The organism is Fusobacterium varium (genome assembly GCA_021531615.1).
Taxonomy (GTDB): Bacteria; Fusobacteriota; Fusobacteriia; order Fusobacteriales; family Fusobacteriaceae; genus Fusobacterium_A; species Fusobacterium_A varium_C.
Window position 1 is genome coordinate 1 of record JADYUE010000004.1, and the last position, 88,274, is coordinate 88,274.

The 88,274-nt window shown below is 28.8% G+C and carries 80 protein-coding genes and 1 tRNA gene; 25 read left to right on the forward strand and 56 right to left on the reverse strand.

Annotated elements, in window-relative coordinates; all coding sequences use genetic code 11:
- The coding region (locus I6E31_03030) for a transposase (GenBank protein MCF2638944.1) at positions 1–126 on the forward strand (126 nt) is incomplete at its 5' end.
- A 191-nt stretch (positions 127–317) separates the two neighbouring features.
- On the opposite strand, the gene I6E31_03035 is transcribed toward I6E31_03030, so the two are convergent.
- From I6E31_03035 to modA, 15 genes are all read right to left on the reverse strand, one after another.
- Positions 318–4,178 (reverse strand): autotransporter outer membrane beta-barrel domain-containing protein, encoded by a 3,861-nt coding sequence (locus I6E31_03035; protein ID MCF2638945.1) that lies wholly within the window; start codon positions 4,176–4,178, stop codon positions 318–320.
- A 293-nt stretch (positions 4,179–4,471) separates the two neighbouring features.
- Entirely contained in the window at positions 4,472–5,449 is a 978-nt protein-coding gene (gene fba, locus I6E31_03040) for a class II fructose-1,6-bisphosphate aldolase (protein MCF2638946.1), read from the reverse strand.
- A gap of 73 nt (positions 5,450–5,522) precedes the next feature.
- Positions 5,523–5,996, reverse strand: coding sequence for a hypothetical protein (locus I6E31_03045; protein ID MCF2638947.1), 474 nt, complete (start codon positions 5,994–5,996; stop codon positions 5,523–5,525).
- On the reverse strand, positions 5,980–7,251 hold the full coding sequence (gene serS / locus I6E31_03050; GenBank protein MCF2638948.1) for a serine--tRNA ligase: 1,272 nt from the start codon (positions 7,249–7,251) through the stop codon (positions 5,980–5,982). The genes I6E31_03045 and serS overlap by 17 nt, the downstream gene beginning before the upstream one ends.
- Before the next feature lie 29 nt (positions 7,252–7,280).
- A complete protein-coding gene (locus I6E31_03055) occupies positions 7,281–7,874 on the reverse strand; it encodes a DUF2344 domain-containing protein (GenBank protein MCF2638949.1) in 594 nt (197 codons plus the stop codon).
- Between the two features lie 69 nt (positions 7,875–7,943).
- Positions 7,944–8,954, reverse strand: a complete 1,011-nt coding sequence (gene lpxD, locus I6E31_03060) for a UDP-3-O-(3-hydroxymyristoyl)glucosamine N-acyltransferase (GenBank protein MCF2638950.1) — start codon at positions 8,952–8,954, stop codon at positions 7,944–7,946.
- Between the two features lie 21 nt (positions 8,955–8,975).
- Positions 8,976–9,455: an OmpH family outer membrane protein gene (locus I6E31_03065; protein MCF2638951.1), complete on the reverse strand. Its 480-nt coding sequence runs from the start codon at positions 9,453–9,455 to the stop codon at positions 8,976–8,978.
- A gap of 31 nt (positions 9,456–9,486) precedes the next feature.
- The gene (locus tag I6E31_03070) at positions 9,487–11,571 is read right to left on the reverse strand and encodes an outer membrane protein assembly factor (protein MCF2638952.1); all 2,085 of its coding nucleotides are present in this window, start codon (positions 11,569–11,571) and stop codon (positions 9,487–9,489) included.
- 16 nt (positions 11,572–11,587) lie between these two features.
- Positions 11,588–16,021: a translocation/assembly module TamB domain-containing protein gene (locus I6E31_03075; GenBank protein MCF2638953.1), complete on the reverse strand. Its 4,434-nt coding sequence runs from the start codon at positions 16,019–16,021 to the stop codon at positions 11,588–11,590.
- Between the two features lie 14 nt (positions 16,022–16,035).
- Positions 16,036–16,737: a 16S rRNA (guanine(527)-N(7))-methyltransferase RsmG gene (rsmG, locus tag I6E31_03080; protein ID MCF2638954.1), complete on the reverse strand. Its 702-nt coding sequence runs from the start codon at positions 16,735–16,737 to the stop codon at positions 16,036–16,038.
- Position 16,738: 1 nt separating this feature from the next.
- Positions 16,739–18,628, reverse strand: a complete 1,890-nt coding sequence (gene mnmG / locus I6E31_03085; protein MCF2638955.1) for a tRNA uridine-5-carboxymethylaminomethyl(34) synthesis enzyme MnmG — start codon at positions 18,626–18,628, stop codon at positions 16,739–16,741.
- A 28-nt stretch (positions 18,629–18,656) separates the two neighbouring features.
- A complete protein-coding gene (locus I6E31_03090; GenBank protein ID MCF2638956.1) occupies positions 18,657–19,313 on the reverse strand; it encodes a TrkA family potassium uptake protein in 657 nt (218 codons plus the stop codon).
- Between the two features lie 14 nt (positions 19,314–19,327).
- Positions 19,328–20,665, reverse strand: a complete 1,338-nt coding sequence (locus I6E31_03095) for a potassium transporter KtrB (GenBank protein ID MCF2638957.1) — start codon at positions 20,663–20,665, stop codon at positions 19,328–19,330.
- A 177-nt stretch (positions 20,666–20,842) separates the two neighbouring features.
- Positions 20,843–21,310 (reverse strand): cyclic pyranopterin monophosphate synthase MoaC, encoded by a 468-nt coding sequence (moaC, locus tag I6E31_03100; GenBank protein MCF2638958.1) that lies wholly within the window; start codon positions 21,308–21,310, stop codon positions 20,843–20,845.
- 2 nt (positions 21,311–21,312) lie between these two features.
- Positions 21,313–22,104 carry a molybdate ABC transporter substrate-binding protein gene (gene modA, locus I6E31_03105; GenBank protein MCF2638959.1) on the reverse strand — a complete coding sequence of 264 codons (792 nt, stop codon included), beginning with the start codon at positions 22,102–22,104 and terminating at the stop codon, positions 21,313–21,315.
- Positions 22,105–22,241: 137 nt separating this feature from the next.
- Here modA and I6E31_03110 point away from each other — a divergent pair, with 137 nt between their 5' ends.
- Complete coding sequence (locus tag I6E31_03110; GenBank protein MCF2638960.1) at positions 22,242–22,733, forward strand: MogA/MoaB family molybdenum cofactor biosynthesis protein; 492 nt, start codon at positions 22,242–22,244, stop codon at positions 22,731–22,733.
- A 293-nt stretch (positions 22,734–23,026) separates the two neighbouring features.
- Here the strand turns inward: I6E31_03110 and I6E31_03115 are convergent, their stop codons facing one another.
- The gene (locus I6E31_03115) at positions 23,027–23,596 is read right to left on the reverse strand and encodes a hypothetical protein (protein MCF2638961.1); all 570 of its coding nucleotides are present in this window, start codon (positions 23,594–23,596) and stop codon (positions 23,027–23,029) included.
- 133 nt (positions 23,597–23,729) lie between these two features.
- Between I6E31_03115 and I6E31_03120 the strand changes: the two genes are divergently transcribed.
- The 3 genes from I6E31_03120 (at position 23,730) to I6E31_03130 (ending at position 25,048) form a co-directional block, all read left to right on the forward strand.
- A complete protein-coding gene (locus tag I6E31_03120) occupies positions 23,730–24,125 on the forward strand; it encodes an acyl-CoA thioesterase (protein ID MCF2638962.1) in 396 nt (131 codons plus the stop codon).
- Entirely contained in the window at positions 24,122–24,550 is a 429-nt protein-coding gene (locus I6E31_03125) for a DUF523 domain-containing protein (protein MCF2638963.1), read from the forward strand. The genes I6E31_03120 and I6E31_03125 overlap by 4 nt, the downstream gene beginning before the upstream one ends.
- Before the next feature lie 120 nt (positions 24,551–24,670).
- Complete coding sequence (locus I6E31_03130; protein MCF2638964.1) at positions 24,671–25,048, forward strand: RidA family protein; 378 nt, start codon at positions 24,671–24,673, stop codon at positions 25,046–25,048.
- A gap of 78 nt (positions 25,049–25,126) precedes the next feature.
- Here the strand turns inward: I6E31_03130 and pfkB are convergent, their stop codons facing one another.
- The 12 genes from pfkB to htpX form a co-directional block, all read right to left on the reverse strand.
- On the reverse strand, positions 25,127–26,065 hold the full coding sequence (gene pfkB, locus I6E31_03135; protein MCF2638965.1) for a 1-phosphofructokinase: 939 nt from the start codon (positions 26,063–26,065) through the stop codon (positions 25,127–25,129).
- A 2-nt stretch (positions 26,066–26,067) separates the two neighbouring features.
- Positions 26,068–26,919, reverse strand: coding sequence for a tagatose bisphosphate family class II aldolase (locus tag I6E31_03140; GenBank protein ID MCF2638966.1), 852 nt, complete (start codon positions 26,917–26,919; stop codon positions 26,068–26,070).
- A gap of 38 nt (positions 26,920–26,957) precedes the next feature.
- Positions 26,958–28,100, reverse strand: coding sequence for an SIS domain-containing protein (locus I6E31_03145; GenBank protein ID MCF2638967.1), 1,143 nt, complete (start codon positions 28,098–28,100; stop codon positions 26,958–26,960).
- A gap of 23 nt (positions 28,101–28,123) precedes the next feature.
- Positions 28,124–29,083, reverse strand: coding sequence for an ROK family protein (locus I6E31_03150; GenBank protein ID MCF2638968.1), 960 nt, complete (start codon positions 29,081–29,083; stop codon positions 28,124–28,126).
- A 100-nt stretch (positions 29,084–29,183) separates the two neighbouring features.
- Entirely contained in the window at positions 29,184–29,906 is a 723-nt protein-coding gene (locus I6E31_03155; GenBank protein ID MCF2638969.1) for a GntR family transcriptional regulator, read from the reverse strand.
- 65 nt (positions 29,907–29,971) lie between these two features.
- Positions 29,972–31,426: a sulfatase-like hydrolase/transferase gene (locus I6E31_03160; GenBank protein ID MCF2638970.1), complete on the reverse strand. Its 1,455-nt coding sequence runs from the start codon at positions 31,424–31,426 to the stop codon at positions 29,972–29,974.
- Between the two features lie 42 nt (positions 31,427–31,468).
- On the reverse strand, positions 31,469–33,175 hold the full coding sequence (locus I6E31_03165) for a solute:sodium symporter family transporter (GenBank protein MCF2638971.1): 1,707 nt from the start codon (positions 33,173–33,175) through the stop codon (positions 31,469–31,471).
- 15 nt (positions 33,176–33,190) lie between these two features.
- Complete coding sequence (locus tag I6E31_03170) at positions 33,191–33,931, reverse strand: GntR family transcriptional regulator (GenBank protein MCF2638972.1); 741 nt, start codon at positions 33,929–33,931, stop codon at positions 33,191–33,193.
- A gap of 305 nt (positions 33,932–34,236) precedes the next feature.
- Entirely contained in the window at positions 34,237–35,364 is a 1,128-nt protein-coding gene (locus tag I6E31_03175) for an anaerobic sulfatase maturase (GenBank protein ID MCF2638973.1), read from the reverse strand.
- An 18-nt stretch (positions 35,365–35,382) separates the two neighbouring features.
- A complete protein-coding gene (locus I6E31_03180; GenBank protein MCF2638974.1) occupies positions 35,383–36,588 on the reverse strand; it encodes a YihY family inner membrane protein in 1,206 nt (401 codons plus the stop codon).
- Between the two features lie 79 nt (positions 36,589–36,667).
- The gene (locus I6E31_03185; GenBank protein ID MCF2638975.1) at positions 36,668–37,135 is read right to left on the reverse strand and encodes a hypothetical protein; all 468 of its coding nucleotides are present in this window, start codon (positions 37,133–37,135) and stop codon (positions 36,668–36,670) included.
- A 9-nt stretch (positions 37,136–37,144) separates the two neighbouring features.
- The gene (htpX, locus tag I6E31_03190) at positions 37,145–37,987 is read right to left on the reverse strand and encodes a zinc metalloprotease HtpX (GenBank protein ID MCF2638976.1); all 843 of its coding nucleotides are present in this window, start codon (positions 37,985–37,987) and stop codon (positions 37,145–37,147) included.
- A 225-nt stretch (positions 37,988–38,212) separates the two neighbouring features.
- Between htpX and I6E31_03195 the strand changes: the two genes are divergently transcribed.
- The 7 genes from I6E31_03195 (at position 38,213) to I6E31_03225 (ending at position 44,633) form a co-directional block, all read left to right on the forward strand.
- Positions 38,213–39,403, forward strand: coding sequence for a Ppx/GppA family phosphatase (locus tag I6E31_03195; protein ID MCF2638977.1), 1,191 nt, complete (start codon positions 38,213–38,215; stop codon positions 39,401–39,403).
- Between the two features lie 68 nt (positions 39,404–39,471).
- Positions 39,472–40,449 (forward strand): selenide, water dikinase SelD, encoded by a 978-nt coding sequence (gene selD, locus I6E31_03200; GenBank protein ID MCF2638978.1) that lies wholly within the window; start codon positions 39,472–39,474, stop codon positions 40,447–40,449.
- A gap of 3 nt (positions 40,450–40,452) precedes the next feature.
- Positions 40,453–41,823: an L-seryl-tRNA(Sec) selenium transferase gene (locus I6E31_03205; protein MCF2638979.1), complete on the forward strand. Its 1,371-nt coding sequence runs from the start codon at positions 40,453–40,455 to the stop codon at positions 41,821–41,823.
- Positions 41,820–43,715: a selenocysteine-specific translation elongation factor gene (selB, locus tag I6E31_03210; GenBank protein MCF2638980.1), complete on the forward strand. Its 1,896-nt coding sequence runs from the start codon at positions 41,820–41,822 to the stop codon at positions 43,713–43,715. Before I6E31_03205 ends, selB begins: the two co-directional genes overlap by 4 nt.
- A complete protein-coding gene (gene yedF / locus I6E31_03215) occupies positions 43,708–44,283 on the forward strand; it encodes a sulfurtransferase-like selenium metabolism protein YedF (GenBank protein MCF2638981.1) in 576 nt (191 codons plus the stop codon). Before selB ends, yedF begins: the two co-directional genes overlap by 8 nt.
- Positions 44,280–44,540: a DUF3343 domain-containing protein gene (locus I6E31_03220; protein MCF2638982.1), complete on the forward strand. Its 261-nt coding sequence runs from the start codon at positions 44,280–44,282 to the stop codon at positions 44,538–44,540. Before yedF ends, I6E31_03220 begins: the two co-directional genes overlap by 4 nt.
- A 1-nt stretch (position 44,541) precedes the next feature.
- A tRNA-Sec gene (locus tag I6E31_03225) sits at positions 44,542–44,633 on the forward strand.
- 74 nt (positions 44,634–44,707) lie between these two features.
- On the opposite strand, the gene I6E31_03230 is transcribed toward I6E31_03225, so the two are convergent.
- Positions 44,708–45,151 carry a hypothetical protein gene (locus tag I6E31_03230; protein ID MCF2638983.1) on the reverse strand — a complete coding sequence of 148 codons (444 nt, stop codon included), beginning with the start codon at positions 45,149–45,151 and terminating at the stop codon, positions 44,708–44,710.
- A 138-nt stretch (positions 45,152–45,289) separates the two neighbouring features.
- On the opposite strand from I6E31_03230, the gene I6E31_03235 reads away from it, so the two are divergent.
- A complete protein-coding gene (locus I6E31_03235; GenBank protein ID MCF2638984.1) occupies positions 45,290–47,257 on the forward strand; it encodes a glycogen-debranching protein in 1,968 nt (655 codons plus the stop codon).
- A gap of 50 nt (positions 47,258–47,307) precedes the next feature.
- On the opposite strand, the gene pgsW is transcribed toward I6E31_03235, so the two are convergent.
- The 10 genes from pgsW to ggt (I6E31_03285) form a co-directional block, all read right to left on the reverse strand.
- Positions 47,308–48,366: a poly-gamma-glutamate system protein gene (pgsW, locus tag I6E31_03240; GenBank protein ID MCF2638985.1), complete on the reverse strand. Its 1,059-nt coding sequence runs from the start codon at positions 48,364–48,366 to the stop codon at positions 47,308–47,310.
- Positions 48,363–48,821, reverse strand: coding sequence for a poly-gamma-glutamate biosynthesis protein PgsC (pgsC, locus tag I6E31_03245; GenBank protein ID MCF2638986.1), 459 nt, complete (start codon positions 48,819–48,821; stop codon positions 48,363–48,365). Before pgsC ends, pgsW begins: the two co-directional genes overlap by 4 nt.
- Positions 48,814–49,956, reverse strand: a complete 1,143-nt coding sequence (gene pgsB / locus I6E31_03250) for a poly-gamma-glutamate synthase PgsB (protein MCF2638987.1) — start codon at positions 49,954–49,956, stop codon at positions 48,814–48,816. Before pgsB ends, pgsC begins: the two co-directional genes overlap by 8 nt.
- 4 nt (positions 49,957–49,960) lie before the next feature.
- Positions 49,961–50,638 (reverse strand): succinylglutamate desuccinylase/aspartoacylase family protein, encoded by a 678-nt coding sequence (locus I6E31_03255; protein MCF2638988.1) that lies wholly within the window; start codon positions 50,636–50,638, stop codon positions 49,961–49,963.
- A 23-nt stretch (positions 50,639–50,661) separates the two neighbouring features.
- Complete coding sequence (locus I6E31_03260; GenBank protein MCF2638989.1) at positions 50,662–51,789, reverse strand: succinylglutamate desuccinylase; 1,128 nt, start codon at positions 51,787–51,789, stop codon at positions 50,662–50,664.
- A gap of 12 nt (positions 51,790–51,801) precedes the next feature.
- Positions 51,802–51,951: a hypothetical protein gene (locus I6E31_03265; GenBank protein ID MCF2638990.1), complete on the reverse strand. Its 150-nt coding sequence runs from the start codon at positions 51,949–51,951 to the stop codon at positions 51,802–51,804.
- A gap of 16 nt (positions 51,952–51,967) precedes the next feature.
- Positions 51,968–53,239, reverse strand: coding sequence for a TRAP transporter large permease subunit (locus I6E31_03270; GenBank protein ID MCF2638991.1), 1,272 nt, complete (start codon positions 53,237–53,239; stop codon positions 51,968–51,970).
- A 57-nt stretch (positions 53,240–53,296) separates the two neighbouring features.
- Entirely contained in the window at positions 53,297–53,830 is a 534-nt protein-coding gene (locus I6E31_03275; GenBank protein MCF2638992.1) for a hypothetical protein, read from the reverse strand.
- Between the two features lie 39 nt (positions 53,831–53,869).
- Entirely contained in the window at positions 53,870–55,627 is a 1,758-nt protein-coding gene (ggt, locus tag I6E31_03280) for a gamma-glutamyltransferase (protein ID MCF2638993.1), read from the reverse strand.
- Between the two features lie 78 nt (positions 55,628–55,705).
- On the reverse strand, positions 55,706–57,409 hold the full coding sequence (gene ggt, locus I6E31_03285; protein ID MCF2638994.1) for a gamma-glutamyltransferase: 1,704 nt from the start codon (positions 57,407–57,409) through the stop codon (positions 55,706–55,708).
- A 325-nt stretch (positions 57,410–57,734) separates the two neighbouring features.
- Here ggt (I6E31_03285) and I6E31_03290 point away from each other — a divergent pair, with 325 nt between their 5' ends.
- Positions 57,735–59,105 carry a HAMP domain-containing histidine kinase gene (locus I6E31_03290; GenBank protein MCF2638995.1) on the forward strand — a complete coding sequence of 457 codons (1,371 nt, stop codon included), beginning with the start codon at positions 57,735–57,737 and terminating at the stop codon, positions 59,103–59,105.
- A gap of 2 nt (positions 59,106–59,107) precedes the next feature.
- Positions 59,108–59,746, forward strand: coding sequence for a response regulator (locus I6E31_03295; GenBank protein ID MCF2638996.1), 639 nt, complete (start codon positions 59,108–59,110; stop codon positions 59,744–59,746).
- Between the two features lie 489 nt (positions 59,747–60,235).
- Here I6E31_03295 and I6E31_03300 read toward each other — a convergent pair whose 3' ends face one another.
- From I6E31_03300 to plsY, 16 genes are all read right to left on the reverse strand, one after another.
- On the reverse strand, positions 60,236–61,456 hold the full coding sequence (locus I6E31_03300) for a U32 family peptidase (GenBank protein ID MCF2638997.1): 1,221 nt from the start codon (positions 61,454–61,456) through the stop codon (positions 60,236–60,238).
- Positions 61,457–61,477: 21 nt separating this feature from the next.
- Positions 61,478–62,818 (reverse strand): replicative DNA helicase, encoded by a 1,341-nt coding sequence (gene dnaB, locus I6E31_03305; GenBank protein MCF2638998.1) that lies wholly within the window; start codon positions 62,816–62,818, stop codon positions 61,478–61,480.
- 24 nt (positions 62,819–62,842) lie between these two features.
- Entirely contained in the window at positions 62,843–63,292 is a 450-nt protein-coding gene (gene rplI / locus I6E31_03310) for a 50S ribosomal protein L9 (GenBank protein MCF2638999.1), read from the reverse strand.
- Between the two features lie 15 nt (positions 63,293–63,307).
- Positions 63,308–64,126, reverse strand: a complete 819-nt coding sequence (locus I6E31_03315) for a hypothetical protein (protein MCF2639000.1) — start codon at positions 64,124–64,126, stop codon at positions 63,308–63,310.
- A gap of 24 nt (positions 64,127–64,150) precedes the next feature.
- Complete coding sequence (gene dnaX / locus I6E31_03320; protein ID MCF2639001.1) at positions 64,151–65,614, reverse strand: DNA polymerase III subunit gamma/tau; 1,464 nt, start codon at positions 65,612–65,614, stop codon at positions 64,151–64,153.
- Between the two features lie 3 nt (positions 65,615–65,617).
- On the reverse strand, positions 65,618–67,009 hold the full coding sequence (locus I6E31_03325) for a sigma-54-dependent Fis family transcriptional regulator (protein MCF2639002.1): 1,392 nt from the start codon (positions 67,007–67,009) through the stop codon (positions 65,618–65,620).
- Between the two features lie 18 nt (positions 67,010–67,027).
- Positions 67,028–67,969, reverse strand: coding sequence for a TonB family protein (locus I6E31_03330; GenBank protein ID MCF2639003.1), 942 nt, complete (start codon positions 67,967–67,969; stop codon positions 67,028–67,030).
- Positions 67,970–67,980: 11 nt separating this feature from the next.
- A complete protein-coding gene (locus I6E31_03335; GenBank protein MCF2639004.1) occupies positions 67,981–68,418 on the reverse strand; it encodes a biopolymer transporter ExbD in 438 nt (145 codons plus the stop codon).
- A gap of 8 nt (positions 68,419–68,426) precedes the next feature.
- On the reverse strand, positions 68,427–69,038 hold the full coding sequence (locus I6E31_03340; protein ID MCF2639005.1) for a MotA/TolQ/ExbB proton channel family protein: 612 nt from the start codon (positions 69,036–69,038) through the stop codon (positions 68,427–68,429).
- A 30-nt stretch (positions 69,039–69,068) separates the two neighbouring features.
- Positions 69,069–69,410, reverse strand: coding sequence for a hypothetical protein (locus tag I6E31_03345; GenBank protein MCF2639006.1), 342 nt, complete (start codon positions 69,408–69,410; stop codon positions 69,069–69,071).
- Positions 69,411–69,421: 11 nt separating this feature from the next.
- A complete protein-coding gene (locus I6E31_03350) occupies positions 69,422–72,253 on the reverse strand; it encodes a tetratricopeptide repeat protein (protein ID MCF2639007.1) in 2,832 nt (943 codons plus the stop codon).
- Positions 72,254–72,264: 11 nt separating this feature from the next.
- Complete coding sequence (locus I6E31_03355) at positions 72,265–72,798, reverse strand: DUF116 domain-containing protein (protein ID MCF2639008.1); 534 nt, start codon at positions 72,796–72,798, stop codon at positions 72,265–72,267.
- Between the two features lie 121 nt (positions 72,799–72,919).
- The gene (dnaN, locus tag I6E31_03360; GenBank protein ID MCF2639009.1) at positions 72,920–74,050 is read right to left on the reverse strand and encodes a DNA polymerase III subunit beta; all 1,131 of its coding nucleotides are present in this window, start codon (positions 74,048–74,050) and stop codon (positions 72,920–72,922) included.
- Positions 74,051–74,077: 27 nt separating this feature from the next.
- Complete coding sequence (locus tag I6E31_03365) at positions 74,078–74,902, reverse strand: sigma-70 family RNA polymerase sigma factor (protein ID MCF2639010.1); 825 nt, start codon at positions 74,900–74,902, stop codon at positions 74,078–74,080.
- A 25-nt stretch (positions 74,903–74,927) separates the two neighbouring features.
- The gene (locus tag I6E31_03370) at positions 74,928–75,929 is read right to left on the reverse strand and encodes an NAD(P)H-dependent glycerol-3-phosphate dehydrogenase (GenBank protein MCF2639011.1); all 1,002 of its coding nucleotides are present in this window, start codon (positions 75,927–75,929) and stop codon (positions 74,928–74,930) included.
- Between the two features lie 14 nt (positions 75,930–75,943).
- Positions 75,944–76,546, reverse strand: a complete 603-nt coding sequence (plsY, locus tag I6E31_03375) for a glycerol-3-phosphate 1-O-acyltransferase PlsY (GenBank protein ID MCF2639012.1) — start codon at positions 76,544–76,546, stop codon at positions 75,944–75,946.
- 240 nt (positions 76,547–76,786) lie between these two features.
- Here plsY and trxA point away from each other — a divergent pair, with 240 nt between their 5' ends.
- The 3 genes from trxA to I6E31_03390 all read left to right on the forward strand — a co-directional run bounded on the left by trxA (position 76,787) and on the right by I6E31_03390 (position 78,518).
- Complete coding sequence (gene trxA, locus I6E31_03380; GenBank protein MCF2639013.1) at positions 76,787–77,101, forward strand: thioredoxin; 315 nt, start codon at positions 76,787–76,789, stop codon at positions 77,099–77,101.
- Between the two features lie 160 nt (positions 77,102–77,261).
- Positions 77,262–77,672, forward strand: coding sequence for a hypothetical protein (locus I6E31_03385; protein ID MCF2639014.1), 411 nt, complete (start codon positions 77,262–77,264; stop codon positions 77,670–77,672).
- Positions 77,673–77,690: 18 nt separating this feature from the next.
- Complete coding sequence (locus I6E31_03390) at positions 77,691–78,518, forward strand: TSUP family transporter (GenBank protein ID MCF2639015.1); 828 nt, start codon at positions 77,691–77,693, stop codon at positions 78,516–78,518.
- 48 nt (positions 78,519–78,566) lie between these two features.
- On the opposite strand, the gene I6E31_03395 is transcribed toward I6E31_03390, so the two are convergent.
- The gene (locus tag I6E31_03395) at positions 78,567–80,891 is read right to left on the reverse strand and encodes a patatin-like phospholipase family protein (GenBank protein MCF2639016.1); all 2,325 of its coding nucleotides are present in this window, start codon (positions 80,889–80,891) and stop codon (positions 78,567–78,569) included.
- 229 nt (positions 80,892–81,120) lie between these two features.
- On the opposite strand from I6E31_03395, the gene pnp reads away from it, so the two are divergent.
- From pnp to rlmD, 7 genes are all read left to right on the forward strand, one after another.
- On the forward strand, positions 81,121–83,220 hold the full coding sequence (gene pnp / locus I6E31_03400) for a polyribonucleotide nucleotidyltransferase (protein ID MCF2639017.1): 2,100 nt from the start codon (positions 81,121–81,123) through the stop codon (positions 83,218–83,220).
- Positions 83,221–83,290: 70 nt separating this feature from the next.
- On the forward strand, positions 83,291–84,628 hold the full coding sequence (gene rimO, locus I6E31_03405) for a 30S ribosomal protein S12 methylthiotransferase RimO (GenBank protein MCF2639018.1): 1,338 nt from the start codon (positions 83,291–83,293) through the stop codon (positions 84,626–84,628).
- Positions 84,629–84,656: 28 nt separating this feature from the next.
- Positions 84,657–85,202, forward strand: coding sequence for a CDP-diacylglycerol--glycerol-3-phosphate 3-phosphatidyltransferase (gene pgsA, locus I6E31_03410; protein MCF2639019.1), 546 nt, complete (start codon positions 84,657–84,659; stop codon positions 85,200–85,202).
- A gap of 30 nt (positions 85,203–85,232) precedes the next feature.
- Complete coding sequence (locus I6E31_03415; GenBank protein ID MCF2639020.1) at positions 85,233–85,490, forward strand: YggT family protein; 258 nt, start codon at positions 85,233–85,235, stop codon at positions 85,488–85,490.
- A gap of 50 nt (positions 85,491–85,540) precedes the next feature.
- The gene (gene rsmH / locus I6E31_03420) at positions 85,541–86,482 is read left to right on the forward strand and encodes a 16S rRNA (cytosine(1402)-N(4))-methyltransferase RsmH (GenBank protein ID MCF2639021.1); all 942 of its coding nucleotides are present in this window, start codon (positions 85,541–85,543) and stop codon (positions 86,480–86,482) included.
- Between the two features lies 1 nt (position 86,483).
- On the forward strand, positions 86,484–86,744 hold the full coding sequence (locus tag I6E31_03425) for a hypothetical protein (GenBank protein ID MCF2639022.1): 261 nt from the start codon (positions 86,484–86,486) through the stop codon (positions 86,742–86,744).
- Positions 86,745–86,770: 26 nt separating this feature from the next.
- Positions 86,771–88,129, forward strand: coding sequence for a 23S rRNA (uracil(1939)-C(5))-methyltransferase RlmD (gene rlmD / locus I6E31_03430; GenBank protein ID MCF2639023.1), 1,359 nt, complete (start codon positions 86,771–86,773; stop codon positions 88,127–88,129).
- The last annotated feature ends 145 nt before the right edge of the window (positions 88,130–88,274 follow it).

Genomic DNA, 88,274 nt, shown 5'->3' on the forward strand with positions numbered 1-88,274 from the left:
AATGGATTAATAGAAGGAATTAATAGAAAAATAAAAACGATAAAAAGAACCGCTTATGGATATAAAAGTTTTTATCATTTTAGAGCTAAAATTTTAATTAGTAATAATTTATTGGCAACAAAATAACTCCAGCGAAAATCACTGGAGTTACTTGAAAATTTATTTGTTTTTTCCACCAACACTATTTGACAAAGAGCCTTAAAAATCTCTTCAGCTAATTTCAAAGTTTAAAGTTATTTAAATTTACAACAACTTTTTAAGTTAATAATAAAGAGAAGATAAATATACAAAATTATTTATACTCTTTTTAAACTATCTTATTCAGCAACTTGTGTTTCATATTTTATATCCACTCTTCTATTCTTTGCTCTTCCTACTGCTGTACTATTATCTGCTATTGGTCTTGTTTCTCCATAACCTTTTGTTTCATAGTGGATATCTTCACTTGTTATGTTTTTCTTTAATTCCTCTTTTACTGCCTCTACTCTTCTTTCTGAAAGTTTTTGGTTATATGCTTCTGAACCTTTTGAATCTGTATGTCCTTCTAGCAATATACTTCCTTTTAACTTTTCGTCATTTATCACTTTAGCTACATTTGCTACTGATTTTTTCCCTTCTGGTTTTAATTCTGATTTATCAAAATCAAAATAACTATCTGCATCTAAACTTATAGTTCTCATTGTAACTGGTGTCAATTTAGGAACTGTCTGCTCTACTTTTTCTCCAAATCTATATCTAAATCCTAAGTTAAACTGCCAACTATTATTATCTCTTGATGTTCCAAATTGTTTTTCTACATCCATATATACATTAAAGTCTGGTGTAATCTCTCTTTCTGCTCCTAATCCTATATCATACCATGTTTCATCATTTTCATATTTTTCTCTTATACTTCCTGTTTTATCCTTAGCTGTTACTTCTTGGTCTCCTAAAAACTCATGATTGATATCTGCTTTTGCATATACAGTTGTAGTTTTATTTCCATTATCATCATAGAAGTCATGTCCTAATCTGAATCCTGCACGTCCTATTAAACTATGGATACTATCTAAATCTACTTTTGAATTTTGGTTTGTTGTATAGTCTGTATCATCTATATATGTATATTGTAATTGAACTTGTGGTTCAAAGTAAGATTTCTTATCTTCATCTAAATCTTTTCTATATCCATATTCTGCGCTTAATCCTAAGAATAGATTATCATAATCTCCTTCTACTTTATTTCCAGTTTCTCTACCGTAGATTTCAAAATCATTTGACATTCTTCCTACTCTAAATACATAATCGCTATATTTTCCATCGTTATATACATTTGTATCATATAACCATAAAGCATAACGATCTACATTTGCATCTCCATTGATATTTTTGAAGTCTACCTCGCCTTCTGAATATTCAAAAGCAATTCCTCTGTACTCTGTTCCTTTTCCTTCGTCCATTGAATAAGGTTTGTCATATCCTATTTGATACATATTATTATGTAATCTATATTCGTGGTCTTCTCCAACTCTGTCATTTCTTAATCTTACCCAAAGTCCTTCATTACCTTCAACAAAGCTCATGTCTCCTAGACGTTTATTTAGATTATCAAGATAAACAGCACTAGCATAATTAGCTTTTGACATTTCTATGATAGTTTTTCCACCATCATTGATTTCTCCATCTGCAGTTCTTGTTAGATACCAGTTTTCTCCATCGTGATATGTATTATTTGCTACTGTATTTCCTAGTTTTGCTTCTGATGTTTCATTTCCATTATAAGTTGTATTTTCTTTATCATCTAACATATAATTTTCATGATTAACATCATACTCTACATTTCTTACTCCTTCTTCTTTTGTATCATTTACTACAAATGTCATTTTTCCTTTTGCTTCTTCTCCTAATGTTGCAAAACGAAGTTTTTCATCAATTTCTAAATCAAGAAGATTTCTTCCAGATATATTTACTGTATGTAACATATCTTTTGTTCCTTCTGCAACTCTAGAAATATACAACATATTTCCTTGAGATTTATCAGCTGAATCTAGAACCATATTGAAAGTTCCATTTCCACCAATAGTATCTATAGACAAGCTACTTTTCTTATCATTTACTATCTCTTCCACATTTGTTAAATCAACTATTCCACCATTTGCGCCAAAATTCAAATTAGTTACAAAGCTTTGCCCTGTTACAACCCATTTAGCACCATTATCCATATTTATATTAACTTTTCCAGCTTTTGTAATGTCCATAGAATACTTTTCATTACGGAACATTTCTCCACCTAAATCGCCTTCTTTTCCTACTAAGTCAAAGTAGTTATCAGCTCTTCCAGTAAATACTGAGTTCTCTGAATTAAGGTCTAAAGTTGCTCTTCCACCATTAGCAGCAATTAGTTCTCCTAATACATTTACATTCTTTCCTGCTATATCAACTGTAGAACCATGTTTTCCTGCAACAATATCCCCTTTAATTAGTACATCTCCATTATTTATAATTTCATTTCCATCGTGATTATGACCTTTGTTTATATGAACATGTCCTCCTGCTGTTGCCATAATAGCTATATCAGAATCTACTGTTGCATTTCCTGAAATATTAATTTCTGTTCTTTCTTCAGTAGGAGTATTACCTATATTACCAAGGTCTACATGTTGTTGAGCATAAATTCCTACATTTGTAATACGGTCTGTTGTTTCATTTTCTGATTTCAAACTTTTAATTTCTGTATTTCCTAAAGTGATTTTTCCACCTTCTAATGCTTGTACTACTGGTCTTACTATTAAATGACTATTTTCTTCTCCAGTTGCTCCATCAATTAAGTAACTATTTCCTTTAAAAGAACTATCTCCATTAACTGTTATATTTGATTCTTTTCCTATAGCAGTCATTGCTATATCACTAGAAGAAATATCTAATTTACCACCAAAAGTTAATGTTGATCCTTTTGCTACTCTTACACCTTGAGTTACTTTTCCTTCTAATACTTTACTTATTGTATTATTTCCTTTAACAAGAATTTCTTTTTGACTGTCAGTTAAATTAAGTGTTGTTCCTACTCCACCACCATTAACAGTTACTAAACTATCTCCACCTATAGTTCCTGTACTCTTACCTGTAAAATACATTCCATAAGCAGTACTGTTTTCTGCATTAATATTTTTTATATTTAAATCTCCTCCTATACTCATAGAAGAAAATAATTCTGGTATTCCATATTCTTCATCTTTATATGTTTTATTTGCACGAATTCCATAAACAATACCATTTTTTGAAGTTGATGTTATATTTTCAATTGTTAAATTGTTTGCTACACCCTCTTTAGTTCCACCTAAATTAGCTCCAGATAACCTAATACCTGTTGTTTCTTCTCCATTTCCAGTTAAATTCTTTACAATAATATTATTTGCTTTTATAATTGGTTGAGCTGCATCATCATCTGTTCCAACATTAGTATATATTCCATATAAATACGACTCTTTTCCCTCAGAAGTCATAGTGTCTATAGATATTGTATTTGCCTCTATTTCTGAACAAGTGACAGAAAATCCATTTGCATACCATCCTTCATCTTCAGGTGTTTTAAAAGTAACAGTATTTATTGTAAGATCTCCAAGTTTATCCTCAGTTCCTATAATAGCTTTTGTATTATAAGCTATTGAAAAAACTCCACTCTCATAATCAAAACTTTCTTTCATTGTAATATTATCAATATCTAAAAAAGCTGTTTTAAATTCTGCTTCTTGTGTACGAATTACAGCTCCTGAATCATGAGTTGATTCCATAGTATCAACTTCTATTCCTCCAGCAAAATTTAGTTTATTAGGAGCATTAAAAAGGCTTACAAAATGTTGTCCTTTAATATTTTTACCAACAACTTTTCCTTCAATATCTAAATTTCCTTCAACAGTTTTTATAACACTATCAAATCTACTAGTTGTTACATTTTCAAATACTAAATCATGATTTCCTGTAATATTAAGCGTTCCATTGTTTTGAACTTCTATTTCAGTAGCAGTACTATCCGTAGTTAAAGATATATCTTTTATTTTATCTTCTCCAACATAAATTTTTCCCCAATCATCAGCATATCCAACACTTCCAGTAATCATAAATGCTACTACTAATCCTAAAGTAACTTTTACTTTTCTTTTTAAATATCTTTTAAGACTTTTTTCTAAATTATCTTTCATAATAATTCCCCCTCTGCTCTTTTGTCTTAAAAATATGTCATTTAAATTCAACTATATCTTATATAATAATTGTACCAAAAAAAAAAAAAAAGCAAGATAAAAGAAAATATTATTCAATTTTATAACATTTAATCTAATAGTATTTAATTTTAAAAATAGGGGTATTACAAGTTAATCGTTTAAAATAATTAATTTGTAATACTCCTATTTTAATTTTTTTATTATCAATTTTATTTAGCAAAAAACCAAAAAATAACCCTAGTGAATTATCACTAAGGTTATTTATCTTAAAACTATTTAGTTCCTTTTTTGTAAGCTCCTTCAGATCCAAATACATCTTGTATTTTAGTTTTATAGTAAGCTTTCATCTCTTCTTTAGCAGCTCCAAGATATTTTCTTGGGTCAAATTCTTTAGGACTAGTTCCTAATACTCTTCTGATTGCTGCTGTAAATGCAAGTCTTCCATCAGTATCTACATTAATTTTAGCAACTGCTGATTTAGAAGCAAGTCTTAATTGTTCATCTGGAATACCAATAGCATCTTTAACTTCTCCACCAAATTCTTTAATCATATTTGTATATTGTTGTGGAACAGCTGATGATCCATGTAATACAATTGGGAATCCTGGAATTCTTACTTCAATTTCTTTTAATATATCTAGTCTTAATTTAGGATCTTCTCCTGGTTTAAATTTGTGAGCTCCATGAGATGTTCCAATAGCTATTGCTAGTGAGTCAACTCCTGTTTTACTTACAAACTCTTCAACTTCATTAGGATTTGTATAAGTATGAGATTCAGCTTTAACATCATCTTCTATTCCTGCTAAAACTCCTAATTCAGCTTCTACTGTTACATCGTATTGATGAGCATATTCTACAACTTCTTTTGAAACTTCTATATTTTTTGCAAAATCATAGTGTGATCCATCAATCATTACAGATGAGAATCCAGCTTCTACACAAGTTTTAACAGTTGCTAGATCTGGTCCATGATCAAGGTGAAGAGCTACTGGAATATCTGATCCCATGTTTCTTGCTCTATCTACAGCTGCTTTAGCTAATAGAGGAACTACATCTGCTCCCATATATCCTAAAGCTCCTTTTGAACATTGAAGAATAACTGGAGACCCCATTTCAGCACAAGCTTCAACTATAGCAAGAGCCATTTCCATATTGTTAAAGTTAAATGCAGGAACTGAATATCCCTCTTTATTTGCTTTTGCAAACATTTCTTTAGTATTAGAAAGTCCTAAATCTTTATAATTGTACATTTACTTCCTCCTTATATTAAGTGTATATTTTAATTTTAGCAGATTCTGACTAGAAAATCAATTCTTTAATAGATCATATTTTTACTTTTATTTGTTTTAAAATATGCCTAAAAAACCATTTTATACGCATTCGTTTTTTTATTAGAACTAATGCTTGTGGAACTAAATCAATCACTGTTTCAATAACCTTTTGATATTTATTAAACTTTCCCCTTACTATTTTTTTTGCACTAACTATCCAAGAGATCATTAATAAATTAAATATTCTTAAAAAATTAAGTAAAAAATTAAACATTCCCTCTTCAGTTATATAAAAATTTGCAATTTTAAATAAAACTCTTCCCTCTTGTTTGTAAAATAGCTGTATTAAACATGTAGAAAAATACAGAAAGAACAGAAATTTCATCTTATTTAAATTATTTTTTAACTCTTTATTAAGTACGATATTCAATACTAAAAGAATTACTGAAATACCACACATAAATTTTAAATTATTTATAAAAATATTACTTAAAAGCAGTAAAAACAAACTACTTTTTAATAACATCTATTCCACCCATGTAAGGAACTAGAGCTTTAGGAATTAAGAATGATCCATCTTCTTGTTGATAGTTTTCCATAATTGCTACTAAAGTTCTTCCTACTGCTAATCCTGATCCATTTAATGTATGGCAGAATTCACTTTTTGAACTTCCATTTGGTCTATATTTAAGTCCCATTCTTCTAGCTTGGAAGTCTGTACAGTTAGAACAAGATGAGATCTCTCTATATTTATTTTGTGATGGTAACCATACTTCTAAGTCATAAGTTTTAGCTGCTGAGAATCCTAAATCTCCTGAGCATAGTTGAATAACTCTGTATGGTAATTCTAATCTTTGAAGAACTTCTTCAGCATTTAGAACCATTTTTTCTAGTTCATCATATGAAGTTTCTGGAGTAGCTATTTTAACCATTTCTACTTTGTTAAATTGGTGAACTCTGATTATTCCTTTAACATCTTTTCCATATGATCCAGCTTCTCTTCTGAAACAAGGTGAATAAGCAGTGTAATATTTAGGTAGATCTTTTTCATTTAAGATCTCTTGTCTATGGATATTTGTCATAGTAATTTCAGAAGTTGAAATTAGGAACATATCATCTGATGTTCTATACATATCTTCTTCAAATTTAGGAAGTTGTCCTGTTCCTTCACAAATTTCTCTTTTTACTAAGAATGGAGTGATATGTTCAGTATATCCATGCTCTGTAGTGTGCATATCTAGCATAAAGTTAATTAATGCTCTTTCTACTCTTGCTCCCATTCCTCTATAAAGAACAAATCTTGATCCTCCTAATTTAGATCCTCTTTCAAAATCTAGTATTCCAAGATCTTCTCCAATTTCCCAGTGTGCTTTTGGTTCAAAAGTGAATTCTCTAGGAGTTCCCCATCTTCTGATTTCTACATTTGATTCTTCATCTTTTCCAATAGGAGTTCCTTCTTGATATACATTTGGAATTGTCATTTGGAAATATCTAAGTTTTTCATCTACTTCTGCAAGTTTAGCATCTAACTCTTTTATTTGAGCAGAAACTTTTCCCATCTCTTCAATTATTTTTGAAGCATCTTGTTTTTCTTTTTTTAATCTAGCTATTTCAGCTGATTCTGTATTTCTTTTTTGTTTTAGTAATTCAACTTCTCCAAGAATTGCTCTTCTTTCTTCATCTAGTTTATCAAACTCTGCAAGGTCAATATTACTATTTCTATTAGCAAGCATCTCCTTTACAAGTTCTCTGTTTTCACGAATAAATTTTAATTCTAACATAATATCTATTCTCCTCTTTCCATTATTTATTAATTATTTGTTTTATATCCTAATCTTTTAATTTTTACATCTTGTTGCTCTATTCCAGCTAAATCAAGATATGAATTTGGAGATGTATTTATTATCTCCATTTCTATCATGTCACCCTCTCTTCTAAAAGATTTTATTCTCTCTTTTAGATTTCTAATAGTAACTTTTCCTTTTTTCTCTTTAACTTCTACAATCTCTTCTTGATTTAAAAGAGTCTCTAATTTTGTAATTATCTCCTCTTCACTTTCAATCTCGTAAACCATAATAGTATACTCTTCCATTATTGAAGCTTTTCCTATTACATCTTCTACTTTATTTACTCTAAATCCAACAACATTGCTACTGTTTAATCTATCAAAAACCTCTTCATTTGACATAGGTGTTTCTAATTCAAAGTCCATAAGTTCATTATATGCCTCTGTTCCCAAGGATATAGGACTACCAAAGGACATTTTTGGTCTTGGATGGAATCCTTGACTATATTTTACTGGAATTTGTGATTTTTTTAATAATCTATCAAAAAATCTCAGTAAATCTAAGTGGGAGATAAATTTCATCTCTCCAAACTTATCAAAATACACTCTTTTTTTCATTTTTACCTCATAATCTTATTTATTTTGTTTATATTATGTAATTTTACCACTTTATTTGATATTATTCAATTATTTTTCTTCTAATTTTTTTTCAATTGCTCTTACTCTCTTCAATAATTCAGGAAGTTTTTTCCAAGAAACTCTAACTTTTAGATCCTCTTTATGATCCATTAGTGGATAACCAGAAAGCATTTGATTGTCTGCTACATTTCCTGTAACTCCAGATTTAGCTGCTATTACAACATTATTTCCAATTTTTAAATGTCCAGCAACTCCAGTTTGCCCAGCTAGTGTTGTATTATTTCCAACTTCTACACTTCCAGCTATTCCAACTTGTGAAACAAGTAAGCAGTTTTCTCCAATAATATCATTATGAGCTATTTGAACTAAATTATCTATTTTAGTGTATTTTTTTATAACTGTATTTCCAATTGTTCCTCTATCGACTGTTGTATTTGCTCCAATTTCAACATTATCCTCAATAACAACATGTCCTATTTGATCTATCTTAGTATTATTTCCATTTATTTTTATAAATCCAAAACCATCTGAACCTATTACACATCCTGGTTGAAGAACACAATTTTTACCTATTTCACAAAACTCTCTAATTGAAACATTTGAATAGATAATTGTTCCCTCTCCTATTTTAACCCCTTCACATATTGTTACATTTGGATAGATAACTACATTATCTCCAATCTCTACATCATGTCCTATATATACATTTGGAGCTAGTTTTACATTTTTTCCTATCCTGCTTGAATCCTCTATCATCTTTTCAAAAGGTTTAGTTTCTCTTTTGAAAAAATTTAGAAGTTTTGGCATCAATGTTCTTGGATTTTCCTTAACTTTTAAATATGTCTTACCTATATTTTCTGGTAATGGAATATCTGGAACGATTATAACTTTAGCTTTTGTTCCCTGTAAATTTTTTAAAAATTTCTCATCTGATGCAAATGTTAAACTATCCTCCTGAGCTTGAAAAAAGGGAGCAAGCCCAGAAATATTTTCTAGACTTAAATCTCCCTTTACTTCACAACCAAGGAGAGTAATTAAATCAGCTAATTTGTAGTTCATAATTACCTCCCTAAAATATTTCTATTTCTTTATTTTTTCCATAGTTGTTATAACTTGAGTTGTTACATTTTCTCCACCAAATTTAACTGCTCCAGCTTCAAGTATATAATCATATTTTCCTGATTTTGCTACTTCATCTATAGCTTTATTTAAAGTTGCTTCAATAGCTTGGAATCTTGTAAATTCTTCTTTACTTAATTTAGTTTGTGAGTCTTGAATAAATTTTTGGAAAGTTTTTACTTGATTTTCAAAAGCTTTTTTCTCTTTGTCTGTAACTTTACTTCCTTTTGATTGAAGTTCTAATTGAGCTTTTTGAAGAGCAACTTCCTTTTGTTTTATCTCATTTTCAAGTCTAGTTTTTTCTTTATTTAAATTTTCTTGAACTACTCTAGTTTGTGAGAATTTTGAAAATGCCTCTTGTGAATTTACATATCCTATTTTTACTGCAAATGCTGATGCTGAAAGCACTAAAGCCATTACTGGTACCAATACTTTTTTCATTTTAGTTCCTCCTATTTGTAATTTATTTAGATTAGAATGATTGTCCCATATTGAAATAGAATTCCATTCCATCATCCATCTTATCTCCTACTGGCCATCCAAAGTCAAATCTTAATGGTCCAATAGGTGTATTAAGTCTTAAACCTACCCCAGCTGTTGTTGCTATTTTATCAGGGAAGTCTGCATTATGATAGTAGTCTTGAGCTCTTCCTGCATATTTCCAAGCTCTTCCTGCATCAAAGAATACAACAAATCCTAATAGATCATTAATTTGAGTTCTATTTTCTATTGTACCAACAAGTTTTTGAGTTCCTTTGAAGAATCCTCCCTCATATCCTCTTAGAGTACTTCCTCCACCAACCCAGAATCTTTGTCCCTCTTTAGTAGTGTCAGTCATTATTCCTCCAACTACTTTATAGGCAAAAGTATTATTTTTAAATAATCCTCTGTGGTATTTTCTAAGTTCTAAAGTAACATTTCCAAATACATCTCCATCATATCCATTAGCATACCCACCTTCTAATTGAAGTTTTGCATATTCTCCTGCTGTTGGATTCCAGAAATGGTTTCTTGTATCGTAAGTAATTGAAGGGAAGATACTCCAAATAAAGTACTTGTCATCCATTCCTTTTACTTCACTATGATTTCCTTCTCTCCAATAGTAGTTTCCATTTTCATATTTAAATTTATCTTTATCAGCTTCCTCTTCAACATATTCTAATTTTGTTCCAATTCCTAATCTTACATTTTTAGTAATTCCTTTTCCTATGTTGAATTTAGCTCCAATAGTATCTATTCTATTGAATAATGCACTATCATCATCTTCATAAGTATTTTTGTAGATACTCCATCCCCAAGAGATTCTATCTGTATCTTTAATCCATGGGTCATAGAAGTTAATTGAGAAACTACTGTAGTCTTCATCTGATTTTTCAAATGTAACTCCTAATTCTTGTCCTTTTCCCTTCCAGTTAGTATCTTTTATTGAAAGAGTTCCTAAAAGTCCAATTTCTGATCCGTAAGAGATTGCCCCTTGAAGTATAGCTGTTCTCTCTTCATCAAATAGAAGTACTATTGTTCTTCCATCAGGATCTCCAGGTATTGGTCTTGCTTCATATTTTACATTTTTAAAGTGTCCTAATCTCATTAGATTTTTTACACTTTCATCATATTTCTTAGAGTTAAATATCTCATCTTTTGAGAACTCTAACTCTCTCTCAATAACATAGTCTTTTGTTTTTAAAACATCATCTGTAGGTTTTCTTCTAGCACCTTTTTGTTTAGTTACCATTTTCTTAAATTGAATATCTCTTACTTTTCCTTCACTTAAATATATTTCAAGTTCAAGGTTTCCATTGATAACTACATCAGCAACTTCAGTAAGTGTATATCCATCATCTTGATATTTTCTTAAAATTCTATCTCTATCTTCTCTAATAGTATTGATATTGAAAACTTTTCCAGGTTCAGTTTTAATAACTTTCATAAGTTCATCTGTTGTATAAACAGTGTTTCCTATAATATTTACACCATTTAATATAGGATTTTCCATAACAGAGTAAATGATTTTTACTCCATTTCCACTTTTAACTGCATCTGGAACTACATCTCTAAAATATCCACTTTCAATAAGATTTTTATGTCCTTCTATAACCTTATTTTTAGAGAAATATCCTCCTACTTTAATAGGAACTAACTTAGCAAGCTCTTCTCTACTTACATATTGATTTCCTACAAATTCAACTGAATTTACAAGTAGTGAAGTATCTACCTTTCCTCTTTCAGATAGTGGAATAATTCCATTTTTTTCTAGTGCAGATTTAGCATCTCTGTTTTCTAACACGTTTACTATTAATTTTATACCACCATCATATACTGTTGGTTGTACAGCAACATCTGCAACATACTCTAATCCTTTGATGTTTTTGTAATCTTCAATCATATTTTCTGTTATAAACTTATTTCCCTCTTTTGAAACCATAACATCTAAAATGATTTCATAAGGAATTTCTCTATTGTTTACTACTTCTATTTTCTTTATGCTGTAGTTAGATTCAGCAGCAAAACTTAGAAGTCCCAATAGAAAAACCATCAGTGCTACTAATTGTTTTCTCATCCTTACCTCCGTTCAATTACTTTATAAAGATATCTAATAGATTATCATATTTTTTCTCAAATTTAAAGTCTATATGATAATTTATTGCATCTTTTGTTTTTTCATCTGATTTTGTTTGAACTCTCTCAGGTAGTTTCCCAACTCCTATTCCTATAGATCTTCCAGGTTTAAATCTATATTCTATTGAGAAATCGTACTCATCAAATGCCCCACTATTTTTTTCTGTTTTATCTGTGCTATCATCTCCTAACAAGTTTCCTCGTGCTACCCAATATAATTTATCCTTATAAATATTATCTTCTGCTTCTATAATTGCTCCTAATCTAAGTCTATTATTTTCTTCATTAGGATTATTAGTACTCTCATCTGTCATTATATTTGATTTTATTCTAAATTTAGAAATATTCAAAGTATTTTTTACTAGATTAGAAATAGGCTTAAATAGTGTTTGCGATAATTGACTTCCTATAACAGTCTTTATCAAAGTAGTTGAAGCTCCATCTGAAAACTCCTCACTACTATCTCCAACTAATAAAGAAGATAGATTTCCACTTGAACTTCCATTTTTAGAAGTTATTGTAAATTTAAGATCATCTAATTCTCCATTTATACTCATTCCTATCTCATCATTATCAACTTTTACCTTTGAATCTATTATCAAAGTAGGATTAACATTTGGCAAATAATCTTTTCTATCATTAAAAATAACCATTGCTTTATCTAGTTTAAATGTATTTCCATTGACTTCTAAAGATCCATTATTTACTTCTATATCTCCTAATAAAAGTAGTTTTCCATTTTTTCCACTAATATTTCCATTTACAGCAACTCCACCTGTTACATCACTTACAAATGCATTTAAATCTTGAATATCAAGATCAACATCATCTTTAGTTCTAAAGTTTACATCTAATTCCAAAGCTTTTTCAAAAACTGTGTCTATTTTAAAATCTTCTCCTAGTTCTTCACTATTATTAACAACTGTTGAAGAGGATTTAAATAAAAAGTTTTTTATAATTTGAAATATAGTTTTTGAATTATTAGGAATATCTGAAACTTTTCCGTCAAGTATAGTAATATCTCCTTTTAAAAGGTTATTTTTCATATTAAAATTGCTATTAAATAAAAGATTGAAATTCTTACCATATCTATAATCTATGTTTTCACTTTTTAAGCTTACATCATATTTTAGATCCTCTAAATAGTATGGATTCTCTGAAATCTCTGTTAGTGTTGGAAGTTCTAAGAAACCTTTTACCTCAACATCCCCTTTATTTAAAATTCCTTTTAAATTTTCTATATAAAGAAGTTGTTTATCCAATTTTATAGTACTATTCAGATTATTTAAATTAATATAGATATCATCATAATTTAAACCAAAGTTATTTAACTTAAAATAACCTTTGTTTCCTGTATCTTGAAGTTGTAAATTAAGTGTTGCATCCCCTTCTATATTAGTTATACCATATTTTTTCAAAAAAATATTTAAAAAATCTAAATTTATCTTTGAAGAGTCTACAAAAAAATTATATTTTTGATTTTTTAATCCTATGTTTCCCTTTGAATTTAATGAGTTATTTAGATATTTAAAAGAAAATGCCTCTAAATTTAAATTATCTAAATTTCCATTCAGTTTTACTAAGAAATTTTTGAAATTAACATCTTGCATAGAAATTTGTGGGCTTTGCAATGTTAAATTATATATCAAATCCTCTGCTGTTCCCTCTAATTTACCATTTGCTAAAATAGATCCCTTTATATTTTCATTACCTATATACTCTTCTAAATTCACTAAATTTATATTTTGATTTTTTATCTCAGCATCTATAATTTTAGTAGTCAAATCATAATTTGCTGTTAGTTTAATTATATCATGCAATTTGCTATTTGAGAGAATTATTTTATCTAATTTTATTTCTCCTGTTAAAATATCATCTGTTTTATAATTACCATTAATATATATATTAGGAAGTCTTTTTCCTCTCAAATAAATTTTATCAATAGTAGATTCTATTCTTATATCTGCTGTTTTAGCCTCACCTTTAGCTTTTACTGTCCCTATAACTCTATATTTTAAGTTTGTATCTGAGTAATATTCTGAAGGATCATCCTCTATAATGTTTAATATTCCAGAGTATTTTTTATCTTTTATTGAATAATATCCATTTAAAATACTAGTGTTTAGATATATTTTATTAAATTTCATTTTAAAATCTGAATAATTTATATTACCAGAAATTTTCAGATCTTTTTTCCCTTCAACAAGCTCAACTGTTGTATCATTTATTTTTATGTCAACCTTTGGATTATTTATCTTTCCAATTACCTTTCCTTGAATATCATTCAAATAAAATTTAGGATATTCTAAATTAAATTTTTCAAAGTTAAGCCCATTTATTGCAAAATCCATATTTGATTGAAGAGTTTTCAGATTAATAGTTCCCTTTCCATTTAACATACCATTTTCAAATTCCTTCAATTCAAATATATTATTTTTAATTCTAAAACCTAGTAATATTCCATTTATATCATAATCATTATATTTTACCTGTCCTATCTCTCCATTAAAGTCAAGATACAACTCTTTAGATTTTTTTAAATCTAAGTTTCCATGAATATTATTAATCTCTCCAATATATTTTAGAGAAAAATCTTTTATATCTAGATTAACTCCAGTTTCTTGAGCCTCTTTATATATTTTTCCTTTAAGAGTAGTCAATATCTCTAAATCATTCTCTTTAAGTTTAAAATTATTGCTTTCAACTAAAAGATTATAATCTAATTTATTTAGATCAACATCTCCATTTAAAATTAAGTTCTCTTTCTCTTGATTTTTATCTTTAGCTATAAGTTTATCAATTGTAATCTTATTGTTTTCAGCTATAAAATCAAGTGCAAGGTTAGCTCCATATAGATTTATATCTATAACTCCACTACCTCTTTCAAGATTTTTCTTTGTTAAATCATACTCAATAGAATATTTTCCATTTCTATAAAGTAAAATTTTATTTATTTTTGAGAAATATATCCCTCTTACTTTTAGTATATTAGATATGAAGTTAAATTTAAAATCCTCTTCTCCTGTATCAAAATTAAAACTTCCTTGAATATCTGGAAGAAAATCATTTACTTCTTTTATATTATTTAGAGAAAAATCTATATTTCCTTCACTATTGATATAATCTAATTTTAAAGAGAGATCTTTTTTAATATTTGTATCTTTTATTCCCAATATAGAATTTAATTTTTTTATATGTAATCCCTCTTTATCATAGATAAAATTACCTTTTAAGTTTTCTATTTCTAGATTCTCTACAAAAGATTTTTTTATAATATAATCAATTGTTACTGAAAAACCATTTTCTTTATTTAAATTCATATTAAATTTAACATCATCTATAAAAATATTTTCTAATGGTAGATTTCTATCCTTTAATAGTGAATATTTTTTCAATTCATCATATGAAATATTTCTAGCTGAAAAATCAATATTTAATTCTCCATTTTCATCAAATACAAGTAAAAACTTATCCTTAGTTTTAAAAATTTCATAATTAGCTTTTACCTCTATTCTTTTACCTAAAAAATCAACTGTTCCATCTAAAACTTTTACATCAGCATCTAAATCTTTATATCTCACTGCTACATCTTTAAAATCTGCTCCACCAAACATTCCCTTTGGAGAGATAGATAGATCTAAATTGAGTTTTCCCCCATTAAAATCTACCTCTTCTCCATCATAGGCATATTGTAAAAGATCATCTCTTACACTGATATTTTTTAAGATTATTGTCATATCATATGGTTGTTCACTTGTATTTAGTTTATAAGTATAAATCTGTCCATTATTGCTACCAGTAAACTCCATATCAATTCCAGTTTCTTTACTGAAAGTTAGATATCCATTTGTATTATAAGCTGTTTCTTTTATCGGATTTCTATATGATAGATCTGTAAAATTTGTTGTAGCATTTATAGCAGTTATTTTATCTATTGGTACTGCAATTCCTGGTTTATATACTTCCTCTTTTTTTATTTCAACCTTTTCTGTTTCAACTTTATTTTTATCGTCCTTAGTTCCACCTGTAAAAGCTGCAACTATATTTATATCACCATTTTTTTCTCTAGTTATATTAGCGATTCCATCATAAATTATAATCTCCTCTATTCTAAGATCTTCTAAAGATTTTTTAGAATAAAGTATATCTACCTTTGGTGCATCTATAATTATCTCTTTTTTATTGATAATTTTTAGATCCCTTACCTCTATCTTATTCTCCTTAAACTCTATTGAAGAACTTGATATTGTAGTCCCTAAAACCATTTGAACAATAACTTCTATTGTTTTAGGAAGGTGATAAGCTACTGCCCAATATCCTCCAAGAAAGACAAAAAGTGTTGTTAGCATTGTTATTACTTTTTTCTTATTCTTTTGATAAAACTCTTTCATTTTTTCCTCCTAAATTATAGAGGTCTTTTTAAAGGTATTCCTGATCTTCTTGGATATTTTTTATCATTTGATTCAAATTTTCTAATTCTAATTACTACTCTAGGATCATTACAAAATGGAAGATTTAAGTCATAAATATTTTCTATTCTACCTTTTAAAATATTCAGAGCATTTGTTGCCTCTTGCTCCTCACCTGTTCCTTCCATTTTTTGTGAAAGAAATTCACCATCTATTTTTAAGAAAGGAAGTATGTATTCTAAGATTGTACTAAGTTTTGAAACTCCTCTACATAACCCTAAATCATAACTCTCTCTATTCTCATCATTGATATAATCTTCTGCCCTTGAAGTAACAACAGTTACATTTGTCAGATCTAAATTTTCTTTTACTAATTGAAGAAATTTAGTTTTCTTTCCTATTGAGTCCATCAAAGTAAACTCTATCTCTGGATTGAAAATAGCTAAAACCATTCCTGGAAATCCAGCTCCTGTTCCTATATCTATAGCTTTTTCAGTTCCCTCTTTGATCAGATTTTGAAGTAATAGAGAATCTAAAAAGTGTTTCTCTATTATTCCCTTCTCATCTCTTATTGCTGTTAAATTAGTATGAGAATTATATTCAACTAACAAATTTAGATACTTTATTAAGTTATCTACTTTTTCCTCTGTATATTCTAAACCAATTTTTTTTATTCCTTCTAAAAGGTATTCTCTCATATTAGTTACCCCTTGTCTTTAAGTATATTAAAAGTACTTGTATATCTGCTGGAGATACTCCAGAAATTCTTGATGCTTGCCCTATATTGTATGGTCTTACACTCTTTAATTTATCCTTTGCTTCCTTTGGAATATTTTCCATTGAATCATAATCAATATCAGCAGGTATCTTTTTATTTTCAAGTCCTTTATGTTTTTCTATCATCTTCATTGATCTTTCAATATATCCTGAATATTTTACTTGAACCTCTACTTGATATTCTGTATCCTTTGGACACTCTTCTCCTAAGTCAAGTCCTGCTCCTTCAGCTATATATTTTATATCACTATATTTTACTTCTGGTCTTCTTAAAAGCTCAAAATATGTACATCCATCTTTTAATTCTGCCTCATTATATTTTCTCAATACCTCATTTACTCTTGGGTTGCTTGGTCCAACATAATTTTTTTCTAAAATATCTTTTATTCTCTCTACATCTTGCTCTTTTTTTACAACTCTTTTATACTCTTCCTCTGGAAGTAATCCTATCTCATATCCTATTTTAGAAAGTCTTAAATCTGCATTATCCTCTCTTAGAAGAAGTCTATATTCACTTCTAGCTGTAAACATTCTATATGGCTCATTTGTTCCCTTAGAAACTAAATCATCTATCAATGTTCCAATATATGAATCTGCTCTATCTAAAATAACAGGTTCTTTCCCTTGCATCTTTCTAACGGCATTGATTCCTGCTATAAGCCCTTGTGCTCCTGCTTCCTCATATCCAGATGTTCCATTTATCTGTCCAGCTAGGAATAGATTTTCTACTGTTTTACTTTCTAAGCTATATTTTATCTCTTGAGGTGGAATATAATCATACTCTATGGCATAAGCATATCTCATAATATGAGCATTTTCTAATCCCTCTATATTTTTTACCATTCCATCTTGTACATCTGTTGGAAGAGATGATGATAATCCCCCTAAATAGATCTCATTTGTATCATATCCCTCTCTTTCAAGGAAAAGATGGTGTTGATTTTTATCTGTATATCTAAATACTTTATCTTCTATTGAAGGACAGTATCTTGGTCCTGTTCCATGAATTGTTCCATTAAATAGAGGTGATCTATCTTTATTGCTTTTTATAATATCATGTACTGTTTCATTTGTATGAGTTATATAACAAGAGATTTGTTTTCTTCCTATTAACTCTTCATCTGGTGTTCTAGTAGAGAATTTTAGTATCTCATCATATTCTCCTGGTTGCTCTTCAACTTTTGAAAAATCTATGCTTCTTGCATCTATTCTCGAAGGTGTTCCAGTTTTAAATCTAGCAAGTTTTAATCCAGCTTTTTCCAATGATAGTGGTAGATCATCTGAAGAAAGTTCTCCCATTCTTCCACCGCTAAAATGTTTATCTCCAATATGAATAAGCCCTCTCATAAATGTTCCTGTGGCTATAATTACATATTTAGCTCTATACTCTACACCCTCTCTTGTTTTAACTCCTATTACTTTTCCATCTTCAACTACTATATCAGTAACCATTCCTTGAATAGAGCATAAGTTCTCACAATTTTCAATTGTTTTTTTCATCTCTTTACTATATCTAACTTTATCAGCTTGTGCTCTTAATGCTCTAACTGCTGGTCCTTTTTTAGTATTAAGTACTCTTATTTGAATAAAAGTCTTATCTATATTTCTTCCCATCTCTCCACCTAGTGCATCTATCTCTCTAACTAAGTGTGATTTTGCTGGTCCTCCTAAAGATGGGTTACAAGACATGACTCCTATATTATCAAGAGTTATTGTAAAAATAGCTGTTTTAGCCCCTATTCTCGCTGCTGCTAAAGCTGCTTCACAACCTGCATGACCTGCTCCTACTACAATAACATCATAATTTTGCATTTTTTCCTCCTAAAACTCTATAAATTAATTACTTTAAATTCTCTAAATAATCAGCTGTTTTAGTATCTGTGATTACCAAAAGAATATCCCCTTTTTCTATCAAACTATCTGCTGATGGATTTGGTGTTAAAGATTGATTCTCTTTCTTTATTCCAACAATATTTACATTATATTTCTTTCTAATATCTAATTGAATCAAAGTTTTACCCCAGAATACTGATGGAGCTTTTACTTCTAATAATAAAAATTCTGATGAGAATCTCAAATGTTCTATCATATTAGGTTCCATTGCTAATTGAGCAACTCTTCTTCCCATATATTCTTCAGGATATATTACCTTAGTAGCTCCTATCTTAGCTAAAACTTTTCCATGGCTTTTACTATTTGCCTTAGCAATGATCTTTTCTATCCCTAACTCTTTAAGATTAAGAGTTATCATAATACTAGCCTCAACATCTCCAGTACAAACAAAGGCAACATCAAAATTACTTACTCCTAATTCTTTTAAACTTTTCATATCTGTTGCATCAACAATTACTGCATTATCAACTATATTTCCATTTATAGCCTCTTGTATCAATTCTTCATTCACATCAATAGCCAATACTTCCTCATTAGATTCATATAGAGTTTGTGCTATACTTGTTCCAAATCTTCCAAGTCCTACTACTAAATACTCTCTCATTTTTCCTCCAAATCTTATCCTACTAGAATATTCTCTTTAGGGTATTTTATCAATGCTTTTTTCTTATCTTCACCTATAGCCAATGCAAATGTTAAAGGTCCCAATCTTCCTACAAACATTGTTACTATAATCAATAGCTTAGATATAGAAGATAGTTCTGGTGTTATTCCTAAAGTCAATCCTACTGTTCCAAAAGCTGAAATAACTTCAAAAATAATCTCTTCAACGGGAAAATCCTCAATTATTAATAGTAAAGTTATTATTACACTGACATAAGTCAATGCTAAAACTAAGATTGCTAAAGCTCTATTCATTACTTCCCAATCTAATCTTCTATTAAAAATCTCAATGCTCTCTCTCTTTTTTACTATTCCTATTACATAAAACAGAATTATTCCAAAAGTTGTAGTTTTAATTCCTCCTCCTGTCGATCCTGGAGAAGCTCCAATAAACATAAGAATACAGCAGATAAAAATAGTTGCTGCTCTCAAATCTTTTAATGGTATTGTATTAAATCCTGCTGTTCTTAAAGTTACACTTTGGAAATATGAAGCTAAAATCTTTTGAAAGAAATTTAGATCCCCTAAAGTTGTTGGATTTGAATACTCTAAAATAAAAAATACAATCATCCCTCCAAAAGTAAGAATCATAGATATTATAATTGCAACTTTTGAAGTGAGATTAAATCTATCTACTCCTTTTCTTATAACCATTATTACTGAACTAATAACTGCAAATCCTATTCCTCCAAGAGTTATAAGATAAGCTATTGTTAAATTAATAACAGGGTTAGCTTTATATGCCTCTAAGTTTGTTGAAAAAAGAGCAAATCCAGCATTACAAAAGGCTGAAACTGAGTGAAACACTCCAAAGAATAAAGCTTTATTCAAAGGCATCTCCTTAGAAAATTCCCAAGCTAAAATCAATGCTCCTATACTTTCAATTACAAAAACTGTTAAAAGAAGTTTTCTTATAAAATTAGATATCTCTCCACTACTATCTGCATTTCTCTCCTCTTTTAACAATTCTCTTTCATGAAAAGTCATTCTTTTTCCCATTACCATAAAGATAATTGAAGAAAAGGTCATTACTCCTAATCCACCAAGTTGAATAAAAAATAGTATTATCAAATCTCCTATGGGATTAAAAACTTTACTTACATCTACTACTGTTAATCCTGTAACACAAATTGCAGAAACTATTGTAAACATAGATTCTAGAAAATCCAAACTCTCACCTTCATTTAGAGAAAAGGGCATCATTAATAATAGTGTTCCAACTATAATAGCTAATAAAAATCCTATTATCAATTTCCTTGAAGGAGATAGTTTATTAAAATATTCTAAACTCATTCTTTGGCTTCTCCTTTTTTCTAACTTTATATATTATTTTATCTTATTAATTATACATTATTTTATCTTCCCTTTCAATCTAAAAAGTTCTTTCCAATTATTTATCCAAATAAAGCAAATAAAAAATGATTATCAAGAATAAATTTTTTTACCCCTAATAATCATTAAAAAACTCTATTAATCTTTTAGTAAAAAATCACTTTTCCCACCAGTTTTACTTATAAGCTTTATATCACCTATAATCATATGCTTATCTATAGCCTTACACATATCATATATTGTTAGAGCTGCTACACTTACTGCTGTTAAAGCTTCCATTTCAACTCCAGTTTTACCAGTTGTTTTAACTGTTGCTTCTATCCAAACTCTATCACTTTCTATTTCAAAATTTATATCTGCCCCTGTTAAAAGAATATTATGGCACATTGGAATCAGATCACATGTCTTTTTAGCTCCACATATTCCTCCAACTTGAGCAACTGAAAGCACATCACCTTTTTTTAATTTTCTATCTTTTATAGCTTGAATTGTACTCTCTGACATTTGAATATAGCCTCTAGCAGTAGCTTTTCTTTGAGTTTCATTTTTTTCACTTACATCTACCATTCTAGCCATTCCATTTTCATTAAAATGTGTAAAATCCATCTCTATTTTTTCTCCTCTTTACTTTTTATTTTTTCAACATTTATCTTATTTCTAGGATCTAAAACTTTAAAACCATATTTTAAAAATATCTCTCTTGAGTTACCATTTCCTAAAAATTTATAAAACTCTCTAGTTTCTTCTCTCTCTTTTCCACTTAATATTCCACAACTATATACAATAGGTGTGTGTAGTTCATCAGAAACTTCATAAACTATTTGAGCATTTTTCATAACCTTACTTTCTGTTTTATATATAAAAGCATAATCTACTTCATATAGATCTACATACTGCATAGCACTTCTAACATCTCTAGCTAAAATTATATTTGGTTTTATATCTTTAAATAGATTTAAGTTTTTTAAAATTTCTATTGAATAAGCTCCAGCAGGTGAAAATTCAGGATCACCAATAGCTACTCTATACCCTTTTATCTCCTCTAATTGATCAATTTTTTTTCTTCCTGCTATAATCATACTATTTTCTAAAATCTCTTTACTTTCTGATATTACTTTCTCTTTTTTTAACTCATTCATATCCTCTTTTGAAGACAAAAGAAGAAGATCTAAATTTGTTCCATTTAAGGCTTGCTTTCTTAAAAGTTTAGAAGCATCAAACTCAATATTAACTATAATATTTTTATTTGATTCTTGAAATTGTTCTACTATTTGATTAAGTGCTCCCTTTAAGCTTATCTCTGCTCCTACAGTAATAACTTTTTTTTCCTCTTTTGCACATCCTAAAATAAAGATAAAAAATATATTTATAATAAAGAAAATCACTGTTTTTCTCTTCATTTTGCCACCTCAATTTCTATTATCATATGAAATAATTTTAACAAATTTTAAATAATATATCAAGCAATCTACCTTGAACTTTTCCAATTTATGTTTTAAAATTCATGTATATTAAAAATTTAAAAGGATGTGTTAAAATGTTTAGAGCTGCTATTGTTTGTATGAGTGATAAAGGATATAAAGGTGAGAGAGAAGATATTTCCTCTAATGTTATTGAAGAAATTTTATTAAAAAATAGTTATACTATTACTGAAAAAATTATAATTCCTGATGAATATTCTTTAATTAAAGATACTCTAAAAAATATTTGTGACAACAATCTTGCTGATCTGATAATTACTACTGGGGGAACTGGATTTTCTAAAAGAGATGTAACTCCTGAAGCTACACTAGAGGTTTGTGAAAAAGTTGTACCTGGAATACCTGAAGCTATTAGAGCTTACTCAATGACTATTACAAAGAGAGCTATGCTTTCAAGAGCTGCTGCTGGTATTAGAAAAGATACTCTTATAATTAATCTTCCTGGAAGCCCTAAAGCTGTAAGAGAATCTTTAGAGTATATTATCTCTACCCTTAACCATGGACTTGAAATTTTAGTTGGTTCTGCTACTGATTGTGCTAGAAAATAATAAAATTTTATCTAACTAAGCTCAGTTATCCAGCATATCGCTAGTTTTTGACAAAGTACCTTTGTATTTAGCGATTATTATTCAAGTTTAGTTATCTCTATTTCTTTTTAAATATCAGCTAAATTCCATGTCAAAGAATAAAGAGAGAGTAATACTCATCTGACTAAAATTCCGAAACTCGACTTCGTCTCAAACACGTCGGAATTTTTAGCGTCAGATTTCGTAACTCTCTCTAATATTCTTCTCCAAATTCCATTTTAGCTGATATTAGGAGAAGAAAAATAAATTATAGTTTATTTAACTTTATTTTTAGTTAGCTCCATATAACAAACTGTACACACTCCATTATAGTGATTCCCCACTGAAATTCCATCACTATCAGCTTCAACATCTCCTATCATCACATTCATTGTAGCCTTTCTCTTTCCACAATGTCCACATACAGTCTTTATCTCATTTAAAGTTGTCATATATGGAAGCATATAAGCAACAGTTGGAAATAGTTCCCCTCTAAAGTTACTCATCAATCCATATAAAAAGATATTAATATCAAAATCTATCATCACTTGAACTAATTGATCACAATGATGTTTTGATAAAAATTGAAATTCATCAATTAAAATTAGATCTAACTCATGATTTTTACAGTATTCATAAAAATTAAACTCCTCATCCACAACAACTGCTTCTAAAGTATATTCCATAGCTCTACTCGAAACTACATGCCCATCTCTATCATTTTTATAAGGTTGAAAAACCTCTACTTTTTTTCCTACACTCTTATTTCTATGAGCTGTTAAAAGTAGTTCAGAAGATTTTCTTGAACCTACAACTCCATAATAAAAATTAATTTTTCCTGACACAAAAATGCCCTCCTTAATAAAATCTATTTTATTATTATATCATTTTATAAAAATAAAGCTAATACAATAATTATGTTTTTTCTTTTTTTCTTCACTAAAATATACTATAATTAATATATTGTGAGGTGATAAGATGTTTTCAATAAAATATAAAATTAAAGAAGAAGATATTAATTATGGTGGACATGTTGGAAATGAAAGAGCTTTAGTTTTCTTTCAAATGGTTAGAATTAAATTTTTTGAATCACTTGGATTATCAGAACTTAATATAGGTGATGGAATAGGAGTAATTCAAAGAAATAGCTATGTTGAGTACAACAAAGAGCTGTTTTTAAATGATGAGATTACAATTAAAATAACTAAAATTGAGCTAGAAAAAACTAAATTTAACTTTCACTATGAAATCTATAATCAAGAAGAGAAACTAGCAATAAATGGATCTACTCTGTTACTTGCTTATAATTATGAAGAGAAAAAATTAAAAAAAGTTCCTGAAATATTTAGAAAAAAAGTTGAGGAGTTATTATGAATATTTTAATTAGTGGTTGTCTATTAGGATTAAAATGTAGATATGATGCTAAAGAAAAAAAGTTACCTGAAATTGAAAAACTTATAGAGGTATATAATCTGATTCCTGTATGCCCTGAACAACTTGGTGGGCTACCAACTCCTAGAATCCCTGCTGAAAGAGTAAACAACAAGGTTGTAAATCAAGCTGGAGTAGATGTGACTAAAGAATATCAATTAGGAGCTGAGGAAGCTTTAAAAATTGCTAAACTATATAATTGTAAAAAAGCTATTTTAAAAGAAAAAAGTCCCTCTTGTGGTTGTGGAAAAATCTATGATGGAACTTTTTCAAAAAATTTAATTGTTGGAAATGGTGTTACAGCTGATCTTTTACTTAAAAATGGAATTGAAATATTTGGTGAAAGTGAAATTGACAAATTAAAGTAATTACTAATTTCTTTACTCTTTTGTGAAAAAGTTTTAATGTTGAAGTTTAAAAGAATATATTGTATAATTCAAGAAATAGGAACTATTTATTTAGTTTAAAATTTTAATTAGGAGGCAAAAATGAAAAAAGTTATTCACACTGATAAAGCACCTGCTGCTTTAGGACCATATTCACAAGCTATTGAAGTAAATGGAGTTCTTTATGTATCTGGACAAATCCCTTTTGTTCCTGAAACTATGACTCTTGTTTCTGATTGTGTAAAAGCTCAAACTAGACAATCTCTTGAAAATGTAAAAGCTATTCTTGAAGAAGCTGGATACTCTATGAAAGATGTAGTTAAAGCTGGAGTTTTCATTAAAAACATGGATGACTTTGCAGCTATTAATGAAGTTTATGCTGAATACCTAGGAGATGTAAAACCTGCTAGAGCTTGTGTTGAAGTTGCTAGACTTCCTAAAGATGTTAAAGTTGAAATAGAAGTTGTTGCTGTTAAATAGTATTAGCATAAAAAAACTCCCTCTGATTACTTTTGTAACCAAAGGGAGTTTTTTATTTAAAGGATTTTGATCGACTAATTAAAGTTCTACTACTGTTATTTTTTCTAAAATATCTTTTAAGATATCAAGATCAATATTTCCAGTACTATCAAGCATAGCATTTGTTGTTCCACAAGCTACTGCTAATCTGAAACACTCTTTTAATTCCATCTCTTTAGATAGTCCAAATGCCATTCCAGCTATTGTTGAGTCTCCAGAACCAACTGTATTTTTTATCTCTACTTTTGGGAAAGTTCCTTTGTAAACTACCTTATCAGTTACTAAAATAGCTCCATCTCCACCAAGAGTAACCATTACAACTTGAATTCCAGTTTTTACTAACTCTTTAGCTGCTTCTACTACTTCAGAAAGATTGTTGAATTTTTTTCCAGTAATATCTTCTAACTCTTCTTGATTTGGTTTTATTAAGAATGGTTTTGCTTCCATTCCTTTTACTAAAGATTCTCCACTTGTATCAAGAATAAATTTAATTCCTCTTTTGTGGGCTTCTTCAATTAAAGGATTATAAGCATCTTTACCAATTCCTTTTAAAAGGCTTCCAGATCCACATACAATTTCTACTTTTTCATTTTCTAATATATTTACATATTTTTCCATGAATTTTTCGAAATCTTCTGTAGTTCCTTCTGCTGATTCAAGAAATTCTGTAATTCCTTTTATATCTTTATCTATAACTGCTATACAAGTTCTTGTTTCATAACTTGTTTCTAAGAAATCATTTTTTATATTTCCAGCATTTAATTTTGAAAGAAATAGTTTTCCAGTAAATCCACCAACTATTCCTGTTGCTGTAACATCTCCACCAAGTTGATTTATAACCCTACTTACGTTTATTCCTTTTCCACCTGCAGTTTTTTCAATATGTTTAGTTCTGTTTACTTCACCAATTCTCATGTTTTCAACATTATATCTAACATCAATTGCAGGGTTTAAAGTAACAGTTAGTATTTTTTTCATAACTATGCTCTTCCGTTACTTCCACACATTAATATTTTTTCAATTGCTACTTTTTTCATTGCTTCTTTAGCAGGTCCAAAATATTTTCTAGGGTCACTTTCATTTGGTTTATTTACTAATACTTCTCTTAGTGTTTCAGCAAATGGCATTTTTAATTCTGTTGCGATATTTACTTTTGTAATTCCTAATTCGATTGCTTTTTTAACTTGTTCAGCTGGTACTCCAGATGCTCCGTGTAATACTAATGGTACATCTACAACTGCTCTGATTTCAGCAAGTCTATCAAAGTCTAGTTTTGGTTCTTCTTTGTAAACTCCGTGAGCTGTTCCAATTGCAACTGCTAGAGAGTCAATTCCAGTTCTTTCTACATATTCTTTAGCTTGAGCTGGGTTAGTATATTTACTATCTTTTTCATCTCTTACTAAGTCGTCTTCTTGTCCTCCAAGAATTCCTAATTCTCCTTCAACAGTTACATCATATCTGTGAGCATAGTCAACAACTTTTTTAACCATTGCGATATTTTCTTCAAAATCTAAGTGAGAAGCATCGATCATTGCTGATTTAGTTCCAATTTGAATAGCGTTGATGATTTCATCATAACTTTCATGGTGGTCTAAGTGCATTGCTACTGGTATATCATATTTTTCAGAACAGATTTCTACCATTTTAATGAAGAATTCTGGTCCTGCATATTTCATTGTTCCAGGTGTAGCTGCAACTATGATAGGTGATCTTAATTCAGCAGCAGCTTCTACTACTGTTTGAATTGTTTCCATATTATGAACGTTAAATGCTGGTACTGCATATTTTCCTTTTTGAGCATCTAATAGTAATTGTCTTGTTGATACTAACATCTATTTTCCTCCTAAAATTTTAAATTATTTATTTTCTATTATTTGTTGTATTCGTGAATAATTACACCTTTAACTACTCTGTTAACTTCTCCTGTAGGACATGGATTGTCTGGGTTAATTCCTAATTTAGCTGATTTGATTAGAGAAATTAATTGTCCATAAACTAGGTAAGAAAGACTTGCAAATATATCTTCCATTTCTCCTAATTTAGCATCTTCATAAGAGAAGTAGTAGTTTGAGTTAGTTTTTACTTCTTCATCATATACTGTATCTAGTACGATTATTTGTTTTTTTCCACCTTCATTTTTGAACTCTTTTAATAGATCAAGTTCATAAATTCTTGTGTATGGGTTGTTTGACATTAAACATACGATAGCTGTTTTGTCGTTAACTATTGATTTAGGTCCATGTCTGAATCCTAGGAAAGTGTTGAAGAATGAAGCAAGTTTTCCTCCAGTAAGTTCAAGAACTTTAAGAGCGATTTCTTCAGCTAGTCCTTTGCTTGTTCCATCTCCTAAGTATACTATTCTTTCGATATCTAAATCTGCTACTATTTCAGCATTAGCAACTATTTTATCAAGGTTTCTTTCAACTAGAGAAGCTACATATTCTACTTTTTCTCCTAATACATCTAGGTCTTTTCTTAATAGAACTAAAACTCCAGCTACTACCATTGAAGAGAAGCTTCCTGTCATAGCAAATCCTTTATCGTTTGTTCTTTCTGGCATTAATAGAAGATATTTATTTTCTCCTGTTTCAGATATTTTAGCTAGTTTTCCATCTTTGTTACAAGTGATAAAGATGTGGTGAATATTTTTTACTAATTTATCTGCTAATTCTACTGCTGCAACACTTTCAGGAGAGTTTCCTGATCTTGCACATGATACTAATATAATATCTGCATCAGCATCTAAGTATTGTTCTGGCATAGAAACGATATCAGTTGTAGGTACTGATAAAACTTCGATATCTATTCTGCTGTTAATGTATGAACAAATTGTATTTCCAACAAATTCAGATGATCCTGCCCCTGTAAATATTACTTTTACTTTATTTCCTTTTACACCTTCAATAAATTTTCCTAAAGCTTCAATATTTTCTTTTACTATTGATACTTCTTCTTTCCAAATTCCTGGTTGTTGAGCTATCTCTTTCCAAGTTACACAATCTTTAAAATTCATCTGCACTCTCTCCTTTTTAAAAATTATTTATTTTCATTCATTACAAGAGCTGCTGCTCCTTTAATTCCAGCTTCTTCATTTAGTTCACCAAAGGCAAACTTTAAGTTTTCCATTGTCATTCCTAAAGCATATTTAGCAAGATTTTTCTTAACTCCATCTAAAAGAATTTCTCCAGCTCTTGCTACTCCTCCTGAGAATATTATGATTTCTGGGTTTAAAATATTTAATAACATTCCAATTCCTTCAGCCATATATTCACAGAACCAATCAACTATATCCATACAGAATTTATCTCCAGCTTTAGCTAAGTCAAATATATCTCTAGCTTCTAAACTGTCAATGCTTCCATTTATTCTTCTATAAAGAGCATTGTCTTTATTTTCTGCTAATCTTCTTTTTCCTTCTCTAATTATACCAGTTGCTGAACAGTAAGTTTCTAAACATCCAGTTAATCCACAACCACATTTGTATCCTTGTTTGTTTACAACTACATGTCCAAATTCTCCTGCTGCTCCATCTGCTCCCTCAACAATAGCTCCATTGATTATGATTCCAGCAGCTATTCCAGTTCCTATTGGAATAGTTATACTATTTTTATAACCTCTTCCAGCACCAAATAAAGTTTCTCCTAATGCTATTAACTTAACATCGTTTCCAACTTTAACTGGTTTTCCTGAAATTTTTTCCATTAATTCTTTAGCTGGAAAATTATCTCCCCAAGAAAAATTTGCAGCTATTTTTACAATAGAATTGTTTAATACAGGTCCAGGAATTCCCATTCCTATAGATTTGATATCATCTTTAGTTATTCCTAATTCTGTTATCAAACTATTGATTGCTGTCCATATTCTTCCAAATGTATCCTCTGCTCCTTTTTTTGAATCAGTTTTGATACTTTTTTTAATTAGTATCTCTCCTAACTCATTCAATATTCCCATTTCAACATTTGTTCCACCAATGTCTACTCCTACAAAATATGACATAAGTCCTCCTTTAAAAAACTCGAATCATTAATTAATTGTTATATCGTCCGTACCAATTTTCTTTTAAAAAAAAATCAGACTTTTATATTTAAGTCCTTTTTTACTCTTCAAGTTCTACTTCAAATTCAAATCTATCTCCACGTACCAAACTTATTGTGTATTCTATAATCTCCATTCCACTGTATGTCCATCTTTGCAATTTTATTAAAGGACTGTTTCTATTTACTTGTAAAATGCTAGCTACACTTTCATCTGCTTTTAAAACAGAAAAACGTTCGAATACTTTATTAAAGTTTATCTTATACTTACTTTGAATGATATCATATAATGGACTAATAAGCAATTCTTTTTTTGAAAGATTTGGCATTTTTTTTACTGGCATATATGTTCGCTCATACATAATTATCTCTCTGTCTGCTATTCTTAGCCTTTCAAGCTCAAAAATTTCATCTGAACTATTGAGATTTAACTCTTTTGCTACTTTTTCATCCCCAACTATTTTTTTTAAGGATAAAATTTTAGATTCAGGGATTTTGCCAAGTTTTTTCATCTCTTCAGTAAAACTATAAACTTTTAGTAACTTTTGTTGTATCACTTTTGATGAAACAAAAGTTCCACATCCCTGAATCTTATAAACATATCCTTTTTCTTCCAGATAAGCAAGAGCCTGTCTCACAGTAGCTCTGCTTAGCTCATATTTCTTTGCATATTCTCTCTCAGTAAGTAATTTATCATTCTCTTTTAGATTTTTACTTTCTATTTCACTTAAAATAATTTCAGCTAATTGGTAATAAAGTGGACTTTTGGAATTTTTTAATACCATTCTGTCCTCCATAATATTTATTCATATTATAGATAATATCATAACCTTATACTCTTTAGCAACTTTTAAATTTCATTAATTATTCTATATAACCAGTTAGCTAGAGGATCTTTTATTTTTACCATTTCATCATATAACTCTTCTAGCATCTCTTTTTTAATATCTGCATATTCTGGATTATAGAATAGGTTGTTTATTTCCCCTTTATCATTTTTAATATCATATAGCTCTCCAACATCTGTTGCGTTGAATACTATTTTGTAGTCATCTCTTCTCCACATTCTTTGTTCAAAGAATACAAAATGTCCAGCTAGTTGTCCTAAGATTCCTTTTCTATCATTATTTTTATGTTCTCTTAAAATTGGTAGCATACTCTCTCCATCAAAGAATGAAGGAATCTCTTTTCCAGCAACATCATAACAAGTAGATGTTAAATCATGAAGGTAAACAAAGTTATTGTCCTCTTCTCCCTTTCTATCTGAACAAGGATCTTTTACAATCATAGGGATTCTATATGTTGTATCAAACATAAATTCCCCTTTTTCTATTAATCTATGAGCTCCCATAGCATCTCCATGATCTGCTGTTATAGCCATAAATAGTTGTTCATATAATCCCTCTTCTTTTAGGAATTTTACAAATTCACCAATAGCATCATCTATAAGAGTGATGTATCCCCAGAATTTACAGATAATTTCTTTCCATTTTTCTTCTGGTGCTTCCCAAACTCCCCACATTTTAGCTATATCTTTATAGTGAAGTGGTTTTCCATTCATTGGATTGTAGAAACTTTCATCAAGATTTACATCTTCTGGTTTATACATTGAATAGTATGGTTCAGGTATTACACAAGGAGTATGTGGTCCCCAGAAGTTCATCCATATAAAGAATGGTTTATTTTCTTTTTTAGCTTCTAAAACAGCTTTTTTAGCTTCATCTACTACGAAGAAGGGAAGAGTAGCTTCTCTAGTTCCACTTAAACGTCCACAAAGTTCTTGTACTCTTAAATGTGAATTTTCTCCAAAGTAACTATTTGTAACTTCTGGAATTTCAAAGTTATTCTCTTTTAACCATTCTACATATCTAGGCTCTTGTTTTGGTCCTTGATCGAATACCATATTTTTGTAAACTCTACTTCCTGGATATCCATATCCATCGAAGTTATGTCCTCTAAATCCAAAATCTCTAGGAAGAACTGTTTTTCCAACATGCCATTTTCCTATAAGGTAATTTGCGTAATCTCCCATTCCTGAAATTATATTAGGATTATCTAATTTAGGATCTCCCTCTCCACCTTTTTCACTATTTCTCATAAGTTCGTGGTTACTTGGCATTTGCCCTGTGAAAAGAGATGTTCTTGCTGGTCCACAAACTGAAGCTGGTGTAAAAGCATTATTAAATCTTACTCCATCTGCTGCAATTGCATCCATGTTAGGAGTTTTAACAATTTTATGTCCATAAGTTCCTAACATATCAAGCCTAACTTGATCTAATAATATATAAACTATATTATTATTCATTTTTTCTTTCCTCCTCATATTTCCCTTAAAAAATTACTCTATTTATTTTGTTGCCTCTACTTGAATAGTTGCATTGTTGTCTTTCTTTTTAGTAAATGTAATAATTCCTAAAATCACCACTGTTAATACAGCAAATATCATAGTGATTTTTCCTAATCCATTTCCTCCTGCAAGTCCCCATGGAGAAAGTATTGCATATAGGTAGCATAATCCAATAATTAATAGTGCTGATACTTCTCTTGCATATTTCCAACTTGTTAAATCTACATTTGATTTATTCCTATTTGAAGGGACATATAGAGTTTCTCTTTTAAATATACTTCCTAAGATAAACATTACTATTATATCAAATACAAATAAGCTTCCCATTACATGTACAAAGTTTACTTTTACTTTGAATATCCATACTAATGAGTAGTAAAGAATAACGTGTAACAATACTGTTGCTCTAGCTGCTTTTCCTGAAATAGTTCTATTTAAGAATCCTACTGCTACAAGTGCAACTATTGGGATATTAAAGAATCCTGCGAATCTCTTTAATAGTAGGAATAATCCTCCAGTTCCATATTGTAATAATGGAGCTATAATCATAGAGATAATTGCAATGATTGTTCCAGCTATTTTAGCTACTTTTATTAGATCCTCATCAGAGATATCTTTCTTTAACATAGGTCTATAAATATCATAGCAGAATAGTGTTGCAGCACTGTTTATAAATGAGTTAAATGTACTTAAAATAGCTCCAAATAAGCAAGCTGTAAAGAATCCTAATAATGGCTTAGGTAATACTTTTGAAACTAATGTTGGATAAGCTAAGTCAATATTTTTTAGTGAATCTCCAAAAATATGGAATGAAACTAATCCAGGAACATTTAACATTACTGGTAGGAATAATAGGAATATTGCTGCATATAAAATTCCTTTTTGTCCTTCAGCTAAGCTTTTTGCTGCTAATGATCTTTGAATAATTGCTTGGTTTGTTGTCCAATAGAAGAAGTTTACTATTAAGATTCCTGTGAATATTGTTGTCCAAGGTACAGGATCTGCTGCTGCTCCCCAAGCTGTTAATTTTTCAATATGAGTTGTAGTTACTATTTCAACTCCTTTAGCCATACTTCCATCACCTAAGTATTTTAAAGCAAAGAAAGGAATCATAGCCCCTCCAATTATTAGAGCAAACCCATTTAATGTATCTGAAACTGCAACTGCTTTTAATCCTCCAAATACTGCATATATTCCACCGATGATTCCTATTAACCATACAACTCCCCATAGTGCTGTATTGAAGCTAACACCAAACATTGCTTCTACGTCAAATATTTGAGTAAATGCAATAGCTCCTGAATATAGAGCTCCTGGAATCATTACAAATGTATAAGCTACTAAGAATAATAGTGACATTATTTGTCTTGTTTGTCTATCATATCTTTCTTCGAAAAATTCTGGTATTGTTGTAAATCCACCTTTTAAATATTTTGGAAGTAGATATAGAGCAAGTACACATAGAGGCACAACTGATTGAACTGTCCAAGCTATAATTGAAAAGTTACTTGCATATGATGAAGCGTTAACCCCTACAAGTTGTTCTGTTGAAAGACTTGTTAATACCATTGAAAACCCAATTACTGTTGCTGTAAGTCCTCTTCCTGCTAGGAAGTATCCTTTAGCACTTCCATCTTCCCCTTTAGTTTTTAACCATGAAACAAATGCTATTAGTGCTGTTATTAAAACGAATGTAATAAATGTCATTTTTTCCTCCTAATTTTAATAGTGATTATTCCCCGAAAAAGTTGTCATATAAATAAATTTATCCCCTCTTACAGTAGATTTAGTATACTCTAATACTTTATCTCCCTGAAATGTAGTCCTTTCTACTTTCATTCCTAAATCTCCCTCTGCTAATTCAAGGTATTTAGCTTCAGTAGTATTTAACTTACATGGATAAAACATCTCTTTTCCATGAGTTATCTTAATTCCAAACTCTTCATTGAGTACATCATATAATTTTTTAGTTTTTAAATTAAGATTTTCTATACCCTTTATTAATGAATAATTTAAATATATAGTTTCATAAATAAGAGCCTCGTCATTCCCATATCTTACCCAAACAAGTTTAAAAATAAGATCATCTTCTGAAAGATTCATCTTTTCTCTTACAACTTCATTTGGTTTTTTAACTTTTACTGATAAAATCTTTGAAGCAGGTATCTTACCTAAATTTTTTACATCATCATAAAACTTACTAAATCCTGACCTATCTTGATATATCTTAGGTGAAGATATATAGCTTCCTTTTCCTCTTATTTTATAAATATAACCTTCTTTTTCTAATATTTTAAGTGCTTGTCTAACTGTTGTTCTACTTAAATTATACTTTGCACAAAATTCCGACTCTGCTGGAATTTTGTCATCTTTTTTTAAAATTCCATCTTTTATACATTTTTTTAAACTGTAAACTAATTGTTGATATAAAGGTGTTTCACTTTCCTTATTAATTACAAACATTTTTTCTCCCATGGATTTCTTAATGATATCATTGTTAATCTAAGTATAATCTCAAGAATATCCCTTGTCAACCCCTGTTTTTCCTAGGTTTCAACTTGTATCATACATGTCATCCCTTATTTTACAGGGTTTAAAACAACTTGTATCTAAAAAATTTTTTTATATTTTTTACATTCTTAATAATACAATACGTATAAATTTAGTTCAAAAAAGTTTTTTTTCTATCAATAAAGTAAAAAAATATACCTAAAATCTTATTTAATAAAATTTCAGGTATATTTTATATTAGTTTTATTTACTATTTTTTATCTATTTTCACTTCTTACTTTTAAAATATATCTTGCTACTTCTACCATTCTATTTATATTTCTTTCAAAGAAGTATTTATAACTTTGGCAAAATCTATTTTCATATGTTCCATCTGCCATTAAATCTTTATGCCTTCTACAACCACCACGACATATTTTAAAATAATCACATGTCTTACATTTATCATTTACTTTTAAAGAAGAGTTTAAGAACTCCTGCTCTTTTTCACTTTTAAAAAGTTCTACAAAACTACTTTCATTTACATTTCCTACTTTATATTCATCTAAAACATAGAAGTCACAAGGATACATGCTACCATCAGATTCTAATACAGCATTCATATTACAATGTCCAACCATATCACAAGCTTCTGGTGCTTCACCTAAAATTATCTTAGTATAATTATCAAAATGTCTTACACTAATTCTCTTTCCAGATAAAATATCGTCAGCCCAAAGATTAAATGTTTCATCTAAAAATTTTCCATAGTCCTCTGCTGTAAGAGTGTAATCCTCTTCTTTAGAACAATTAAAAGCATCTAAACATGGAATAAATTGATAATATCTAAATCCATTATTTTTAAAGAAGTTATATATAAGCTTTCCATTTTGTGCTATTAATTTATTTACTACACACAAAATATTAAACCCTACTCCTGCTTTTGTAAGCATCTTTGTAGCTTTTAACACTCTTGAAAATGTTCCCTCTCCATTGGCATCAATTCTAAAAGTATCATGGATATTTTTATTTCCATCAAGAGAAACACCTATTAAATAGTTATATTTCTTAAAAAGCTCCATCCATTTCTTATCTAATAAAGTTCCATTTGTTTGTAGAGAAAAATTAACTTGTATCTTATTCACATTATATTTTTCTACAAATTCATGGAATTTTTTAAAATACTCTATCCCTGCTACAGTAGGTTCTCCACCTTGAAAGGCAAAATTTGCTGAGTATTCTACATCTTCAAAAACTCTTTTCACCATATTTTCCAAAGTTTCATCATTCATTATTCCAAAGTTTTTTACTTCTCTATTATCTGCAACATCATAATAGAAACAGTATTTACAACGCAGATTACAACTACTTGATGCTGGTTTTATCAATAAATTTAAGTTTCTCATCTCTCCTCCAAAAATATTTTATTTAACTTCATCAATGTTAATATCCTTTAAAATCACTTCATAATTCTTATTCTCAACAATTTCAAAAAATATTTTATTCCTATTATTTATAATCAAATCTATATTTTCACCATAATTTTCTAAAGCTGAAAAGATTCTTTGAAAATTTATTCTATCTATATTGTTAACAATAACATAGCTTCTATCATATCTACTCTTCTCATTTATAACTTCAGCCACTATTCCATTATCTTCAAAAATTTCAAGAATATATAATACCAAATTATATGATAAATTATATTCCTCAGCTATCTCCAATACTGTTGCTGGGTGCAGATCATCTCTATACCTTTTTATCAATTCATATATTATCATCAAAGTAGCACACTCTTTTGATTTAAAACTCATATCCCTCACATTGAAACTATCTAATTTTAACTCTTTATTTTGAAGAAAATATGACAAATGAGCTCCTAAAATTACAAAGAACCACATAATTTTAAGCCAAAAGAAGAATATAAATATCCCTGAAAAACTTCCATATATCTTATTATAAGTTATAATCATAACTTGTAATAAGATAAAAAGATGTTGAAACCCTGCAAAAAAAAGTGTAACAAATATAGCTGAAAAAAATGCTGGGATAAATCTTACATTTGTATTAGGAATCAACATATATAATGCTGTAAAAAATAGTAGCAATGTTAAAATAGGCACTAATTGAATAAGATATGGCGATATATCATATATTCCCTCTAGCTTTTTCCCTAAAATTATCATACTTCCATTAACAGTTAAAATTAATAGTGGAAACAATAAAAAACAAGCTACATAGTCAGTTATCTTTCTCAATATCATTCTTGTTTTAGATACCTGCCATATATCGTTAAATGCTTTCTCTATTATTGAAAACATTGTTATCAATGTCCAACCTAAAAATAAAAAACCTATCCCTGCTAAAACTCCACTTCTTGCATTTTCTAATAGATTTTCAGAGAAAGTAATAAGAAAATTTATCATCTCCTCATTTAATGGTGAATATTTATTTAACTGTTTAATTAGATTTTCTGCAACTCCCAACCAGTTTCCCAAACTAAATAAAATTGCAAAAATAGGGACTAGAGATAGCAAAGTATAAAAGCAAAGAGAGGTTACCCATAAAGCAGAGTTTGCCCTCTTATAATTTTGCAAAGCTCTTTTTACTCCAGAAATAATATTAGACATTTTTCCTTGATTTGAAAGCTCCTTAAAAAAATAATCTGTCTTTTCTTTTATCTCCTTTGCCACTTCTCCTTACCCCTTTCTAATTTTCTACTGTATTAATTCTGTTATTTGCTTCATCTACCTCTGATGTATCTACTTTTTCTGTCATTGTACTAACTTCTTCTGTCTCAATAGATACTTCTGGTGCATTTATATCTCTATAATTTTTTTCAAAGCTATCTTTAGAAATAAAATAAACACTTGATAAATTTAATGGAGAAACTATATAATCCCCAACTCTTACTGCTTCTACTTCTCCATTTGAACTTTTCATATAAAAAGGATTTTCAGATGTTCCAAGTCCCTTTAATACATTTTTATCAACTTGAATTGCTTTTAATTCTTTAAATTTTTCAATCTCTTCTAATCCAACATATTTATATGTTTTAGAATTTTCAATAGGTATAAGTAATCTTTCCATTACATAATATTCTGGTATTATCTCCTTTGAGAAAGCTAAAGATACAGCTCCTATAAAAATAGCACAAACTAATAGTAATTTTTTCATAATCTCCTCCTAAAAAGACATCTCTTCTAATTTTTTTATTCTATCAGCAGTAGCAGGGTGTGTACTAAATAAGTTAGCTAACTTATTTCCTGCTAATGGACTTACTATAAACATGTTTTCTGTTGCTGGTGAAGCATTTGGCATAGGAATTCTTCTACTATAACTTTCAAGTTTTCTTAAAGCATTTGCTAAATATAGAGGGTTTCCACTAACTCTAGCTCCAAACTCATCAGCTTTATACTCTCTTGTTCTTGAGATTGCCATTTGTACAAGCATTGCAGCAATAGGTGCTAAAACTGCTACTAATATCAATGCTAAAGGGTTTGCTCCATCTCTATCATCATCTCGTCTTCCACCACCAAATATAGCTGCCCATCTAGCCATATTTGCTAAAAATGTGATAGCTCCTGCCATTGTAGCTGCAACTGTACTAATCAATATATCTCTATTGTGTACATGTCCTAACTCATGTCCTATTACTCCTGAAAGCTCGTTATCATCAACTATATCCATAAGCCCTCTTGTAACTGCAACTGCTGCATGGCTAGGATTTCTTCCAGTAGCAAAGGCATTTGGTTGAGCTTCATTAATAATATAAACTTTTGGCATAGGAATATCAGCTTCATTAGCTAATCTACTTACTAACTGATAAAGATGTGTATTTTCTGCCACAGGTTGAGCTCCATACATAGATAAAACAATCTTATCACTAAACCAATAAGATATAAAGTTCATCATTCCTGCCATTATAAGTGCCATCAACATTCCTTGACGTCCACCAACAGCATTACCTATAATCATAAGAATAAAAGTCATTATTCCCATTAAGAAAAAAGTTTTTAAAGTTTTCACCTTAACAGCTCCTTTATATTATTTATTTTTACATATTATATTATAACACTTTCCCATAGTAAAGGAATAGATAATTTTTTTCTTATTTCAAATACCATTAAAGAAATATAAAATAAAAAATCAACATGAAAAATAACTTTGATGATTTGAAAATACTTTGAATGATAATATAAAATTATGCTATAATTTACTAAAAGAAACTATAAATTATTAAGCGAGGAAATTATGTATCAAGGTAAAAATATTAAAGGTATAATTGATATTGGAACAAACTCTTGTAGACTTTTCATTGCTGAATTAGAAAATACCAGTGAGGGAAAGAAAATAAAGAGGGAATTAGTAAAAGATGTTGAGATTGTAAAATTAGGAGAGGGAGTTAATAAAACTCATAATCTAAATCCTAATGCTATAAAAAGAACTTTAGATTGTTTAAAAAAATATAAAGAGAAAGCCTCTTCTTATGGTGTAGAAAATATTAGAGCTTTTGCCACTTCAGCTGTAAGAGATGCTGAAAATAGAGATATATTTTTACAAGAAGTTTCAAAGCTTGGGATAAAAATAGAGTGTATCTCTGGAAAAACTGAAGCTACTCTAAATTTTTTAGGAAACTCTCTTGTATTTAAAGATAGAATTTTAGTTGTTGATATTGGTGGTGGAAGTACAGAGTTTACCTTAGGAAAAGATAAATCTATTGATTTTATTCAAAGTATCAATATTGGAGCTGTAAGAGCAACAGAAAAATTCTTTAGCGACAATGATTATTCAGAGGAAAAGCTAGAAAAATGTAAAGCTTGGATAAGAAAAAATCTTGAAATTTTAAAAAATATAAAAGATAGAGATTTTAAGTTAATTGGAGTGGCTGGAACTGCTACTACTCAAATATCTGTTAGAGATAAAATGGAAATATATGATAGTAGCAAAGTACATATGGCAACTTTAACTTTAGATGAACTTAAAGAAAACCTATCACTTTTTCTTTCAAAGAATTTTGAAGAGAGAAAAAACATTATTGGTTTAGAAGAGAAAAGAGCTGATGTTATTATTGCTGGTACACTAATTTTACTTACAATTTTAGAAGAATTAAATCAAGATAAAATAATTATATCTGAATCAGACAATCTTAGTGGAGCTATAACAAGGGAGGAAGAAACAATGAGCGAAAGGTTAGAATGGATAATGGAGGCTTATGAAAGCTTTAGAAAATCTTCTGGTAGAAGATTGATAGCTGGAAATATATTTGACTATTTTATGCAAGACTTTAGAGGAGAAATGGCTGATGCTTATGATATAGCTACTAAAGAGGAGATCAAAGAAGATATTAAAACTTTAGCTGATATTATTTATCAAGAGGAAGATAAGCATAAAAGAGAATTTTTAGTAGAAATTTTAGTTAATTTAGTTAAAATGTTAGGATAATCAGAGGTGAAAAATTGAAAGAAAAACTATATTTAGATAGATGTTCAATTGGTGGTTGAGCAAGCAAAATAGGACCGGAGGTTCTTAGTGATGTTTTATCTACTCTTCCAAGTGTGGAAGATAAAAATCTGATTGTAGGTTTTGATAAGTCTGATGATGCTGCTGTATATAAATTAACTGATGAAATAGCAATGATACAAACATTGGACTTCTTTACTCCTATGGTTGATGATCCATATATTTTCGGACAGATAGCTGCTGCAAACTCTTTAAGTGATGTTTATGCTATGGGAGGAACTCCTAAAACAGCTATGAACATCGTTTGTTTTCCAGAAAAAATGGATATCAATATTTTAGGAGAAGTTTTAAGAGGAGGAGCTGAAAAAGTAGCTGAAGCTGGAGCTGTCTTAAGTGGTGGACACTCTATTCACGATCCAGAGATTAAGTATGGACTTTCTGTAACTGGTATAGCTCATCCTGATAAAATTTTAAAAAATCATGGTTGCCAAAATGGTGATATACTCATCTGTACTAAAAAACTTGGTACTGGTATTGTAACTACTGCATCTAAAGTAGGATTAGCAAGTGAAAATGCCATAAATACATCTATAAAAAATATGACTACTTTAAATAAATATGCTGGAGAGATAATTATCAAATATCCTGTTACTGCTTGTACAGATATTACAGGATTTGGTTTCCTAGGACACGCCTATGAAATGGCATCAAATTCAAATAAAACTTTGATATTTGAAAAAGATTTTATTCCTTTTATTGAAGAGGCTAAGGGGTATGCACAAGATTTTCTTATTACTACTGGAGGACAGAAAAATAGAAATTTTGTAGGTAACAATGTAGATTTTCAAAATGTCCCTCTATGGTTACAAGAGATTCTTTTTGATCCTCAAACTTCAGGAGGACTTCTATTTTCAATCCCTGCTCAATATGTCAGTGATTTGATGAGAGAGTTTTCTTCAGCTAATGTTGATGCTGTAATTATAGGAAGTGTTGTAGAAAAAGAGAAAAAATTTATTATTGTGAGGTAAAAAATGAAAAATGAACTTTTTAGGCAACTGCCAAAAGTTGATATTCTTATGAATAATGCCTTATTAAAAGATCTTAGTCTTAATTTAGATTACAATAGTTTTTATGAAATAGTAACTACTGGAATAGATACTTTTAGAAATAAAATAAAGAACAATGAGATCAATAGTTTTACAGAAGAGGAAATTATATACGAAATCATATTATTAGCTAAAAAAAATGAAGAGAGAAAATTTAAAAATGTTATAAATGGTACTGGAGTTATTTTACACACAAATTTAGGTAGAGCTATTTTTAGTGAAAGAGTAGCTGAAAAACTGAAAAAAATAGTCACTGGTTACTCTAATCTTGAATTTGATCTAGCAACTGGTGGCAGAGGAAGCAGATATCAACTTTTAGAAGAGATTGTCTGCAAGGTTACAGGAGCTGAAGGAGCTATGCTTGTAAATAATAATGCTGCAGCTGTAATTTTATGTTTAAGTGAGTTTGCTAAAAATAAAAAAACTATTGTTTCTAGAGGAGAGTTAGTAGAGATAGGTGGTTCATTTAGAATCCCAGAGATTATGGAGCTGTCAGGAACTATTTTAAAAGAGGTAGGAACTACAAATAAAACAAATATTAGAGATTACGAAAGAGCCATTGAAGAAGATACAGGAGTTCTTTTAAAAGTTCATACCTCTAATTATAAGATAATTGGTTTTACTGATTCAGTAAGTAAAAATGAGATAGCTCAACTTGGAAAAGAAAACAGTATCATTACTATTGATGATATTGGTAGTGGAGTTCTTATTGACTATGAAAAATATGGTTTAAGCAAAGAGCCAACAGTTCAAGAAAGCTTAAAATCTGGTATAGATATAGTTACTTTTAGTGGAGATAAGATGCTAGGTGGAGCTCAATGTGGAATTATTGTAGGAAAAAAAGAGTTAATTGAAAGATTAAAGAAAAATCCTTTCACTCGAGCTTTTAGAGTTGATAAAATGAGCATTACTGTAATGGAAGAGATTTTTAGATATTACTTAGATGAAAAAAAAGCTATAAATGAAATTCCTGTTTTAAAAATGTTAACTGAAAAACCTGAAAAAACTAATATAAGAGCTGAGAAATTAAGAGATCTATTAAAAGAAAAAGGGATTGAAACAAGAGTAATTAAAACAGAAGCTTTAGTTGGTGGTGGAGCTATGCCAGACGAAAAAATTAGAAGTTATGGTGTTGCTTTTAAAAGTGATATTCACTCTTTAGAAGAAAGATTTAGAAAATGTGATATTCCTATAATCGGCAGAACAAAAGAGAATATGTTTATTCTCGATCTAAAAACTATTAGAGAAGAGGAGTTTCAATATATTGTAGAAGAGGCAGAGAAAATAATATTATGAGAGATATTATAATAGGAACTGCTGGACATATTGATCACGGTAAAACTACTCTTGTTGAATTTCTCACAGGAAAAAATACAGATACTCTTCCAGAAGAAAAAAAACGTGGTTTAACTATTGATATAGGTTTTTCTTATCTTCAACTTGGCAACAATAGAGTGGGAATAATTGATGTTCCAGGACATGAAAAATTTATAAAAAATATGGCTGCTGGAACTTCTAGCATAGATTATGTTATTCTTACTATTGCTTGTGATGATGGAATTATGCCACAAACTATTGAACATCTAAATATCGCTTCTATTCTTGGGGTAAAAAATGGAATTGTAGTTCTTACTAAAAGAGATTTAATAGATCAAGAGAGATTAATCAATTTAAAAAAAGAGGTAGCAGAATTTCTCAAAGGTAGTTTTTTAGAAAATTCACAAATTATTGAGGTAAGTTTTAAAGATCCTAGCTCCTTTGAAAATCTAAAAAATATCTTGTCCCAAGAGATTAAAAATATTAAGATAGATTTATATAAAAATAGGAAATTTAGATTGGATATAGATAGAGTTTTCTCTGTTAAAGGGTTTGGAACAGTTGTTACTGGAACATCAAAAAACTCTGCTATAACTCTTGGTGATAGATTGATGCTCTATCCTCAAATGAAAGAAGTAGTTGTAAAGGGAATTGAAAATCATAATAATAAAGTTACAACTCTTGAGGCTGGAAATCGTTGTGCTTTAAACATAAATGGAGTAGATGCAAAAGAGATACATAGAGGTAATATTCTTGCTGAAAAAGATTCTCTTTTTATCTCCGATAGAATAGATTGTAATTTTTTTCTTCTTCCAAATAGTAATTCACTAAAAAATAATCAAAGAATTCACCTAAATATTGGAACTACAGAAGTTATTGGAAGAATTAAAATTTTTGGTAGTGATATTGTCTTACCAAATGAAACTGCCTTTATTCAAATTGAACTTGAAAAACCTTTAGTTTGTAATAAAGGAGATAGAGGTCTAATAAGAAATTTTTCACCAGTTATCACTATTGGTGGAATAGAGATATTAAATCCTCTAGGTAAAAAAGTTAAAAGAAAAGATTGTAACTACTTAGAGAATTTAAAAAGTCTAAATTCCAATAAAAAAGATGAACAGATAGAGAGTATAGTAAAAAATAGCGATGAGTTATTCTTAACTATTGAAAAAATATCTCTACTTTTAGGAGAAAAAATAATTTCACCTTTAAATATAGAAAACATTATAAAAGTAGATGAAAATTATTATATACATGCTGATAATTTAACTACTTTAAAAAATAGAATTTTAGAGGATTTAAAAATATACCATGAAAAAAATAGGTTATCTTTAGGTATAAATATTGCTGAAATAAAAAGCAGATATTTTAAAGATATTTCAAGTAATCTTTATCAAAACTTTCTTAAATTACTAATTGAAGAAAATCTTATAAAGATAGAGAAAAATTTTATATCACTTTTAGAGTTTCAACCTAAATTAAATAAAGAGGAGAAAAAATTAAAAGATCAAATTTTCTCTATTTACAAAATTTTAGGATTTAAACCAGAAAATATAAATAGAGTTGCTGAAAATTTTAGTAACTTAGAGGAATTTAAAACCGTTCATCAATTTATGGCAGATAATAATTTTATTATTTATCTTGGAGAGGAAACATATATATTAAAAGGTTTTTTCTTAGAAGCTAAAAAGATTTTAATATCATATCTGCAAAAAAATCAAAAAATAACTTTAGGAGATTTTTCAAAGCTCTTAAATAGCAATAGAAAAACTTCTCTTTTACTATTAGAGAAATTTGATGAAGAAAAGATCACAAAAAGAATTGATAACTATAGAATATTACTTTCAAAAGGAGATGGTTTTAATGATTAAAGTAAATGCTATTGGACAAACTTGCCCTATCCCTATTATAATGACAAAAAATGCCCTTAAAGAGATTGAAGAGGGGCAAGTAGAGGTTTCTGTTGATAATAAAATTTCATTGGAAAACTTACAAAAAATGTCAAGAGAGATGGGATATGATTATACTGTTGCTGAAACAGGAGATATATTCAAAATAGTAATTAATAAGATAAAAGAAGATTTACAAGAGTTTGATGAAAAGGAAAATACAGTTGTAGTTATAGACTCTCTTTTTATGGGAAAAGGAGATCCTGAACTTGGTAAAATTCTAATGAAAGGATTTATCTATACTCTTTCTGAAATGGAAAATCTACCTAAAACTATTATTTTCTATAATGAGGGAGTTAAATTAGCTATTGAATCTTCTGAAAACTTCAATGATTTAAAAAATCTTGAGGCTTATGGAGTTGAAATTCTTTCTTGTGGTACTTGTGCTAATTTCTATGGTGTAACTGAACAGATAAAAGTAGGAAATATCACAAATATGTATACAATAGTTGAGAGACAACTTAATGCTAAAAGGGTAATAAAACCATGATAAAAAAAGAAGAGTTTTTACTTTTAGCTGCTGACTCAACACACCTTGTTATAAAAAATGAAAAACTATTAAAGGAAGCTGGTGTTGATTGTAGAATAATCCCATTACCTTCACAAATAAAAGCAAGTTGTGGACTCTCTATAAGAGCAGATTTAAAAGATATTGAAAAAATAAAAAAAATACTATATAATAATGAAATGGAACTTTATCTGATAAAAAAATCAGGTTTAAAAAAAGAGATAGAAAAATTATCTTAATGGAAGTGGATGGGAACTGGTGTTTTCAGCAGTCTTCAAAACTGTATGGCGATGAAAATCGTTGGTAGGTTCGATTCCTACACGCTTCCGCCAATAAAGAATTATAAACTTTTTTCTTAACCCCTCACTCTTATTTAATTAAGATAGAGGGGTTTTATTTTTATCTTCTAATTAGCAAAAATTTGAACCCAGTATATTTTTCCATTATTATCAGTCGCTTTTCCTATCCCTATAAATCTATAATCTCTTTCTAAGATATTTTTACGATGTCCTTTAGATTTAAGCCATCTCTCTGTTACAAACTCAGGAGTTTTATGTCCAGAAGCTATATTTTCAGCTGCCTTAGTATAAAAAATTCCCTCTTTTTTTATCAAATTAAAGGTAACTCCAAATTTTTTACTTGTATGTGACATTTTTTTCTCTCTAGCCATATCCTTTGCCTTAACTATTGCAATTTTATTTAAACGATTATCTATTTTTAAAGGTTTCAAATTATTTTTTTCTCTTTCTACATTTACTCCCTTCAATATAATTTTTTGATACTCCTCTAAACTAAAACTTATTGCAAATGATAATATAAATATTAAGACAATAAAAGCTTTTCTTTTCATTTTTCACCTCTCTATTATTCTTTTTTCTATTATAACCTAAATATTCGTTTTTAAAGTCATTTTAGTTTATAAAATTGACTTTTTTTTATAGAAATTATATAATATTTTCAAGATAAATAAATTGGAGAAGGAGATTATATGTATAATTGGGAAGCAGGTGTTCCTAAGTTAGGGGCTACAGTTGAGAGTAACGGAATTAATTTTGCAATATTTGCTAAAAATAAAAAAAAGGTGGTTTTAAATATTTATAAGTCTGGTTCAGATTTACTTCCCAAAGAAAAAATAGTTTTAGACCCATCGATTAATAAAACAGGAGATATTTGGCATGTCTTTTTACAAAACGGATCTGAAGGCACTTTATATACTTGGAAAATTGATGATTACCCTGAAATTTTAGATCCTTATGCACTTTCTTATACTAACAACAAAAACTATTCTAACAGAAAAAGTATAGCTATTAAACTTTCACATGAAAAAGAAAAGCATTTAGAAATTCCTATGCAAGATACAATTATTTATGAAGCTCACATTAAACTATTTACTCAAAATTTTAACTCAATGGTTGAATTTCCTGGAACATACTCTGGATTTTTAGAAAAAATTCCTTATTTAAAAGATTTAGGAGTTACAGCTGTTGAATTTTTACCTGTATATGAATGGGATGATTTTACTGGAAATATAGGTGTTAATAATGGAGCTAAATTAAAAAATATTTGGGGATATAACCCTATTGGTTTTTTTGTTTTAACTAAAAAGTTTTCTAAAAATCAAAAACTTGATTCACATAGTGAGATTGTAGAATTTAAAGAGTTAATAAAAGAACTGCATAAAAATGGGATAGAAGTAATTTTAGATGTTGTTTACAACCATACTGCTGAAGGTGGTAAAGGTGGTAAATTCTATAATTTTAAGGCTATGGATTTGAATACTTTTTATATGTTAGAAAATAGCAATGTACAATTTATGAATTATTCTGGTTGTGGAAATACTATAAATACAAATAATAAAGTTGTTAAAGATATGATAGTATCTTCTTTAAGATACTGGTATTTAGAAATGGGAGTAGATGGTTTTAGATTTGATTTGGCATCTATTCTAGGTAGAAATGAAGAGGGACATTGGCTTGGAGAAAACTCTCTATTAAATGAATTAGTACAAGATCCTATTTTATCTCATTGTAAATTAATTTCTGAAAGTTGGGACTTAGGTGGATACTATGTTGGAGATATGCCAGCTGGTTGGAGTGAATGGAATGGTAAATATAGAGATGTTGTAAGAAAGTTTATTAAAGGGGAATTTGGTCAAGTTACTGAACTTTTAAAAAGAATTTTTGGAAGTCCAGATATATTTAAAAGAAATGATAGAACCCCTTATAGCAATATAAACTTTATAACTTGTCATGATGGTTTTACTATGTGGGATCTTGTTAGCTATAACAATAAACATAATTTAAACAATGGTGAAAATAATCAAGATGGAGAAAACCACAATAACTCATACAATAATGGTGCTGAAGGTGAAACTGAAGATAAAAATATTAATGCTATTAGAAAACAACAATTAAAAAATATGTTGCTAATTCTCTTTATCTCTCAAGGTGTTCCTATGATCTTAATGGGAGATGAAATGGGTAGAACACAACTTGGAAATAATAATGCTTATTGCCAAAATAATCGTTCTACTTGGGTAGATTGGGAAAGAGGAAAAGAGTTTAACGATATTACAGAATTTACTAAAAATATGATAAAATTCAGAAAAAAATATAACATATTTAGAAATAGAGATTATCTTGAGTTAGAAGATAATAAAAATAAAGGAGTAGGAATTCATGGAGTAAAACTTAATTGTCCTGACTTTTCTTACTATTCTTTAAGTATTGCCTTTTCTTTATATGATTCAAATAGTAATACTACATTCTATATTATTTTAAACTCTTATCATGGGGAATTAAACTTTGAATTACCTAAGTTAGATGGTAAAAAATGGCATCTTTTCGTTGATACCTCTAAAGATGATAGTGAAAATTTCTTAGAAGATGGAAAATTAATTTCAGATGCTTTTTATAAAGCAGCTCCTAAATCTTCAGTAATTTTAATAAGTAAATAATTTAAAAGAGACTATTCTAAATAATTTAGTTTAGTCTCTTTTTTATAAAATTATTTTTTTATATGAGGACTAAATCCCTTATATGCAATAAAAATTAAAAATAATATAACAATTGCCCAATTCCATATTTCATAATTACTTTTAAAATATATATTTGACTCTCCTATATTTTCAAATTTATCTGGATCAAATTGCATTTTATAATAAGAAGTTATACTTTTTAAATTTAAAAGATAGTATACTGGTATATCTTTCTTTAAAAACAATCCTACTAATCCATTTTTCATATTAGTATTTTTATCTAACAAGATCTTTTCATTTGTTATAATATCCACACTTCCACCAAGAGATAGGAGATTTCCACCAATATTAATAAATGCTTTTATCTTATTTTCTCCTTTTTCTTTGTAATAATTATATCTTTTATCTAAATTTTTTTTCAACTCCTCTTCATAAATAAAATCTAAACCATATAAATTATTCCTATATTTTAAGTTTTCAATTATATCATCATCAAATTCTCTACCAATATCTCCAACTCCACCTAATGACCAAGCTTGAGTTTTATTCACTATAATATTTTTTGAATAGAGATAATTTTCCATATCTAAATAATTAAACTCTTCAATATTTCCTCCGTAAGTAGAAGCTCCAATAGAGGTTATAATCACTGTTTTTAATTCTAATGTATCAGCTGCACTAATAAAAGCTAAATTTAAAGCTGGAAATGAACTTGATAAATTAGCTGCTATTACATCTCCTTTTTTCAAACCATTTTCTTTAAATAATTTTACTAAAAGAGCTGCAAAATCTGGATCACAACTTGTTCTCTTACTTTCTAAACTTCCTAAAGTAGTTGTTAAACTACTCCATTCTAAGCCTATCAATCCTGTTTCATTTTTATCTAACTCTTTGTCAATAGGGATATTTCTACGAAGACGTTCGGCTTTTATCTCCTCTGACATATATTTCATCTTTTTAGCAGCACTTACCATCTCATTATAATACTCTGTTTTTATTTTTATCCCTTTAGGTTTTAAATTGTATTGAATAAAAATAAATAAAACAGCTAAAATTAATAGAATAATAGTATCTTTCTTCTTATTCATGATAAACCACCTGTGCTATAAAAAAGTTCTATGATAGATTTTATAAAAATAGAAAGAATCAAAAGAGAAGAGATAGTTCTTATCATTCCATGTCTATCTATCTCTTGGGCAATAATTCCTGGAATTATAACACCTATAATACTTCCTCCTAGGATAAAAAGCTCATATTCATTTACAATATAAATATTAAAATATTTTAAAACTACCCTTATAATAAAACTTATCATTATATATAGAGCAAATTTTCTTCTTCCATAGACTATAGCATGGTTTGAAATAAATTTAACAATTAAAAATGTCAAAATACCTGCTAAAATAGTTATGACTACCCTTTGAGGATTATCTAAATAAAATGCTATATAAGCTGGTACAATCAATCCTCCTGGAGAAATTTCAGTTATTTCATAAAAGATTATGCTTAAAATTATCCCTAGTATTATCACTTCATTAACCATCTACAACCTCTCCCATCTCTTCAAAATAATCTACTATTTTTTTCCCATTTCCACAGATGTTTCCTACAGCTAAAATCAATATATCTTTTTCAATACTATCAAAATCACTTGCATTTCCAACTATTTCTATTTTTTCTTTAGCTATTTTCTCTTTAAGTAAATACTTTTTGAAAAGTTCCCTATTCTCTCCAGAAATTAGTATTTTATCAAATTTTTTATCAATCTTTTTTACAAAACTTATATATTGTTCCCATCTACTCACTCTATCTCCACGATTATTTACTAAGAGATATCTTTTATTATTCCAATAATCCTTTTTTGAAAGTCTATCTATTATTATCTCTGTAGAATTAGGATCATTGGCTGCCATTGCATTGATAAAATAAATCTTATTTTCTCTATTTTTATAAAGTAAAACTTTTAATACTCCTGGATCTCTATGGTAGTTTTTCATGCCTTCTAAAGCTTTTTTTTCATCTATTCCTATATATTTACACACCTCTAAAGCTAAAGCAACATTACTTGGAAAATCTATCTCCCAATACTCCTCTTTTTCCTCTCTATTAATAAAAACTTTTGAATTTTTTTTAATAGCTTCTCTCTTAAAAAAATCAAAATACTTTTCATCACTTGTAAAGATTGCACCATTAGTTGGAATAGTATTAGCTAAAGAACTAGCTATCTCATCTAAACTCTTTCCCATCTCATCTAAATGATCCTCTCTAACATTGGTAATAATATTAATATCTGCATGAAGTATTTTATTTTCACATATATATTGATACTCAGGTTTTACAGCCATACACTCTGTTATCAATACCTCTGCTCCCTCTCTATACGCCCAATTTATAGTTTTTATCTGTTCTTTGATATTTGCCTTTCCCTTTCTATTTATCTCTCTTTCAACATTAAAAGTGTCTATTATTCTAGGAGAAGTCCCTGTTATTTTAGTAAAAACTTTATACCCTCCAGCTCTTACACCTGCATCTATTAAACGGGAAACAGTTGATTTACCTCTAATTCCATTTACATGAATTAAGTATTTAAATGTTTCTCTTTGACACTCTGATCTTCTCTTTTCAAAAAATAGATAAAATATACAAAATAGACATAGTATAATAATTATTATTTCCATAGGCTTACTCCATTTCAAAATATTTCAATGTTTTGTTAAAAACAGATTTACACTTTTCCTTTCTTTTTATTATATCATCTTCTTTAGAAACTTCTATTGTTATTACAGGAATATTTAATCTTTTAGATATCTCTCTATTTAAGCTTCCTTTTGGTGCATCTGTCAATGGGACAAACCCAATATCTATCAATTCAAAAATAAGCTCACTATATTTTTCGCTACTCTCTTCTTGAAATATTATCGTATTTCCAATATAAAATCTTGGATCTTTACTCTCATCATAATTATAATAGGATTCATGAAAGTCTAAAATTATATTTGGTTTATATCTTTCTATCACACTTATTATTTCATAAGTGATTTTAGAAGTTTTTTCATCTTTTGGATAAAAAAAAGCTCTGTTCAAATCTTCCATGTAATATTCTGTTCTATTGCCATTTTTTACAGCTTCTCTATTAGCTCTAGGGAGCAAAACTAAACTTCCATTTGATAATCTTATATCATTTAACTCATCTGTTAGTTCAATACCAGAGATTTCATCTCCATGTATCCCTCCTACAACCATTATAGTAGGTTTTCCCTCTCCTAACAAATAATATTCAATCTCTGAAAGTTCAATTTTTTTAGAAGCAAAGCAATTTATAGAAATACACATCAATAAGAACAAAGCTTTTTTCATAATTTTCTCCATAAGAAAAATTTTTATTATTTAACTTCTTTTAAATAGAATCCAATTCCATTTTCTAATAAGTCAGCATAGCTAGGAATTCCTTCCATAACAATCTCTTTTTCAGGTTCGTTTTCCCCCATTACTAGAACAAGTTGAGAAATTCCAGTTAAATGTCTTCCAACTCTCTCTTCTAATGGATGTCCATTTTCATCATATGGGACAAATAATCTTCCTAGTTTTTGAGCTTCAACATATCTTGGGTCTTTTCCTGTCAATACTAAAGCCTCATCTGTTCTTCCACGAAGTCTTCCTTGAGCAGCATTAGCAGATTCCATAAGTACTGCATAAGTATTTGTATAATCTCCAAGCTCTCTATGAGTAAGTCCTCTTAATGATACTGGTGATGGCTCTAATCCTATTTGAATATCTTCAAATTCCATATTCATAACTACTTGAGAAGCAATAGGCATAGCTCTCTCATGTGATACAATAGCATTAATTACTGGATATTCCGGTGAAGCTTCATGAAGGTCAATTGTCATATTAATATCATTTTTTCTTATCATTTCAGTAATAGCATAAGCCATTTTTTCTGTATAAGTTCCATCTGGTCTTCCTGGATATGCTCTATTTATATTTCTTGTTTCATTTCCAGAAAGTTGTTGTCCTGAAGCAGCATGGATATATACATCTGGATCTGGCCATTGATCTAGTGGGTTAGTAGCTCTCGATCCATATCTAAACCATCTTTCTCCAAAAGGAGTCTTTATCGTAAATCTTTGTGGTGATCCTTCTTGTGGGTCATTATGAGTCAATCCACTTCCATTAGTTCTTGGAAGTACATATACAGTTCCTTTATCAACCTTTAGATTTTCCACCATAAGAATAGCAGACATATATCCAGAAGGTTCATTTCCATGAGTTCCTCCTAAAACTAAAACACTTCCTCCAGGTTCCTTTCCTTGAAATACATAAACTTCACTATCTCCCCTAGTTCCTTTTAAATCTGGAAGATAATCACTTAACCTTTGAATTGAAGTTACTCCCTCACCTTTTACAATAGGTTCAGGTTCTCTCATTTTTAAAAATTCCTTTCCTGCTACAAATGATATAGCTAGAGAAAGAAAAATCATTGCAATTCCTGTTTTTTTATTTCCTTTCATTTTCTTTCCCCCTTATTTTATCATTAATATTCTCAATAACAAAGGAATAATTACCAACGCTGCATTCAATTGTTTCATTAAATCTTTTTCTTCTAAAAGATTTAAAACAACCATTATTAACACATATAATACTAAAGCTAAATATATATACATCATCATCATCTTTTATCACCTCATTCTAATATATAATAGATCCTAATTGATTAGAGAACATAATCATAATTATAGAATATACAATAATTACAATAGCAGGGACAAGTGATTTCTTCAATACTGGTGTATAGTCCTTCATTCCTACAACTTGAGCAGCAAATATTCCAGCTAAAGCTGTCGGTGGCATTAAATCTCCAAGTGAAGCTATAAAAGATATAGCTGAACCTGTAATGATTTGGTTTTGTGACAAGAATACCATAAGGAATGGAACTCCAAGAACTGAAGCTGCACCAAATGATGATACTGCACCAAATAATGGAATTGTTATTGCCATAGCTATATATATTAACGATTGAGGTAAACTTAAACTATTTACAACGATATATCCTCTAACTCCTGTAAGAGTCATAACTTGAATAAACATTCCAACTCCCATTAATATTCCCATTACTGGAAGAGTTTGATTAACTGCTTCTTTAGATACTTTAAAGAAGTTTATTTTCTTTCCACAGAACATTCCAATAACTGCACTAATTATAAATATAAGGGGCATTCCTAATCCAAATATACTAGGAGCTACCTTGTCCATTGTCATTAAGAAAATTGCAACAATTACAGGAATATAAAGTTTTATTCCATATTGATCTATTGCTGTAAAGTCAATCTCTTTTTTGATCTCATCATAATCAATATTTTTTACATGTTTTAATCCTAAGTATAGAACTGAAAAAATAGCAACTGGTACTGTCAATAAAAGTAATGGAATTGTAAATCCTACATAAGGCATGTCAATTCCTCCACCAATTATCATCGCAGGTACGTTTACTGGAGGAGCTATCATACCAAAAAGTCCTCCAAGAGCTATAATAGTAGCTGTTTCTACCATAGGTATTCCAATTAACATAAATATTGGTGCAACTATACTTCCAGCTGTAAGTACAGAAGCTGTTGATGATCCTGTTATCATTCCTGGGAACATTGAAATAAACATCAATAGTATTAAAAGAAGCCAAGGAGTTTTATGGAATTTTTTTAGAATAGAAGCACTCAATGCATTAAGTGTTCCTATCTCTTGTATAACCTTCATAAATACCATAGCTGTTGCTATTACAAGTATTGTATCTATATATCCAAAAGTTCCCTCTACTAAATGTCTAATAGGAATTCCTTTTCCTGCTATTATAGTTGCTGTTATTGATGATAAAACCATAGCTATACTTACTGGTAACTTCAATGCAAAACAAGCTATTGCAAAGACAGCTACCATAGCTATAAATAATATAAGTTCAAGTGACATAATTTTCTTCCCCTCCTTTAAATAATAGGGCTGTTAATAACAGCCCCACTAATAAAATTATTCAAATGCTTTTGTTAAAGGTTCAACTGCATTAGTAATTTTTGGAATAGTATCCATAGGAATATTTTTTTCCTCTGCTATCTTAGTGAAAGCACCATCTTTATTTCCCTCTTCAACTACAATTAGATAATCAGCATATGGAGCTGCTGCATTTACAAATTTATCTGATAACTCTCCTCTTCTTGCTGCTCCACCAATATGCATTCCTATAATTTTTATACCTTTTTCTTTAGCACCTTTTATAAGAGCTTCTGTTCTCTCTAATTCATCTTCAACTTTTATTCCTGCTGCTCCAAGTCCTTTAGAACTTCCTCCTATTGCTAAAATAAGTGTTTTTTCATCTTTTAATCCCTCTTTAGTAACTGATTTATCAAAATTTGCATCTATTTTAGCTTTTTTCAATAGAGCTTTTACCATTTGAACATCTGCACTTTGCCCTATTGATGTAAGTGTAATTGGTTTTTCAAAATCTGCTGCCATTGCAGCTGCTGCTGTTAATAAAAATGTTGTTATTGCTAATAATTTTTTCATTGTAACTTCCTCCTGTATTTTAAATTAAATTTATTATTTTTAGAATCCTAAAGCTTTTCCATCTCTTCTTGGATCTGCTCCACCTTCTAATGTACCATCTTCTTTATACATTACACCTTGAACTGATCCCATTCCTCTATCCCAATCAGATGTAACATTTACTTTATGTCCCATTTCTTGTAATTTTTTAACTGTTTCATCTGAAACTCTTGTTTCAACATTGATAGTATCAGAAGTGTTATCATATAATCTAGGAGCATCAATAGCTTCTTGCATTCCCATATTATGATCTATAACTCTACTTATTACTTGAGATACAGTACTTATAATTTTTGTTGCCCCTGGTGATCCTAATACCATAAATGGTTTACCATCTTTTAATACAATAGTTGGTGACATTGAGCTTAATGGAGTTTTTCCTGGTGCTACTGAGTTTGGATGTCCTGCTCCTGTTACAAAGTCATCCATTTCATTATTTAAAACAAATCCATATCCATCTGCTACTACACTATTTCCAAATAGTCCATTTACAGTTTTTGTAATTGCAACCATATTTCCTTCACTATCTGCTATTGAATAGTGAGTAGTATCTTCTGATTCATATTGCCAAGGATCATGTGCAATACTAGGTTTTGCTTTATTCATATCTATATATTTAGCAATTTCTTTAGCATAAGCTTTAGATGTAAATCCTTTCATTGGAACAGGAATGTAATCACTATCTCCCATATATTTAGCTCTATCAGCATAAGCTAATTTATAAGCTTCTGAGAATAAATGTAAATATTCTGGTGAGTTAACATCTAATTCCCCAACATTGAAATTTTCAAGAATATTAAGTATCTCTATAACTATTGCCCCTCCTGAACTTGGTGAAGGTGATGAAATTATTTCATATCCTCTATATGTTCCAGATACAGGTTTTCTTATAATTGGTTGATAGTTTGCTAAATCTTCTAAAGTAAATAATCCATCATATTTATTTAATGAATTTACTATAGCTTCTGCTACCTCTCCTTTATAGAAACCATCTCTTCCCTTTTCAATTATAATTTCAAGAGTTTTTGCCATATCTTCATTGACAAATTTATCTCCAACTTCATATGGAAATCCATCTTCAGTTAAGAATACTTTTCCTGTTTCAGGATATTTTTCCATCATATCAAATTGGTTTTTCATATCAGCTGATAAAGTAGGTGTAACTATAAATCCATTTTTTGCAAGATTTACAGCTGGTCTCATTACCTCTTCTCTTGACATTGTTCCATATTTTTCAAGTGCATAAAGTAATCCCGCTACCTCCCCAGGTATACCTGCTGCTTTTCCACCTTCAACTTTTTTATTTCCTATAACTTTTCCATCTTTATCAGTTTTCCACATTTCTGGAGTTGCATTTTTAGGAGCTCTTTCTCTAAAGTCAATAAAGATTGTTTCTCCTGTTTTAGCTATTCTAATCATCATGAATCCTCCTCCTCCAAGTCCTGAAGAGTTAGGTTCACAAACACTTAAAGCAAATCCTGATGCAACTGCTGCATCTATAGCATTTCCACCTTTTCTTAAAATTTCTCTACCTATTTTACTAGCTTCAAATTTTCCAGTAGAAACAACCCCTACTTTTCCAATTCCTCCACGATCTCCTCTTATCATTTCACCTTTTTCATCATAAGGTTTCCAATCTTCAATTTGTTGAGAAGCTGAAACTCCATTTGAAACTTTATTTGCTTGAACAGTACTACAAGCTGTCAATGATAGTGCTAATGTAGCTATTACACTGGCAAAAAATAATCTTTTTTTCATGCTTTTCATACTTTCCTCCCAATTTGCTTTATTTGATCATCTGCCTCTAATAACTAGAAGCAGATGTTAATCACATAATTAGAATGATGCTGCCTGTCCATCTCTTCTTGGGTCTGCTCCACCATGAAGAGTCTTTGTATCATAATCCATTAATATACCTTGAACTCCTCCAAAGTAGTTATCATAACTTCCTCTCATATTTATTTCATGTCCCATTTCTTTTAATTTGTTATAAGATTCATGAGATACTCTTCCTTCAAGATTTAAACTTCCTGATTGGAATTGAGCTATTCTAGGAGCACTGATAGCTTCTTGCATAGACATTCCATGGTCTATTACATTACTTATTGTAAGAGCAACTGCTGGTATAATTCTTGTAGCACCTGGTGATCCAACTGTCATAAATGGTCTATTATCTGGATCTAGTACTAATGTTGGTGACATACTGCTAAGTGGTCTCTTTCCACCTTCAATAGAGTTTTTCATATTTTTTTGAGGTACAAAGTCATCCATTTCATTGTTCATCATAATTCCTGTTCCTGGAACTAAAACACCTGATCCAAAGAAATAGTTAATTGTTTGAGTAACTGCAACCATATTTCCTTCTTTATCCATTACAGAGAAGTGAGTCGTACTTCCACTTTCATATTTGCTAGGATCCCCAACTTTAATATCTTTTCCTGCCTTTTCAAGATCTATTTTCTTAACTAGATCTTTAGCATACTCTTTTGAAGTAAGTCCTTTTAATGGAACTTTTACATAAGCTGTATCTCCCATATATTCAGCTCTATCAGCAAATACTTGTTTCATGCTTTCTGCCCATACATGCCAACTTTCAGGAGTATTATCTCCTAATGATTTAAGATCATAGTTTTCCATCATATTTAAAAGTTGTACTATGTGAGTTCCACCTGAACTTGCTGGTGGACAAGAGATAATAGTATATCCTCTATATGTTCCTTCCACTGGTTCTCTCTCTTCTATAGAATAATTTTTAATATCTTCAGCAGTCATAAGTCCACCTTGTTTTTGAACTTCTGCTGCAATTTTATTAGCTATTTCTCCTTCATAGAATCCTTTTTTTCCTTCTTTAGCTATTTTTTTAAGAGTTTTAGCTAAATCTTTATTAACAAGTTTATCTCCAGCTTCATAAGGAAGTCCATCTTTTAAATAAACTTCTCCTGCTGCCTCAAATTTTGCTAATTTTTCATAGTTATCTTGAATTATTGTTTCTAAGTTTTTAGATACTGTTATTCCTTCTTCAGCATATTTTATAGCTGGAGCCATAACATCTGCTCTTTTCATTGTTCCATATTTTTCAAGTGCTGTAAGAAGTCCTGCTACAGTTCCTGGAACACCTGAAGCTTTTCCTCCTTCAACAATCTCATTATTTACTACTTTTCCATTTTCATCTAATACAAACATATCTGGAGTAGCTTTAGAAGGTGCTTTTTCTCTATAATCTATTACTACTGTCTTACCAGTTTTAGCCATTCTGATAAGCATAAACCCTCCTCCTCCAATTCCTGAAGCATTAGGTTCAAATACACTGATAGCAAAAGCTGTAGCTACAGCTGCATCCACAGCATTACCACCTTTTTTCATTATCTCTACTCCAATTTTTGAAGCTTCTGGACTAGCTGCTGCTACTACTCCATTTTTTCCATCTGCCCATCTTCCATAAAGATTCTCTGGTGTAGCTGCATGAGAAAATGTAAAAATACTAGTAAACAATGTCATAACTATTGTTCCTGATTTAATCATATTTTTTAATACCATCATATCCCCTCCATTTTTATGTTTTATTTTAGTTAATAAAAGTTTATTTTCTTATTATATATTATATTTTAATACTGTAAAAAGTAAAGTTTATACTCTTATTTATCTTTTTTCTTTTTTTTCTCTTTTTTCTCTTTTTCCTTTCTGCTATTTTTTTACTATAAAATTCAATAAAAATGTGGTATTATTAAGTTAAAATAATAATTTCTAAACATATATATTATTATTTTTATAAATATAAAAAACAATTAAAAATATAAAAATAATAAATTTTATTATACTTTTAAAAATTTTTATCATATATTAAAATAATACTTGAGGGGATAAAATGCAAACTATAGAAAATAATATTCAATATAAAATTCATAAAACTGAACTAATATTAGGTATATCTATGGTAATAATCAGTATTATCATTCCTAATTTCCTGTTGTATAAAAATTTTGCAATTTATGAATATATTGAAAAAGCTATTGATTTATGGGATAAAGAATTTTTATTATATGCTGCTTTTAGAATAATTTTACAAAATACTCTTCAAGTATTTCCTATATTTTTTTCAGTTTTTCTTTTAATGGATTCTATAGAAATAAAAATTAAGCAGAAACCAAATATGTATTTAAAAATCTTTTTTGGTCTGCTTTTAATTCAAGCAATCTATTTTATCATATATAAAATATACTTTGATATGGATTATTATTTTGGAAAAGTTGCAATACTTGAAATGACATATTTAGCTTTTCATTCTAATCAAAAATTTAAAAAGATTAATCTTTTTAAAAGAAATTTTATTCTACTTTTAGTTTTTATTGGTATACAGTTTCTAGATATTACACAATATTTTTCTGTGCTTGACTATAAAAATACAGGAGAATTATTCTTAGATTTAAAATCAGTAGCTCTTCTTATGGAGGCTGAAAAAATACTTAATTTAATAGGAATCTTATTTTTTGTTCTTTTCTTTATTTTTTCTATCTCTTTACTTTTAATATTTTTTGATCACGAAAGAGAAAAAGAGATATATGAAAACGAAAAAAATATATCTAAAACAATGTCAGAATTAAAAATTCAAGAAATAGAAAATCGTTATTTTAAAGAGATTCAATATCTAGTACATGATTTAAAAACTCCACTTTTCTCAATAGGCACACTTATTGAAATATTAGAGATGCAGGAAGAAAATGAGAAAAAAATAGATTATTATAGGAGAATTGAAAAATCTCTAGAGAGATGTAATATAATGGTATCAGAGATTCTACGAGATACTAGAAAAAATCCTATAGATATAAATAAAGTTTTTACTTTTATACTTTCATATCTCTCTACTCATAAGTGTATAGAGTGTATTGAATATAAAAGCTACTGTATTGAAAAAAAAGTTAGAGTTAATAAAATTGTTTTTTCAAGAGCAATTACAAATATTATCATTAACTCCTATGAAGCATCTGCAAGTAGAATTTTTTTAACTATAAAAGATTATAATAAATTTCTTTTAATTAAAATAGAGGATAATGGTAGAGGAATGAATAATGAAGAGTTAAAAAATGCTTTTAATAAAGGATTCTCTAAAAAAAATTCAAGTGGAATGGGACTTAACTTTGTAAGAGCTGTAATGGAGGAACATAATTGTAAAATATATATAAAAAATAGAAAAACTGGTGGAGTAGGAGTTTACATCGTTATGAGAGGGGAGAAGTAAAAATGAAAAATAAAATTTTAATAATAGATGATTCTAAAGATATTCTTTTTGCTATTTCAGAATTTTTTCTAATGAAAGATTGGGAAGTATACACAGCTCCAGCTATGGATGAAGCGCTTAAAATTGTAAGCACAAAAAAATTAGATATAATAATTATTGATTATCACATGCCTTATATAAATGGCATTATGGGAGTAAAACTTATTAGACAGATAGATGAAAATGTTCCTATCATAGCTTTAACAATAGAAGGTATGGAAAACATAGCTGAAGAGTTTTTTTTAGCTGGTGCAGATGATTTTGCTATAAAGCCAATTAAAGTCCTTGATCTCTATTCTAGAGTAAAAGTTCATATGAGTAAACAAAACACCTTATTATCTAAAAAAGAAAATATTAAAAATGAGGAGTTTCGTGAATATCAAAAGGGGATAAATAACAATACTATTTCTTTAATTGAAGAGAAAATGAAAAAATTAAAAGAATATGTTACTATAGAAACTATTTCAGAAATAACAGGATTATCAACTCAAACTATCAATAAATATATGAATTATTTAATTAAAATAGGGATGATAGATTTGAAAATAGTTTATGGAAAAGTTGGAAGACCTAGAAATGAATATCTATGGCTAAAAAAATAATACCTTAATATTTTTATTTTTCAAAACTAAATTTAGCCCAAAACAGGAGAGTTTATTTATAATTCTCCTTTTTTATATAAATGTAACTACTCACCTATTACATATAAAATATATAAAAATCAAAATTTTATCCCAATATCAACTAAAGCCGTAATTCACTAGAGAATATTAGAATCCCTCAGCGAAATGAAGTTAAGAAAATGCAACGTGTTTGAGACGAAGTCGAGTTTTGCATTTTCAACGTAATAAGCTTAGGGATTCTTTATTCTTTAGTATGAAGGTTAGTTGATATTAAAAATATAAGTTTTGAAAATTAATCTTTAAAAGATAACCTAGTATTATAAAAATTGAACTTTGAACTAGATAATCTTTTGTAGACTTTACACAACTGAGTAGATACATATAAATTTTATATAAAAACTTAGTTGTATATTTTTCTCCAAATAAAAAAACTGAGTAAATAATTAAATCTACCCAGTTTTAAGCAACTTAAATTCTTTTTCTTAACATATCTAATTCATTTAGCTCTTCATCTAACTTAATTTTTACAAATGAATTTGGATTTGCAGCTTCTACCTTTTCAACTTCCTTATCTCTATTCATAAGAGTCATCTCTGGTAAAGTTATCTCTCTAACATTTATTCCAGGACTAACTACTTCAAGTTTTTCTCCAACAAGAAGTCTATTTCTAATAGCTAAAATATACTCATTATTTGGAAGTTTTTTCTCTACTTTAGCAACTAATTGATGTGATTGGCTATAAGAGTTTCTATCATTATAGTTTTGTCCATCTACTCCTGGTCTTCCCATATAGAATCCATTTGTATATGATCTATGTGAAACTGATTCTAGCTCCTCTAACCACTTAGGATTATATTTATAATTTCCTGAATAGTAGCTATCAATAGCATCTCTATATACTTTTACACAGTTAGCAACATAGTAAATACCTTTCATTCTTCCTTCTATTTTTAAAGAATCTACTCCGATATCTAAAATCTTATCAATAAACTCTATTGTACATAGATCTTTTGAGTTGAAAATATATGTTCCATGATCATCTTCAAATACAGGCATATACTCTCCAGGTCTAGTTTCCTCTACTAAAGAGTATTTCCATCTACAAGATTGAGCACAATCTCCTCTATTTGCATCTCTTCCAGTCATATAGTTACTCAATAGACATCTTCCTGAAATTGACATGCACATAGCACCATGGATAAATACTTCTAATTCAATATCAGGAACTTTAGCTCTTATCTCTGCTATATTTTCTAAAGAGATCTCTCTAGCTAGTACAACTCTCTTTGCTCCTAGATCTTTCCACATTTTTACTGAACGCCAGTTTGTATTACTTGCTTGTGTACTTACACTTATACGAAGATTTGTATTCTCTTTAACTATTTGGAATACTCCTAAGTCAGCAACTATTACTCCATCTACTCCAATTTTTTCTAAGAATTTAACATAGTCTGGTAATAATTCTAACTCATTGTTGTGAGGAATTATATTTAAAGTTACATAAACTTTCTTTCCTAAATTGTGTGCATAATTTACTGCCTCTATTAACTCTTCATCTGAGAAGTTACTACTTCCAGCTCTCAGATTGAACATTTTTCCACCTAAAAATACTGCATCAGCTCCATAGTGTATTGCCATTTTAAACTTTTCCATATTTCCAACTGGAGCTAATAATTCAACTTTTTTCACTTTACCATTCCTTTCTTAATATTAATCAATTTTATTTGTATAATTTTCAAATTTTGTAAGCTCATGGAAGAATCTCAATTTAACTGTTCCTGTAGGTCCATTTCTATGCTTACCTATAATTACCTCTGTAATTCCTTTTTCCTCTGTTTCTTCATTGTAATAATCATCTCTATATAAAAACATTACCATGTCAGCATCTTGCTCTATTGCTCCAGATTCTCTTAAATCTGATAGCATAGGTCTTCTATCAGCTCTCTGTTCAGTAGCACGAGACAATTGAGATAGTGCAATTATTGGTACATCTAATTCCCTTGCTATTCCCTTTAATGATCTTGAAATATCTGAGATCTCTTGCTGTCTATTCTCATTTTTTCCACTGCTTCCCTTGATAAGTTGAAGATAATCTATTAAAATCATATCTAACTTACCTGCTGCTTTTAACCTTCTAGCATAAGCTCTTATTTCCAATACTCCAACATTAGGGGTATCTGCAATATTTATCTCAGTTTGTGCTAATCTTCCACTGGCAATTCCCAATCTTCCCCAATCTTCTGGAGCTAAGAAACCTGTTTTTATTTTTTGAAGTCCTATACCTGCTTCCACTGCTAAAAGTCTTTGTAACAACTGAGAACTAGACATCTCCAAACTAAAAAGTAAAACTGCTTTGTTACTTTTTACAGCAGCATTAAGAGCTAAGTTCAGTGCAAAGGCTGTCTTTCCCATTGCTGGTCTTGCTGCTAATATTATCAAATCTGAAGGTTGAAATCCACTTGTCATCTGATCAAAATCTGCAAAACCTGAAGATATACCAATAGTTGTTCCCTTATTAGCATACACTTTTTCAAGTCTTAAAAACTCTTCAGCCATTGCATCTCTTATCTTTACAATATCTTTTGAATCATTATTCTCAGAGATCTTAAAGATCATTCCCTCTGCTCTATCTAAAATAGTTTCAACTTCATCATACCCTTCATATGCCATCTCAACTATCTTAGTTCCAACATCTCCCAATCTTCTTAAAGTAGCTTTCTCTTTTATTATTTTAGCATAGGCTACTATATTTGCAGCAGTAGGAACTTCTTCAATAATGTCATAAAACACCTGATCTCCACCAATCTCTTCAAATTTTTCCTCTTTTTTTAATTGGTTCATTACTACTATAGGGTCGATTTTTTCCCCTGAATTATATATCTCTCTCATAGCTTCATATATTAATCTATGAGCATTTTTGTAGAAATCATTAGGAGAAAGTATCTCTATTATATCTGCAAAGGCATCTTCTTTTAAAAAGATTCCTCCTAGAACGGCTCTCTCAGCTTCGATACTACTGGGAATTTTCCTCAAATTTTCAATTTCCTGCATTTTTTTCTCCTTATTTTTAAACTACTATAGAGATTTTGCAACAATTTTTACTTCTGCTTTTACTTCAGTATGAAGTTTAACAACTGCTACATGTTCTCCTAAACTTTTAATATTACACTCAATTTTTTTTCTGTCTATCTCTACTCCAAATGTTTGTTTTATAGCTGCAGATACCTCTTTATTTGTAATTGCTCCAAATAGTTTTCCATTATCTCCAGTTTTTACACCAATTTCTACTTTTTTAGCTTCTAAAACTTTTTTTAGTTCAAGAGATTTAACTTTTTCCTCTTGTAATTTTTTCTCTTCTCTTTTCTTTTGATTTTCTATTTTCTTTAATTCTTCAGGAGTTGCTATAATTCCCTTTTTATTTTTTATAATAAAGTTGTGAGCATATCCATCAGATACAGTTATAAGATCTCCTTTTCTCCCTTGTCCTGCTACATCTTGTGTTAATATAACTTGTATTTTTGCCATTTAATTTCCTCCAGTTCATATTTTTTTGTTTTTGATTAACAGCTCAGGCATAAAACTAATAGATACACCTATAATTAAAGCTGCTATATTACTATATAATAATATATAAATTGCTAAAATAGCACTTACATACTTCATTTTACTATACTTATTTAATAAATTGAATACTACTGCTGCTCCATATAGAGAAAAAATTCCTAATCCTATCTCTGAAATCTCTTGTAAATAATGATTATTAATGCTTGTAAGATTCAGGATAAAAAATGGAATAATATAGATTAGTAACCATTCAAATGATAGTTCCCATATCTCATCTTTTTTCTTTTCAAGAGCTATATAAATTCCAAAAGTACACAATATTGATGTTGAAAATATATTCACTAACCAATGTTTCTTCAAAATTCTTAAACTTTGAATCATATTATGTTGAACACTTTTGTAATAGATATATTCTTGTGAACTTGGATTTAATTTTTCTATTATATTTTTTATCTCCAACATTGCAGAATTTATATATTCATTTATCATATCTTTAAAAAAGATCATTAAAATTACAGTAATAACAGTTGAAACAATAGAACTTATAACTATTCTATCACCTTTTTTTAATTTATAAGAAATATTTTCAAAAATAAAATATAATACCTCTGTCACTAAAAAAAGTCCTAAATATAGTGCCATTAAAATAGGATTAGTTATAGCCATTACTATTAATATTCCAACATTAATTATCACTTTTTTCAAAAAACTCACATTTTTTACCAATCTAATTTTTGCTATTATTAACATACAAAATATCATAATAAACATGAGTTCCATTATCTCATTTAACAATTTGTTCCCCCTGTTTATGTAAATTTATTCTATTATCTCTCCACCAAAAAACTTTACTATCTGGTCTGCTAATTTGCTTTCATTTTTATTCTTTTCTTTTCTCTTTCCTAAGAATACATATTTTATCTTTAGAGAAGGACTTATCAATTTTTTTACAACATTTGTTAAAACATCATTGTAAACTGGACTTTCCATCTGCTCTTTTGCAAAACTATTTTCTCCATCAAAACCTATAATTAAAGTATTTTTTTCTAGATTATATGGCTTTGCACTTATTAAAAAAGCTGCCAAAGTTATCTTCTCTTTTTTTGCTTCTTCTACTATGTTCTTCCATTGACTTAATATATATTCAAAGTTAATATTCTTTTCTAGCTCCTCTGTTTTAGTAGTTTCATCTTCTGATTTAATACTTAATACAGGCTTTTCAATAATTCTCTCTACAATCTTTTCTTGAGTAATTACAGGACCTCTACCAATACTTAAAAGATTATTTATAGCTACATATCCAACAAGTCTTTTATCCTCTTCATATTTGAATTTATTTAGAGAATCATATATAGCTCCTATTATCTCTAACCCTTTCTCTGGTTCTAATTCTGATTTTCCCATTAAATTTTTACAATACTTTGCTAAATCTTTAAAGAATAATTCAATTTCAATAGATTCTTTCCAAAAATTATCTAAGATTTTTATTAAACTTGTATAATCTTTAACTAATAACTTTTCTAAAAATTCCTGTATCTTTTTTACTGGAGTTACTCCCAATACCTGTTCTGCCTTCTCTAAAGAGATCTCTTCTCCTAAGCAAGTTATCATTATTCTCTCTAGAATAGATGTAGCATCTCTCATACTTCCACCAGAGTTTTCATAGATTAAATCTAATACCTCTTCAAGAACCTCTACTCCTTCTGATGTAGCTATATTTTTTAACTTCTCTTTCATCTCATTAGGAGAAAGAGCTTTAAAATCATATCTTTGACATCTAGATATAATAGTTGGTAAAATTTTATCAGCTTCTGTTGTTGCTAAAATAAATATTACATGTTCAGGTGGCTCTTCTAAAGTTTTTAATAGTGCATTAAAAGCTTCTTTTGTTAACATATGTACTTCATCTATTATATATATCTTTTTTCTTCCTTTAACAGGTTGATAATTTATCTTCTCTTTTAACTGTCTTATCTCATCGATTCCTCTATTAGAAGCAGCATCTATCTCAATCATATCCATAAAGCTACCATCATTTATTGATAGACAGTTTTCACATTCATTACAAGGTTCATCTGTAACACCATTTTTTAAACAGTTTACACCTTTAGCTATCAATCTTGCAATAGTGGTTTTTCCTACTCCTCTAGGTCCAGTAAAAAGATAAGCATGAGAAGTTTTTCCATTTCTCAAAGAAGCTTTTAAAGTTTTTACTATCTCTTTTTGACCTGCAATCTCTTCAAAATCTTTAGGTCTATATTTTCTATATAATGTTATATGCATCTTCTACTCCAAACCGTAGTTACTCATCTTAGTTCTTAAAGTATTTCTAGTAATTCCTAAGATCTCTGCAGTTTCTACTTTTTTACCATTTGTCATTTCTAAAACTTGATGTATCAATTCTTTTTCAACTTTAGATATTATATGTCCATAATAACCTTTTTGGCTACTATTTTTATAATTTTCCATCTCAACCTTAACCCACTCTTTAAGTGCATCTGTTTGAGCATCACCTTTTCTCTTAGTAACCTTTGTTCCTAAAACATTGCTTGGTAGATCTTCAATTAAGATTGATCCCCCTCTACATAGAGCAACAGCTGATTTTACAGCATTTTTTAACTCATTTACATTGCCAGGCCAATCATATCTCATCATCTTCTTTAAAGCTGGTTTACTAACACCTTTTATAGTCTTATGTAATTCCTCATTACACTCTATTAAATAGTGGTCTACAATTAAAGGAATATCATCTTTTCTCTCTCTTAAAGGTGGAATATTAACTTCTAGTACTCTTAACTTTCTATAAAGTTCATCTATAAATTTTCCTTGATTGATTAACTCTTCCAAATTTTCACAAGTACTAGCTATAACTCTTACACTACTTTTTATAGGGTCAGCTCCACCCATTCTAAAGAACTCTCCCTCTTCTAAGAAATATAAAATTTTAGATTGCATATCTAAGCTTAGTGATTCTATATTTCCTAGATGAAGTGTTCCCCCATTAGCTTTTTCTAAATCTCCAATTTGTGTAAAAACTGCTCCTGTAAATGCACCTTTTTCATAACCAAACATCTTTCTTTCTAAAAGTTCATTTTGGAAAGATAAACAGTTTATACTTATTAAAGGTTGTCCAGAACAGTCACTAAATTGATGTATAGATTTAGCTACACTTGTTTTTCCTGTTCCCTTTTCTCCTATTACTAAAACTGGTACTGTACTATTTGCTACTTTTCCTATCATCTTATATAGCTCAACTATCTCTTTAGTTTGCCCTATAAGTTTATCTCCTGAGCTCTTATGTTTGTCCACTCTTTCAGCTAAAAGCTTATAATCTTTCACTGATTTTTCAATAATTTTAATTATTGTTGTATTATCCACAGGCTTTAAAATATAATCATAAGCTCCTGCTTTCATACTTCCTGCAACAACTTTTAAATTAGAAGTCTCTCCAAGAATTATGATTACCCCTCTTTTTTGGTACTCTCCAACTTTTTTTATTAAATTGATTAAAGCCTCTTCTTGAAGATTTTTTTCCTCTATAACTATAGTTTCATATTTTTTATTTTTTAAATATTCAATAAAATCTGTTATATTTTCTGCAAAAGTTAATTCATTTTCAAAATTACTTTCTAAATCATCTTTCAAACTTTTATCTAATCTAAAACCTAAAAGAACCAAATTAAGCCACCTCACATATTAATTTTTTCCTCTCAAAGTAAAATTATATTCCAATATAACATCACCTTTAACGTTCATTCCATTTTTACTCAAATAGATCTTCCATGTTCTTCCTATCTCTTCTATTGCACTGTTAATCTCAGGAACCCCGCTACCTTTCTCTAAAAATAGTGAAGTTACATTTCCATATTCATCAATATTCATACGAATTCTAACAGTTCCATGAAGTCCTTTAAGTTGAGCACTTTCTGGATATACAGGCTCCATATTTGAGTTGTCCCATCTTGCTACTATATTTCCATCTTCTGTTCCTAATCTATATCCACTAGGTAGTCCTTCAGCATCCCCTTCTGCTTTTAATATTCTTTCAAATTCTAAGTCATTTCCCTCTTCAGAGTTAAAAGCTAATTTTTTTTCATCTGTTGTTAAAAACTTCTCATCTTTTAATTCTGAATTCTCTGTGGAAATATCAATATTTTCTTTAGCTAATCCACTGTTTGTTATATCCTCTTTTAAAGTCTCTATTCTTTTTGTTTCACTTTTACTTTTGCTTTTTTTGGATATAACAGGATTATTAACACTTGAAAGTATATCTATTTCTGGTCCTGAAATACTTTTAGCAATATCACTTAATGTAGGTTTTTTCTTTTCTTTAGTAATATTCTCTTGTTTTTTTACTTGAGCAGAAGTATTATTTTTATTAGTTGTCTCTTTCTTTATCTCCTTTTGTACCTCTTTTTTAGGAGTTTCTTTTTTAGGTTCAGCTGTCATATTTTTTGTTTTAGTGTTACTATTTTTTTTACCTTCCATCTTTAAACTTTTATTATTATCATATGCAACTAATCCAACTTTTATCTTCTTATCAACTATTGTTTCCACTGAAAGACCTGGTATTACTAACAGTATCAGTAAATTTATGAGAACAGAAAGACCTAAACTTACATAATCCGTTTTTTTCATCTTCCCACTCCTTATTTACTGCTTGCAGTATCAATATCTAACGAGCTAGCTCCAGCTTCTTTTGAAATAGTCATTATCTCTACTATATATCCATAATCTAATTTTTTATCAGCACTTATAACCACATTTTTTTCATTGCTATTTTTAAATTTTTCTTCAAGTTCAGCTTTTAAATTTTCCTTATTTACATTAACCTTCTGAGTTTTTCCTTTTTCCTTATAATTTAAAACCATATTTTTATTTTTATCAATAGCAATTTGTATCTCTTTTATATCTTTTATCTCTCTTATTGTAGATTGTGGTAATTCTATCTTTATTCCACTATTGATATCTTCAAAAGTAGTTGCAACTAAGAAAAAGATAAGCAAAAGAAATACAACGTCTATCAATGGAGTTATCTCAAGAGTTAACTCTCCCTTTCCTCTTCTCTTTGTTCTCTCTATTTTCATAATTTCTCCTATCTTCTGAAGTAGTTTATAAGTTCAGTACTTGTTTTTTCCATGTCATTTATTTTTTCATCTATCTTTTTATTAAAATAGTTGTAAAAAATAGTAGCTGGTATAGCAACAAACAATCCCCCAGCAGTTGTAAATAGTGCCTCTGATATCCCTTTAGCTAGTACTGAAGCATCTCCAGTTCCATGAATTGATACTGCTTGGAAAGCTTTTATCATTCCTGTTACTGTTCCTAAAAGTCCTAATAATGGTGTAATATGAGCTGTTAAAGATAACATCCACATATGTTTTTCTAACAGTGGTATCTGTGCCATAGCACTCTCTTTTCCTTTTTCCTCAAGTGCTATAGGATCTCTATTGTTACTTTTATATAACTGAATTAAAATATCTTTTAACACCTTTGCAGTTGAAGATCTTTTTGTATTTAATAAAACAATCGCCTCTTTAATAGCACCTTTTTCTATAAGCTGTCTCAATTCTGGATTGATCTTATTAAAGCTATCTTTTTCTTGAACTTTAAAATATATAGCTCTTTCAATTACTACAAATAACCCTAAAATAGACATAGCCAAAATAAAATACATTAAAATTCCACCATTTTTTAACCAATACATTGTTCTCTCCTTTTAGTATCTAAATTAAGATTAAAGTGCTATTATAAGAGCTATAACTCCTACTGCTCCGATTATATATTTTAAGAATGATTTTTCCTCTACACCTTGTGAAAGTTCATCTTCTAATGCTGATTTTTCACTTTGAACAACTTTTATTTTTTGTTGTTGCTCTTTTAAATTTTCACTTGATAATTCAACAGATCCTGTATTTATATTTTGGTTTTTTAGAAGCATCTCTTTAGTTTCAATCTCTTTTCTCTCTAGCTGCTCCTTATTAACCCCAGTTACCTGTTTATCAATAGCTGTAACACTTTCCTCTGCACATACTACCATTGTACTTAATAAAAATAAAGATGCGATTAATTTTTTCATTCTAACTCCTCCTATTTAAAAAAATCTGCATATTTTTTTGCTTTTTCAGCATTAATACCTTTTAACTCATTATAATATTTTGTTGCTTCAACTTTATTTCCAGATTTTAAAGTTAGATAAATCAATTTTTCCAATACAAATTCTCTATAATTCAATTCCTTTCCTAATGAATATAGCTCTTTATATAAAACTATTGCTTCCTTCTCTTTTTTCATCTTTTCATTAAGTTGAGCTGCCTTTAATTTAGAAACTTGAGAATACTGACCATTATACATTATATAGCCTTTTGTATATCCACTTAAAGCTTCATCATTTTTTCCTTCTATCTCATTTATATTAGCTAATTGGTATAATACAAAATCTTTGTATATACTATTTTCCATCTCGTTAACTTGTAAATAATATTTTTTTGCCTCTTTATATTTCTTATTTTTAAAGTAGTTTGATCCTATATTTATACAAGCATAGTCTTTATATCTTGGACTTTTTAATAATTTTTCATATTCAGCCATTGCAGCTTTTTTATTCCCTTGTTTCTCATAAATAAGTGAATCATAATAACTTTTTATATCTAAATTTGTTATTCCTTCAATATATTTTTGAGCTGCTTTCAAATTATTTTTAGCTAAATGAATATCTAAAATCTTAGCTGCTGTATTATCTTTTACAATTGGATCTACAGAACTACTATAAAGTTCTTCATAGTTTTTCAAAGCTTTTTCATTGTCATTACTATTTTCATAGATCTCTCCAGACATCATTAAAAGAGTATCTTTCATTCTACTAACTGGATATTTTACAAGAAACTCATTTTTACCCTTTTCAAAATTAACAGTGTCTCCACTATTTAAAAGTATTGTCAAATACCAATAAAAAGCTTTTTCTCCATAAGCACTATCACCATAGTTATCTACTACATATTTATACTCTTCCTTAGCTTTTTCATAATTCTTTTCAGAGTAGTATGATTCTGCTATTTGGAATTTTCCATATGCTTCAAATCCTTTTTCATTTGACAGTTTTGAATAATATTCTCTACTCTTTTCAAAATTATCTTTTCTAAAATAACTAATTGCTAATTTATCTAAGACTTCATTTTTATTTTCAGGATTTTCTAAAGTTAGATAACTTTCTCCATAGTTAATTGCCTCATCATATTTTTCCCATAAGAAATAATTTCTCATCTTATTAAATTTTACTTTTTCTTGCATAGTTGCATCGGCTGTGGTGTCTGTTTCAAGTTCAGTAAAATATCTGTCTGCTTCATCATATTTACCCATTCCAACAGATGCTATCCCTTTTAAATATTTTATCTCAAGATTTCCTTCTCCATCTTCAGAATTTAAATATTCCATCATCTCATCATATCTTTGTTCAGCTAATAAAGATACTACTAAGTTATTTAAAATATTAAAATCCTTTCCTTGAGATAAAAACTCTTTATATACATCTATTGCTAAATCAACTTTTCCATTTTTATAATATGCCTCTCCAACAGAAAAATAGATATTTCTTCTATACTCAGTATCTGTAGGATATTTAGTTTTATACTCATAAAATCTTCTTTGAAGATCATCTATATCCTCAACTTTATTGTCTATTACTATTATTCTATATAAATTTTCAAGATTAGGAGTTCTTGCATAAAGTCTACCATAGTAATCCTTTGATAATTTATATTCTCCAATTTCATAAGCTGAATTTGCAATTATTAAATTTATATTATCTGTATCCTGTTGATTTACAACAACTCTTTTTATCTCATCTCTATTTCTAATTATCTTACTATAATTTTTTAACTTATAATCTATAGCAAAAATATAGTATAAAGATTGGTTATAATAATCTGTCTTTTTTAAACTTTCAAAATATTTTTGTGCTTCTTTTAATCTATTTAATTTGTATAGAGAGAAACCGTATCCATACATCAATTTAGGATCGTTTGGAGTATTAGTTTTTGAATAATAGCTGATTGCCCTATTGTAATCTCCCTTAGTAGCATACAGATCTCCTATCATTCTCATAGCCTCTCCATATTCCTTTGTTCCTTGAAGCATAGAAACATAATTCTCTACAATCTCTCCATTTCCTCTATTACTATATATCTCTATCAGATTAAGTATTGATTTTCTTCCATAAGCACTTGATTTATCTTTTTCTACAACTTTTTTAAAAGCAGTTATAGCTTCATCAACTCTATTTTGTTTATAATAAGCTGATCCATAAAGATAATTCATCATTACCCTATTTTTACCACTATTTTTAGAATAATTATCTAAATATAGAACTGTTTTGGGATATTCACCTTTATTATATGCCAACATTGCCAATCCTAACATTGAATCATCAGCATACTTTTTATTCAATTCTATTAACTTTTTAAATAATTCCTCTGCTTTAGGATAATTTTCTTTAGCTAAATAAGTCATAGCTGCATCATAAAAAGCTTTTTCATAATATATTCCATTTTTGTCTAAAGATTTTAGATAAAATTCACTTTTTTCACTCTCTCCCAATGCAGTGTAACACTTCATCAAATAAAAGTTTATTTCATCCTTCTCTTTTCTACTTAAATTACTATTAAGAGATAACATTTTAAAATAAACTATTGCATTTTCATAATCTTCTTGAAGCAAATATGCCTTTGCTATTCTATCTTGGATATTTCTTGTATGTCTAGATTCTGGATATTTTTTTAAGAATTTTACTGACTCTGTTACTGCAATAGAAAATTTCTTTTGCTTATATAGTTCATCTAAGAATGCTATATCCTCTTTTTCAGAAGCAACTAATATCATATTCGTACTTAATAACAGTGCAAGCACCCAATGTAATTTTTTCAATGTGCTCCCTCCTAAATTTTATAAAAATTTTTTAAAACTCTTCTTATTTCTTCTATAGATACAGTTGTATTTACACATGGCTCATTGAGTATTTTATTAAATACTCCGATTACTCTTACAGGAAAAGCATCATGAATTCCAGACATTAAATCTCTTTTACATGCCACTGCTATCACTAAATTTGGCTTTATCTCTTTTATATGTTTTCTTGCTAAAGTTCCTCCAGTAGCTATTTTTATCTCAACTGGATACTCTTTTTTTAACTGTAATAGATCACTTATAACACACTGTCCACAACTACGACAATTATCTATATCTGATGTTACCTTATATGGACATACATATTTTTGAATACAATGAGGTAATAAAATCAATATTTTATTTATCTTCTTATTTTTAAGTTCTTTTTCTACTATTTTATTGTTGTATTCTAAAAATTTTTCTGCTATTTCATTCTTTTCAACAGGATTTTTTTTTCTATCTGTAAACAAAAATAACATATAATAAAAATCATACACTATTTTTCTAAAAAAATTAATGTTCATTCTTTTACCTCTTTAATTTTATTAGAAAATTATACCACAATTATATCCCTATTTCAAACATTCAAAATTTTACTCACAAGAAAAATAGAGCTAATGTTCTTTATTAGCTCATTTTTTATAATTAATCTTTTAAAGCAAGTGGCATAACTACATAAAGATAATTAGTTTCAGCTTCTTGTCTAATTCTTACTGAACTATTAGGACTTATAAAGTTTAAAATAATATCACTATCTTTATCTAAGTTTTGAATAAATTCTGATATAAATTTAGCATTAAGAGAGATCTTTATTCTTTCTCCCTCATATTCTACTTCTAATTGTTCATTAATTCTAGCAATATCATTAACTCCATTTATTTTAAGAAGTTTTCCCTCAATCTCAAATGTTGCCCCATATTTAGATTCTGCATTGTTTTTTACAAATATAATTATTCTTCTTAATACCTTTGAAAAGACATCATTATTTATAATAAGAGTCTTATTGTAAGCATCATTTCCTAAAATTCCTTTATAATTAGGAAATACTAAGTCTATAACTCTACTTACCATCAATGTTTCAGCTATTTTAAAATATATCTGTTTTTCTGTTGAATATACTACGATTTCAACTTCATCCATATTTTTCAATAGTTTAGTTAGAGCTTCAACTGTATTTAAAGGTATGCTTACTTCTATACTTCCTTTTATCTCTTCTAATTCTTTTTCTAAGAAAACAAGTCTATATGTATCAGTTGTTGCAAATTTTAGTTTTTTACCCTCATTTTCCATTCTAACACAATTTATAGAAAGATTATCACTTGATGTTGAAGCTGCAAATTTTACTTTTTCTAAAATATTAGCTAACTCCACACTATTAATTTTAAAGTTTTCTTTATCTTTTACTGATTCTACACTTTCTATAATATTAGGGAAATCTTCTGGATTCATTAAAGAAAATTCTGATGCTGAGTCTGAACTCTCTATATAAAGATTGTTATCTCTTACACTTAAAACGATCTCTTCATCTTTTATCTCTCTTAAATATTCATCTACTAATTGATGTTGAAAAACTATTTTTCCCTCTTCTATTATCTCTTCTACCTTTGTTTCAGTTGTGATAGTTGTTTCTAAGTTAGTTCCACAAAAAAATAGATTATCTCCTTTTGTTTCTAAATATGTACAAGAAATTATTGGTTTTATTTTATTTTCACTAATAACCTTTTCTACTATTTTTAATCTCTTTAAGAACTCCTGTCTTTTTACCCTTACAATCAACTTTCTTTCCTCCCTATTTAACTTACCTTAATTAAAAAAGCCCTCTTTTAAATCTTTAGTGTATCTAAACTTAAGCTTTTCTAATGTCCTTTTCTCTATTTGACGAACTCTTTCACGAGTTATATTTAAACTTTTTCCAATCTCTTCAAGTGTATAAATATCAGAACCATCTAAACCATATCTCTGTTTTAATATTGATTTTTCTCTTTCATCAAGTTCCTCAACTAAATCTCTTACATGTTTCATTCCCATTTCACGAAAAATCTCTTCTTCCATAGAGATCTCTTGTTCTTGAGCTATAGTATCCTCCAAGGAGATATCCTCTCCAATTGACATACTTAAAGACATAGGGTCTTGAAAATCCCTTATTATATTTTCTACTTTTTCTGCATCTATATGAAGATCTTCAGCTATTTGTTCAACTGAAGGATAATTACCTCCTGTTTGAAGTTTATCCATTATATATCTATTTATCTTATTTAAAAGATCATACTTATATGATGGTATTCTAATCTCTCTTCCTTTAACAATTATAGCCTTCATAATAGCTTGTCTTATCCACCAAACTGCATAAGTGGAAAATCTAAATCCTTTATCTATATCAAACTTATCAATTGCATAGATAAGTCCCATATTACCTTCACTAATCAGATCAATAAAGCTCATCCCCTTATTGACATACCCTTTTGCTATATTCACTACTAATTTTAGATTAGAAGTTATCAATTCATTTTTAGCCTCAATATCTCCATTTTTAGCTTTTACTAAAAGAGAAAACTCCTCTTCTTTACTTAGTAACTTATGTTTTTTTATGTCTTTTAAATATAAACTTATAAGATCTTTATCAGCCATTTTCTATCCCCACACTTATCATATTTTAATAAAATTCTTCTTTTAAAGTTCTTTCCATAAGTTCTGTTACCATACTTGTTGCATCAGCATCTTTATAAAGAATATTATAAGTTGCTTCTAGTATTGGCATCGATATATTTTTCGCTTTTGCTTGTTCATAAACTGCTTTTACTGTTGGAACACCTTCTGCTACCATTGTCATCTCATCTAAAATTTGTTGAAGTTTTTGTCCTCTTCCTAAGCATTCTCCAACATGTCTATTTCTACTATGTTTACTAGCACAAGTAACTATTAAGTCACCTATTCCACTTAAACCTGAAAAAGTTATCTCCTTTGCTCCACAAGCTTTTCCAAATCTTGTCATCTCAGCTATTCCTCTAGTTATTAAAGCAGCTTTTGTATTATCTCCAAATCCCATTCCATCAGCTATACCTGCTCCTATAGCCAAACAGTTTTTTACTGCTGCACCTATTTCAACTCCAGTTATATCTTCATTTAGATATACTCTGAAATTCTTACTATTAAACAATTCTTGTATTCTAGCTGCATTTTCTTTTACTCCTGCTGCAACAATAGTTGTTGGTATCCCTATTGCTACCTCTTCAGCATGAGTAGGTCCTGATAAAACAACTATATTTTTATGAAACTTTCCTTTTATCTCATCTTTCATAACTTCAGAAAGACGCATTCCTGTTAAAACTTCTATTCCTTTTGCAGTATTTACAAGTAACATATCCTCAGTAATATCATTTGAAAAACTTCCAATTACCTTTCTTAAAACTTGAGATGGTACTGAAAATACAACATATTTTATTCCATCTAATAATCCTTCTTTTTTATTAGTAACCTTTAAATTATCTGGAAACTTTACTCCTGGTAAAAATCTTTTATTTTCTCTCTCTCTTTGAATCTCTTCTGCTCTCTCTTGGTTAAATTCCCATAGAGTTACATCATAATCTTTTCTTGCTAAAACAAGCCCTAACGCTGTTCCCCAACTTCCTGCACCGATGATAACTACTTTTTCCATAAACTTTTCACTCCTTATTTTAGCTTAAATTTGTTCTCTGTTCCATTTATTAATCTAGTAATATTTGTTCTGTGTCTCCAAATAACAAAAATACCTATTAAAAGCGTCATTACAGTTAGAGGAATTCTTCCTACATCATTTCTAATAGGACTAAAAGCAGTAAGAATTGGAAGTGCTGCTGCTGCTATTATAGATCCTAACGATATATATCTTGTAAAATATACTACTAATATAAATATAATTAATAGAGCTAAAGTAACATTAGGAATTAAAAATAAAAATACACCTAAACTTGTTGCAACTCCTTTTCCACCTTTAAAGTTTAAAAAGAATGAAAGAGAATGTCCAACAATTGCTAAAACTCCTATAACTAAAAGCATATTTCCTGAAATCCCAAATCTGCTAGCTAAAAATGGTGGTAAAAAACCTTTTAAAGCATCTGCAATTAAAACCATTATTCCATATCTTGGTCCAAGAACTCTATAGGCATTTGTAGCTCCTGAGTTTTTACTTCCATGCTCTCTTATATCTATATTTTTAAAATATTTTCCTATCCAAACACCATTTGGCAAAGCACCCATAACATATCCTAATACTAAAAAAAATATTATTTTCATACTCAATCTCCTATATTTTTTATTTTTATATTCAAAAATGTAATTTAAATAATCTCGCTTTTTATCACCTCTTAATAACAGATATTTATTTTAGATTATATCATATAAAAATAGAAGTATAAAGTAAGAAATAAAATTTCTATTTCCTATATTATGTGATTTAGTTACAGACAAAAGAAAAAAAATAATATATAATACAATCAAGAAATGAAATTAAAATATTTAAAAGGAGGCATTCATATGGCAATTTTACATATAACTAAAGAAAATTTTGAAAAAGAGGTTTTAAAATCAGATGTTCCTGTAGTTGTTGATTTCTGGGCAGCATGGTGTGGACCTTGTAAAGCTCTAGCACCTAGACTTGAAGAGGCTGACTCTCAACTTAACTCTGAGGTTAAAATAGCAAAAATTAATATTGATGAAGAGGAAGAATTAGCTGCTCAATTTAGAGTAATGAGCATTCCTACTTTATTACTATTTAAAAACGGAACTCCTGTTGAAAAATCTGTTGGTTTAGTTTCAACTGAAGAACTTTTAGAGTTTGCAAAAAAATAATCCTTCGTGAAGTTAATTAATAAAAATCTCTCTATCTAAAATGATTTAGGTAGAGAGATTTTTTTATACTAGTTATATAAATCTTTAATTAAAGAAAAATTTAGTTGAAATAATTATTTTAAAACTCTATAATATAAAAAATGATTAGTGGGTGATAATTATGAACAAAAAGTTTAATTTAATAATCTTATTTTCACTCTTTTTTTTAATTATTGGATGCTCTAATGTAGGAGTTTCTCCAGGAATAGGTATAGGCTGGGGAAGTAGAGGACACTTTGGGGCTGGAATCTCTTTAAATACTTGGGCAACCTCAGATAGTTGGGGAAAAGATGAAGTCTATAAAAATTTTTACATAAAAAACTTTAATTATCTTGTAAAAAAATATGATAATTTAATTAAAAATAAAGATACTAGTTTAGAAGAAATTAAAGAGTTAAAAGTAAAAATGTTAGCTCTTAGACATCAAGTAAATACAGATTGGAATGAGATTGAAAAAAGGAAAAAATTTATAGAAGATTTTAATAAAAAAATTGATTTTTATATTAATAGTTTAAATAATTTAGAAAAATAAAACATTTAGGGAGGATTTATGTTTAGTTTAGTTGAAGGAGCTAGTTTTTCATCTTTTATATTTTTAGGTTTAGCCTGTTTTTTTGCAGCTTTTATTGATGCCATTGCTGGTGGTGGTGGACTTATTAGTTTACCTGCATTTTTAGCCTCTGGTTTACCTGCTCATGTAGCTTTAGGAACTAATAAGATTGCTGCTTGTTGCTCTACTATTGCAAGTAGTGCTAAATTTGCTCAATCTGGAAAAATAAATTGGACTATGATGAAAAAATTAGCTGGTTTCTCTTTTGTTGGTGCTGTATTAGGAGTTAAAACTGTAGTGATGATAGATTCTAAATATCTATATCCTATAGCAATAGTACTTTTACTTTTAGTTCTTGTTTACACTCTTCATAATAAAAATTTAGGTGAAGAAAATCAATTTAAGGAACTTACTAGCCAAAATATTAAATATGGAATTATAATGGCTTTAGTTATGGGATTTTATGATGGTTTCTTTGGACCAGGTACAGGTTCTTTCTTAATTTTTGCTCTTATAAGAATATTTAAGTTAGATTTTACAAATGCCAGTGGAAATGCAAAAATATTAAATTTATCAAGTAATATTGCAAGTGTTATTGTTTTCTCTTATATGGGAAAAGTTAATCTTCTTTATGCCTTCTCTATGGCTGCTATTATGATAGTTGGGGCTACTATTGGAGCTAAAATGGCTGTAACAAGAGGAAGTAAATTTATTAAACCTATGTTTTTAATTGTTACAACTATTGTTTTAACTAAGATGATTGCTGAATCAATATTCCACATTGATATTTCTGGACTTATAAAATCATATATGTCTATCTTTATTTAAGAAAAAAGCTGTTATTTCTCTCTATATGAAAGAATAACAGCTTTATTTTTAATCAAATATATATCCTATACTAAATTGTGAGATTATCTCGCCATCTTTATTGTCTTTTGATAAAGAGAACTCTATCGGTCCAAATAGAGAGGTGTATTTCAGTTCTAAATCAAATCCTTGGTGATAATCACTCCACATCTGTGGAACTTTCTCTCCAAACATACTATCTTCTTTATCTTTAACCTCACTATAACTACCTATATTCCATTTTGTTCCTATATATAAATTCCTCAAAATCTCATATTCTAAACCTAATCTTCCAATTAAAAACTCATCAACTAATTTTTGATGAACCTCATATCCATAAAAAGCAAACTCTTTATTTTTTATATTATTTCTTGTTCCACCTAATTTTACATATTGATCAATAGAGATATTATCTCCTGAAATTACTCCACCATACATACCATAAGATAAAGTTAATTTTTTTGTTAAAGGTATATATCCATCAACAACATACAGAGGTCCATATAAGTTAGAATTAGAATTCCCCCAAGTTCCTTCCCATACATAATTAAACTCTCCTTTAATACCAGATGTTGGATTCATCAATCCATTAGTTTTATCAAGGCTTAATTTTAAAAAGGCTTCATTATATTTTTTAGAATACTCAAATTGTTCTGTCCAACTAAAACCTGTATCTTGTTTAAGATTTGTATAATTAAATGCTGCTCCATAAGCTGCTAATATCTCATTGTTATACTGTGTTAAAATACCAGTTTCAAATCTTAAATTTTCACTTGTATAATCTGCTATCTTCTTCCCTTTATCATATAAATATAGCGGTGCCTCATTATATGAAGCATTTGCAAAAATACCTATCTTATTTGATACTCCGTAATAAAAGAAATTATCTGCTGATATTCCTAAATAATCTCCAAACTGAGCATTGATTGAAGATGTATTTCCTAATTTCTTAGTATTTGAAAACTCAGTTCCTATATTAAATACTGTTCCATACCCTGTTGAATAACTAGCTCCTACTCCAAATATATTAGCTGGGTTTATCTCTGCATCTAATACTAATGTTGTACCTTGAACATCATAATACACCTTATTAATGAAATCTGTACTATATATCTTTAGCATAATCTCTTCCAACTCATCATATGAAAGATATCTATTTTCATATTTTTCTAAAAGCTTATTTAAAATCTCTCTCTTGTTTTCTGGAATTTTATCTGTGTATTTAATATTTTCAATATATATTCTATTTTCAAGCATTCTTTCTTGATATTTTTTCTCTCTTTTAGGAAGTTTTTCTATAGAATAAAGCTGTTCTAAAGTAGCTTTTTTCCCTAACTCCACTAGCTCTTTACCTTTTTTAGTATCAGTTGCACTATAATTTTGAATATCTGGTGATATCAATATTGTTGCCATATTTCTCTGTTCCTGTGTTGAAGATGCACTTTGAATAGTTACCAATTGGTTTAGAACACTTAAAATATTGTAATCTTTGTTGTCCTTTACCTCATTCCCAACATCACTAGCTATTACAATATCTGATCCCATTGCTAAAGCATCTTCAACTGGAAGATTTCTTGAAACCAATCCATCTACATAAAGATTACCATCTATTTCAACAGGCTCTAATATTGTTGGTATAGCTATACTTGCAGTTACTGCCCTTGCTAAATCCCCTTTTTTTAATGCTACTGCCTTTCCACTATTTAGATCAGTTGCTACCACTCTCAAAGGAATTGGTAGTTTATCAAAATCATTTATCTCCTCTGCTCCTGCAAAAATTTTCTTTAATCTCAAATATATTATCTCTGTATTTCCTATTCCCTTTGGCAAAGAAAGATTAAACTCCTTATCATATCTGATAGTAGCTGCATATTTTTTATTATTTACCTTTTGCTCTAATGGAACTTTTTTATTTTCTAACTCTCCACTAATATAGCTATTCCAATCAGTATTTAAAAGTAGTTTCTCTATCTCATCTGGAGTATATCCAATTGAATATAAAGCACCTACAACAGCTCCCATACTTGTTCCTGTTATATAGTCAATCTTTATATTATTTTTCTCTAATACTCTTAAAACTCCAACATGGGCAAGTCCCTTTGCTCCACCACCACTTAAAGCTAAGCCTATCTTTATACTATTTTTATCTTTTTTTAATTTTACAGCTTTAGATTTTTCTAAAAATTTTATTTTACTATTTAAAATATTTATCTGCTCTTTTAATTTTTTTATCTCTATATCTTCTTCCAATACTTGAGAATTTTTTTTATGTATAGTACTAGAAAAACTTTTCGTTGGTGTAATTTGCATATATATTATCAAAAATATTATCAGTATATTTATAATCTTTTTCATCTCTTCTCCTAATTTTTTTCTATAAATAATTTATATTATACCAAGTTTTAAAAATAAATAAAATACAATTATGATAAATTTGATTTTTTATGTCAAAAATGTTATAATTACTAGAAAAATAAAACTCAGAATTATGTAAGTAGTAAGAAGTAAATGGTGAATATTTTTTGACTTTTTACTCCTTATTATTTACCTTCTGAGCTTTAAAAAAACTAAAATGGAGGAGTTTATGTTTGACGAAAAAAAAGTTGAATTAGAACTAGCTGGAAGAACACTAAGTTTTTCTACTGGTAAAATAGCAAGACAATCTTGTGGTGCTGTAATGGTACAATATGGAGATACTGTACTTTTAAGTACTGTAAATCGTAGCAAAGAACCTAGAAAGGAAGCTGATTTCTTCCCTCTAACTGTAGATTATATTGAAAAATTCTATGCTGCTGGAAAATTCCCAGGTGGATTTAATAAAAGAGAGGGTAGACCATCTACAAATGCTACTCTTACAGCTAGACTTATAGATAGACCTATCAGACCAATGTTCCCAGATGGGTTTAACTATGATGTACATATTGTAAATACTGTATTTTCTTATGATGAAAAAAATACACCTGATTATTTAGGAATTATAGGATCTTCAATGGCTCTTATGCTATCTGATATTCCATTCCTTGGACCAGTTGCTGGAGTTGTAGTAGGGCGTAAAGATGGAGAATTTATTTTAAACCCTACTCCTGCTGAATTAGAAGAAAGTGAACTTGAACTTTCTGTTGCTGGAACAAAAGATGCTGTAAACATGGTTGAGGCTGGAGCTCAAGAACTAGATGAAGAAACTATGTTAGCTGCTATTATGTTTGCTCATGAAAATATTAAAAAAATCTGTGCTTTCCAAGAAGAGTTTGCTAAAGCTGTTGGAAAAGAAAAAATTGAATTTACTAAAAAAGAAGTTTTACCTCTAGTTAAAGATTTCATTGATGAAAATGGAATGGAAAAATTAAAAGCTGCTGTACTTACTCTTGGTAAAAAAGCTAGAGAAGAAGCTGTTGATAATCTAGAAGCTGAACTTATGGAAGCTTTCATTCTTCAAAACTACGAAGGTGTTGCTGAAGAAGATCTACCTGAAGAAGTTATTGATGAATTTAAACTTTACTACCACGATTTAATGAAAAAATTAGTTAGAGAAGCTATTCTATATCATAAACATAGAGTTGACGGAAGAAAAACTACTGAGATTAGACCTCTTTATGCTGAAACTGATGTTCTTCCTATACCTCATGGATCTGCTATGTTTACAAGAGGAGAAACTCAAGCAGTTGTTATCACTACTCTTGGAACAAAAGAAGATGAACAACTTGTTGATGATTTAGAAAAAGAATACTTCAAAAAATTCTATCTACACTACAACTTCCCACCTTACTCTGTAGGAGAAGTTGGAAGAATGGGTTCTCCTGGAAGAAGAGAACTTGGACATGGATCTCTTGCTGAAAGAGCTCTTAGATATGTAATACCTTCTGAAGAAGTATTCCCATATACTATCAGAGTTGTATCTGAAATTACTGAATCAAACGGATCTTCATCTCAAGCATCAATTTGTGGTGGATCTCTTTCATTAATGGCAGCAGGTGTGCCTATTAAAGAACATGTTGCTGGTATTGCAATGGGACTTATCAAAGAGGGAGAAGAGTTTACTGTTTTAACAGATATCATGGGACTTGAAGACCACTTAGGAGATATGGACTTTAAAGTTGCTGGAACTAAAAATGGTATAACAGCTCTTCAAATGGATATTAAAATAACTGGAATTACTGAAGAAATTATGAGAATTGCTCTTAAACAAGCTCATGATGCTAGAATGGAAATTCTTGAACTTATGAATAACACTATTCCTGAACCTGCTCCAATAAAATCTACTGTACCTAGAATTCATCAAATGAAAATAGCTACAGATAAAATAGCTGTTCTTATTGGACCTGGAGGAAAAAATATTAAAGGAATCATTGAAAAAACAGGAGCAACTGTAGATATCAATGATGATGGAAATGTTTCTATATTTGCTAAAGATGAAGAAACATTAAATGAAACTATAACTCTTGTAAATTCATATGTTAAAGATGTTGAAGTTGGAGAAATTTATAAAGGTAGAGTTGTAAGTATCACTAAATTTGGTGCATTTATGGAAATCCTACCTGGTAAAGAAGGACTTCTTCATGTTTCTGAAATTTCTCATGAAAGAGTTGCAAATGTTGAAGATGTATTAAAAGTTGGAGATGTATTTGATGTTAAAGTTATCTCTACTGACAATGGAAAAATTAGTTTAAGTAAAAAGAAAATTTAATTATTTTTAGGGAGAATACAGATACCCTCTGTGTTCTCTTTAATATGGTATATTATTAATGAGGTGAAGAATGAAATTTGCTTTAATAAGCTTAGGATGTAGCAAAAATTTAGTTGATAGTGAAAACTTTATCGGTATCCTTGTAAATAAAAGAGGATTTGAAGTAACTAGCGAACTAGATCAAGCTGATATAATAATAGTAAATACTTGTGGTTTTATTGGAGATGCTAAAAAAGAGTCTATTGAAACTATTTTAGAAGTAAGTGAACTTAAAGAAACTGGTAATCTAAAGAAAATTATTGTTACAGGTTGTCTTGCTCAAAGATATTCTGAAGAGATATTAAAAGAGCTACCTGAAGTAGATGCTGTTATTGGAACAGGAGAGATTGACAAAATAGAAAAAGTTGTAGATGAAATTCTTAATGATAAAAAATCTGTTGAAACTTCTAGTATGGATTTCCTTGCTAATGCTAATACAGATAGAATTTTAACAACTGCTTCTCATACAGCTTATTTAAAAATTTCTGAAGGTTGCGATAGAAGATGTACTTACTGTATTATCCCTCAACTTAGAGGAAGATTAAGAAGTAGAACTATTGAGGATATATTAGTTGAAGCTAATAATCTTGTAAAATCTGGAGTAAGAGAGTTAAATCTTTTAGCTCAAGAGACTACAGAGTATGGAATTGATCTTTATAAAGAAAAGTCTTTAGCAAAGTTAATGAAAGAACTTGTAAAAATAGAAGATTTAAAATGGTTAAGAACATACTATATGTATCCTGACTCTGTTACAGATGAGTTAATTCAAGTGATGAAAACTGAAGATAAAATTTGTAAATATTTTGATATTCCTATTCAACATGTTTCAGACTCTATTCTTCAAAATATGGGAAGAGCTAAAACTGGAGCTCATCTAAAAGATATTCTATACAGAATAAGAAAAGAGATTCCAAATGCAACTTTTAGAACATCTGTTATAGTTGGATTCCCTGGAGAAACTCAAGAGGATTTTGAAGAATTAAGAGATTTCCTTGAAGAGTTCCAATTTGATTATGTAGGAGTATTCAAATATTCAAGAGAAGAAGATACAAAAGCTTACGATATGGATAATCAAGTTCCTGAAGAGATAAAAGAAGAAAGATGGGTAGAACTTACTAATCTTCAAAGTAAAATAGCTGAAAATAAAAATAGAGGTATGCTTGGACAAACTGTAGAAGTTATGATTGATGGAGTTTCTACTGAAAGTGAATACCTATTAGAAGGAAGAACAAAGGGACAAGCCCTTGAAATAGATGGTAAAGTTCTTACAAATGATGGTACAGCAAAACCAGGAGAAATTGTTAAAGTTAAATTAGAACAAAACTTTGATTATGATTTTATTGGACCAATAGTTGAAAATGAAAAATAATAATTTTTAATATTGTGGAGGAAAGAATATGAACCTACCTAATAAACTAACTTTTATAAGATTGGTATTAGCTATCCCTTTTATCTATTTTCTTCAAGAATCAGGCAGTGTAAGTGCACATTTATCTCTTACTTATAGACTTATTGCTTTTGCTATCTTTGTTATAGCATCACTTACAGATTTTTTTGATGGATACCTTGCTAGAAAATATAATCTTGTTACAGATTTTGGAAAATTAATGGACCCATTAGCTGATAAAATTCTTGTTATTTCAGCCTTAGTTCTATTTGTTGAATTAAAATATATTCCAGCTTGGATGTCTATTATTGTAATAGCTAGAGAGTTTTTAATCAGTGGAATTAGAATGTTAGCTGCTGCTAAAGGAGAAGTTATTCCTGCTGGTAAATTGGGAAAATATAAGACTACTAGCCAGATGATTGTAATTTTGATTATGATAATTGTTGGAAATCAACCATATAATTTCTATTTAATGATGATACCTATAATTTTGACTCTTTGGTCTGGTTGGGAATATACATCTAAAGCTAAACATTATTTTATGAATTGTAAATAATTAAATATTTTGCAAGGGAGTGTTATAAATATGGTTCTTTTATTTAAAATTGTTGATTTGCTAATCTCTGTTATCAATACCCTTATAATTATAAGAGTTGTACTTTCTTGGCTATCTCCAAATTCAAATAATGGATTTACTGATTTAGTTTATGGACTTACAGAACCTATCTTAAAGCCTTTTAGAGTATTGCTCCCTATGGGAAATTTAAGAGTTGACTTATCTCCAATGGTAGCTTATATTTTCTTATCAATAATAAGGAGATTAGTTTTTAATTTGTTATTTTAATAGGGAAGCTTTGCTTCTCTATTTTTCTTAAAAAACAGGAGTTGATAATTATGGAAGATATTATAAGTGAATACCATATTCCTGTCCTTTATAGAGAGTGTCTTGATAATCTAGTTATCAATAAAGATGGAATATATTTAGATTGTACTCTTGGTGGTGGTGGACACTCAGAGGGGATACTAAAAGAACTTTCAGAAAAAGGAAGATTAGTTTCTATAGATCAAGATCAACAAGCTATTGATTTTGCTAAAAAGAGACTAGAAAAATATGGTAATAAATGGCAAGTATTTAAAAATAACTTTGAAAATTTAGATACAGTTTTATACATGGCTGGATATGATAAAATTGATGGTATCTTAATGGATATAGGAGTTTCATCTACTCAATTAGATGATCCTGAAAGAGGTTTCTCATATAGATATGATACTAAATTAGATATGAGAATGAATCAAAATAATCCTCTTTCAGCATATGAAGTTGTTAATGAGTATCCAGAGGAAAAATTAGTGAAAATCTTCTTTGAATATGGAGAAGAAAGAAATGCTAAAAAAATAGCAAAATTTATTTGTGAAGCTAGACAGGAGAAAAAAATTGAAACTACAGGAGAGCTAGTAGCTATTATTAAAAGAGCTTATCCTGAAAGAGCTGCTAAACACCCTGCTAAAAAAACTTTCCAAGCTATTAGAATAGAGGTAAATAGAGAACTTGAAGTACTTGAAAAAGCTATTGATAAAGCTGTAGACTCTTTAAAAGTTGGAGGAAGACTAGGAATTATAACTTTCCATTCATTAGAGGATAGATTGGTAAAAACTAAATTTAAAGATTTAGCTACTGCTTGTAAATGTCCACCTGGACTTCCTATCTGTGTCTGTGGAGGAAAAGCTAAAGTTAAATTAATCACAAAAAAACCTATTATTCCTGAAGGAGAGGAGTTAGAATTTAACAATAGAGCTCACTCTTCTAAATTAAGAGTAGTAGAAAGGATAGGATAACGTGAAAAAAACTTTTTTCTTTGTATTTCTTATTATAATTTCAGTTTGGATTATTCATGGTTCTCTTTTAATTAAAATTTCTAAACTGGAGCAATCTATCAATAAAGATAAAAAAGAGTTAGAAATAGTTGAAAAAGAGTTAAATAGAAAAATTATTGAGTATGATACAAAAGTTGATTTAGATAAAATTGGAAAAGAGATGAGAAGTAAAAAGAAGATGGAAATTTCCAATAAAATCAATTTTTTCCAAATTGAAAACTAAATAATATCATCAACTTTGGAGGATAGATGGTAAAAAAAGATCAAGTAATTGAACTAAAAATAGATAAAATAGTAAATGGGGGAGAAGGTTTAGGATATTATAATGATTTTGCAATATTTGTTCCTATGTCTGTTCCTCAAGATAGATTAAAAGTTAAAATTATATCTGTAAAAAAAACTTATGCTCGCGGACTTATTGAAGAGATTATCTCTCCAGGAGCTGAAAGAGTAGAGGATCTTTCAAAAGTAACTTTTGAAGATTTTCAAGGTTGTGACTTTGCTATGTTACAATATGGTGCTCAATTAAAATATAAAAAACTTATGGTTGAAGATGTAATTGAAAAGATAGGTAAATTAAAAGATATTCCTATTTTTAATGTAATTGGAAGTGAAGATCCTTATCATTATAGAAATAAGATTATAGAACCTTTTAGAAAGTTAAAAGGTGAAATCATAACTGGATTCTTCAAAAAAAAATCCCATGAAGTTTTTGAAGTAGAAGAGAATATATTAAACTCTAAACTTGGAAATAAGATTATAAAAGAGTTAAAAACTATTTTAAATAGAGAGAAAGTTTCTGTTTATGATGAAAATGAACATAAAGGTATACTTAGAAATATCATGGTTAGAACTAACTCTAAAAACGAAGCTATGGTTGTATTAATTATAAATGCTCCTAAAGTTGAAAAGAGATTTAAAGATATATTAATGGAGTTAAAAAACAAAGTTAATGAGATAAAATCTATATATATATCTTTAAATACTAAAAAAACAAATGTCGCTTTAGGGGAAAAAAATATTTTTATTTGGGGTGAAAAAAATCTGACTGAAGAGATTGAAGGAATTAATTTTAATATCTCTCCTCTTTCTTTCTTCCAAATTAACTTACCTCAAACAAAAAAACTGTATAGAACAGCTATTGATTTCTTTGAAGATATTGAAAACAAATCTATAATTGATGCTTATTCTGGAACTGGAACTCTTGCTATGATTCTATCTAAAAAAGCTAAAAAAGTTTTTGCTATTGAGATAGTTCCATCAGCTACGAGAGATGGAATTAAAACTGCTGAAGAAAACAATATTAAAAATATTGAATTTATAAATGGGGCAGTTGAAGAGAAGATGCTTGAGCTTATCAATAGTGGAGAAAAAATAGATTCTATTATCTTTGATCCACCTAGAAAAGGGATTGATGAATTAAGCCTTTTAAAGACTTCTGAAGCAGGGATAAAAGAGATTATCTATATCTCTTGTAATCCATCTACATTTGCTAGAGATGCTGAAATTTTAAATAGACAGGGATATACTTTAGAAAAAGTTCAACCTGTTGATATGTTCCCTGGCACTTCTCATACTGAAGTAGTTGGACGTTTTATAAAAAAATAATGAATTTTAAAGCTGAATAATCTCAATTTTTTATTGAGTTATTCAGCTTTTTTATATTGAACTTTCGTAATAAAAAAAGGGTGTATAATTTTTGGTGTTGGTACTTAAATGTATTAACACCTTTTTTACTTTTTTTCAAAAAAAA

Coding starts and splice junctions, on each gene's coding strand:
- I6E31_03035 (MCF2638945.1), bottom strand. CDS start 4,178: ATGAAAGATAATTTAGAAAAAAGTCTTAAAAGATATTTAAAAAGAAAA.
- fba (MCF2638946.1), bottom strand. CDS start 5,449: ATGTACAATTATAAAGATTTAGGACTTTCTAATACTAAAGAAATGTTT.
- I6E31_03045 (MCF2638947.1), bottom strand. CDS start 5,996: ATGTTATTAAAAAGTAGTTTGTTTTTACTGCTTTTAAGTAATATTTTT.
- serS (MCF2638948.1), bottom strand. CDS start 7,251: ATGTTAGAATTAAAATTTATTCGTGAAAACAGAGAACTTGTAAAGGAG.
- I6E31_03055 (MCF2638949.1), bottom strand. CDS start 7,874: ATGAAAAAAAGAGTGTATTTTGATAAGTTTGGAGAGATGAAATTTATC.
- lpxD (MCF2638950.1), bottom strand. CDS start 8,954: ATGAACTACAAATTAGCTGATTTAATTACTCTCCTTGGTTGTGAAGTA.
- I6E31_03065 (MCF2638951.1), bottom strand. CDS start 9,455: ATGAAAAAAGTATTGGTACCAGTAATGGCTTTAGTGCTTTCAGCATCA.
- I6E31_03070 (MCF2638952.1), bottom strand. CDS start 11,571: ATGAGAAAACAATTAGTAGCACTGATGGTTTTTCTATTGGGACTTCTA.
- I6E31_03075 (MCF2638953.1), bottom strand. CDS start 16,021: ATGAAAGAGTTTTATCAAAAGAATAAGAAAAAAGTAATAACAATGCTA.
- rsmG (MCF2638954.1), bottom strand. CDS start 16,737: ATGAGAGAATACCTTTTAGAAGGAATAAAAAAAATTGGTTTAGAATAT.
- mnmG (MCF2638955.1), bottom strand. CDS start 18,628: ATGCAAAATTATGATGTTATTGTAGTAGGAGCAGGTCATGCAGGTTGT.
- I6E31_03090 (MCF2638956.1), bottom strand. CDS start 19,313: ATGAGAGAGTATTTAGTAGTAGGACTTGGAAGATTTGGAACAAGTATA.
- I6E31_03095 (MCF2638957.1), bottom strand. CDS start 20,665: ATGAGTTTAGAATATTTTAATAAACTATCTCCTTCAAGGAAATTGATA.
- moaC (MCF2638958.1), bottom strand. CDS start 21,310: ATGGATTTTACACATTTTAATGAAAATGGAATGGCTAGAATGGTAGAT.
- modA (MCF2638959.1), bottom strand. CDS start 22,104: ATGAAGAGAAAAACAGTGATTTTCTTTATTATAAATATATTTTTTATC.
- I6E31_03110 (MCF2638960.1), top strand. CDS start 22,242: ATGTTTAGAGCTGCTATTGTTTGTATGAGTGATAAAGGATATAAAGGT.
- I6E31_03120 (MCF2638962.1), top strand. CDS start 23,730: ATGTTTTCAATAAAATATAAAATTAAAGAAGAAGATATTAATTATGGT.
- I6E31_03125 (MCF2638963.1), top strand. CDS start 24,122: ATGAATATTTTAATTAGTGGTTGTCTATTAGGATTAAAATGTAGATAT.
- I6E31_03130 (MCF2638964.1), top strand. CDS start 24,671: ATGAAAAAAGTTATTCACACTGATAAAGCACCTGCTGCTTTAGGACCA.
- pfkB (MCF2638965.1), bottom strand. CDS start 26,065: ATGAAAAAAATACTAACTGTTACTTTAAACCCTGCAATTGATGTTAGA.
- I6E31_03140 (MCF2638966.1), bottom strand. CDS start 26,919: ATGTTAGTATCAACAAGACAATTACTATTAGATGCTCAAAAAGGAAAA.
- I6E31_03145 (MCF2638967.1), bottom strand. CDS start 28,100: ATGAATTTTAAAGATTGTGTAACTTGGAAAGAGATAGCTCAACAACCA.
- I6E31_03150 (MCF2638968.1), bottom strand. CDS start 29,083: ATGTCATATTTTGTAGGAGTAGACATTGGTGGAACAAATGTTGAAATG.
- I6E31_03155 (MCF2638969.1), bottom strand. CDS start 29,906: ATGGTATTAAAAAATTCCAAAAGTCCACTTTATTACCAATTAGCTGAA.
- I6E31_03160 (MCF2638970.1), bottom strand. CDS start 31,426: ATGAATAATAATATAGTTTATATATTATTAGATCAAGTTAGGCTTGAT.
- I6E31_03165 (MCF2638971.1), bottom strand. CDS start 33,175: ATGACATTTATTACATTCGTTTTAATAACAGCACTAATAGCATTTGTT.
- I6E31_03170 (MCF2638972.1), bottom strand. CDS start 33,931: ATGTTTGTAATTAATAAGGAAAGTGAAACACCTTTATATCAACAATTA.
- I6E31_03175 (MCF2638973.1), bottom strand. CDS start 35,364: ATGAGAAACTTAAATTTATTGATAAAACCAGCATCAAGTAGTTGTAAT.
- I6E31_03180 (MCF2638974.1), bottom strand. CDS start 36,588: ATGTCTAATATTATTTCTGGAGTAAAAAGAGCTTTGCAAAATTATAAG.
- I6E31_03185 (MCF2638975.1), bottom strand. CDS start 37,135: ATGAAAAAATTACTATTAGTTTGTGCTATTTTTATAGGAGCTGTATCT.
- I6E31_03195 (MCF2638977.1), top strand. CDS start 38,213: ATGTATCAAGGTAAAAATATTAAAGGTATAATTGATATTGGAACAAAC.
- I6E31_03205 (MCF2638979.1), top strand. CDS start 40,453: ATGAAAAATGAACTTTTTAGGCAACTGCCAAAAGTTGATATTCTTATG.
- selB (MCF2638980.1), top strand. CDS start 41,820: ATGAGAGATATTATAATAGGAACTGCTGGACATATTGATCACGGTAAA.
- yedF (MCF2638981.1), top strand. CDS start 43,708: ATGATTAAAGTAAATGCTATTGGACAAACTTGCCCTATCCCTATTATA.
- I6E31_03220 (MCF2638982.1), top strand. CDS start 44,280: ATGATAAAAAAAGAAGAGTTTTTACTTTTAGCTGCTGACTCAACACAC.
- I6E31_03230 (MCF2638983.1), bottom strand. CDS start 45,151: ATGAAAAGAAAAGCTTTTATTGTCTTAATATTTATATTATCATTTGCA.
- I6E31_03235 (MCF2638984.1), top strand. CDS start 45,290: ATGTATAATTGGGAAGCAGGTGTTCCTAAGTTAGGGGCTACAGTTGAG.
- pgsW (MCF2638985.1), bottom strand. CDS start 48,366: ATGAATAAGAAGAAAGATACTATTATTCTATTAATTTTAGCTGTTTTA.
- pgsC (MCF2638986.1), bottom strand. CDS start 48,821: ATGGTTAATGAAGTGATAATACTAGGGATAATTTTAAGCATAATCTTT.
- pgsB (MCF2638987.1), bottom strand. CDS start 49,956: ATGGAAATAATAATTATTATACTATGTCTATTTTGTATATTTTATCTA.
- I6E31_03260 (MCF2638989.1), bottom strand. CDS start 51,789: ATGAAAGGAAATAAAAAAACAGGAATTGCAATGATTTTTCTTTCTCTA.
- I6E31_03265 (MCF2638990.1), bottom strand. CDS start 51,951: ATGATGATGATGTATATATATTTAGCTTTAGTATTATATGTGTTAATA.
- I6E31_03270 (MCF2638991.1), bottom strand. CDS start 53,239: ATGTCACTTGAACTTATATTATTTATAGCTATGGTAGCTGTCTTTGCA.
- I6E31_03275 (MCF2638992.1), bottom strand. CDS start 53,830: ATGAAAAAATTATTAGCAATAACAACATTTTTATTAACAGCAGCAGCT.
- ggt (MCF2638993.1), bottom strand. CDS start 55,627: ATGAAAAAAAGATTATTTTTTGCCAGTGTAATAGCTACATTAGCACTA.
- ggt (MCF2638994.1), bottom strand. CDS start 57,409: ATGATGGTATTAAAAAATATGATTAAATCAGGAACAATAGTTATGACA.
- I6E31_03290 (MCF2638995.1), top strand. CDS start 57,735: ATGCAAACTATAGAAAATAATATTCAATATAAAATTCATAAAACTGAA.
- I6E31_03295 (MCF2638996.1), top strand. CDS start 59,108: ATGAAAAATAAAATTTTAATAATAGATGATTCTAAAGATATTCTTTTT.
- dnaB (MCF2638998.1), bottom strand. CDS start 62,818: ATGCAGGAAATTGAAAATTTGAGGAAAATTCCCAGTAGTATCGAAGCT.
- rplI (MCF2638999.1), bottom strand. CDS start 63,292: ATGGCAAAAATACAAGTTATATTAACACAAGATGTAGCAGGACAAGGG.
- dnaX (MCF2639001.1), bottom strand. CDS start 65,614: ATGCATATAACATTATATAGAAAATATAGACCTAAAGATTTTGAAGAG.
- I6E31_03330 (MCF2639003.1), bottom strand. CDS start 67,969: ATGAAAAAAACGGATTATGTAAGTTTAGGTCTTTCTGTTCTCATAAAT.
- I6E31_03335 (MCF2639004.1), bottom strand. CDS start 68,418: ATGAAAATAGAGAGAACAAAGAGAAGAGGAAAGGGAGAGTTAACTCTT.
- I6E31_03340 (MCF2639005.1), bottom strand. CDS start 69,038: ATGTATTGGTTAAAAAATGGTGGAATTTTAATGTATTTTATTTTGGCT.
- I6E31_03345 (MCF2639006.1), bottom strand. CDS start 69,410: ATGAAAAAATTAATCGCATCTTTATTTTTATTAAGTACAATGGTAGTA.
- I6E31_03355 (MCF2639008.1), bottom strand. CDS start 72,798: ATGAACATTAATTTTTTTAGAAAAATAGTGTATGATTTTTATTATATG.
- I6E31_03365 (MCF2639010.1), bottom strand. CDS start 74,902: ATGGCTGATAAAGATCTTATAAGTTTATATTTAAAAGACATAAAAAAA.
- I6E31_03370 (MCF2639011.1), bottom strand. CDS start 75,929: ATGGAAAAAGTAGTTATCATCGGTGCAGGAAGTTGGGGAACAGCGTTA.
- plsY (MCF2639012.1), bottom strand. CDS start 76,546: ATGAAAATAATATTTTTTTTAGTATTAGGATATGTTATGGGTGCTTTG.
- trxA (MCF2639013.1), top strand. CDS start 76,787: ATGGCAATTTTACATATAACTAAAGAAAATTTTGAAAAAGAGGTTTTA.
- I6E31_03385 (MCF2639014.1), top strand. CDS start 77,262: ATGAACAAAAAGTTTAATTTAATAATCTTATTTTCACTCTTTTTTTTA.
- I6E31_03390 (MCF2639015.1), top strand. CDS start 77,691: ATGTTTAGTTTAGTTGAAGGAGCTAGTTTTTCATCTTTTATATTTTTA.
- I6E31_03395 (MCF2639016.1), bottom strand. CDS start 80,891: ATGAAAAAGATTATAAATATACTGATAATATTTTTGATAATATATATG.
- pnp (MCF2639017.1), top strand. CDS start 81,121: ATGTTTGACGAAAAAAAAGTTGAATTAGAACTAGCTGGAAGAACACTA.
- rimO (MCF2639018.1), top strand. CDS start 83,291: ATGAAATTTGCTTTAATAAGCTTAGGATGTAGCAAAAATTTAGTTGAT.
- pgsA (MCF2639019.1), top strand. CDS start 84,657: ATGAACCTACCTAATAAACTAACTTTTATAAGATTGGTATTAGCTATC.
- I6E31_03415 (MCF2639020.1), top strand. CDS start 85,233: ATGGTTCTTTTATTTAAAATTGTTGATTTGCTAATCTCTGTTATCAAT.
- rsmH (MCF2639021.1), top strand. CDS start 85,541: ATGGAAGATATTATAAGTGAATACCATATTCCTGTCCTTTATAGAGAG.
- rlmD (MCF2639023.1), top strand. CDS start 86,771: ATGGTAAAAAAAGATCAAGTAATTGAACTAAAAATAGATAAAATAGTA.